Origin of the sequence: Candidatus Sulfotelmatobacter sp. (genome assembly GCA_035504415.1) — a bacterium.
Taxonomy (GTDB): Bacteria; Vulcanimicrobiota; Vulcanimicrobiia; order Vulcanimicrobiales; family Vulcanimicrobiaceae; genus Vulcanimicrobium.
The window spans coordinates 56,885-172,227 of record DATJRY010000021.1; the positions used below are offsets into that span (position 1 = coordinate 56,885).

At 69.4% G+C, this 115,343-nt stretch carries 92 protein-coding genes and 1 pseudogene (2 of these 93 running past the window's edge); 44 read left to right on the forward strand and 49 right to left on the reverse strand.

Annotation, left to right across the window (positions count from 1 at the left end; genetic code table 11):
* Positions 1-993, reverse strand: a pseudogene (gene prfB, locus VMD91_18140) (peptide chain release factor 2); it reaches 63 nt to the left of the window's first position.
* A gap of 130 nt (positions 994-1,123) precedes the next feature.
* Here prfB and VMD91_18145 point away from each other — a divergent pair.
* A complete protein-coding gene (locus VMD91_18145; GenBank protein HTW85997.1) occupies positions 1,124-2,305 on the forward strand; it encodes an amidohydrolase family protein in 1,182 nt (393 codons plus the stop codon).
* Positions 2,306-2,361: 56 nt separating this feature from the next.
* On the opposite strand, the gene secA is transcribed toward VMD91_18145, so the two are convergent.
* From secA to VMD91_18175, 6 genes are all read right to left on the reverse strand, one after another.
* A complete protein-coding gene (gene secA, locus VMD91_18150; GenBank protein HTW85998.1) occupies positions 2,362-5,052 on the reverse strand; it encodes a preprotein translocase subunit SecA in 2,691 nt (896 codons plus the stop codon).
* 80 nt (positions 5,053-5,132) lie between these two features.
* Positions 5,133-5,963, reverse strand: coding sequence for a polysaccharide deacetylase family protein (locus VMD91_18155; protein ID HTW85999.1), 831 nt, complete (start codon positions 5,961-5,963; stop codon positions 5,133-5,135).
* A gap of 4 nt (positions 5,964-5,967) precedes the next feature.
* A complete protein-coding gene (locus VMD91_18160) occupies positions 5,968-7,386 on the reverse strand; it encodes an LCP family protein (protein HTW86000.1) in 1,419 nt (472 codons plus the stop codon).
* On the reverse strand, positions 7,383-8,777 hold the full coding sequence (rimO, locus tag VMD91_18165) for a 30S ribosomal protein S12 methylthiotransferase RimO (protein ID HTW86001.1): 1,395 nt from the start codon (positions 8,775-8,777) through the stop codon (positions 7,383-7,385). Before rimO ends, VMD91_18160 begins: the two co-directional genes overlap by 4 nt.
* Positions 8,778-8,788: 11 nt before the next feature.
* Positions 8,789-9,280: a YajQ family cyclic di-GMP-binding protein gene (locus tag VMD91_18170; protein ID HTW86002.1), complete on the reverse strand. Its 492-nt coding sequence runs from the start codon at positions 9,278-9,280 to the stop codon at positions 8,789-8,791.
* A gap of 21 nt (positions 9,281-9,301) precedes the next feature.
* A complete protein-coding gene (locus VMD91_18175) occupies positions 9,302-10,045 on the reverse strand; it encodes a RodZ domain-containing protein (GenBank protein ID HTW86003.1) in 744 nt (247 codons plus the stop codon).
* 59 nt (positions 10,046-10,104) lie between these two features.
* Here VMD91_18175 and mnmA point away from each other — a divergent pair, with 59 nt between their 5' ends.
* A complete protein-coding gene (gene mnmA / locus VMD91_18180) occupies positions 10,105-11,184 on the forward strand; it encodes a tRNA 2-thiouridine(34) synthase MnmA (GenBank protein HTW86004.1) in 1,080 nt (359 codons plus the stop codon).
* Positions 11,185-11,249: 65 nt separating this feature from the next.
* On the opposite strand, the gene VMD91_18185 is transcribed toward mnmA, so the two are convergent.
* The 5 genes from VMD91_18185 to VMD91_18205 all read right to left on the reverse strand — a co-directional run bounded on the left by VMD91_18185 (position 11,250) and on the right by VMD91_18205 (position 19,375).
* Positions 11,250-12,830, reverse strand: a complete 1,581-nt coding sequence (locus VMD91_18185; GenBank protein HTW86005.1) for a hypothetical protein — start codon at positions 12,828-12,830, stop codon at positions 11,250-11,252.
* 4 nt (positions 12,831-12,834) lie between these two features.
* Positions 12,835-16,122 (reverse strand): TonB-dependent receptor, encoded by a 3,288-nt coding sequence (locus VMD91_18190; protein HTW86006.1) that lies wholly within the window; start codon positions 16,120-16,122, stop codon positions 12,835-12,837.
* 238 nt (positions 16,123-16,360) lie between these two features.
* Positions 16,361-17,443 carry a cyclic dehypoxanthinyl futalosine synthase gene (mqnC, locus tag VMD91_18195; protein HTW86007.1) on the reverse strand — a complete coding sequence of 361 codons (1,083 nt, stop codon included), beginning with the start codon at positions 17,441-17,443 and terminating at the stop codon, positions 16,361-16,363.
* Positions 17,430-18,233 carry a menaquinone biosynthesis protein gene (locus VMD91_18200; protein ID HTW86008.1) on the reverse strand — a complete coding sequence of 268 codons (804 nt, stop codon included), beginning with the start codon at positions 18,231-18,233 and terminating at the stop codon, positions 17,430-17,432. Before VMD91_18200 ends, mqnC begins: the two co-directional genes overlap by 14 nt.
* Entirely contained in the window at positions 18,230-19,375 is a 1,146-nt protein-coding gene (locus VMD91_18205) for a CofH family radical SAM protein (GenBank protein HTW86009.1), read from the reverse strand. Before VMD91_18205 ends, VMD91_18200 begins: the two co-directional genes overlap by 4 nt.
* A 151-nt stretch (positions 19,376-19,526) precedes the next feature.
* Between VMD91_18205 and VMD91_18210 the strand changes: the two genes are divergently transcribed.
* Positions 19,527-19,658 (forward strand): hypothetical protein, encoded by a 132-nt coding sequence (locus VMD91_18210; GenBank protein ID HTW86010.1) that lies wholly within the window; start codon positions 19,527-19,529, stop codon positions 19,656-19,658.
* A gap of 17 nt (positions 19,659-19,675) precedes the next feature.
* Here VMD91_18210 and VMD91_18215 read toward each other — a convergent pair whose 3' ends face one another.
* The 3 genes from VMD91_18215 to VMD91_18225 all read right to left on the reverse strand — a co-directional run bounded on the left by VMD91_18215 (position 19,676) and on the right by VMD91_18225 (position 24,643).
* Positions 19,676-21,574 carry a hypothetical protein gene (locus VMD91_18215; protein HTW86011.1) on the reverse strand — a complete coding sequence of 633 codons (1,899 nt, stop codon included), beginning with the start codon at positions 21,572-21,574 and terminating at the stop codon, positions 19,676-19,678.
* 11 nt (positions 21,575-21,585) lie between these two features.
* Positions 21,586-23,499: a PDZ domain-containing protein gene (locus VMD91_18220; GenBank protein ID HTW86012.1), complete on the reverse strand. Its 1,914-nt coding sequence runs from the start codon at positions 23,497-23,499 to the stop codon at positions 21,586-21,588.
* 67 nt (positions 23,500-23,566) lie between these two features.
* On the reverse strand, positions 23,567-24,643 hold the full coding sequence (locus tag VMD91_18225; GenBank protein HTW86013.1) for an isocitrate/isopropylmalate family dehydrogenase: 1,077 nt from the start codon (positions 24,641-24,643) through the stop codon (positions 23,567-23,569).
* Positions 24,644-24,735: 92 nt separating this feature from the next.
* On the opposite strand from VMD91_18225, the gene VMD91_18230 reads away from it, so the two are divergent.
* Positions 24,736-27,129 carry a DNA translocase FtsK gene (locus VMD91_18230; protein HTW86014.1) on the forward strand — a complete coding sequence of 798 codons (2,394 nt, stop codon included), beginning with the start codon at positions 24,736-24,738 and terminating at the stop codon, positions 27,127-27,129.
* A 2-nt stretch (positions 27,130-27,131) separates the two neighbouring features.
* The gene (locus VMD91_18235; GenBank protein ID HTW86015.1) at positions 27,132-27,740 is read left to right on the forward strand and encodes a phosphatase PAP2 family protein; all 609 of its coding nucleotides are present in this window, start codon (positions 27,132-27,134) and stop codon (positions 27,738-27,740) included.
* Here the strand turns inward: VMD91_18235 and VMD91_18240 are convergent.
* Together VMD91_18240 and VMD91_18245 are read right to left on the reverse strand one after the other, a co-directional pair.
* Positions 27,737-29,125, reverse strand: a complete 1,389-nt coding sequence (locus tag VMD91_18240) for an amidase (protein HTW86016.1) — start codon at positions 29,123-29,125, stop codon at positions 27,737-27,739. The genes VMD91_18235 and VMD91_18240 overlap by 4 nt on opposite strands.
* Positions 29,122-29,448, reverse strand: a complete 327-nt coding sequence (locus VMD91_18245; protein ID HTW86017.1) for a hypothetical protein — start codon at positions 29,446-29,448, stop codon at positions 29,122-29,124. The genes VMD91_18240 and VMD91_18245 overlap by 4 nt, the downstream gene beginning before the upstream one ends.
* 60 nt (positions 29,449-29,508) lie before the next feature.
* On the opposite strand from VMD91_18245, the gene larB reads away from it, so the two are divergent.
* The 3 genes from larB to larE are packed head-to-tail and all read left to right on the forward strand — an operon-like array spanning position 29,509 to position 32,200.
* Positions 29,509-30,153: a nickel pincer cofactor biosynthesis protein LarB gene (gene larB / locus VMD91_18250; protein HTW86018.1), complete on the forward strand. Its 645-nt coding sequence runs from the start codon at positions 29,509-29,511 to the stop codon at positions 30,151-30,153.
* Positions 30,150-31,379, forward strand: a complete 1,230-nt coding sequence (gene larC / locus VMD91_18255) for a nickel pincer cofactor biosynthesis protein LarC (protein ID HTW86019.1) — start codon at positions 30,150-30,152, stop codon at positions 31,377-31,379. The genes larB and larC overlap by 4 nt, the downstream gene beginning before the upstream one ends.
* Positions 31,376-32,200: an ATP-dependent sacrificial sulfur transferase LarE gene (gene larE / locus VMD91_18260; GenBank protein HTW86020.1), complete on the forward strand. Its 825-nt coding sequence runs from the start codon at positions 31,376-31,378 to the stop codon at positions 32,198-32,200. The genes larC and larE overlap by 4 nt, the downstream gene beginning before the upstream one ends.
* On the opposite strand, the gene VMD91_18265 is transcribed toward larE, so the two are convergent.
* Positions 32,197-32,736, reverse strand: coding sequence for a Uma2 family endonuclease (locus tag VMD91_18265; GenBank protein ID HTW86021.1), 540 nt, complete (start codon positions 32,734-32,736; stop codon positions 32,197-32,199). The genes larE and VMD91_18265 overlap by 4 nt on opposite strands.
* Positions 32,737-32,819: 83 nt before the next feature.
* Between VMD91_18265 and VMD91_18270 the strand changes: the two genes are divergently transcribed.
* The 3 genes from VMD91_18270 to VMD91_18280 all read left to right on the forward strand — a co-directional run bounded on the left by VMD91_18270 (position 32,820) and on the right by VMD91_18280 (position 35,930).
* A complete protein-coding gene (locus VMD91_18270) occupies positions 32,820-33,095 on the forward strand; it encodes a metal/formaldehyde-sensitive transcriptional repressor (protein HTW86022.1) in 276 nt (91 codons plus the stop codon).
* Positions 33,096-33,217: 122 nt separating this feature from the next.
* Positions 33,218-33,943, forward strand: a complete 726-nt coding sequence (locus tag VMD91_18275; protein ID HTW86023.1) for an MgtC/SapB family protein — start codon at positions 33,218-33,220, stop codon at positions 33,941-33,943.
* 46 nt (positions 33,944-33,989) lie between these two features.
* Positions 33,990-35,930, forward strand: coding sequence for a hypothetical protein (locus tag VMD91_18280; GenBank protein HTW86024.1), 1,941 nt, complete (start codon positions 33,990-33,992; stop codon positions 35,928-35,930).
* A gap of 16 nt (positions 35,931-35,946) precedes the next feature.
* Here the strand turns inward: VMD91_18280 and VMD91_18285 are convergent, their stop codons facing one another.
* From VMD91_18285 to VMD91_18295, 3 genes are read right to left on the reverse strand one after another with little or no spacing between them, the layout of a single operon-like run.
* On the reverse strand, positions 35,947-36,627 hold the full coding sequence (locus VMD91_18285) for a hypothetical protein (protein ID HTW86025.1): 681 nt from the start codon (positions 36,625-36,627) through the stop codon (positions 35,947-35,949).
* Positions 36,628-36,647: 20 nt separating this feature from the next.
* Positions 36,648-37,187: a Uma2 family endonuclease gene (locus tag VMD91_18290; protein ID HTW86026.1), complete on the reverse strand. Its 540-nt coding sequence runs from the start codon at positions 37,185-37,187 to the stop codon at positions 36,648-36,650.
* Between the two features lie 23 nt (positions 37,188-37,210).
* A complete protein-coding gene (locus VMD91_18295; protein ID HTW86027.1) occupies positions 37,211-38,905 on the reverse strand; it encodes a ribonuclease J in 1,695 nt (564 codons plus the stop codon).
* Between the two features lie 394 nt (positions 38,906-39,299).
* Here VMD91_18295 and VMD91_18300 point away from each other — a divergent pair, with 394 nt between their 5' ends.
* From VMD91_18300 to VMD91_18345, 10 genes are all read left to right on the forward strand, one after another.
* Positions 39,300-40,034 (forward strand): hypothetical protein, encoded by a 735-nt coding sequence (locus VMD91_18300; protein HTW86028.1) that lies wholly within the window; start codon positions 39,300-39,302, stop codon positions 40,032-40,034.
* Positions 40,035-40,036: 2 nt separating this feature from the next.
* Entirely contained in the window at positions 40,037-41,479 is a 1,443-nt protein-coding gene (locus tag VMD91_18305; GenBank protein HTW86029.1) for a TolC family protein, read from the forward strand.
* A complete protein-coding gene (locus VMD91_18310; GenBank protein HTW86030.1) occupies positions 41,476-43,050 on the forward strand; it encodes an HlyD family efflux transporter periplasmic adaptor subunit in 1,575 nt (524 codons plus the stop codon). The genes VMD91_18305 and VMD91_18310 overlap by 4 nt, the downstream gene beginning before the upstream one ends.
* Positions 43,047-44,240, forward strand: coding sequence for an ABC transporter permease (locus VMD91_18315; protein ID HTW86031.1), 1,194 nt, complete (start codon positions 43,047-43,049; stop codon positions 44,238-44,240). The genes VMD91_18310 and VMD91_18315 overlap by 4 nt, the downstream gene beginning before the upstream one ends.
* Positions 44,237-45,448: an ABC transporter permease gene (locus VMD91_18320; GenBank protein ID HTW86032.1), complete on the forward strand. Its 1,212-nt coding sequence runs from the start codon at positions 44,237-44,239 to the stop codon at positions 45,446-45,448. The genes VMD91_18315 and VMD91_18320 overlap by 4 nt, the downstream gene beginning before the upstream one ends.
* On the forward strand, positions 45,441-46,157 hold the full coding sequence (locus VMD91_18325; GenBank protein ID HTW86033.1) for an ABC transporter ATP-binding protein: 717 nt from the start codon (positions 45,441-45,443) through the stop codon (positions 46,155-46,157). Before VMD91_18320 ends, VMD91_18325 begins: the two co-directional genes overlap by 8 nt.
* A 99-nt stretch (positions 46,158-46,256) precedes the next feature.
* Positions 46,257-47,495 carry a trypsin-like peptidase domain-containing protein gene (locus VMD91_18330; protein HTW86034.1) on the forward strand — a complete coding sequence of 413 codons (1,239 nt, stop codon included), beginning with the start codon at positions 46,257-46,259 and terminating at the stop codon, positions 47,493-47,495.
* 265 nt (positions 47,496-47,760) lie between these two features.
* On the forward strand, positions 47,761-49,620 hold the full coding sequence (dnaK, locus tag VMD91_18335) for a molecular chaperone DnaK (GenBank protein ID HTW86035.1): 1,860 nt from the start codon (positions 47,761-47,763) through the stop codon (positions 49,618-49,620).
* 6 nt (positions 49,621-49,626) lie between these two features.
* Entirely contained in the window at positions 49,627-50,166 is a 540-nt protein-coding gene (locus VMD91_18340) for a nucleotide exchange factor GrpE (protein HTW86036.1), read from the forward strand.
* 109 nt (positions 50,167-50,275) lie between these two features.
* Positions 50,276-51,298, forward strand: coding sequence for a DnaJ C-terminal domain-containing protein (locus tag VMD91_18345; GenBank protein ID HTW86037.1), 1,023 nt, complete (start codon positions 50,276-50,278; stop codon positions 51,296-51,298).
* Positions 51,299-51,318: 20 nt separating this feature from the next.
* Here the strand turns inward: VMD91_18345 and VMD91_18350 are convergent, their stop codons facing one another.
* Positions 51,319-51,624, reverse strand: a complete 306-nt coding sequence (locus VMD91_18350; GenBank protein ID HTW86038.1) for an EthD family reductase — start codon at positions 51,622-51,624, stop codon at positions 51,319-51,321.
* Positions 51,625-51,700: 76 nt separating this feature from the next.
* On the opposite strand from VMD91_18350, the gene VMD91_18355 reads away from it, so the two are divergent.
* From VMD91_18355 to VMD91_18365, 3 genes are read left to right on the forward strand one after another with little or no spacing between them, the layout of a single operon-like run.
* On the forward strand, positions 51,701-52,717 hold the full coding sequence (locus tag VMD91_18355) for an NADP-dependent oxidoreductase (GenBank protein ID HTW86039.1): 1,017 nt from the start codon (positions 51,701-51,703) through the stop codon (positions 52,715-52,717).
* Positions 52,717-53,541 (forward strand): M23 family metallopeptidase, encoded by an 825-nt coding sequence (locus VMD91_18360; GenBank protein HTW86040.1) that lies wholly within the window; start codon positions 52,717-52,719, stop codon positions 53,539-53,541. The genes VMD91_18355 and VMD91_18360 overlap by 1 nt, the downstream gene beginning before the upstream one ends.
* Positions 53,542-53,548: 7 nt before the next feature.
* On the forward strand, positions 53,549-55,369 hold the full coding sequence (locus tag VMD91_18365; GenBank protein ID HTW86041.1) for an ABC transporter ATP-binding protein: 1,821 nt from the start codon (positions 53,549-53,551) through the stop codon (positions 55,367-55,369).
* A 1-nt stretch (position 55,370) separates the two neighbouring features.
* Here VMD91_18365 and VMD91_18370 read toward each other — a convergent pair whose 3' ends face one another.
* The 5 genes from VMD91_18370 to VMD91_18390 form a co-directional block, all read right to left on the reverse strand.
* On the reverse strand, positions 55,371-56,183 hold the full coding sequence (locus VMD91_18370; protein HTW86042.1) for a helix-turn-helix transcriptional regulator: 813 nt from the start codon (positions 56,181-56,183) through the stop codon (positions 55,371-55,373).
* Positions 56,184-56,344: 161 nt separating this feature from the next.
* Positions 56,345-58,096 (reverse strand): EAL domain-containing protein, encoded by a 1,752-nt coding sequence (locus VMD91_18375; GenBank protein ID HTW86043.1) that lies wholly within the window; start codon positions 58,094-58,096, stop codon positions 56,345-56,347.
* The gene (locus tag VMD91_18380) at positions 58,093-59,535 is read right to left on the reverse strand and encodes a hypothetical protein (protein HTW86044.1); all 1,443 of its coding nucleotides are present in this window, start codon (positions 59,533-59,535) and stop codon (positions 58,093-58,095) included. Before VMD91_18380 ends, VMD91_18375 begins: the two co-directional genes overlap by 4 nt.
* 181 nt (positions 59,536-59,716) lie before the next feature.
* Positions 59,717-60,952 carry a serine hydrolase domain-containing protein gene (locus VMD91_18385; GenBank protein ID HTW86045.1) on the reverse strand — a complete coding sequence of 412 codons (1,236 nt, stop codon included), beginning with the start codon at positions 60,950-60,952 and terminating at the stop codon, positions 59,717-59,719.
* A complete protein-coding gene (locus tag VMD91_18390) occupies positions 60,930-62,897 on the reverse strand; it encodes an AMP-binding protein (GenBank protein HTW86046.1) in 1,968 nt (655 codons plus the stop codon). Before VMD91_18390 ends, VMD91_18385 begins: the two co-directional genes overlap by 23 nt.
* A gap of 158 nt (positions 62,898-63,055) precedes the next feature.
* On the opposite strand from VMD91_18390, the gene VMD91_18395 reads away from it, so the two are divergent.
* Complete coding sequence (locus VMD91_18395; GenBank protein ID HTW86047.1) at positions 63,056-64,237, forward strand: acyl-CoA dehydrogenase family protein; 1,182 nt, start codon at positions 63,056-63,058, stop codon at positions 64,235-64,237.
* Positions 64,238-64,265: 28 nt separating this feature from the next.
* Positions 64,266-66,050 carry a hypothetical protein gene (locus VMD91_18400; protein HTW86048.1) on the forward strand — a complete coding sequence of 595 codons (1,785 nt, stop codon included), beginning with the start codon at positions 64,266-64,268 and terminating at the stop codon, positions 66,048-66,050.
* On the opposite strand, the gene VMD91_18405 is transcribed toward VMD91_18400, so the two are convergent.
* From VMD91_18405 to VMD91_18425, 5 genes are all read right to left on the reverse strand, one after another.
* Entirely contained in the window at positions 66,047-66,862 is an 816-nt protein-coding gene (locus VMD91_18405; protein ID HTW86049.1) for an ABC-2 family transporter protein, read from the reverse strand. The two genes, VMD91_18400 and VMD91_18405, sit on opposite strands and share 4 nt — an antisense overlap.
* A 2-nt stretch (positions 66,863-66,864) precedes the next feature.
* The gene (locus tag VMD91_18410; protein ID HTW86050.1) at positions 66,865-67,689 is read right to left on the reverse strand and encodes an ABC-2 family transporter protein; all 825 of its coding nucleotides are present in this window, start codon (positions 67,687-67,689) and stop codon (positions 66,865-66,867) included.
* Positions 67,686-68,693 (reverse strand): ATP-binding cassette domain-containing protein, encoded by a 1,008-nt coding sequence (locus VMD91_18415; GenBank protein HTW86051.1) that lies wholly within the window; start codon positions 68,691-68,693, stop codon positions 67,686-67,688. The genes VMD91_18410 and VMD91_18415 overlap by 4 nt, the downstream gene beginning before the upstream one ends.
* Positions 68,694-69,033: 340 nt before the next feature.
* Positions 69,034-69,459, reverse strand: coding sequence for an SRPBCC family protein (locus tag VMD91_18420; GenBank protein ID HTW86052.1), 426 nt, complete (start codon positions 69,457-69,459; stop codon positions 69,034-69,036).
* Entirely contained in the window at positions 69,456-71,603 is a 2,148-nt protein-coding gene (locus VMD91_18425) for a DPP IV N-terminal domain-containing protein (GenBank protein ID HTW86053.1), read from the reverse strand. The genes VMD91_18420 and VMD91_18425 overlap by 4 nt, the downstream gene beginning before the upstream one ends.
* A gap of 13 nt (positions 71,604-71,616) precedes the next feature.
* On the opposite strand from VMD91_18425, the gene VMD91_18430 reads away from it, so the two are divergent.
* Positions 71,617-72,117, forward strand: coding sequence for a hypothetical protein (locus tag VMD91_18430; GenBank protein ID HTW86054.1), 501 nt, complete (start codon positions 71,617-71,619; stop codon positions 72,115-72,117).
* Here the strand turns inward: VMD91_18430 and nth are convergent.
* The 4 genes from nth to VMD91_18450 form a co-directional block, all read right to left on the reverse strand.
* The gene (gene nth / locus VMD91_18435; protein ID HTW86055.1) at positions 72,044-72,805 is read right to left on the reverse strand and encodes an endonuclease III; all 762 of its coding nucleotides are present in this window, start codon (positions 72,803-72,805) and stop codon (positions 72,044-72,046) included. The two genes, VMD91_18430 and nth, sit on opposite strands and share 74 nt — an antisense overlap.
* Positions 72,806-72,903: 98 nt before the next feature.
* Positions 72,904-73,785 carry a DUF4397 domain-containing protein gene (locus VMD91_18440; protein HTW86056.1) on the reverse strand — a complete coding sequence of 294 codons (882 nt, stop codon included), beginning with the start codon at positions 73,783-73,785 and terminating at the stop codon, positions 72,904-72,906.
* 146 nt (positions 73,786-73,931) lie between these two features.
* The gene (locus tag VMD91_18445; GenBank protein ID HTW86057.1) at positions 73,932-74,780 is read right to left on the reverse strand and encodes a hypothetical protein; all 849 of its coding nucleotides are present in this window, start codon (positions 74,778-74,780) and stop codon (positions 73,932-73,934) included.
* Between the two features lie 59 nt (positions 74,781-74,839).
* Positions 74,840-76,291 carry a PLP-dependent aminotransferase family protein gene (locus VMD91_18450; GenBank protein ID HTW86058.1) on the reverse strand — a complete coding sequence of 484 codons (1,452 nt, stop codon included), beginning with the start codon at positions 76,289-76,291 and terminating at the stop codon, positions 74,840-74,842.
* A 150-nt stretch (positions 76,292-76,441) separates the two neighbouring features.
* On the opposite strand from VMD91_18450, the gene aceE reads away from it, so the two are divergent.
* Together aceE and aceF are read left to right on the forward strand one after the other, a co-directional pair.
* Positions 76,442-79,153: a pyruvate dehydrogenase (acetyl-transferring), homodimeric type gene (aceE, locus tag VMD91_18455; GenBank protein ID HTW86059.1), complete on the forward strand. Its 2,712-nt coding sequence runs from the start codon at positions 76,442-76,444 to the stop codon at positions 79,151-79,153.
* The gene (aceF, locus tag VMD91_18460) at positions 79,153-80,805 is read left to right on the forward strand and encodes a dihydrolipoyllysine-residue acetyltransferase (GenBank protein HTW86060.1); all 1,653 of its coding nucleotides are present in this window, start codon (positions 79,153-79,155) and stop codon (positions 80,803-80,805) included. The genes aceE and aceF overlap by 1 nt, the downstream gene beginning before the upstream one ends.
* Before the next feature lie 41 nt (positions 80,806-80,846).
* Here the strand turns inward: aceF and VMD91_18465 are convergent, their stop codons facing one another.
* The 3 genes from VMD91_18465 to VMD91_18475 form a co-directional block, all read right to left on the reverse strand.
* Positions 80,847-81,209 carry a DUF6804 family protein gene (locus VMD91_18465; GenBank protein HTW86061.1) on the reverse strand — a complete coding sequence of 121 codons (363 nt, stop codon included), beginning with the start codon at positions 81,207-81,209 and terminating at the stop codon, positions 80,847-80,849.
* A gap of 692 nt (positions 81,210-81,901) precedes the next feature.
* Positions 81,902-83,350 (reverse strand): alkaline phosphatase family protein, encoded by a 1,449-nt coding sequence (locus tag VMD91_18470; protein HTW86062.1) that lies wholly within the window; start codon positions 83,348-83,350, stop codon positions 81,902-81,904.
* A 53-nt stretch (positions 83,351-83,403) separates the two neighbouring features.
* Positions 83,404-84,357 carry a threonine/serine dehydratase gene (locus VMD91_18475; protein ID HTW86063.1) on the reverse strand — a complete coding sequence of 318 codons (954 nt, stop codon included), beginning with the start codon at positions 84,355-84,357 and terminating at the stop codon, positions 83,404-83,406.
* A gap of 14 nt (positions 84,358-84,371) precedes the next feature.
* Here VMD91_18475 and VMD91_18480 point away from each other — a divergent pair, with 14 nt between their 5' ends.
* Entirely contained in the window at positions 84,372-85,511 is a 1,140-nt protein-coding gene (locus VMD91_18480) for a YbfB/YjiJ family MFS transporter (protein ID HTW86064.1), read from the forward strand.
* On the opposite strand, the gene VMD91_18485 is transcribed toward VMD91_18480, so the two are convergent.
* Genes VMD91_18485 through VMD91_18500 form a run of 4 tightly spaced genes read right to left on the reverse strand, consistent with a single transcriptional unit; the run spans position 85,421 to position 89,699 of the window.
* A complete protein-coding gene (locus tag VMD91_18485; GenBank protein ID HTW86065.1) occupies positions 85,421-86,425 on the reverse strand; it encodes a branched-chain amino acid transaminase in 1,005 nt (334 codons plus the stop codon). The genes VMD91_18480 and VMD91_18485 overlap by 91 nt on opposite strands.
* A 52-nt stretch (positions 86,426-86,477) precedes the next feature.
* A complete protein-coding gene (locus VMD91_18490) occupies positions 86,478-87,935 on the reverse strand; it encodes a PLP-dependent aminotransferase family protein (protein HTW86066.1) in 1,458 nt (485 codons plus the stop codon).
* Positions 87,936-87,939: 4 nt separating this feature from the next.
* Entirely contained in the window at positions 87,940-89,142 is a 1,203-nt protein-coding gene (locus tag VMD91_18495; GenBank protein ID HTW86067.1) for an MFS transporter, read from the reverse strand.
* 41 nt (positions 89,143-89,183) lie between these two features.
* Positions 89,184-89,699 carry a hypothetical protein gene (locus tag VMD91_18500; GenBank protein HTW86068.1) on the reverse strand — a complete coding sequence of 172 codons (516 nt, stop codon included), beginning with the start codon at positions 89,697-89,699 and terminating at the stop codon, positions 89,184-89,186.
* Here VMD91_18500 and VMD91_18505 point away from each other — a divergent pair.
* The 13 genes from VMD91_18505 to VMD91_18565 all read left to right on the forward strand — a co-directional run bounded on the left by VMD91_18505 (position 89,683) and on the right by VMD91_18565 (position 107,442).
* The gene (locus tag VMD91_18505; GenBank protein HTW86069.1) at positions 89,683-91,116 is read left to right on the forward strand and encodes an MFS transporter; all 1,434 of its coding nucleotides are present in this window, start codon (positions 89,683-89,685) and stop codon (positions 91,114-91,116) included. The two genes, VMD91_18500 and VMD91_18505, sit on opposite strands and share 17 nt — an antisense overlap.
* Positions 91,117-91,156: 40 nt before the next feature.
* Positions 91,157-94,219, forward strand: coding sequence for a maltose alpha-D-glucosyltransferase (gene treS, locus VMD91_18510; protein ID HTW86070.1), 3,063 nt, complete (start codon positions 91,157-91,159; stop codon positions 94,217-94,219).
* Entirely contained in the window at positions 94,219-95,964 is a 1,746-nt protein-coding gene (gene treZ / locus VMD91_18515; GenBank protein HTW86071.1) for a malto-oligosyltrehalose trehalohydrolase, read from the forward strand. The genes treS and treZ overlap by 1 nt, the downstream gene beginning before the upstream one ends.
* Positions 95,961-98,729 (forward strand): malto-oligosyltrehalose synthase, encoded by a 2,769-nt coding sequence (treY, locus tag VMD91_18520; GenBank protein HTW86072.1) that lies wholly within the window; start codon positions 95,961-95,963, stop codon positions 98,727-98,729. The genes treZ and treY overlap by 4 nt, the downstream gene beginning before the upstream one ends.
* Before the next feature lie 76 nt (positions 98,730-98,805).
* Positions 98,806-99,480, forward strand: a complete 675-nt coding sequence (locus tag VMD91_18525; protein HTW86073.1) for a hypothetical protein — start codon at positions 98,806-98,808, stop codon at positions 99,478-99,480.
* 132 nt (positions 99,481-99,612) lie between these two features.
* Positions 99,613-100,692 carry a hypothetical protein gene (locus tag VMD91_18530; GenBank protein HTW86074.1) on the forward strand — a complete coding sequence of 360 codons (1,080 nt, stop codon included), beginning with the start codon at positions 99,613-99,615 and terminating at the stop codon, positions 100,690-100,692.
* Positions 100,693-100,702: 10 nt separating this feature from the next.
* Positions 100,703-102,208: a hypothetical protein gene (locus VMD91_18535; GenBank protein ID HTW86075.1), complete on the forward strand. Its 1,506-nt coding sequence runs from the start codon at positions 100,703-100,705 to the stop codon at positions 102,206-102,208.
* A gap of 147 nt (positions 102,209-102,355) precedes the next feature.
* The gene (gene lpdA / locus VMD91_18540; protein ID HTW86076.1) at positions 102,356-103,804 is read left to right on the forward strand and encodes a dihydrolipoyl dehydrogenase; all 1,449 of its coding nucleotides are present in this window, start codon (positions 102,356-102,358) and stop codon (positions 103,802-103,804) included.
* A gap of 4 nt (positions 103,805-103,808) precedes the next feature.
* On the forward strand, positions 103,809-104,516 hold the full coding sequence (gene lipB / locus VMD91_18545) for a lipoyl(octanoyl) transferase LipB (protein HTW86077.1): 708 nt from the start codon (positions 103,809-103,811) through the stop codon (positions 104,514-104,516).
* Positions 104,513-104,776, forward strand: a complete 264-nt coding sequence (locus VMD91_18550; protein ID HTW86078.1) for a hypothetical protein — start codon at positions 104,513-104,515, stop codon at positions 104,774-104,776. The genes lipB and VMD91_18550 overlap by 4 nt, the downstream gene beginning before the upstream one ends.
* A complete protein-coding gene (gene lipA, locus VMD91_18555) occupies positions 104,773-105,657 on the forward strand; it encodes a lipoyl synthase (protein ID HTW86079.1) in 885 nt (294 codons plus the stop codon). The genes VMD91_18550 and lipA overlap by 4 nt, the downstream gene beginning before the upstream one ends.
* Before the next feature lie 7 nt (positions 105,658-105,664).
* A complete protein-coding gene (locus tag VMD91_18560) occupies positions 105,665-107,059 on the forward strand; it encodes an MFS transporter (GenBank protein ID HTW86080.1) in 1,395 nt (464 codons plus the stop codon).
* Positions 107,056-107,442: a rhodanese-like domain-containing protein gene (locus VMD91_18565; protein HTW86081.1), complete on the forward strand. Its 387-nt coding sequence runs from the start codon at positions 107,056-107,058 to the stop codon at positions 107,440-107,442. The genes VMD91_18560 and VMD91_18565 overlap by 4 nt, the downstream gene beginning before the upstream one ends.
* Positions 107,443-107,448: 6 nt before the next feature.
* Here VMD91_18565 and VMD91_18570 read toward each other — a convergent pair whose 3' ends face one another.
* Complete coding sequence (locus VMD91_18570) at positions 107,449-107,913, reverse strand: hypothetical protein (protein HTW86082.1); 465 nt, start codon at positions 107,911-107,913, stop codon at positions 107,449-107,451.
* 176 nt (positions 107,914-108,089) lie between these two features.
* On the opposite strand from VMD91_18570, the gene VMD91_18575 reads away from it, so the two are divergent.
* Positions 108,090-108,755 (forward strand): hypothetical protein, encoded by a 666-nt coding sequence (locus VMD91_18575; GenBank protein ID HTW86083.1) that lies wholly within the window; start codon positions 108,090-108,092, stop codon positions 108,753-108,755.
* Positions 108,756-108,759: 4 nt separating this feature from the next.
* On the opposite strand, the gene VMD91_18580 is transcribed toward VMD91_18575, so the two are convergent.
* From VMD91_18580 to VMD91_18600, 5 genes are all read right to left on the reverse strand, one after another.
* On the reverse strand, positions 108,760-110,295 hold the full coding sequence (locus VMD91_18580) for a hypothetical protein (protein ID HTW86084.1): 1,536 nt from the start codon (positions 110,293-110,295) through the stop codon (positions 108,760-108,762).
* Positions 110,296-110,309: 14 nt separating this feature from the next.
* A complete protein-coding gene (locus VMD91_18585; protein ID HTW86085.1) occupies positions 110,310-112,082 on the reverse strand; it encodes a hypothetical protein in 1,773 nt (590 codons plus the stop codon).
* 11 nt (positions 112,083-112,093) lie between these two features.
* A complete protein-coding gene (locus tag VMD91_18590) occupies positions 112,094-113,905 on the reverse strand; it encodes a hypothetical protein (protein ID HTW86086.1) in 1,812 nt (603 codons plus the stop codon).
* A gap of 13 nt (positions 113,906-113,918) precedes the next feature.
* Positions 113,919-114,971 carry a hypothetical protein gene (locus VMD91_18595; GenBank protein ID HTW86087.1) on the reverse strand — a complete coding sequence of 351 codons (1,053 nt, stop codon included), beginning with the start codon at positions 114,969-114,971 and terminating at the stop codon, positions 113,919-113,921.
* 210 nt (positions 114,972-115,181) lie between these two features.
* Positions 115,182-115,343 carry the end of a Glu/Leu/Phe/Val dehydrogenase gene (locus VMD91_18600; GenBank protein ID HTW86088.1) on the reverse strand. 1,116 nt of this gene lie beyond the right edge of the window, so the window shows 162 of its 1,278 coding nt (coding positions 1,117-1,278); the start codon falls outside the window, past its right edge; it ends in the stop codon at positions 115,182-115,184.

The following is a 115,343-nucleotide window of genomic DNA, read 5'->3' on the forward strand; positions in this document are numbered from 1 at the left end:
ACCGTCGAGGTCGCCCTCGAGGACCTGCGCGGCGCTGCCGGTCTCGACGTTGGTGCGCAGGTCCTTCACCAGCTGGTAGGGGTGCAGCACGTACGAACGGATCTGCGAGCCCCACTCGTTGGCGCGCCGCTCGCCGCGGATGTCGGCCAGCTTCTGCTCCTGCTCCTCGCGGACGCGCTGCACCAGCTTCGCGCGCAGGATGCCCAGCGCGACGTCGCGGTTCTGCATCTGCGAGCGCTCTTGCTGCGAGGCGACCACCAGGCCCGTCGGCACGTGATAGATGCGGATGGCCGACTCGGTCTTGTTGACGTACTGGCCGCCGGCGCCGCTGGCTTTGAACGTCTCGACCTTGATCTCGTCGGGCTTGATCTCGACGTCGGCGGCGTCGCCCTCCTCCATCTCGGGGACGACGTCGACTTCGGCGAACGAGGTCTGACGGCGGCCCTGGTTGTCGAACGGCGAGATGCGCACCAGGCGGTGCACGCCACGCTCGGACTCGAGCATCCCGTACGCGTTCTTGCCGCGCACGATGAAGGTGATCGAGCGCAATCCGGCTTCGTCCCCGGGCGCTTCTTCGACGACGTGTGTTTCGTACTTGTGGTTCTCGGCCCAGCGCAGGTACATGCGGCCGAGCATTTGCGTCCAGTCGGCCGCATCGGTCCCGCCGGCGCCGGCGCGGATCGTCAGGATCGCGCCGTGCGAGTCGTACGGACGGTCGAAGTTGGCCGCCATCTCGAGCTCGTCGAGCGCGGTCTGCGCGCGCCCGATCATCGCGTCGGCCTCGCCTTCCGCGCCTTCCTCGTCGCCGAGCACCTCGAGCATCTCGGCCGCGTCGTCGAGCGCCGCGGCGACGGCGTCGACCGCGTCCAGGTCCGCGCGCAGGTCGGCGATGCGCTTCATGACCCCGCGCGCCTGGTCGGGGTCGTTCCAAAAATCGTCCGCGCGCGAGCGCGCTTCGAGCTCGGCTACGGAGCGGCGCTTCGAGGCGTCGTCAAAGACGCTCCTTGAGCGCGTTCAAGCGTTCGCGGGCACGATCGATGGCGACGAGTTGGGCATCCGACACGGGAAAGCGGGGTTCCGCCGGCGCCGGGGCCCTCCTGCCGAAGCCGTCGAACGGGCCCGCATGCCCCCGTTCTTGCTCCGCCCGGACGCCGTTTTCGACGGTGCCGAGCTCCATCGCGGCTGGTCCGTGCTGGTCGACGGCGAGCGGATCGCCGCCGCCGGCCCCGACCTGGCGGTCCCCGATGGCGCCCAAACCGTGACGCTGGCGGGCGCGACGCTGCTGCCGGGTCTGATCGACCTGCACACGCACGTGCTGCTGCGGCCGTACGACGAGCGCTCGTGGGACGACCAGGTGCTGCGCGACCTGCAAGCGCTGCGCGTCGCCCGTGCCGTGCCGGCGCTGGCGCGCACGCTGGCCGCCGGCTTCACCACCATTCGCGACCTGGGCACCGAGGGCGCCGACGAGGCCGACGTCGGCCTGCGCAACGCGATCGACGAAGGCACGATCCCGGGCCCGCGCATCTTCGCGGTCACCCGCGCGATCGTCGCGCACGGGCTCTACGGCCCGGGCGGCTTCATCCCCGAGTGCTGCATCCACCAAGGCGCCGACGAGGTCGACGGTCCGGAGTCGATCTATCGCATCGTGCGCCAACAGATCTCGCGCGGCGCCGATTGGATCAAGGTGTACGCCGACTCGCGCCACGGCCCCGGCGGGGTCTCACGTCCGTCGTTCTCGCGCGAGGACCTCGAGCTGATCGTGCGCCTCGCCGGCGACTCCGGGCTGCGCGTCGCCGCGCACGCCAACACCGAGGAAGGGATGGTGCGCGCCGCGCGCGCCGGCGTCACGACGGTCGAGCACGGCAACGGCGGCGACGACGAAGTCTTCGCGATCCTGGCGCAGCACAACGTCGCCTACGTCCCCACCATCGCCGCCTACGAGGCGATCTGGCGCTACCGCGGCCTGCCCGCCGACGACCCCGTCTACGAGCAGAAGCGCCGCTCGTTCCAGGCCGCGCGCGAGAGCGGCGTCGTCATCGCCAACGGCAGCGACATCGGCGTCTTCCCCCACGGCCAGAACGCCCGCGAGCTCGAGCTTCTCGTCGCGCACGGCATGACCCCGGCCGAGGCGCTCGTCGCCGCGACGCGAACCGCGGCGAAAGTGCTGCGACGCGACGACCTCGGCATCGTCCGCGAAGGCGCGACCGCCGATCTGGTCGCCGTCGACGGCGACCCGACCGCCGATATCAGCGCGCTGCGCCGCGTCCGCCGGGTTTGGAAGGGCGGCGCCGTAGTCGGAGCTTAGTCGGCGATCAGCACGCCGCGCGAGAACGCGACACCAGCGCGAACGGGAGGATCGGCCTACGCGGCTGCTCCGTGGCAGCGCTTGTACTTCTTGCCGCTGCCGCACGGGCAGAGGTCGTTGCGGCCCACCTTCTCGCCCGCCGCGACCGCCGGTTTCGGCTTGGTGGGCTCGCCGCCGTCGGCGATGTTGGTGCGCACGTTGGTCGCCTCGTACTTGGGCGCGGGGCCGAGCAGCCGTTCCGCGGTGGCCGGATCCATCCGCGGCGAAGCCGGCACCGCCGCGGGCGCGGCGGCCATCGGCTGCGGTGCGATCTCGCCGCTGGGCACGGGCGCGAACTGCGGCATCGCGTAGCCGTCGCCCGGAGGCGGACCGCCCTCGCCGCCCTCGGGCGGCGGCGGACCGATCTCGACGCGCATCGCGAAGACCGCCTTGATCGCTTCGTCCGCGATGTTGTTCTTGAGGTCCTCGAAGATGTCGTAGGCCTCTTTTTCGTACTCGACGCGCGGGTCTTTCTGGCCGTAGCCGCGCAGACCGATCCCGCTCTTGAGCGCGTCCATGATGTAGAGATGGTCGACCCACAGCCGGTCGATGATCGGCAGCATGATGTACTGCGACTCGACCATCCGCATCAGCTCGGGACCGATCTCGGCTTCCTTCGCTTCGTACGCGGCCAGCGCGAGCGCGAACATGCGCTCCTTCATGCCCTCACGGTCGAGCTTCTCTAGCTCGTCGACCGTGATCTGATCCTTCACGGGGAAGATCAGGTCCATCTCGTCGATGATCGCTTGGAGGTTCCACTCCGAGGGGTGCTCTTCTTCGGGTGCGCCGGTGTCGACGGCGTAGCCGGCCTTGCGGCGCAGCGTGTCGACGAAGAAGTCGCGCAGCGGCTGACCCTCGAGCACCCGGCGCCGTTCGGCGTAGATGATCTCGCGCTGCTTGTTCATGACGTCGTCGTACTCGAGCACCGACTTGCGGATCTCGTAGTTGTGGTTCTCGACCTTCGACTGCGCGTTCTCGATCGAGCGGCCCAGCAGCCCCGACTCGAGCGGCGTCTCGTCGGTGAACTTGACGAAGTCCATCATCTTCTGCAGCCGCTCTTGACCGAACAGCCGCATCAGCTCGTCCTCGAGCGCGATGTAGAAGCGGGTCGTCCCCGGATCGCCCTGACGGCCGGAACGGCCGCGCAGCTGGTTGTCGATCCGGCGCGACTCGTGGCGCTCGGTGCCGATGATGTGCAGGCCGCCCGCTTCGGGGACGGTCTCGCCGAGCTTGATGTCGACGCCGCGACCGGCCATGTTGGTGGCGATCGTCACGGCGCCGGCGATACCGGCGTCCTTGATGATCTGCGCTTCCTGCTCGTGATATTTCGCGTTGAGGACGTTGCACTCGACGCCGCGCCGGCGCAGCAGCATGGCCAGCCGCTCCGACTTCTCGATCGAGCGCGTGCCGACCAGGACCGGGCGGCCCTTCTCGTGCTCGGCGATGATGTCGTCGATGACGGCGTTGAACTTCGCCTCTTCGGTGCGGTAGACGATGTCCTGATTGTCCTTGCGCTGCACGGCCCGGTTGGTCGGCAGCACGACGACGTTCAACCCGTAAATCTCGCGGAACTCGCGCTCTTCGGTCTTGGCGGTACCGGTCATCCCGGCCAGCTTGTCGTAGAGGCGGAAGTAGTTCTGGAAGGTGATCGTCGCCAGCGTTTGGTCCTCGCTGCGGACGTTGAGCCCTTCCTTCGCTTCGATCGCCTGGTGGATGCCGTCGGAGTAGCGCCGGCCGTACATCAGGCGGCCGGTGAACTCGTCGACGATGACGACCTCGCCGTCCTTGACGATGTACTGCTGGTCCTTGTGGAACAGGTGCCAGGCCTTGAGCGCCGCGTTGAGCTGGTGGGTGAGCTCGAGGTTGCGCTGGTCGTAGAGGTTGGAGATGCCGAGCATCTTCTCGACCTTGGCGACGCCCTTCTCGGTGATGGGCACCGCGTGCGACTTCTGGTCGACGGTGAAGTCCTCGTCCTTGACCAGGCGCGGGATGATCTTGGCGAACTGGCCGTACAGCTCGGTCGCGTCGTGACCTTGACCGCTGATGATGAGCGGCGTGCGCGCCTCGTCGATCAGGATCGAGTCGACTTCGTCGACGATCGCGAAGTTGAGGTGGCGCTGCACCATCTGGTCGAGCGCCCAGGCCATGTTGTCGCGCAGGTAGTCGAACCCGACCTCGTTGTTGGTGACGTAGGTGATGTCCGAATCGTACGCGGCCTTGCGGGTGGCGTGGTCGAGGTCGTGCTGGATGACCCCGACGGTCATCCCCAGCGCCGTATAGATGGGGCCCATCCACTCGGCGTCGCGCTTGGCCAAGTAGTCGTTGACGGTGACGACGTGGACGCCTTTGCCGGTCAGCGCGTTGAGGTAGACCGGCAGCGTCGCGACCAGCGTCTTGCCTTCGCCGGTCCGCATCTCGGCGACGTTGCCTTCGTGCAGCGCCTGACCGCCCATGATCTGCACGTCGAAGTGCCGCATCCCCAGGACGCGCTTACCGGTCTCCCGGACGACGGCGAACGCTTCGGGCAACAGCTGGTCGAGCGTCTCGCCGTTTTCGAGACGCTGCTTGAACTCGGCGGTCTTCCCGGTCAGCTCGTCATCCGAGAGGGACGCGATGGACGGTTCGAGCGCGTTGACGCGTTCGACGGTGCGGCGCAGCCGCACGAGCTCGCGCTCGTTAGCGTCGAACAGGGTCTTGAGGAAGGCCATACGGGATACAACTCATTCTGCGCGTGGATCGGTTCCTCATCGGAACGACCCGGAAAGGGTACTCGGACCGGCGCTCGAGGTTACTCGGCCGCGAGCGCGATCTTGGCGGGGGTGTTCAGCTCCCCCGGGCCGGCCCGCTCCAGCAACGTCCCGACCGTGACGAAGGTGTACCCCGCGCGGCGGAAACGGTCCACCAGCTCGGGCAGGATCGCGACCGTGGCCGTCCGGCCACTGTGGAGGAGCACGATCTCGGGCGCCGTCGCGTGGTGCAGCAGGTGGTCCAGGAGCGTCGGGGCGCCGACGGCACGCCAATCGCCGGGATCGTCGTTCCACAAGATCGTGTCGAAGCCCGCGGCCTGCGCGGCCCGGATGGTCGCCAGGGTGTAGCGCCCGTGGGGCGGACGGAAGAAGCGCGTCTCGGTCGCCTGGGGGGCGATCGCCTCCAGCATCGCCGCTCCGCCGCGCAGCTCGGCCGTCACCTGGGCCGGGTCCAGCTTGTCGAGGTCGGGGTGGGTCAGGGTGTGGTCGCCGATCTCGCCGCCGGCCGCCGCGATCTCCCGCGCCAGGTCGGGGAACTGCTGCGCGTCCCGCCCGATCAGGAAGAACGTCGCCGGCACGCCGAGGTCGTGCAGCGTCTGCAGCAAGAGCGGCGTCTGGATCGGGTAGGGCCCGTCGTCGAAGGTCAGGGCGACCAGCTTCGGCCGGTCGGCCGCGGCCGCGCGGGCACCGCCCCGCAGCGCCGCCAGGCGCGCGCCCAGCGACGGCCGCACCAGCGCCGCCGCGTCGGCGTCGCGGAGGATGACGGCCGGGCTGAGCAGATCGTCGCTCTTGATCCACAGGCGCCGGCCCGCGTACGCGCACAGCGCCAGCACGAGCAGCGCCGCCCCGGCCAGCACCATCCGGCGGTTCATCGGCCTACGGCCGTGGGGTCGACGGGGTCGCGACGGCCGTCGCCGCGCTCAGCGCGGCCGCCAGGTCCTGACCGGCGATCACCGTCACGACCGGGTGCGGCCCCGGCGTCGCGTCGGTTGCCGGCGAGACGACCGCGGCCGGCAGACCGAGGTCCTGGCGCACCCGCTCGCCCACCAGCGGCACGGTGGTCGCCGGGCGGATCTGGGTCGTGTCGTAGGTGAAGGCGTCGGCGTTTCCGACCGAGTCGACCGTGTAGCCGGCCTTGCGCAGCTTGGCCGCGACCGCGCCGGCCAGCCCCTTGACGCCGCTGCCGTTCTCGACGACCACGTGGATGCCGACCGGCTTCACCGCGGCCAGCGCGCTGGGCGGCGGCGACGGCGGCGTCCCGTACACGCCCAGCAGGTCGGCCACGAAGCGCGCCTTCTGCGCCTCGTCGGGGATGAGCACTTCGCCGTCGCGCGTCATCTGCGTGCCGGTGTAGCCGATGGTATCCATTTTGCTGAGCAGCTGCGCCGGCTTGACGTCCTTGAACGCGACCGCCAGCGACTTCTCCTGATCGAAGGTCAGGTCGGTCTTGATGTTGCGGTTCATCACGCCGATCAGCTCCGGGATGTGCGCGATGTCGTTGAACTTGTTCGCCTGCAGCTTGGCCAAGATGATCCGGATGACTTGCTGCTGCCGTTTGGTGCGGCACGGATCGCTGCACGCGTCGTGCCGGAAGCGGCTGTAGGCCTGCGCCTGATACCCGTTCATGTGGTACACGCCCGGCTTGAAGTGGATGTGCAGATGCCCCCAGCTGTCGTCGTAGTTCATCGTCTCGGTCACCGGCACGTCGATTCCGCCGATCGCGTCGACCACGTCCTTGAGGCCGGCCGTGTTGATGACGACGTACTTGTCGAAGTGGCGGCCGTTGGGCAGCGTCGGCATCCCCAGGAAACTCCCGATCACCTGATCGGCTTCCTTGGCGCCGCCGTCCGAGTACGCGCCGTTGATCTTCGCCAGGTGCCCGTTGAGCAGGACGCCGGTATCGCGCAGAACGGAGAACACCTTGACGGTACGCGAGGGGAAGTCCATCCCGGCGACCATGATCGTGTCGCTGCGCGAGTGCGACGAGAACGGCTGATCGGTGAGCGTGTAGTCGTAGTCGATGCCCAGGATCATCACGTAGATGCGATCCTTGCCGAACGCCTCTTGCGGGGTGGCGACGAAATAACTGATCGCGGCGTCGGAAAAGCTGCGATGGGTTTGCAGCATGCGCAGCGCGATCGCGCCGAACGCGACGCCGATCAGGATCAGCAGCGCGCCGGCCAGGTACTGCATGAAGTGGCGCACGCCGCCGCCGCCCGAAGGAGGCTGCGAACGCCGCCGCGGCCCGCCGGGGGGCGCCGGCGGCGGCGGATCGGCGATCAAGTACTTGCTCACCGCGCGGCGACCGCCGCCGGCACGAGCGTCCCGTAGAAGTCGAAGGCGGTGTTGCCGTCCAGGCGCACGTCGACGAAGGTCCCCGGCTCCGCCTCGCCGGCGAACGCGATCACGCCGTCGACCCCGGGCGCCTCGCCCATCGAACGGCCGACCAGCACCGACTGCGTGCGCAGCCCGACCGCCAGCGGATCGGTGCGGCGCAGCGTGCGCCGCTCTTCGACCAGCACCGGCACGACCTGACCCAGCCGCGCGGCGCGCGCGCGCTCCGAGGCGCGACGCTGCGCGTCACGCAGGCGCAGCAGCCGGCGCCGCTTCTCGCGCTCGGCGACCTGACCGCCGAGCTGCGCGCCCGGCGTTCCGTCCTCGCGTGAATACGTGAAGAACCCGACCCGGTCGAGCGCGGCGCGCTCGATCCACGACTCCAGCTCGGCGACGTGCTCCTCGGTCTCGCCGGGGAAGCCGACGATGAACGTCGAGCGCATCGTGATGCCGGGGACGCGCCGGCGGAAGTCCTCGACGATCTCGAGGTATCGCTCGCCGTTCGCGGGCCGCAGCATCCCGCGCAGCACGGCCGGGCTGACGTGCTGCAGCGGCATGTCCATGTAGGTGCAGACCTTCGGCAGCGACGCCATCGCGTCGATCAGCTCGCTGTCGACGGTCGCCGGGTAGAGGTACAGCAGGCGAATCCAGACCAGCCCGTCGATCTCGTGCAGCCGGTGCAGCAGGTGCGCCAAGCCGCCGCGGCGCCAGCCGCGGTCGCGGCCCCACATCGAGGTGTCCTGCGCGATGAGGATCAGCTCTTTGGTGCCGCTGGCCGCCAGCGCGCGCGCCTCGGCCAGGATCGACTCCTCGCTGCGCGAGCGGAAGCCGCCGCGCAGCTGCGGGATGATGCAGAACGTGCACGGGTGATCGCAGCCTTCGGCGATCTTCAGGTACGCGGTCGCCGAGGGCGTGGTGATCAGGCGCGGCAGAAAGTCGTGCTCGGGCTCGGCTTCGAAGCCCAGCCGCACCGGTTTGCGCCCGGCGCGCGCGTCGTCGAGCAGGTCGACGATCGAAGCGTACGCGCCGGTTCCGATGACGCCGTCGATCTCGGGGATCAGCGATTGCAGCTCGTCCCCGAAGCGCTGCGAGAGACAGCCGGCGACGATCAGCTGCTGCCCGGCGCGTTTGCGCTCGGCGTGCTCGAGGATCGTCTCGGTCGACTCGGCCTTGGCCGGGTCGATGAACGCGCAGGTGTTGATGACGACCGCGTCCGCCTCGTCGGCGTCGGGCACGAGCGACCACCCGGCGGCACCGAGCTTCGCGATCATCACCTCGGAATCGACGAGGTTCTTCGCGCAGCCCAGCGACACGAACGAAACGGTGGGGGTCTTCTCTGCGAGAGCGCTCACGCCGACAACAACTACCTGTAATTCACGAACTGCAGGGGCAGCTCGTAGTCCAGCCCCTTGAGGAGCTGAATCACCTTTTGCAGATCGTCCTTGGACTTGGCTGAGACCCGGATCTGCTCGTCCTGGTATTGCGCCTGGACTTTCAGCTTGGCGGCCTTGATGGCCTCGATCAGCGCTTTGGATTTGTCTTTCGGAATCCCGGCGCGCACGACAACTTTTTGCCGCAGTGCTCCGCCCGAGGCGTTCTCCGGCTCTTTCACCTCGAAGGCCTTCAGGTCGATCCCTCGCTTGACCGCCTTGGACTGGACGATGTCCCACACGTTCTTGAGCTTGAGCGCGTCGTCGGCGAGCAGCGTGATCGTTCCGTTCGCTTCTTCGATCGACGCGATCGAGTTCTTGAAATCGAAGCGGCCCGCGATCTCTTTGCGGGCCTGGTTGAGGGCGTTGTCGAGCTCTTGCTCATCGACGCGCGAAACGACGTCGAACGAGGAGTCGGAGGGCATAGCGGGTGGGTCCTCGGGGTCTTACAGGGTGTAGCGCTGTTCGACGACGTCGCCCGATTTGCCGAGCGGCGGGAGCGTCCGTCCGTCGACCACGAGCCGAACCCCGCCGGCGTTGCCGATCCGAACGTCGGCGACGTGGCCGGTGAACGACTTGGCGGTTCCGGCCGGTAACGTTCCTTCGACGACGGTCGTCCCGTCGACCGTGACCCGCACCCAGGAGGGCTCGGTCACGTGCAGCGCCAGCTGGTGCTTGGGCGCCGGCGTCGGGCTGACGGTCGGCGCCGGGCTGGGACTGGCCGACGAGGCCGCGTCGGGCGCCGTCCCGGCCTGGGACCCGCTCGCCGTCCCCTGCGGTTGCGGCGCGGCCGTGGCCTGGGCGACGTCGCTCGGACCGTTCTGGGTGTACGAGAAATATTCGAAGGCGACGAACCCGACCAGCAGCAGCGCGACCAGAATCCCGCCGATCGCCCACGGCGAGAGCCCGCTGCGCTCGCGCTCGGCGGTGACGACCGGCGCCGTCGCCGGGCGCTCGCTGGGCGCCGTCTCGTTGAACTCGGCGACGGCTGCCTCGGCGTCGAGACCGAGGAAGCGCGCGTAGGTGCGGATGAAGCCGCGCACGTAGACCGGGGCCCCGATCGCGGGCCAGTCTTCCGTCTCGATGGCGTGCAGATAGACCGAACGGATGTGGATCTGTTCGGCGACGTCCGAGAGGCTGAGCCCGCGCGCTTCCCGCGCGCTTCGGAATCTCTCCCCGAGCGCAGGCATGACCGCACCTTTGCGGGCGCACCCCGTTCTCCTGGTCGCGTGTTACAGTCGTGGAGACGATGACGGAGCGCGTGCGCGTCGTCGCCGCGATGAGCGGCGGCGTCGATTCGGCGGTGGCGGCCGGCCTCTTGGTGGAGGCCGGCTTCGACGTGCTCGGCGTCACCATGAAGATGTACGCGCCGACGAAGCCCGCGCACGCGAAGTCGTGCTGCGGCGCCGACGACTTCGACGACGCCCGGCGCAGCGCGGCGGCGCTGGGGATTCCGCACTACGTGCTCGACTTCGAGGAAGCGTTCCGGCGCGGCGTCGTCGAGCGCTTCGCGCGCGACTACGCCGCCGGCCGCACGCCTAACCCGTGCGTCTCCTGCAACAACGAGGTCAAGCTGGGCACGCTGCGCGCCTACGCCGACCGGCTGGGCGCGCGCTACGTCGCCACCGGCCACTACGCGCGGCTCGAGCACGGCACCGACGGCCCCCACTTGTATCGCAGCGCGTCGGCCAAGGACCAGGCCTACGCGCTGGCGCAGCTGACGCCGGCCCAGCTGGGCAGCCTTCTCCTTCCGCTCGGCGAGGCGACCAAGGAACAGACGCGCGCGCATGCCGCCCGCCTCGGACTGCCGGTGGCCGAAAAGACCGAGTCGCAGGACATCTGCTTCGTCGAGGGCGGCGACTACCGCGACGTGCTGGCGCGATTGGCGCCGCAGACCGCGCGGCCGGGCGTCGTGGTCACCAGCGACGGCGCGGTGGTCGGCGCGCACGCCGGGATCGGCGGCTACACGGTCGGCCAGCGACGCGGCTTGCCGGCCGGCGAGGGGCCGCGTTACGTGACGCGCGTCGACGCCGCGACGAACACGATCGTCATCGGGCGTGAAGACGAGCTGGGCGTCGACGGTCTGATCGCCGACGAGCTCAACCTGATCCGCCCCGAACGTTTCGCCGGCGGCGCCGCCGACGTGCTGGCGATGACGCGGTATCGCGCTCGTCCGGCCGCGGCGCGCGCGACCGTCGCCGGCGACGGCACGCTGCGGCTCGCGTTCTTGGAACCGCAGCGCGCGGTCAGCCCGGGCCAGCTGGTCGCGCTGCTCGATCTCGGCGGCGACGAAGTGCTCGGCGCGGCGACGATCCGCTCCACCACCTGAGCCGCGTCGCAACAAAAAGAAAGAACCCCCGCCGGAGCGGGGGTTCTTCGTTACACCCGGTGGTGTTAGTGGATGGCGGGGAGGCTGCTGAGGTGCACCGCGTGGAGCCGTGCCGGCTTGCGGAGCTTCTGCACCGCACCCGTGTACGGGCCGGCCACGCCGTATTGGTAGTACACCGGCACGCCGATCGAGATGTCGGCTTGACCGTTGGCGCCCGTGATCGTCGGGGCTTGCTTCCCGTACTGCTGCGAAGCTTCGTAGAGCGGGAAGTCGAGCCCGATGACCTGGACGCTGTAGATGTCGCCCGGGGTCGCCGTGCCGCCGTTCGCGGTCGTATTGGCCGTCGCGGTGCAGAGCGTCGGTGACGCTTGCAGCGTGTGCGAGGTGCCGTAGTTGATGTTCGGCCCCAAGGTGTCGCCGAGCGCTCCCGTCGACCCTCCTTCGATCACGACCGTGTACGACACGTACGGCGCGATCGCGCCGCTGAGGCTCGGTCCGAGCGTCCCTTGGCAGTTCGCGTTCGAACTGGCGGTCGGGGTCGGGCCGACGTCGCTGATGTTGACGATGGCCTCGGTCACGCCGGCTGGCAGCGTATACGGGGTCGTCGTTCCGGCGACCACGACCTCGGTCGCGCCGCCGTTTCCGTCTTCGAGCAACGCCGCGGGCGGCATTGCCGGAAGCAGAGCGGAGGACGCGATGTTCGCGGTCCTCGTAAGCGTCGCGTACGAGGAAGAACCGCTCGAGCTCTGGCCGGTCGGAACGGTCAGGTTGAGCGTGTACGTCCCGACCGGTTGCGTGACGTTCTCGAAGACGGTCATGCCTTCGATCGCGCCGTTGACCGCACCGAGGTCCGTCGTACCGTCACGATCGCCCATGTCATTGGGCCCCGGATAGGCCGGCGGGCCTCCCCACTCGACCGACGGACCCGCGGCAAGCGTGCCGTCGTCGTAGAGCGGCAACGGGTACGGTGAGTAGCTGAACGCCGTCCCGTTGCTCTGCGAGTTCGCCGGCATGAGGCCCATGCCGAACACGCCGCCCGACTGCCCGAACGTGGTCGTATTCGGAAGGACCGTGCCGCCGTTCACCGTGCACGGCGTGGTGGAATCGCAGATCAGCGAGGTCGGACGAACGCTTTGCGGCGTTCCTTCGATCTCGCCGGTGCCGCTGGTCGACGACGCGAGAATCTCCGAGCCGCTCGGGCCGCTCGGAGTGGTCGCACCGGCGCTTGCGGCGTTCGGTGTCGGCGGGAAGGTCGGCGTGTAGCCGTTCGCCCCGAGGGTCGGGCACGTTCCACCAAACGCGGTGGTGAAGTCCGGTTGTCCCGCGGCGTTCCCAGGTCCGCCACCGGCGCAGCCTTGCAACGGTGCCGCCCCGGAGATCGAGAACGGGCCGGTGATCTGCGGCGTGCTCACCAGCACGGCGCTCAAGCCGTTGCTCTGGCGATACGTCGCGATGACCTGCAAGCCGCTCGCCTGACCGTAAATGTTCGCGGTTCCGACGGCGAATTGCAGCGTCCCGTAGTTCGGAGACACTGGATTCACGCTGTGCGTGGCCGGCGGCCCCTGCGCGCCCTGGCCGCAAGCGGCCAGGGCGAGCGCGGCGGCGCCGCTGAGGAACAGGAGATATGGATTTACTCTAGCGTTCATCCAGCTAGAACTTTCTCTGTACGTAGAAATTGAAGTTGATCCCGGCGTTGTACGGGAGCAGGAACGCGCCGTTCGGCCCGCCGTTGTAGTAGCCTTCGTCGCGCACGCCGGCCTCGTAGTACGAGTAGAACGGGCTCGCCGGATTGGAGTCCGTGATGTTCTGCCCCGTCTGCGGACCGGCCACGCCCGTCGCGACCGCCTGATACTTCGGGTTGTCGTACGGGATGCCGTAGTGATTGTTGGTGACGTTGGCGATGTAGACGCCGATCGTCGTGCGCTGATCCTGGCCCATGTTGTACTCGAGGTCGAGGTTCAGCGTGTCGGTCGGGTTCGAGAGCGCACCGCCCGGCAGCGGCGCACCGTTGTAGCCGCGCGTCGCGGCGATGTTCGGGTGCAGGTACGAGCCCGGATTCGACGGGTCGACGTACGAGAACGCGTTGTTCGCCTGGAACGGCAGGCCGTAGCCGCCGATCGGTCCAGCCGCGCCGAAATTGGTCGACGGAATTTCGGTGACGAAGCCGTTGACCGAGGAGAAGGTCTCGTTGCCGACGCCGATCGGGTAGCCGGTGCTGGCCATGAAGATCGGGGTGATCTTGAAGCCCTTGCGGGTCTTGTACGAGACGGCCGTGTCGACGTTGAACGGCGGCAGCGTGTTGGTGCGGTACACCTGGCTGGTGCCGGTCAAGAGCAACGAGGGGACGAGGCCCGGCAGCGAGTCGGACGCGTATTGCGCGTTCTGACCGCAGCAGGCCGGGGGAACGGTGGTGAACTCGCTCAGGTAGTTCGCGGTCAGGTAGCCGCCCCAGCCGTACGGCCGGTCCGGCGCCGTGATGTTGAACTCCATGCCGAACGCCTTCTCGATGCCGTCCGGACGGACGTTGAAGACGGAGCCCGAGACGATACCGGTCGCCGGGTCCGGGGGACCCGTCGAGAGCAGCACGTCCTCGTAGACGTTGAAGCCGCGGCGCCACCACCCGGTGAGCTTGGTGCCCCAGCCCGTCAGGAAGCCCTTCGTGAACTGGTGGCTGTACTCGACGTCGTAGTTGCTGAACGTTTCTTGCGCGGTGCCGCCGTAGTCCGGCGCGTCGCCGAGCTGATCCCACGCCCAGAACAACTGCTGCGCGTAGTTCGCGCAGGGGAAGAAGTAGCCCGCATACGGGGCCGAGGTCGCGATGCCGGGGTTCAGCTTCGCGCCGGGCACGTTGGGCGTGTTGTTGAAGCCGGATCCGCAGGTCGGACTCGTCGTCTGGTCACCCAGCGGCGCGAGCTGATTGAGGATCGGATTCACGTCCGAGATGTTGAACGGCGTACCGCCGGTCTGACCGTACGCGAACTCGACCGAACGGCCGTACGAGGCGCGCAGCGCGTCGTTCGGCGTGAGGTCGTACACCGCGGCGAAACGCGGCTGGATGATGTGCGGCTGCAGGAAGCCCGCGCCGAGCTGCGGCGTGCCCAGGTCGGACGGGTTGTAATCGGCTTCCGCACCGGCGTAGGGGTTGGCGCCCCACTTGTAGTTCGCGATGTCCTCGCGCAGACCGTAGTCGAGCTTCAGCTTCGGCGTGACGGTCCACTGGTCGCGGATGCCGATGCCGTAGTTCTGGAAGTCCGACCCGTGGTAGTCGATGCCGAACAGCGGGATCTGCACCGGAACGCCACCGTCGTGGTCGTAGATGTAGCAGCCGCCCGCGGTCGGGCAGACGCCGCCCACCGGAACCTGGAAGTCGGCGTACGACGGCATTCCGCCCACGCCGTAGATCGCGTCCTGGTCCAGGTACAGCAGCAACGCGCTGTAGGTCGGCTCTTCGGCCGTCCAGCGCGGGTGGTCGTTCTCCAAACGCGTCGCCAGCGTCACCAGGTGATTGGTTCCGAACTGGTGGCTGAGGTTGAGGTCGAAGCCCGCGCGCGAGCCGCCGATGTCCTCATAGAGCGGCGTGTCCGCGAACGCGCCGGTATCTGCCTGGTTGGTGATCTGGTCCTGTGCCCAGTTGAACCAGTCCGCCGTCAGGAACGTCGTCGAGTTCAACGCGTTCGTGTAGCCCAGCTTGAAGAAGTGGGTGTTCGAGGACTGGTAGATCGTCGGGCTGGCCGGCGTGGTCGCCTGCGAGCCGTAGGGCAGCGGGGCGAACAGGCTCGAGTCGAACCCGAACTGGGTGAAGTTCGCCTCTTGAATCGGGTTCGCGTTGTAGTACGGCACCAGCGCGCCGTAATCGCCGTAAACGTCCTCGACGGTGTCGCGGTACAGGATCTGCACCGACTGATTCTGATTCTTGCCGAAGCGGACGATCAGGTTGTCGAGGAAGTCGCTGTGGTTGATCGCGCTCGGGCCGCCGTACTCGCCGAGCGAGGCCGCGGACGCGCCGAACGGCGCATAGAGCGGAGCGTAGTCGTCCATGTCGATCGCGAGATAGTTCGAGATCGAGCCGTTACGCGTCGCGATACCGTAGTCGAGGTCGTACTGACCGTTGCGGTACGGATTGCCGAACGTGTAGCTGGCGATGCCGCCGGCCGGATAGGTGCCGCGCGGCGGGATGATGTTGATCACGCCGGCACCGATGTTGCCCTGCGTGGCGTCACCCGCGCCGGAGATGACCTGCACCGAACCACCGGTGCCCGAAGCGAAGCCGTTCAGGTAACCGCCGGTGCGGAACAGACCGGCGCCGCCGTTCGCGTCGAAGAACGGCGCGGTGTAGTTCACGCCGTCGAGCTGGTAGCCGATTTCCGTGCCTTGCGAGCCGCGGATCGCGATGCTGCCGCTGCTGTCCTCTTGGACACCCGGCGCGGCGAGCAGCAGCTGCCGCTCGTCGGTGTTCGTCGCGGTGCCGAGGGCCTGCGCGATGCGCTGTCCGCTCAGCGTCGTCTGGTCGATCGTCTGCGACGGCTGGAAGGCCGAGTTCGGCGAGTGGACCGAGACGCGGCCGATGACGCGCCGGCTCATCGTGATCGTGTTGAGGTTCTGGTTCTGGTCGCCCAGAATGGTAACACCGGTGACCGTCTGCGTCTGATATCCGACGCGTTCGATCGATACGGTGTAGGTGTCAGCCGGAAGACCCAGCAGCGAGAAGAAGCCTTTCGCGTCGGTCCTTGCATGATAGGACCCCGACGGAGAAGCCGCCGTCACTGTGGCATCCGTAACTGGTTCGTGCTGATCGTTCACGACGATGCCGGTCAAGGTACCGGTTTGGCCACCGACTGCGAGAGCCGGTGCGCGCATCGAAAGGAACGAGCCAAGCACAAAGGTGGCGACGATCAGCGCAGACGCGAGTCTGCGCAGCGTCGCCTGAGCTTTGCTCATAGACGCCTCCGAGAAAGTGACAAAATCCCCTGAGGCCCACGAGACGCGGCCCCCAGATTGCGGGCGTCGTTAGCAGCACTGATTAAGGTTTCCTTTGGTACCTTAATCGAAAACAGAACTCCTAATTTAGCAAGAGTCTGATGCGCGTTGACGCTTATAAATATAATTCGAAACGCGCACCGAATTTCGTAAGACGCGGTTCCGTTTACTAAATCCGTAAGTCTTGGAGGAAGCTGGGTTACGCGGTCGCGAGCGCGACGTCGTCGCGCAGATTCCAATACGTGTCGCGCACGACCGGAACGAAGCCGGCACCGCGGATCGTCTGCTCGAGCTGCGCCCGCGTCGCCTCGTTACCGCCGCCCGCGTCGTGCACGACTTGCTCTTCGAGGATCGTGCCGCCCATGTCGTCGCAGCCGTAGAACAACGCGAGCTGACCGAGCTTGAGCCCAGGAGTAAGCCAAGACGCCTGCAGGTGCGGCACGTTGTCGAGGAACAGCCGCGAGACGGCCAGCACGCGCAGATACTCGACGCCGCTGGCCTCGCGCCCGCGCAGCGGCGTCTTGAACGGCACGTAGTACCACGGGATGAACGCGGTGAAGCCGCCCGTCTCGTCCTGCAGGTCGCGGATGACGCGCAGGTGCTCGATCCGTTCTTCGTCGGTTTCGATCGAGCCGAACATCATGGTCGCCGTGGTGGGCATGCCGAGCAGCTGCGCCTCGCGCATGACGCCGATCCAGTCCTGCGGCTTGATCTTGCGCGCGGAGATCCGCTTGCGCACGCGTTCGACCAAGATCTCGGCGCCGGCGCCCGGCAGCGACTTCATTCCGGCCGCCTTGAGCCGCGTGAGGATCTCGCACGGCGAGCTGTTCTCGATCTGCGCCAAGCCCGCGATCTCGGAAACGGAAAGCGAGTGGATGTCCACGCGCGGATACTCGGCCGCGACGCGCCGGAAGAGCTGCTCGAACCACGCCAGACCCAGCTCCGGATTGACGCCGCCCTGGATCATGATCTGCGTGGCGCCTTGGTCGGCCGCCGAGCGGACGTGCTCGAGCACGACGTCGTGCGACATCGTGTAGCCCTGCGCGTGGTGCTCGGGCCGGAAGAAGGCGCAGAACGTGCAGTGCACGTTGCAGACGTTGGTGTAGTTGATGGTCGTGTCGATGACGTAGGTGACGTCCTGCGTCGGGTAGAGGGCCATCCGGCGCGCGTGCGCCGCCGCGCCCAGCGCGTGCAGCGACGCCTCTTTGTAGAGGCGCACGCCCTCGGCTTCGGTCAGCCGGCCGCCCGTGGCGGCGCGATCGAGCAGATCAGCCAGCGACACGAAGCGCCTCCTCCGGCGGGAGCAGCTCGGCGAAGTGCTCGAGCCCGCGGCGGGCCCGATCGCCGAGCGTGTACGAGAGGCAGGTGAAGTAGTCGTCGTAGAGCTCGCGCGAGAAGGGACGCTGCACGAAGGCGGCATCGATGACCGTCTCGCGGTTGACGGCACCCCACGCGCGCGCCTCCGTCAGCGCCGCCCTCAAGGCCTCGACGTCGTCCGGGCGGCTCGCGAGCAGGTCGCGGCGCACGCACCACAGACCGAAGACGAACGGCAGACCGGTCCAGCCGCGCCATGCCTCGCCGAGATCGAAGACCTGTTCGGGCGGCAGCTCCGCGCGCGCGCTCAGCGCGTCGTCGCCGATCAGCAGCGTCGGACGGTGCGCGCGCGCCTGCGCGAGCGCGTCGTCGACGACGTCGTAGCTCGGCTGCGCGTGCGGATAGCGGCGCAGAATCGTCTCGAGCAGCGCGCGTCCCGAGGCGGAGTCGCGCGTCACCGCGATCGAGATTTCGCCGACCGCTTCAGGAGCGACCGGCGAGGCGAAAACGACCGAACGCACCGGCCCGTCGGCCGCGATGCACAGGTCGCCCAGCGGCACGAAGCGGTCGCGGTGGCGCAAATAGTGCGCCGCGCTGATCGCGGCGACGTCGATCTCGCCGGCGGCCAACGCCGCATTGAGCGCGGTCGGCACGCCGCGCACGACCTCGACCGCGCGCGTCACCGCGCCCCGATCGAAGGCCGTCTCGACGGGCGCGACGTTGACGTACGGGATGCGCCCGTAGCGGAGCGGGTTCACGCCAGCACCGGTTCCGCGGCGACCGGCATCTCGTCGTCGGGCTTCCAGTCGTGCGGGAAGGTCTGGTAGGTCGAGTTGCGCCGCACCGGGACGTAGCCGACCTCTTCGATCAAGCGGCGGAACTCGCGATCGTCGACGTACTGTCCGGAGCGGGTGCCCGCGCTGTGGTAGATGCGCTCCTCGTCGGTCGACCCGTGGGTGCCGTCCATGTCGTCGGCGCCGAAGCCGAGCGCGAGCTGACAGACCTTCAGCCCTTGGATCATCCAATAGGCCTTGATGTGGTCGAAGTTGTCGAGCATCAAGCGCGCGACCGCGAACGTGCGGATGTCGTCCAGCCCGGAGGTCCAGCCGTGGCTCGACATCGCGTTGCCGTCGGGATGGAACGCGAGCGGGATGAAGGCGTTGTACCCCGGCGAGCGGCGCTGCGACTCGCGCAGCAGGATCAGGTGCTCGAGCCGCTCCTCGAGCGTCTCGATCGTACCGTAGAGCATCGTCGCGTTCGAGGCGACGCCGTGCCGGTGCAGCGTCTCGTGAATCTCGAGCCAGTGCGCGGTGTCGACCTTGTTGGGGCAGACTTCGGCGCGAAAGCGATCGGCGAAGATCTCGGCGCCGCCGCCGTTGACGTTGTCCAGCCCCGCCTCGCGCAGCGTGCGGCAGATCTCGTCGTACGAGAGCCGATGGCGGCGCGCCATGTAGTCGATCTCGGCCGCGGTGAACAGCGAGAGCTGCACGTGCGGCAGCATCTCCTTGAAGCGGCGCATCAGCGGCAGCCAATAATCGAGCGAGAGCTGACGGGGATCGTGGCCGCCCACGATGTGGAGCTGGTTGAAGTTGGTGCCCGTCTCGAGCGCCTTGGCGACGACCTCGTCGGCCGACATGCGAACCTTCTCGGCGTCGCGCTCGCCCTTGGCGAACGAGCAGAACTGACAGTTCGCGTAGCAGACGTTGGTCGAGTTGATGTAGCGGTTGAGGACGTAGTAGACGCGGTCGCCGCTCTTGCGCTCCTTTGCCGCCTTGGCAAGGCGGCCGAGCGTATGGATGTCCGGCGTGCGGTACAGCGCGAGGCCGTCCTCGAGCGAGAGCGAGTCGCCGGCGTCGAGCTTCTGCTCGATCGCGCGGAGCGCAGGGTCGGCCGTCGTCACGTGGGGTCGCATCCTCCTACAGAACTCCCCGCCAGCCTACGGGGATGGGGTCGGTCGAACAAGGACGTTCGTCGGCGGCTTCTCCGTTTGCAAAAAGACTTCCGGCGGGCAGCGGGAGGGCAGCCCTTCCGCGCCTCCCGAATCGGGCCGGATGGCGAAACGGACGGGGAAGTGCCCACGCTGCGGTCACTCCTACGCCTTCCATACCTATGCGGACGGCGAGCTGGTGTGCAGCCAGTGCGTCGACAACGATCCGATGGCGCCGTGCGCGCCGCAGCCCTGAACGCGCGTCGAGGGGGGCTAGGGACTCAGCGGCTTCGCGATCTCGCCCAGCACGTCGGGCGCGCCGGCGACTCGCTCGAAGTGCGGGTAGCGCGGACCGCCGCCGTAGTTCAGCGAGACGGTTCGGTAGACGTTCCCGGCTTCGAGCAGCAGGACGATCGGCGTGCCGTTCTTCGCTTCGCGCAGGGCGGCGTCGCACTGCTCCTGGCCCTTGAACGCGCGGCCGTCGATCGCGACGACCTTCTCGCCCGGCCCGACGGTCGCGTCGTAGGCGACCGAGCCGGGGATGACGTCGGTGACCGTTCCCGCCGCGTTGAGTGAGAGTCCCAGCGAGTAGCGCAGGTCGACGATGTGGCGCACGCCGTTGACGAGCTTCTCGAACTCGTTGGGCTTGTCGGTCCACACCAGCCGGTAACCGCTGCCGGTCACGAAGTCGGGCGGATGCGGCGCGATCTCGTCGACGCGCTGGTGGAAGAACGTCGCCCAGTCGTATGGCGCGACCGTGTTCATCGCGGCGATCAGATCGGCGCGCGTGTACGGCAGGACCATCGGCCCCGTGTCGTGACCGTTGCCGAAGAACAGCTGGGCCACGTCGTCGAGCGACTTGCGATTGCCGGTCAGCTTCTTGATCAGCACGTCGGCCTCGAGCCACATCAGCGCGCCCTCGCCGTAATAATCGACGCTGCGGCGCTCGTTCATCCACGCCCCGCGGGTCCCGTAGAGGAACGACGAGGAGGTCGCGGTGTCGACCAGCGGACGCCAATCGCGGCCGCGCTCCGCGTCATAGCCGGCGTAGTCCAGCGCGAGCGAGTCGATCCACTGCTGTGCGGTCGAGAAGCCGGCGCGCTCGGCCTGCAGGTTGCCGTAGAACTGCGTCATGCCTTCGTAGACCCAGAGCAGGTCGTCGATCATCGGCGCGTTCAGGTTGGGCGTCGCCAAATCCGCCGGGCGGCGATACTTGCCGTCCCACGAGTGATTGAACTCGTGCGTGAGCAGCGCGCCGCCGGCGGCCAAGTTGCCCTCGTTGGTCAGGTACGAACCGCCCGACCCGTCGTCGCTGGACTGATGGTGCTCGACGCCCTGGCCGCGCATCACGTCGCTGACCGTCAGCAGGAACGTGTAGTGGTTGAAGTGCCGGTACCGGTAGAGCGCGCGCATCTGCGTGGTGATGTTGCGCAGGTGCGCGATCGTCTTGTCGCTGGCGTCGAGCTCGTCGGGTGTGTCGGCGAAGGCCGCCAGCGTCACCGGGGCGCCGTTGAAGTCGCCGAGCGCGAAGACGCGTTCGTTGAGCCCGGCGTCGAGCGGCGAGTCGACCAGCATCTCTTGTGAGACCGGCGCGAAGGCGACGTCGGCACCGCTGTGCGAGCGCTCGTCGAGCGCGGTCGCGTATTTCCAATCGGCACCCGGCAGCGTCACCGACGGCGCGATGATCTGCGTGGAATAGTCCTGAACGGCCGGCGTGAGGATGACCTTGTTCCAAGTCAGCGTGAAGATGTTCGGCGTCGCCAAACGGCTCGCGCTGTTGAGCTCGCCCTGCGCGCCCAGGTACTCGTACGAGACGTCGAGCTCCCTCGTCGACGCCGGCACGGTCAGGTGGAACGCGTACAGGTCGACCAGATCGCGCGTCCACGGAACGCGCGGACCGGTCGGGCCGCCGGCCCGGATGACGACGCCGGCCAGGTTCTGGATCTCGCCGTTGGGCGCGTGCTCGCCGGGAATCCACTTGGGGTACCACAGCGTCAGCGCGCCCGGCGCGACCGGGATCGTCTCGTGAACGAACAGGATCCCTTGCACGACGCGACTCGCGTCGACGTGCAGCCGGATCGGAGGGACCGGCGATTGCGCCGAGACGGTCGGCATCGGCAGCGTCGCGGTCAGCGCCGCCGCCATGGCGGCGGCGAGCAACGAGCGGGTCATGCGGCGTCCTTTCATCGCGCCACCGCCGGGTACGAGGCGGCGATCGCGCTCAGCTCGTCGGGCGTGCCCGGGAGCCGCTCCAGATGCGGATAGCGCGGGCCGCCGGTATACGGCACCGCGACCGTGCGGAACGTCTCGCCCCCGCTGATCAGCACGCGCAGGGGCGGTCCGCTGCGATGCGCCTTGAGCGCGTCGTCGAGCTGCGAGGCGCCGTCGGTCAGCGCGCGGTCGTCGAGTGCGACGATCTTGTCGCCGGGTCCGATCCCGGCCTGATACGCGGGCGAGCCCGGCACGACGTCGACGACCGTACCGTCGGTGCGCAGCATCAGCCCGAGCGAGTAGCGCGCGTCGATTCCCTTGCGCACCGTCGCTTGGATCTTCTCCATTCCGGAGGGCGTGTCGGTGTAGACGAGCTTGTAGCCGCCGGTCGTGATCGGATCCGGCGGGTGCGCGGTGATCTCGTCGACGTTGCGGTGGAAGAACCCGGCCCAGTCGTAGGGCTGCACCGCGTTCATCGCGCGCACGAGGTCGGCACGGTCGTAGGTGACGACCTGCGGGCCGGTGTCGTGGCCGTTGCCGAAGAAGCGGCGGGCGACGTCGTCGAGCGACTTGTGGCCGCCCGACATGCGGCGGATCATGACGTCGGCTTCGAGCCACATCAGCGCGCCTTCCGGGTAGTAATCGACGCTGCGCCGCTCCGACTCCCACTGGTCGGGCGCGGAGTAGAGGACCGAGGCGGCTGTCGCAGTGTCGAGCAGCGGACGCCAGTCGCGCCCAGGCGTCGTGTCGAGGAAGGCGTAGGTTCCGGCCAGGTTGTCGAGCCACTGCTGCTTGGTCCACAGACCGCTGCGCTCGGCTTGCAGCTCGCCGTAGAACTGCGTCATCCCCTCGTAGACCCACAGCAGATCGTCGATCTCGGGGTCTTGCAGGTTCCGCTTGGCCAGATCGTACGGCCGGCGATACTTGCCGTCCCACGAGTGGTTCCACTCGTGGCACAGCAGGTCACCGTCGCTGACCAGTTGCGCCTCGTCGGTGAGAAACCCGCCGCCGCTGCCGTCGTCGCTGGACTGATGGTGCTCGACGCCTTCGCCGGGCATCACGTCGCTGACGGTGAGCAGAAACGTGTAGTGGTTGAAGTGCCGGTACCGGTAGACGCCGTGCATCTGCGCGACCAGCTTGCGGAACTTCGCGATCGTCTTGTCGCTCGCGTCGAGTTGTTGCGGCGTGTCCGCGAAGGCGGCCAAGTCGACCGGTGCGCCGTTGAAGGTCCCCAAGTGCCAGGTGCGGGCGTTGATGCCGGCGTCGAGCGGCGAGTCGATCAGCATCTCCTGGGTCACCGGCTTGAAGGTGACGTCGGCGCCGACGTGCGAGACCGTTTCGAGCGCGGTCGCGTACTTCCAGAGCGCGCCGGGCAGCGTGATCGACGGCGCGATGGTCTGGTCCGCGTAGTCCTCGACCTTGGGCGTGAGGATGACCTTGTTCCAGGTCAGCGAGAGCAGATTCGGCGTCGAGGTGCGTGCGCTCGAGTAATTCCCGCTGTTCGCCGCCAGGTAGAGGAAGTCGACGCTCAACGAGGTCGTCCCGCTCGGCACGTCGAGGTGGAAGGCGTAGAGATCGACCGGGTCGCGAGTCCACGCAAGGGTTTGCGTTCCGGCGTGGATCTGGATGCCGGCCAGGTTCGGAATCGGGCCGCTGGGCGAGTGCTCGCCGGGAATCCAGCGCGGATACATCAGCGTGAGCGCTCCCGGACTGACCGGGATCGTCTCGTGCATCGCAAGCAGGCCTTGCACGGCGCGCGAGGCGTCGACGTGCAGGGTGATGGGCGGCGTTCCCTGCGCTCGCGTCGGCGCCGCGGAGAACCCGAATCCCACAACGACAAATGAAAGCGCGGCAGCGAGCGCGGCCGCGCGAGGCGGGATCGACATGGGCGCGCCTTCGCGGCACGCCCCGCCTCTCCTACTGTTTCTTACCGAGTCCCTCGCCGATTCGGCGTCAGAGCGTCGCCCAGACGTCGAGCTTGGTCTTCACCTTGGCGATCACGGCGTCGGTGAACTCGGTCGTCGAAGCGTGCCCGTTGAGGTCGCTGGTCGCGATGCCGCCGCGCACGGTCTCCAGCACCGACTCGTAGATCGCGCGCGAGGCGGTGGTCGCGCGGCGGTCGTCGATGAAGCCCAGCAACGCGGCCGCGGCCAAAATCATCGCCATGGGGTTGGCGACGTTCTTTCCGTACAGTCGCGGCGCCGTTCCGTGCGGCGCCTCGGTCATGACGACGTCCGGTTTGCCCTCGGCCGTGAACGACATCAGCGTCGACTCGGCGCCGGCGATCGAGCCGAACAGCTGCATGACCAGGTCGGAGAGGCAGTCGCCGTCGCGGTTGAGCGAGGGGATGACCAGCGGCGTGTCACCGGCCGACGAGATCAGCAGCGCGTAGGTCGCGTCGATCAGCTGCGGATCGTAGGCGACGTCCGGATAGCGGGTGGCCGCGGCGTCCATCTCCTCCTTCAGCATCCCTTCGTAGACGGGGCTGACGGTGTACTTGGGGCCGCCGAAGACCTTCGCTCCCGTGCGCCGCGCGTGAAAGAACGAATATTCGGCGACGACGCGGCAAATCGAGCGTTCGATGCGCTCGGTCCGGTAGGCGATCTCGTCGCCGTTCTCGGTCTCGCGCCACTCCTTGGCGCCGTACGCGTCGCCGACGGCCATGCGCACGACCGAGATCGGCGCGTGGATGCCCGCCACCGGTCGGACCCCGGGGATGCGCCGTCCGGTGCGCACGATCACCTTGCCGTCGATCTCGCGGCGCAAGATCGCGTTGGGCGACCCGACGTCACCTTTCGTCTCGGGCGTGATCGTCGCGGCCTTGAGCCCCAGCTTGGTGCGCCGCATCGCCGCGGCCGCGTCGTGCACGATTTGATTTTTCGTCTCACGGCGCTTCTCGAGCGAGAGGTCGAAGAACTCGAAGTCCAGGTCGAAGCCAACCACCTCCGGGGCGAGGACGCGCAGTGCTTCGTCGAGCAGCTCTTGGCCGGTTTGGTCGCCTCCGAGGACGACGATGGTGGGCTTGGACACGACCGGCGGCGTTCGCGCCGGCTGCTGGCGACTCCGCCCCGTGCGCGCCGCCGACAGGTCCGCGCCCCCCGACCCAGGGAACCGTACGGGGAATGGCTCGCGTCCGACGCAAGACCAGCGCGGCGACGCGTTGGAACCTGGAGATCGCCGGCATCCTGGCGCTCGGGTTCGCGCTCCTCTTGGGGATCGCGCTGGTCGCGCCGCCGTCGCGAACGGGGATCGTCGGCGCGTCGACGGCCTCGCTGCTGCACGTGCTGTTCGGTGCGGCCGCCGGATTGTTCGTGCTGCTGATCGCGCTGATCGCCGCGATCGTGTTCCTCGAGATCAACGTGCCGCGCACGATCGCGACGCTGGGCGGCGCCGCGTGCGCGTACTTCCTCATCGCCGACGTCGCGATCGCCGCGGCCGGACGCGCCGGCGGACGCGTCGGCAACGCGCTCGAGCACGGCGTGCGCGCGCTGCTCGGCGACACCGGGCTATGGGTGCTGCTGTGCGTCGCCACCGTCGCGCTGACGGTCGCGATCACCGGCGTCTCGCTCAAGAAAGTCATCGGTTGGGTGGTGGCGCGGTTCGCGGCGCTCCGCGCGCAGCGGGCAGCCGAACGCCCGGCGGCGGAGCCGCCGAAGTCGTTGCGCGAAGCCTTCCACCTGCCCGCGTCGCTCGCGCGGACGTCGGCGCCGCCGGCGCTCGGCGAGATCCCCGTCCCCACGCAAACCGTCGTCCCGCCGCCGCCGCTGCGTTTCTACGACGAGCCGGTCGACGAAGACGAGTTCGACGACGACGAGTACGAGGGCGAGGACGAGTACGACGACGAGGAGCTCGACGAGGACGAGCTCGAGGACGAGGTCGACGACGAGGAGATCGACGACGAAGACGACCTCGAGGACGACGAGGACGAGGACGAACCGTCGGACGAGCCCGAGGAAGACGAGTTCGACGACGTCGAGACGGGCGTCGAGGACGAGCTGCTGGCGCCGGCGCTGATCGGTGCCGCGGTCAGCGGCGAGTACGAGCCGGTCGCGCGCCGCGTCTACAAGCTCCCCGACCTCACCCTCTTCGACGCGCCGCAGGCGCAGAAGAACGACGACACCAACCGTGGCCACGTCCTCGAGGACACGCTGGCCTCGTTCGGCGTCGGCGCGAAGGTGACGCACATCGAGCGTGGTCCCTCGATCACGCGCTACGAGCTCAAGCCCGAGCGCGGCGTCAAGATCTCGCGCATCTCCTCGCTGGCCGACGACCTCGCGCTGGCGCTGGCGGCGACCTCGGTGCGCATCGAGGCGCCGATCCCGGGCAAATCGGCGGTCGGGATCGAGGTGCCCAACACCAGCGTCTCGGTCGTCGCGATCCGCGAGATCCTCGAGAACATCCCCAAGGGCGTGCCGCCGCTCTCGATGGCGCTCGGCAAGGACATCACCGGCCGGCCGGTCTTCGGCGACCTCGGCAAGATGCCGCACTTGCTGGTCGCCGGCGCGACCGGCGCCGGCAAGTCCGTCTGCCTGAACTGCATCATCGCCTCGCTGCTCTACACGGCGACGCCCGATCAGCTCGAGCTGTTGATGATCGACCCCAAGCGGGTCGAGCTGACCGTCTACAACGGCATCCCGCACCTCAAGAACGAGGTCATCACCGATCCGTCGCTGGCCGCCGGGGCGCTGGCGATGATCACGCGCGAGATGGATCAGCGCTACGAGCGCTTCGCCAAGGCCGGCGTACGCAAGATCGAGGAATACAACGCCAAGTTCCCCGACGAGACGCTGCCGTATATCGTCGTCGTCATCGACGAGCTGGCCGACCTGATGCTGGTCGCGCCGGCCAAGGTCGAGATGCTGATCATGCGTCTTGCTCAGCTGGCGCGCGCGACCGGCATCCACTTGGTCGTGGCGACGCAGCGGCCGTCGGTCGACGTCATCACCGGCCTGATCAAGGCCAACATCCCATCGCGCATCGCCTTCGCCGTCTCCTCGCAGGTCGACTCGCGCACGATCCTCGACATGGGCGGCGCGGAGCGGCTGCTCGGGCGCGGCGACATGCTGTACTTGCCGATCGACGCGCCCAAGCCGATCCGCACCCAGGGCGCGTTCATCAACGGCGCCGAGATCGAGCGGCTGGTGGAGTTCTGGAAGCGTCAGGCCAAACCCGACGATCACAAGGCGATGGAGATCGTCCCGATCCGCGAGGACGACGAGCGCGGCGGCAACGGCGAGCGCAAAGTCGACGACCTCTGGTACGACGCCTCCAAGTTCTTGCTCGACGCGCGCGTCGCCAAGGGTGACGCCGGCGTCGGCTCGACGGCCGCGCTGCAAGCGCGCTTCTCGATCGGTCACCCGCGCGCCGTCCGGCTGATGCGTCAGCTCGAAGAGTTCGGCATCGTCGGCCCCAACGAGGGCACCAAGCCGCGCAACGTCGTCATCGAGTCGCCGGCCGACCTCGAGCGCATCGCCGATCGCATCGGCAAGCCGCCGCAGCAAGACCTCTTCGCCTAGCGATGCCCGCGCTGCGCTTCCTGGGCATCGCGCTGGTCGCGGCGGCCCTCTACGCGTGGCTCGGCGTCACGGTATCGCATGCGCCGCCGACGGGAATCGACGTCGTGGGCGCCGCGCTGTCGGGCGAGGCCGTACACGTGGCGCTCGTGTTCACGGCGTCGTGCTGGTTCCCGGTGCTGATCGGCTTCGGCGTCGTCGGTTTGGTCGTCGCGTACTTCGCGCCCTCGTGGCGCGAACGGATCTTCACCTCGGTCCTGACGACGCTCGTCTTTTGGAAGGTCAGCGATTTCCTCAAAGACGTCTTCCATCGCCCGCGGCCGCCGGACTGGCACCTGATCCACGAGACGTCCTGGTCCTACTCGAGCGGCCACGCGATGTTCGCGACCATCGTCTATTGGTTGTGGGCCTACTTCGTGTGGAACAGCGCGCTGCCGCGCGCCGTGCGGATCACGGTCGCGCCGCTCTTGGCGCTGTGGGGCTGCGGCGTGATCTGGTCGCGGCTCGCGCTGGGCGCGCACTACGTGACCGACCTCGCCGGCGGGGTGCTGCTGGGCATCGTCGCGCTCTCGCTCGGCGCCGCGGCGCGCGCGACGTTGCCCGTCCGCCGTTAGAGCGGCGGGCGCTTGCGGTGGAAGTCGGTCGCGCGCTGATATTTGGCGCCCAGCGCCGCGAGCGCGGCTTCGCTCCAGCCTTTTCCGAGCAGCGCGAACGACGTCGGGAGGCCGTGCTGGCCGAAGCCGTTGGGCATCGCCAGCGCCGGCAGACCTGCGGCGTTGCCCGGTGAGATCAGCGAGGGCGAGCTGCCGTACTTGGGATAGGCTTTGTCGAACGGGACGCCGATCGGGAAGGTGACGGTGTCGAGCGTCGGCGAGACGACTGCGTCGTAGCCGGCCATCGCCGTCTCGAGCGCGGCGTTGAGCTTGGCGCGCTGGCGCTGCGCGTCGATGTAGTCGACCGCCGGCGTGGCGTAGGCGACGTATCCGCCGAGCTTGTCTTGTGTGTTGCGCAGCTGGCGCGAGCGACCCGATTCGATCAGGTCGCGGAACGCGGCCGCGCCTTCGGCGTTGACGATCGTGCCGACGAGCGGCTCCCACGGCCCTTTCGGCAGCGCGACCTCGCCGGCCAGGTCGCACAGCTCACCGAGCGTCTTCAGCGTGGCGCGAAAGTTGGCGGCGACCTCGGGCATCGCGCCTTTGGTCGCGTTGCGGAGCACGGCGACGCGCAACGGTCGGCGCGGGACCGCCAGCGGCGCGTCGACCGCCGTCGGGTCATGCGGATCGCTGCCCGCGATCGCCGCGAGGACGACCTGCGTATCGCGCGCGCTGCGCGCCATCGGGCCGAGCTTGTCGAGCGTCCAGCACAGCGCCATCGCGCCGTGGCGTGAGACGCGGCCGTAGCTGGGCCGCAAGCCGGTGATGCCGCAGGCCGTCGACGGAAACAGGATCGAGCCCGACGTCTCCGACCCGATCGCGAAGCCGACCAGACCCGCGCTGACCGCGATCCCCGAGCCGCTCGAGGAGCCGCCGCTCCAAAACTCGCGGTTCCACGGCGTGCGGCCGGGACCGGTGAACGACGCATCGGCGTCGTCGTAGCCGAAACCGCCCGCCAGCTCGACCATCGCGAGCTTCGCCAAGAGCACCGCGCCGGCGTCGCTGAGCTTGCGCACCACGGTCGCGTCGAAGGCGAAGCGCTGCGAGCGGTACGGCTGCGCGCCCCAGGTGGTCGGCGCGTCGGGCGTCGCCAGCAGATCCTTCACGCCGTAGGGGATGCCGTGCAGCGGGCTGCGCACGACGCCGCGCGCGCGCTCGCGGTCGGCCCGCCGCGCTTCGCGGCGGGCGCGCTCGTGCAGGATCGTCACCACGCCGTTGTAGACCGGCCCGTACCGTTCGAGCCGCGCGAGGTAGAGGTTCGTTAGCTCCAGCGACGAGACGCGCTTCGCGCCGAGCAGCCGCTGCAGCTCGACGACGTCGGCGTAGGCCAGATCCTCGTCGGTCATCGCGGCCCCGCCACGCGAAAGCGCGTGACCGGTTCGTCGGCGTTGCGCAGCGCGGTCGCGCGGTGGGGGTTGAGCACCGGCCCGGCAGCGTTCGCGTCGATGCCGCGCGCGATGGTCTCGATCTCGGCGTCGCTGAGGTGCGGATCGAAGCGCCGCATCGTGGCGGCGACCGCGAGCGCCACGGCCGACGGCGGCTGCGCCGGCGACGCCGAGGGCCGGGGAAGGGTCGGCGCCGCCGTCGATTGCGCATCGGCGGTACCGGTCAACAAAAGGGTCGTCGCGACGCCGGATACCGCGCCGAGAAAGCTCCGCCGATCAGCCATGCCTTCCCCTTCGCACATCCCCGCGAGGCCTCCGGCCGCCGGACGGGGTACGAAGACGGTATGGAAAGCTCGGTCGCGCGGCTCGATTGCGAGCGCCGTGAGCGCACCGGCGTTCCCGAGGTGATCTTCGCCGCCGGGAAGACGCTGGAGCAGAACATCGCCTTGGTCGGCGCGCTGTACGCGCGCACCGGCTTCGCTTTGGCGACGCGCATTCCGGCCGAGCAGCGGGCGCCGTTGGCGGCCGCTTATCCCGATGCCGTGCTCGACGAGGTCGCCGGCGCGCTGCGGCGCGGCGCGTTGCCGCGCACCCGCCAACGGGTCGCCGTCGTCTGCGCCGGAACCTCCGATCTGCCGGTCGCGCGCGAAGCGGCCTTCACGCTCGACGCGCTCGGCGAGGACGTCCTGCAGGCGACCGACGTCGGCGTCGCCGGCGTGCATCGGTTGTTCGACGTCCTCGACGACGTGCGGGCCTGCCGCGCGGTGATCGTCGTCGCCGGGATGGAGGGCGCGTTGCCCAGCGTCGTCGCCGGTTTGGTCACCGCGCCGGTCGTCGCGGTCCCGACCAGCGTCGGCTACGGCGCCGCCTTCGAAGGGATGGCGGCGCTGCTCGGGATGCTGACGGCGTGCGCGCCGGGCATCGGCGTCGTCAACATCGACAACGGCTTCGGCGCCGCCGCGCTCGCGCACAAGATCGTCTGCGCATGACCGCGTCGACGCGCGTCGCCTACGTCGAGATGATCGGTGGCGCGGCCGGCGACATGCTGTTGGCGGCCTTCTTGGACGCCGGCCTCGACGCAACGGCGCTCGAAACGGCGCTGCGCGGCGTCGTCGCCGACGGTTGGAGCTTCACGCCGGAACGGGTCGTCAAGCGCGGCATCGCCGCCACCTACGCGCGACTGGTCGTGCCCGGCGAAGACGGCGCGCCCGATCACGATCACCACCATCACCGCGGACCGCGCCGCACGCTGGCCGACGTGTTGGCGATCGTCGAACGCAGCGGGTTGACGCCGCGCCAGCGCGAGCGCGCGAGCCGCGTCTACCGGCGGCTCGCCGAAGCGGAAGCGCGCGTCCACGGCGTCGACGTCGACCGCATCCACTTCCACGAGATCGGGCAGATCGACGCGATCCTCGACGTGGCCGCGTTCTGCGTCGCGCTCGACCTGCTGGAGATCGACGAGGTGCGCTGCTCGGCGTTCCCGATCGGACACGGCACGATCCGCATGGAACACGGCACCTATCCGAACCCGCCGCCGGCGACGGCCGAGCTGCTGCGCGGCTGGCCCACCCACGCGGTCGACGTCGCCGGCGAGCTGGTGACGACGACGGCGGCCGCGATCCTGACGACGCTCGCCGCGCCGGGCGGCCGTCCGGACGTGGTCGTCGAGCGCATCGGCTACGGCGCGGGGACGAGCGACTTCTCCGTCCCCAACGTGACGCGCGTCTCGATCGGGACGCTGACCGCCGCCGCGGCGCCGCCGGACGCCGAGCGCGACGAGATCGTCGTGCTGGAAGCGAACGTCGACGACCTCGCGCCGCAGCACTTCGAGCTCGCGCTCGAACGGATCTTCGCGGCCGGCGCGCGCGACGCGTGGCTGACGCCGATCGTGATGAAGAAAGGCCGCCCCGCGATCTTGCTCTCCGCCATCGCCGATCCGTCGGCCGAGGACGCCGTCGCTCGCGCGATCCTGCGCGAGACGACGACGATCGGCGTGCGCGTGCGCACCCAACGCCGCTACGTCTTGCCGCGCCGCATCGTGACGATCGAAACCGCCTACGGTCCGGTGCGCGTCAAAGAGGTCTCACTCGACGGCACCGTGCGCGCGCAGCCCGAGCACGACGACCTGGTGCGCATCGCGCGCGAGCGCGGCGTACCGCTGCCCGAGGTCGCGCGCACCGTCGCGCGCGCGATCGACGCCGGGGCGCGCGTATGATCGAAGCGGCCGCGACGCTGGCCGACAAGGAGGCGCGTCTGCGCGCGATCCTGCGCGAGCTGGACAGCTGCATCGTCGCCTTCTCGGGCGGCGTCGACTCGGCGCTGGTGCTGCACGTCGCCTCGCAGGAGCTGGGCGAACGCGCGATCGGGATCACCGCGCGCAGCGAGTCGCTGGCCGAGCGCGAGTACGCCGGCGCGCTGGACTTCGCGCAGACGACCGCCGCGCGGCACGAGGTCGTCGAGACGCGCGAGCTGGCCGATCCGAACTACGCGGCGAACCCGGCCGACCGCTGCTACTTCTGCAAGAGCGAGCTGTACGGGACGCTCGAGCGGATCGCGCGCGAGCGCGGCGTCGCGGCCATCGTCGACGGCTTCAACCGCGACGACGACGGCGATTGGCGGCCGGGTCGCAAGGCCGCGCGCGAGCACGGGGTTCGCAGTCCGCTCCACGAGGCCGGCCTGACCAAAGCCGACGTGCGTGCGCTGGCCCGTTCGCTGGGGCTGGCCGTGTGGGACAAACCCGCGCTGGCGTGTCTGTCCTCGCGCTTCCCGCACGGCACGCCGATCACGCTCGAGCTGCTGCGCCAAGTCGACCGCGCCGAGCAGGCCGTCCACGACGCCGGCCTGCGCGCGTGCCGCGTGCGCCATCACGGCGAGCTGGCCCGCATCGAGGTGCCGCCGCCGGACATCGCCGCCGTCGCCGACCCCGCGCGGCGCGAACGCATCGTCGCCGGCGTGCGCGCCGCCGGCTACCGCTACGTGACCCTCGACCTCGGCGGCTACGCGACCGGCGGCGGCTTCAACGCGCCGATCGGCTAACGGCGCAGCCGCGCGAAGAACGCCTCGATGTCGAGGGTGAAGCCGGGCAGCGCATCGAGCGTCACGACTTCTCCGCTCCAGTAGGTACGCGACCCGGCGGCATCGTGGGTGGTGACGGTCCGGCTTTTCGGGTTCACGACGACGACGGCCGACGTTCCCGCGGCGAGATAGGTGGCGATCTTGTGCGAGACGTCAGCCGGACGATCGTCGGGCGACAATACCTCGACCGCAAGGGTCGGGGCACCGATCGGCACCTGCACCGCGTCGTCGGGCGCATCTTCCGCCAATGCCTCGTAGGAGAGATAGGCGACATCCGGAACCAGCGGACGGACGATCTCGCCGGGCGGAGCGATGCGGAAGCGCCACTCCGTGCCGACCCGGCCGCACCGACCCGCATCCGCCCAATCCGCCAGCGCGCTGAACAGCAGGCCTTGCAGCCGCGCGTGATCGTAGGTCGGGCTCACTTTTTGCAGCGCCCGGCCGCGGACCCACTCGGTCTCCGGCTTGGTTTCCGGCAGAACGATCTCGTGCAGCATCTCACGTCACTCTATCACGCCGGTCACCCCGCCCGGCAAGAGTCGAGCGGCGAGGACCGCACGGGCGTCGAACCGGCGTGATCGTGCCCCACACGATCCATGAGAAGACGAAGCTGCTCAACCGCGCGCGCCGGATCGGCGGGCAGGTCGACGCGATCGAGCGCGCGCTGGACGCCGAAAAGCCCTGCGGCGACATCCTCAACCTGATCGTCGCCGCCCGCGGCGCGATGAACGCGCTGATGGCCGAGCTGGTCGAGGAACACGTGCGCTCGCACCTGCTCTCGGGCGCCAAGCCCGGCTCCGCCCGTACGCAAGCCGCCGAAGAGCTGATCGACGTCGTCCGCGGCTACCTGAAGTAAGGGTCGCCTCACTTCCATGTAGGATACCCTAGGGGGGTATCCTATTCTGAGGATTGACTTACGGCGTCGACTGAGTATGATTGGCGGGGCTCGCACGCGCGTGCCGGCTTTGGAGCCACCTTATGACGATCATCGAGTTCGCGACGCGTCTGGTCGTGGCGGTGCTCTTGGGCACGGTCATCGGACTCGAGCGTCAATATCGCCAGCGTATGGCCGGCCTGCGCACCAACGCCCTGGTCGCGACCGGGACCTGCCTGTTCGTTACCATCACGCCGCTGGTCGGCGGGGGCGCGCTCAACGCGACGCAGATTCCCGCCTACGTCGTCTCCGGCATCGGCTTTCTGGCCGGTGGCGTCATCTTCAAGGAACGCTTGAGCGTCAGCGGACTCAACACGGCGGCGACGATCTGGTGCACGGCGGCCATCGGCGCGCTGGTCGGGATCGGCGCGATCTGGTACGCCGTGATCGGTGCCGCCGGCATCTTGTTCGCCAACGTCGTGCTGCGCCCGATCGCGCAGACGATCAACCGGCAGTCCGCCGAAGACACCGAGATCGTCTCGAGCTACGAAGTCCGCGCCGTGTGCCGCGGCGACGCCGAGGATCGCGTGCGGGCCGCCGCGATCGCGGCGATCAAGGGCAACGGTATCGTCTTGCAGGCCGTGTACAGCGCGGATCTCGACCCGGCCGAACGGGTCGAAATCGTCCTGGACGCGAGCGCGACCGGCCGCGCCGACGCGCGGATGGAGACGATCGTGCAGCGGATCGCCGTCGAACCGGGCGTCACCGCCGTCAGCTGGAAGCTCGTCCCGACCGAGGACGACGAGAAAACGCTGCTCGCCGAGGCGTGAGTATCCTTACTGTCGCGATAACGTCAACCAGGGAGCCTTCGCAGAGATGACACCGGGAGCACTCCGGCTACTGCTCGCCGCCGGCACCGCGGGCGCGTTCGTCGCCGCCGGCACCGCCGGCGCGCGTGCCCAGCCCGCGGCGACGCCGAGTCCGGCCGCATCGACCGCACCGACCACGACGGCAGCCTCACCGACGCCACGGCCGGGGACGATTCGCCTGGGCATCGACGCGCACACCAGCTTCATCAGCGACGGCACGGCCGGTCCGGGACAGTTGCCGCCGGAGCGGTTCGGGTTCGCAAACGGCAACCCGCTCTCGCCCGAAGTACCGTACGACACGCTCTCGAGCGCGCCGCTGGTCCCCGGCAACGCCGCCGAGTCCGCGCTCTATCTGCGCCCGACGTACTACGGCCGCGCGTTCGACCTCGCGGCGACGCTCGGCGTGGGCTACGTCGACGGCAGCGTGACCAACGCGGCGTACTGGGGCGAGCCGATCTTCCCCACCCTCAACCCGCACGCCGGCAGCCAGGCGCTGCCGTATGCGATCGTCTTTCCGACGCACCCCGGCCAAGACGACGGCGACGCCTTCGTCGCGTCGGTCCTCTCCGGTTCGATCGCGACCAAAGACGGCAACCTCGTGCTGCGCGGCGGCTGGTTCGACCTCACCCAGAGCGCGCAATTCGTGTTCGTGCAGCCCGCGTTGACCAGCGTGAATCCCGCGATCGGCGTGGCCACGCCGGAAACGCTCGGTGACGGGCCCGCCAATCTGGACGCGTGGACGGCGTCGCCGGCAGCGCTCTCGCTGCACGGCGTCGACTTGGTCGCCAAGCACGACCTCGCGACGCTCGAGCTCGCCGACGCCTCGCTGCCGACGCTGCCGACGACGCCGGCCCGTATGCGCACGATCTCGCTGGTCGTCGACCACGGCGAAGGCACCCGCTACACGCTGCAGTACCTGCAAGTCGGTACCGGCGGCGACCTGGTTCCGACGACGATCCTCTTCGGCAGCGATCCGACGATCGAGACGACGCCGCAAGGCCCGTTGCCCAGCAGCGAGATCGGCGCGCAGACGCAGCACGTCTTCGGCGCGTCGGCGACCTTCCACGCCACGCGCGCGTTCGACGGTATCGTCGAGCTGGGTGACTCGACGTATGCCGCCGACGACGTCGCGGAGCCCGGGACCGGCCACGCCGGCAGCTACCTGCACGCCGGCCTCTCACGCACGATCGGACGCTTCAGCGCGAACCTGGACGTCTATCGTAACAGCGCGTACTACGCCGACATCCTGCTCCCGTACGGCGTCCCCGAGAACGTCTGGAGCGTCGCGTGGTCCTGGCCCGGACAGTGGCTCAAGTCGAACTATCAGCTGATCGACGACTATCCCGTCAACATCGACCGGCAGGGCTATCGCATCCGGGCGAACCTCAAAGGGCCCGGCAGCCCGCTCGACGTGCGCGTCTCGTACGCGAACTTCGGGCAGATCAGCCCGATCACGTACGCGAACGCGCTGACGACCGGCTTCATCGACGGCTTCTTTCTGCCGCAGCCCGACGACGCGGCGACGCTCGGCCGCCAGCACCAATACGCGCTCTTCGCGGGCTGGCACCCCGCCTTCGGCGATCTGACGCTCGATCTCACCGAGGACACGATGCGCCGCCCGTTCCTCACCGGCGACGCCGCCGACAACGTCGGCTACGACACCAATGCCGCCGTCTTGAGCTTCTCGCGCCGCGTCTCGACACGATTGCTGGCGACCGTGGGGTTGGCGCGTTACGGCATGCGCGGCAGCTTCGGCGCCGCGACGACCAACGTCGACTTCTGGCAGCGGACCGGCTTCGCCGGCGTCGAGCTCGTCGAGAGCCCGCGGTTCAGCGCGCTGCTGTCCGTGCGCCGCGGCGCGTTCTGGGGCATCCCCACCGTCCCCGAGGGGCCGCCGCCGAGCTTCACCGGCACGCTGCTCGTCTTCGAGCAGCGCTTCCACGTATAACGGGCGGACCGGCCGCTCACATGGGCGGGACGGCGCCTTTTTCCCCGACCACGATGCGGCTCGCGACCCCGTTGACGTCGACGACGAAGACGTGCGCTCCCGGTTTCACCGCGGCGAGCGTCGCCGGACCCACCCGAACGATCGGCGTGCCGGGCTCGATCGCGATGACCTTCGAGCCTCCCTTGTAGCTGACGTCGACGACCTTCGCGCCGCCGGCGCTGGTCATGTGGGTGACGTTGGCGTTGGTCATCGAGGAGCCGCTCATCGCCATCGAACCGGACATCGACGACATCGAGCCGCCGCCGACGGTGCCGTTGGTCATCGAGGACATGTGGCTGCCGCCGCCGGGGAGATCCCACGGATAGTCGCCCTCGCCGGTGCCGCGCATGGCGGCGGGAAACACGACCACTTCGAGCGCGCGCGCGGTCTTGCCGGCCGGCACGTTGGCGCTGCCGATGAACGTCCCCGGCTTGACGTCGGCGATGCTGGCCGGGACGACGCCCGCGACGCGGACGGACGGCGCGAGCGGCAGCGAGACGTCGCCGTGCGCGGTCGCGACGGTGATCTGCTTGGCGGTGATCGCCTTGACCGTGCCGCGCACGTGCGTCATGGCGGGCGGCGCCGCCAGCGCGTCGGCACCGAGCGCGAGCACGGCCAGCGAAGAGACGAGAGCGGCGAGGGGACGGCGCAGTGACACGGGTAGCTCCTTTGCGAAAATCAGCGACGAGCGCGCGCGAAGAGCGCACCCACGTCGAGTGTGAACCCGGGTAATGAAGGATGTCTGAGCGTATCGCCCTCGCGCAGTACGGCGGTCGCGCCGTCGCGGACGATGATGGACTGCTGGCTCGGGTCGACGACGATGACGGCGCGCGTTCCGGCTGCGAGATAGGTCGCAATCTTGTCCTCGACGTCCGGCCGGCGGTCGTCGGGCGAGAGCACCTCGACCGCGACCGTCGGCGGGGCCAGAGGAACTTGCACGGCGTCGTGCGGTGCGTCGGCTGCCAGATCATCGTACGAGAGATAGCCGACATCGGGAACGAGCGGGCGAATGACCTCGCCGGGAGGAGCAACCCGAAACCGCCACTCCGTGCCCACGCGACCGCGGTCACCGGCATCGGCCCACGCGGTGAGGGCGATCACCAGCAGCGACTGCAATCTGGCGTGGTCGTAGGTCGGGCTCACCTTTTGCAGCGCCCGGCCGCGGACCCATTCGGTCTCGGGTTTGGTTTCGGGAAGGACGATCTCGTGCAGCGACATCTCACGCACCTCCCTTCACGACGTCAGACCTCCATGACAACCGGGATGACGATCGGGCGACGGCGCGACTTCTCGAACACGGCCTTGGCCAGCCCCGAGCGGATGTGCTCCTTGACGTTGGCGATGTCGCGGATGCCTTCGACGCTGCAGTCGTCGAGGATGCGAGCCAGCTTCTCCTTCAGCTCGTCGACCAGCTCGCCGGACTCGGGCAGGTAGAACACGCCGCGCGAGATGAGGTCGGGACCGGCGACGACGCGCGCTTCCTCGGCGTCGACGGTGACGACGACCATCATGATCCCGTCGGCCGAGAGGTGCTTACGATCGCGCAGCACCGCGTCGCCGACGTCGCCGACGCCCGAGCCGTCGACCAGCACGTTGCCGCCGTACGTGCGGCCGATCTTTTCGGCCCCCTCGCGGGTGAACTCGAGCACGTCGCCGTTTTCGGAGACGAAGACGTTGTCCCCGGCCACGCCGGTCTGCTGTGCCAACCGTCCGTGCGTGACCAGCATGCGATACTCACCGTGGACCGGCACGAAGTACTTCGGTCGCACCAGGTTGAGCATCAGCAGCAGCTCTTCTTGCGAGGCGTGCCCGGAGACGTGCGCGTTACCGCTCGAGCCGTGGATGACGTTCGCCCCCAAGCGGTACAGGTTGTTGATGGTCTTGGCGACGCTCTTCTCGTTGCCGGGGATCGGCGTTGCCGAGATGACGACCGTGTCGCCCGGCACGATCTTGAACTGCTTGTGGTCGCGCACCGAGAGGCGCGAGAGCGCCGACATCGGCTCGCCCTGCGAGCCGGTCGTCATCACGCACACCTGCTGGGGCGGGAACTCGTCGACCTCGTCGAGCCGGATGACGATGTCCTCGGGGATCTCGAGGTAGTCGAGCTGGCGCGCGAACTGGACGACGTTCTGCAGCGAGCGCCCGAGGAACGCGACCTTGCGGCCGTAGCGCTTGGCCTGATCGACGACCTGCTGGATGCGCGGGACGTTCGAGGCGAACGAGGTGACGATGATGCGCCCCTTGGCACGCGCGAAGATGTTCGAGAACGCCTCGCCGACGATGCGCTCGGAGAGCGTGTGTCCCGGACGCTCGGCGTTGGTCGAGTCCGAGAGCATGACCAGTACGCCCTCGTCGCCGACTTTGGCGATGCCGGCGAAGTCGGCCGGGTCGCCGTCGATCGGCGTCTGATCGAACTTGAAGTCGCCGGTGTGGAACACGGTGCCGACCGGCGTGCGAATCGCCAGCGAGCACGCGCCCGCGAGCGAGTGGTTGATGTGGATGAACTGCGCCTCGATCGCGCCGTAGCGCACGCGATCGCCGGGTTCGACGGCGCGCGACTCCCACTCGCCCGGCTTGTGCTCCTTGAGCTTGGCGCGGATCAGCGCCAGCGAGAGCGGCGTGCCGACCACCGGCAGCTGCGGAAACTCGCGCAGCAGGTAGGGGATGCCGCCGATGTGGTCTTCGTGGCCGTGGGTGACCAACAGCGCGCGCAGCTTGTGGCGGCGCTCGCGCAGATAGGTGAAGTCGTTGATGACGATGTCGACGCCGAACATCTCCTCGTCGGGAAACATCAAGCCGCAGTCGACGACGACCATGTCGTCGTTCGTCTCGATGACGGTCATGTTGCGGCCGATTTCGCCGCAGCCGCCCAAGGGGACGACGCGCAGGTAGGGTTCGTCCGGCGGCGCCGGGACGACGAAGGTATCGGGAGACAAATGGGGTCCTTGACGGTGGGAAGCGCCGGTGGGAATGACGGGCGTGAGAAACGCGCTCTTCACCGGCACCATAGCGGTGCTCTTTTGTTCACTCCTCGCGACCCCGCCCGGGCACGCGACGGTTCCACCCGCGCACCCGACGGCTCGTCCTTCGGCCCGGGCGACGCGCGCGGCCACCCCCGACCAAGCGAGCCTCTACTCGCGTCGCGCCCGACGGCTCGTACAGTCCTATCTGCGCATGAAGCTCTGGCAGATGCGCTTGCTCGACCTCGACCGCGCTCGCCTGGTTATCAATCGGAAGCTCGGAATTGACGGCCTTCTCGGCGAAACTCCCCCGCCCAGCGCCCGGTAGCTCCGGGTGCCTTCGTCGCGCAGCACCTCAGGAGCAGCGGGTTTGAGCACCTCCGAGCCAACCATCGAGCCGCGCAGCGGCTTGCTGAACGTCGTCGACATCATCGTCGCACCGAACGCCGCGTTCGCCCGCTTGAGCGTCGTCCCGACCTGGGGCTGGGCGTTCCTGGTCGCGACGCTCGCCGGCATCGCGGGGTCACTCCTCGCCGGGCCGGCCACGCTGCACGCCTTCGAGCAGTGGGGGCCGCCGCTCTATGCGCAGTCGTTCCAGCATCTGGGCAGCGCGGAGCGCGATCAGCAAGTCGCGCGTGCCATGTCCGTCGGCCGGATCTTCGTCCAGTTCGGCTGGGTCGGAGTTCCGATCGCCTTGCTGGTGGGCTCGCTGGTCCAGGCCGTCGTGCTGCTGATCGGCAACGCGATCGGCAAAGGCCAAGGCAGTTTCGCGAAATTCTACGCGCTCTCGATGACGGCGGCGGTCGTCGGGGTCGGCTTGACGTACCTGCTCGCCGGCGTGATCGCGTTGATCCGCGGTCCGGGCGCCTATGACACCCCGACCGGCGTCGTCTCGGCGGTTCCGGGGCTGGCCATGCTCGTGCCCGGTGCGACCGGCAAGCTGCAAGCGTTCCTGAGCACGCTCAGCGTGACCGCGCTCTGGTCGACGGCGCTAGTCGCGCTCGGCATGGTCGCGATCGCGCGCGTTTCGCGCCCCGTCGCTTGGACGACGGCGCTGGTGACCCTCCTGGGCGGCGCGCTCATCGCCACGGCAGCCGTCCACTGAGCGTGTCCTCGCGCCGCGCGATCGCCGCGCTGCTGGTGGCGTTGTTCGCCGCGTCGCCGGCGGGACAGGCACGGGCCGCGACGCCCGCCACCAGCGGGCCGCTCGACCTGCCCGGTGCCGTGCGCTACGCGCTCGCGCACGACCCCACCGTGCTGAGCGACCGGGCGACGGCGGAGCAAGACGAAGTGACCTTCGTCGAAGACCACGCCGCGGAGTTTCCGACCTTGGCCGGCCAGCTGCAGAACCAGCTGCAGAAGACCAACGGCTATGCCGGCGGAACGCTGCTGCAGTACGGGATTCAGCCCGAAACCGTGTTCTCGCTCAACACCGCGCAGATCACCTCGACCTGGGGGTTCTACAACGGCGCCGCGCAGCTGCAAGCACAGTCGGCGAAGCGCACGGTCGAGGCCGCGCTCGACTCGTTGACGCGCGCGCAGCAGCAACTGGCGCAAGACGTCGCCACCGCGTGGTACACGGCGGTCCAGAAACGCGACGCGGTGCGGCTGGCGCAGGGCGACCTCGCTTACCAGCAGGCGCTGCTGGCCACGGCCCAAGCCGAAGAGAAAGTCGGCCGGGTCGCGGGCGTCGACGTGCTGCGCGCGCAGGCCAACGAGCTGCACAGCGCGGCGAACCTGGTCGGCGCGCAAGCCGACGACGCCAACGCGCGCGATGCCCTCGCGCAGCGAATCGGCGCACCCGCGGGGACCGCGTTCGCGCTGCCCGACGCGTTGCCCGAGCCCGCGTTTCCCACCGCGAGCGTCGACACGCTGGTCGCGATCGCGAAGGCCGGGCGGCCCGACGTCGCCGCCGCCGACGCGCAAGTCGCCGTCGCTCGGCTCGCCGAGGCGCAGATCGACACCGACCTGCGCCCGCAGTTCCAACTGTCGGGCTCGTTCGGCAACCAAACCTCGCCGACGGCGTTCGGCTACGCTGCCGCCAACGCGGCGGAGAACGCGGCGCTGTATCGTCAACTGGGCCTGCCGATCCCCTCGACGACCATCGTGCGCGGCGTCCCCGGGTTCTGGACGATCGCCGCGCAAGAGACGTTCACCTTGCCGCTGATGGACTACGGGACGCGACGCGCCAAACACCGCGCCGCGCGCGCGCAGCTCGACGCGGCGCTGGCGCAGCTGAACTCGACCGAGGGCGCCGTCGAGACCGGCGTGCGCCAAGCCTACCGCAGCGCGCGCGCCGCGCAGGCGACGGTCACCTATTCCGAAGAGGCGGAGCGATTGGGCGCCGAGTCGGCGCGCATCGCGCAGCTCCAATACCGCAACGGCCTCATTTCGCTGACCGACGTGCTCTCGGCCCAACAGACGGCATTGACCAACGCCAACGACCTCATCGCCTCGCGCGTTTCGTATCTCGAATCGCTGATCGCCCTGCGGGTGTCGATCGGCGTCGCCGATCCCGTCGCGCTCGTCCAAGCCGGAGCCCTCCCGTGAGCACCCACCTCTCCACGTCCGCGCGCGTCTCGCACCGCCGCCGCAATCTGGTCATCGTGGTGGGCGCGCTCGTGCTCCTGATCGCGATCGCCGTCCTGGCGCGGCCGCGGCACGGCGGCCGGACGGTCGAGACCGTCACCCTCGCGCCGAGCAGCTTCGAGGTCAAGCTGCCGGAGACGGGCGTCGTGCAACGCCCGCGCACCGACGTCCTGGCCGCGCTCGTCGCCGGCAACCTCGAACGCATCGCCGTCAAGCCCGGTCAGCACGTCGCGGCGGGGACGTTGCTCGCCTCGATCGCGAACCCGCAACTCGTCAACGCCGAGCAGGACGCGCACGACGCCTACCTCTCGGCGCTGGGTCACGCCCGCAGCACCTCGTCGACCAGCGCGGCGTTGCCGGCACAGAACCGTTCGGCCGTCGTGCAGGCGGAGGCCAACCTCGAGCAGGCGCGCTTCAACCTCAGCCAAGCCGTGCAGGACGCGCGCTCGGGCACCCAGTCGGGGCTGGGATACGGCGGCCAGTCGGCGGCGGCGCAGCGCGCGCAAGCCGACGCGCAGGTCGAGAACGCCCTCACCGATCTGCGCGAGCAGCAGCGGCTGGCCGACGCCGACCGCGATCTCTACGCGCAGAAGGCGCTCTCGAAGGACGCGCTCGACCAGCAGTCGGCGAAGGCGGCCGAAGCGCAGGTCACTTACAACCAGCAAAAGAGCTTGCGCGACGAGACCTACGCGCAGCTCGCGCGCCAGACGCCGGTGCTCTCCGATCGCGTCCGCGCGGCGCGTGACGCCGTTACGCAAGCGCAAGCGGCGCTCAGCGCCGCCCAGGCCGATGCCGCGGAAGACAAGAGCGGCGACGTTCAGGCCGCCGACGCCGACGCGGCGCAGCGGCTCGCCGACTGGCGCTATGCCGCCGACCAGGTCGCTCGGCTGCGCATCGTCGCGCCGTTCGCCGGCACCGTGCAGAGCGTCGCGACCGAAAGCAACGACACGCTGCGGCCGCTGCAGACCGGCGATCCGGTGACCGTCGGACAGGCGATCGTCACCCTGGCCGGCGACGAGGGTTTCATCGTCCGCGCCCGCGTCGACGAGCAGGACATCGCCGGCGTTCGGCTCGGCCAACTGGCGTTGATCTCGGGTGAAGACCTGGGCACGACGACGCTGCCGGGCCACGTGGCGACGATCGGCGCCGTCGCGCAGAAGAGCGACGATCCCGCGAACACCGCGCGCCAGATCGTCACCACCATCGCACTCGACCGCACCACGCCGTACTTGCGCGACGGCATGAGCGTCGACGTCGACATCGTCACCGATCGTCGCGCGCACGCGCTCGTAGTCCCGAACAGCGCTCTGCGCCACGACGCCGGCGGGGCGACCTACGTGCTCGTCGTACGCGGCGGTACGGCGCAACGGCGTTCGGTGCGCGTCGGCCCGACCAACGACGTCGCAACCGTTCTGCTGGCCGGCGTGCGCGCCGGCGACGTGGTCGTCACCAGTCCCGACACGACCATCGTCGCCGGGCTCGCCGTCGTCCCGACCAGTGCGCCCAAGGCGTCCCCCTCGCCCAAACCGTGACCCGCGTCCTCGCCTACCTGCAAGAAGCCTTCGCCGCGATCTGGCGCAACCGGACACGCTCGATCCTCACGCTGCTCGGGATGATCATCGGGACGTCCTCGATCATCACGGTGCTCGGCATCAGCCACGCGGCCTCGGGCGGGATCGGCTCGACGCTGAACTCGTTCGGCGACCAGGGCATCTCGATCGCGCCGGATCCCGGCCAAGACGATCCGCGCGCCGCGGCGATCCAGTACCGCGACGTGCGCGCCGTCGCGGACGCGACACCGGGCTTGATCGACGAGGTCGAGCCGAACTACGTGCGCAACCTGACGCTGCGCTCGAACGGTGTCACGGTGACGACCTTCGTCGGCGAAGGGAGCGGCTTCTACCGCGACCACGTGCTGCTCGCCGAGGGCCGGCGGTTGACGCGCGACGACGTGCTGAGCGGAGCGCACGTGTGCCTGCTCACCCAACCGCTGGCGCGCCAGTTCTACGGTGACGCCTCGGCCCTCGGCCAGGTCGTCTCGCTCGGCGGCACGCGCTGCACCGTGATCGGCGTCTACGCCGAGCTCAAGGGGGGCCTGTTCAACTCGATCGGCGGCAATCAGTTCCTCGAGCTCCCGTACACCGTCTTCCACGAGATCGCGCCCGGCCCGACCGACGGTCTGGTCGCGTACACCGCTCCCGGCGTCACCGTCGGGCAGCTCTCGGACGCGGTGAACCCCGTGCTGCGCTCGCTGCACGGGCCGCACGCCGAGTACACGTATACGGACACGACCGCGCAGATCAGCGCCTTCGGCGCGGTCATCAACGTCATCGCCGTCGCGCTGACGGGGATCGGCGGGGTCGCGCTGCTCGTCGCCGGGATCGGGATCATGAACATCATGCTCGTCTCGGTGACCGAACGCACCCGTGAGATCGGGCTGCGCAAAGCGATCGGCGCGACGTTCACCGACATCGCGTTGCAATTTCTGCTCGAAGCGGTGCTGCTCTCGCTCCTGGGCGGCGGGATCGGGACGCTGATCGGCTTCGCGGTGACGCTGGCCGCCTATTCGTCGGTCACCGCGCTCGTCGGCCCGGCGCCGATTCCGTACCTGCTGATCATCTCGATCGCCGTCGGCTTCTCCGTCTCCGTCGGCTGCATCTTCGGGAGCTGGCCGGCGATCCGCGCCGCGCGGCTCGATCCGATCGTGGCGCTGCGCTCGTGACGCTCGGCATCGGCGCGTACGTGCGCGAAGCGCTCGCGGTCCTGGCCGCGAACCGCGTCCGCACGCTCTTGACGGCGCTGGGGTTGGTGATCGGGGTGACGGCGGTCATCGCGATCCAAGTGCTCGGCGCGGGGATGGCCAGCGCCGTCGGCGGGATCCTGGGCGGGATGAGCGAGCACTCGTTCTTCGTCATCGCGAACGTGCAGCAGTCCGACTTCACCCGCGCTGCGATTCGGCTGAGCGATCTCCAACGACTGCACACGGCGGTGCCGAACGTCGTCGACGCGATTCCGGCTCCCGGCGGCACGCGCGTGCGTGTCGCGTACGGACACGTCACACCGCGGCTGACCTTCGGCCCGATCGCCGACGAGCGCTTCGCCAGCTCGACGCCGGTGCGCTACGGGCGCAAGATCGACGCCGACGACGTCGCCGCGGCGCGCCACGTCTGCGTGCTTTCCGACGAGGCGTACACCAAGCTCGGCATCGACGGCGATCCGACCGGAACCTCGCTACGGATCGGTGACTACCGCTACGCGATCGTCGGCGTGCTCGGCAAGTCGACGCGCGGCGTCTTGCCGGCGATCGCCGACGCGCAGGTCGCCATCCCGTACACGACCTACGAGCGGGAGTACGCGCGCGGTCGGCCGATCGTCGTCTTCTCGGTCTTGCTCGACGACCCGAGTCAGGTCGAGAAGACGGAAGGCGCGGTCATGGATTGGCTGCACGCCCTCAAAGGCGGCCGCGTGCGTTACCAAACGTTCGACCGCAAGACGTTCGGGAAGGCGATCGACAACATCTTCACCCTCGTGACGGTCGTCATCGCGTTGATCGGCGCCGTCTCGCTGCTCGTCGCCGGGATCGGCGTGCTCAACATCATGCTGGTCAGCGTCGCCGAGCGCACGCGCGAGATCGGCCTGCGCAAGGCGATCGGCGCCACGCGGTTCCAGGTGCTGCTGCAATTCTTCATCGAGTCGTTGGCGCTCTCGAGCTTCGGCTGCCTGGTGGGGCTGCTGCTCGGCCTCGGGATCGGCGCGCTCGTCGACGGACTGGCGATCGTGAAGCTCTCCGGGGTCGTGCCGCCGATCCCGTGGCTGCTGTGTCTGGCCATCACGGCCGGCTTCGCCGTGCTCGTCACGCTGGCGTTCGGAACCTATCCGGCCTGGCGGGCGGCGAACTTGGACCCGATCGAGGCGCTGCGCTATGAGTGAAGCGCACGACGCACGGCCGGTGATCGCCGTCGAGCAGGTCACCAAGATCTACCGGCTCGGGACGGTGGAGGTGCCGGCGCTGCGCGGCGTCTCGTTCACGATCGCACCGGGCGAGTACGTCGCGATCATGGGGCCGTCGGGCTCGGGCAAGTCGACGCTGATGAACCTGCTGGGGTGTCTCGACCGTCCGACGACGGGGCGCTATCTGCTCGACGGGGTCGACGTCTCGGCGCTGAGCGACGACGAGCTCGCGCACATCCGCCTGCGCAAGCTCGGCTTCATCTTCCAGGGCTTCAACCTGCTGGCGCGCACCAACGCGCTGCGCAACGTCGCGCTGCCGCTGTTCTACGCCGGTTTGGGCACGCGCGAGCGCAACGCGCGGGCCGCGGCACAGTTGACGGCGGTCGGCCTGGGCGATCGCATGGGACACGCGCCCGCCGAGCTCTCCGGCGGGCAGCAGCAACGGGTCGCGATCGCCCGCGCGCTGGTCAACGACCCAGCCGTCCTACTGGCCGACGAGCCGACCGGTAACCTGGACTCGCAGACGAGCGAGGAGATCATGGCCCTGTTCGGGGACTTGAACGCGGCCGGCCGGACGATCATCATGGTGACCCATGACGAAGACGTCGCTCGCCACGCCAAGCGGATCATCCGGGTCCGGGACGGCCGGATAGTCGGCGACGAAGCGGCTGGAACCGATCCAAAATGAGAATTCGGGGAAAATGGCCGCTTGCAACGCTACCGTGGAGCGGATTCGTTAGTAGTGGCGTCCGTCACCCCACCTAGCAGTTAGGAGTCCAAAGCAACCGTGAAGTCTCGTAGCGTTTTCGGGACGGCCGTTGTCGGGCTGATCGGCGCGATCATCGGGAGCTTCTCGATGATGCTCTTCGCGAGCACCCATTTCGCAGGAGTCGCCGGGCCCGGAAACACGCCTCCGTCCGTCAGCGCGGCGCCGCTCCCCGCGGCCGCCGGCACGACCGACCAAGACCGCATCATCAACGCCGTCCGCCGGGTCGAACCCTCGGTGGTCGCCCTCGAAGTCGTCGTCAACGGAACGCAGGTCGTCCCGCTCGACCCCTTCGCCCAGCTCTTCGGCCAGCAAGGCCCGACTCAAGAGCGCCACGTCCGCGAGCGCGCATCGGGCTCGGGCTTCGTCTATTCGAAGGACGGCCTGATCCTGACCAACGCGCACGTGGTCCCCAAGGGCACCAGCTCGATCACCGTCGTGTTCCGTAACGGCGACAAGGTCAAGGGCCACCTCTACTCGTCAAACCCCGCGGCCGACCTTGCGCTGGTGAAGGTCGACAACTACGCCAAGCTGCCGCCTCCCGTCGCTTTCGCCAACAGCGCGCGCGTCGCGGCCGGTCAGTGGGCGATCGCCATCGGCGAGCCGCTCGAGCTCCAGGACTCGGTGACGGTGGGCGTCGTCTCGGGCTTCAACCGCGACGAGCCGATTCAAGGCGAGGACGGCACGCTGCACCTCTTCAAGGGGCTGCTGCAGACCTCGGCACCGATCAACCCTGGCAACTCCGGTGGCCCGCTGGTCGACTACGACGGCCGCGTCATCGGCGTCAACCAGTCGACCGCCAGCCCGGGCTCGGCACAAGGAATCGGTTTCGCGATTCCGGCGGACACCGTCTCGCAGACGGCCGTCGCGCTTCTCAAGAACCCCGGTAAGACGATCGACGCGAACGGCACGGGGACCGGCAAGGGCTTCCTCGGCGTCGGGGACGTCACCATCACCGGCAACGTGCGCACCCAGCTCGGCGGCTACGCCGACCAGGGTGGTGTGGCGGTCGCCCAGGTGGTCAGCGGCTCGCCGGCCGACAGCGCCGGAATCGAGCCGGGCGACGTGATCCAAGCGATCAACGGCAAGGCCGTCAACACGCCGCAGGACCTGGCCGGCACCATCGGCGCGATGAAGCCGGGGACCAAGGTCACCCTGCGCGTCTGGTCGCAGGGCGTCAAGAAGAACGTGGAGGTTACCCTGGCCGAGCAACCGGTCACCCAGTACCTTCAGAACCAGCAGCAACAGCAGAGCCCCTAGTCGTACCCCGTGAGGGACGGGAAGGGCGTCGGCGGAGCCGGCGCCCTTCTGCTTTTTCTCGCCGGCCGGTCCGCAACCAAAGTGCCAGCAAAACTGTCACAGGGAGGGAGTGGAACACCGTTGCCTCGACGGCGTATCATAGGCGATGCGCTCAGGCGAGGCCGCGGCGCTCACATCCCTTGAGCGGCGGTAAGCGGCAAGGCCCGAGCGGGACTCGATCCCTGACGGCTGGTCCACGCTGCTCGGAAAGCGAGAACAACAACACATGGCTAAAGTGGTCGGCATCGACCTCGGCACGACCAATTCCGTCGTCGCCGTGATGGAAGGGCAAAGCCCGACCGTCATCGCCAACTCCGAAGGGTCGCGCACGACCCCTTCCGTCGTCGCCTTCACCAAGACCGGCGAACGGCTCGTCGGTCAACTGGCAAAGCGCCAGGCCGTCACCAACCCGGACCGCACGATCTCCTCGATCAAGCGGCACATGGGGACGGACTACAAGGTCAAGATCGACGGCAAGGACTACACGCCGCAAGAGATCAGCGCCATGATCCTGCAGAAGCTCGTCAACGACGCTTCCGCGTATCTGGGTGAGCGGGTCACGCAAGCGGTCGTGACGGTCCCGGCATATTTCAACGACGCGCAGCGTCAGGCCACCAAGGACGCCGGCAAGATCGCCGGCATCGACGTGCTGCGCATCATCAACGAGCCGACGGCAGCCGCGCTCGCGTACGGCCTGGACAAGAAGGGCAACGAGACGATCCTCGTGTGGGATCTCGGCGGCGGCACCTTCGACGTCTCGATCCTGGAAGTCGGCGACGGCGTTTTCGAAGTGAAGGCGACCAACGGCGACACGCACCTGGGCGGCGACGACTACGACGCACGCATCGTCGACTGGCTCGTCACCGAGTTCCGCAAGGACCAGGGCATCGACCTGAGCAGCGATCGCCAAGCGATGCAGCGCCTCACCGAGGCCGCCGAGAAGGCGAAGATCGAGCTGTCGGGCACCGTCCAGACGACGATCAACCTGCCGTTCATCACCGCGGACCAGAACGGTCCCAAGCACCTGGACATCACGCTGACGCGTTCCGAGTTCGAGCGCCTCACGCAAGATCTCACCGATCGCTGCATCCAGCCGTTCAAGAACGCGCTGGCCGACGCCAAGCTCGACGTCGCGCAGATCGACGAGGTCGTGATGGTCGGCGGTTCGACCCGCATGCCCGTCATCCAGGAGCTGGTCAAGAAGCTGACCGGCAAGGAGCTCAACCAGTCCGTCAACCCCGACGAAGTCGTCGCGGTCGGCGCGGCGATCCAGGCCGGCGTGCTCGCCGGTGAGGTCCGCGACGTCGTCCTGCTCGACGTGACCCCGCTCTCCTTGGGTCTGGAGACCCTCGGCGGCGTGAACACGAAGCTCATCGAGCGCAACACGACGATCCCGACGCGCAAGACGCAGGTCTTCACGACGGCGGAAGACGGTCAGACGTCGGTCGACATCCGCATCCTCCAGGGCGAGCGCGAGATGGCGAACGACAACAAGGAACTCGGGCGCTTCCGGCTCGAGGGCATCCCGGCTGCGCCGCGCGGCGTGCCGCAGATCGAGGTCACGTTCAACATCGACGCCAACGGCATCGTGAACGTCTCGGCCAAGGATCTGGGCACCGGCAAGGAACAGCAGATCACGATCACCGCGTCGACGAACCTCAACAAGGACGAAGTCGACCGCATGGTGCGGGACGCCGAAGCCTTCGCGGCCGCCGACAAGGCCAAGAAGGAAGAGGCCGAGGTGCGCAACACCGCGAGCTCGCTGATCTACTCGACCGAGAAGTCGCTCAAGGAAGTCGGCGACAAGGCCGAGGCGACGGTGCGCGGCGACGTCGAGACGGCGCTGGCCGACCTCAAGCGGATCTCCGACAACGGGACCGTGGCCGAGGTGAAGGCCGCGACCGAGAAGCTCCAGCAGGCTTCGTACAAACTGGCCGAGGAGCTCTACAAGGCGACGGGCGCGTCGACCAACGGCGCGAACGCCGGTACCGACGGCGCGCAGCACGAGCACGAGGGTGCGGCGGCCGGCGCGGGCGCGGGCCCGAGCGACGACGTCATCGACGCCGAGTTCAAGGAAGCGAAGTAGGCGCACGTGCACGACGACACCGCGACCACGGCGCCCGTCGACGCGACGGTGACGCCGAACGGCGCGGGCCAGCCTGGCGGCGAGGGTGACCTCGCCGCCGAGCTGACGGCCGCGCGCGCCAAAGCGGAGGAGAACTACAACAAGTTCCTCTACGCGATGGCCGACTTCGAGAACTACAAGAAGCGCATCGAACGCCAGCTGGCGGAGATCGCGCTGGCGGGCCGGCGCGCCGTCCTCGTCAAGATGCTGCCCGTGCTCGACAACCTCGAGCGCGCGCTCGCGTTCGACGACTCCGAGGGGCTGCGCGGCGGCCTGCAAGCGACGCTGCGCCAGTTCGAAGCGGCGCTCGAGTCCGAGAACGTCAAGCCCGTGACGGTCAAGGGGCTGCGGTTCGATCCGAAGCTCGCCGAGGCCATCGCGACCCAGCCGGCACCCGCCGGCGTCGCCGAAGACACGGTGCTGGAAGAGGCCCGCAAGGGTTACACGATCGGCGACGAGGTACTGCGTCCCGCGCAAGTCGTCGTCGCCAAAGGGCATGGCTCTTGAGCGCGCCCTCGGGGCATCGCGACATGTGGTGGTTCGTGAGCGCGCATACGGTCGGGGGGCCCCACGCGCAGCGTGGGGGGCGCGGAGCCGGGGGCGGAGCGCCTTTTAAATGAACTACAAAGACTACTATGCTGCTCTAGGTGTTCCGAAGACCGCCGCCGAGAAAGACATCAAGTCGGCGTATCGGAAGCTCGCGCGCAAGTGGCATCCGGATGCGAATCCGACCAACACGCGCGAAGCCGAAGAGAAGTTCAAGGACATCCAGGAAGCGTACGAGGTGCTCGGCGATCCCGAGAAGCGCCGCAAGTACGACGCGCTGGGGTCGGATTGGCAGCGCGCGGCGCGCGAGGCCGAGCAGCAACGCTCGTACCGGACCGCGCAAGACACGGACTTCGGCAGCTTCAACTTCGGCGGCGGCGCGGCGGGCGCGAGCGGCTTCTCCGACTTCTTCGACATGTTCTTCTCCGGCATCGGACGCCGTCCGGGCGCCGGTGCGACGAACTTCGGGGGCGCGACGGCGCAGCGCGGGGAGGACCTCGAGTCCACCATCGAGCTCTCGCTGCACGACGCCTACGAAGGCGGCAAAAAGACGGTCACGCTGCAGGTCGAGGATCTCTGCCCGCGCTGTCACGGCACCGGCACCGACCGTAACCGCATCTGTCCGCAGTGCCACGGCACCGGCCGTATTCGAGAGACGAAGAAGTTCGACGTCACGATCCCGCGCGGGGTTCGCGACGGCCAGCGCATTCGTCTGGCCAAGCAAGGCGCCAGCGGCGCGAACGGCGGTCCGCGCGGCGACCTGTACCTGGTCGTGCACTTGACCGACGACGACCGCTACGAGCGCAAGGGCGACGACCTGTACCTCGACCTCCCGGTCAGCATCTACGATCTGGCGCTGGGAGCCGAAGTGCGCGTGCCGACCCTCAACGGCGACGTCACCATGACGATCCCCGCCGGGACGCAGAACAACAAGATGCTGCGCCTCTCCGGCAAGGGGATGCCCAAGCTCAAGGACGGCGGCTACGGCGACGAATACGTCCGCCTCATCGGCCAGCTGCCCACCAACCTGACCGATAAGGAAACGAAGCTGTTCCGCGAGCTCGCCGGCTTGCGGAACGGCAAGGCCAAATAGACGGCGCCCGCATGCGGGCGCTATTCTATTTTGCCGATCATCACCTCGGCTTCGCCGCCGTAGAAGTTCGGGATGTCCTTCACGATCGCGCGCCCTTCGGGCGAGCCGAACGCGGCGCCGACGGCGCCCATGTCGTCGAAATAGAGCGAGGTCACGACCTGATAGCGGCCGGGCGCGCCGGTCGGCGTGCCGGTGATCGTGCGGACCTCGTCCTTGCGCAAACCGAACTTGCCGAAGCCCTCGCGCACCATCGGCATGTGCTTGCTGGCGTAGTAGTCGGCGTCGAAGCTGGCGCCGGTCGGATAGCAGACGGTCACGGCGATCATGCTCGCGGCTTGGCGCGGCCGATCGGCCGTCCCTGCGCGGCAGGCTCCCGCATGCGCACCCGGTAAGCTCGGCGGCATGAGCACGACGAGCGATACCGTGACCAGCCGTGAGATCCGCCTCGCGAGCCGCCCGACGGGCGAGCCGGGGCCGGAACACTTCGAGCTGGCGAACGCGACCGTCGGCCCGCCGGGCGAGGGCGAAGTGCTGGTGCGCACGACCCTCATGTCGGTCGAACCGTACATGCGCGGCCGCATGAACGCCGGCAAGTCGTACGTGCCGCCGTTCGCGGTCGGCGAGGCCCTCTCGGGCTCGGCGATCGGCGAGGTCGTCGCGTCGCGCGCGGACGACGTGCCGGTCGGCACCGTGGTCCTGCACAACTTGGGTTGGCGCGAGTATGCCGTGATGCCGGCCGCGCACGTGAAGGCGATCGACGTCCGCCAGGTGCCGCCCGACGTGTACCTGGGTGCGTTCGGCGTACCGGGGTTCACCGCGTGGGTGGGGCTGCGCATCATCGCGCAGGTCGCGGCCGGGCAGACGCTGTTCGTCTCGGGCGCCGCGGGCGCGGTCGGCTCGATGGCGGTCCAGCTCGCCAAGCGCGCCGGCCTCACCGTCGTCGGTTCCGCGTCCTCACCGCAGAAGGTCGCGTACGTGCGCGACGAGCTGGGCGCCGACTTCGCCTTCGACTATCACGACGGTCCGACCAAGAAGCTGCGCGAGCTGGTGCCCGACGGGATCGACGTCTACTTCGACAACGTCGGCGGCGAGCAGCTGGAAGCGGCGATGATCGCCATGCGCGACTTCGGCACGATCGTGCTCTGCGGCGCGGTCTCGCAGTACAACGCGACCGTGCCGGAAGGGCCGCGCACGCTCGGCATCGCGATCCAGCGCCGCCTGAAGCTGCAGGGCTTCATCGTCATCGACCACTTCAAGCGTTACGACGAGTTCGTCGCCGAGGTCGCGCCGCTGATCGCGGCCGGCGTGATCAAAGCACCCTCGACCTTCGTCGAGGGGATCGAGAACGCGCCGCGGGCGCTGATGGACATCCTGCGCCCCAACGCGTCGATCGGGAAGATGATCGTCCGGCTGGCTTGATGGTCGACGCGGCCCTCCAGATCACGCTCGTCGTCGTCAGCTTCGGCGCGATCTTCGTCGCGGTTCGCTACGCGCGCCCACTCACCGTCGCCGCGACGATCGGCGCGCTGCTGGTCGCCGAGATCGTCGCCCTCAACGCGGGTGCGCCGCTCTCGATCGCCGCGTCGGCGGCGATCGCCGTCGAGATCGGCCTGGTCGCCGTTTGGTGGTACCGTGCGCGCGCGGGCATCCGCGCGTGGCGGGCCGAGGCGCGCGCGACGCCGCTGCTGCTGCGCTCGCCGTTCGTCGACCGGTGGCGCGTCGCGGCGGGCGGCCCGCTGCCCGGCCGGAACCATCATCTGCTCGCCGGCGACCAGCGCTTCGCGTACGACTTCGTCCACGTCGGCGGACGGTGCCTGGGCGAACCGATCCTCGCCCCGTGCGCGGGCACCGTCGTCGCCGCGGTGGACGAGCTGCCCGATCTGCCGCCGTCGATGAACCCGAACCGACCGGGCATCGCCGGCCGCGAGCTCGGCAACCACGTCGGCATCCAGACCGGCGGCACGACGGTGTTCCTCTGCCACCTCCAGCGCGGATCGCTGACGGTCGCGGCCGGCGACCACGTCGCGGCCGGCACCCAGATCGGGCGCTGCGGGAACAGCGGCCGCACGACGCGGCCGCACCTGCACCTGCACGCGCAGGACCGGCCGGTCTACGCGCTCCGCGTCGCGCGCGGCGTGCCGGTCGCCTTCATCGATGCCGGTACGGCACGCGTGCTCGAGTTCGGCGACGTCCTGGACAGCGCGACGACGCGCGAACCCGAAGCGGCTTCGGCCGTGTTGTAGGCAAGCAATGCTCGGCGGCCCTCCGGTCCACCTCATGTGGTCCAACATGTTCAGCCCGAACCGCCCGAAGATCACGCGGCGCGTCGAGCTGCGCCGCATCCTCGCGCTGTTTCGTCCGTACCTCGCCCAAATGCTGTTGGTGCTGGCCTGCATCCTGGTCGGCGCGCTGCTGGGGCTGTTGCCGCCGCTGTTCACCAAGTGGCTGATCGACAGCGCGATCCCGCAGCACAGCATGCACGCGGTGTGGCTGCTGGTCGGTGGGATGGTCGGCGTCGCGCTGGTCACCGGGGTCGTCGGCGTCTACCAGGGTTTCCTGAACTCGGTGCTGGGCGAAGGGATCATGCGCGACATCCGCACCAGCCTGGTCGCGCACCTGCACTGCATGCCGCTCTCGTTCTTCACCGGGACCAAGACCGGCGAGATCATGAACCGGGTCTCGAGCGACGTCGACAACATCGACAACGTCGTGACCGGCACGCTGGTCACCATCGTCACCAACGTCTTCGTCATCTTGACGACGGTCGCCACGATCTTCGTGCTGAACTGGAAGCTGGCGCTGATCTCGCTGGCCGTCATCCCGCTGATGATCTTGCCGCTCTCGCCGGTCGGCCGGCGCATGTACGACGTGCGCAAGCTGACCCGCGAAAAGCGCGACGAGATCGAGTCGATCACCCAGGAGACGCTCTCGATCTCCGGGATCACGCTGATCAAGTCGTTCGTGCGCGAGCGCTTCGAGCGCGACCGCTTCTACAAGGTCGGCACCGACCTGATGAAGCTCGAGATCAACCTGGCCATGGTCGGCCGCTGGTTCATCGCCGCGATCACGGCGATGGTCGTGGTCGGCCCGGCGATCGTGTGGCTGGTCGGCGCGTGGCTGGCGATTCGCGGCGACCTGACCGTCGGTACCATCGTCGCCTTCGTCGCGTATCTAGGCCGCCTCTACGGCCCGGCCTCGGCGCTGGCCGGCGTGCAGGTGCAGATCGTCTCGGCGCTGGCGGTGTTCGAGCGCATCTTCGAGTACCTCGACATGGCGCCCGAAGGGAACGAGCGGCCCGACGCGCTCGCGCTGCGCGACGTGCGCGGCGAGGTCGCCTTCGAGGACGTCCACTTCTCGTACACGCCCGAGCGCGTCGCCCTCGACGGCGTGACGCTGCGCATCGCCCCCGGACAGATGGCTGCCTTCGTCGGACCGTCGGGCGCCGGCAAAACCACGATCACGCAGCTCGTGCCGCGCTTCTACGATCCGCAGTCGGGGACGATCCGCATCGACGGCTACGACGTGCGCGACCTGACCCTGGCGAGCCTGCGCGAGAACATCGGCATCGTCACCCAGGAGACCTATCTCTTCCACGACACGATCGCGTCGAATCTGCGCTACGCACGGCCCGACGCGACCCAAGAGCAGGTCGTCGCGGCGGCCCGCGCCGCCAACATCCACGACTTCATCGCCTCGCTGCCCGACGGCTACGACACGATCGTCGGCGAACGCGGCCACAAGCTCTCCGGCGGCGAGCGCCAGCGCCTCGCGATCGCACGCGTGCTGCTCAAGAACCCGTGCATCCTGATCCTCGACGAGGCGACCAGCGCGCTCGACTCCGGCAACGAAGCCGCCATCCAAGCCGCGCTCGTCCCGTTGATGGAAGGCCGCACCAGCTTGGTGATCGCGCACCGCCTCTCGACGATCTTGCACGCCGACGTCATCTTCGTCGTCGAGCACGGCCGCATCGTCGAGCAAGGCACGCACGAGCAGCTGCTCGCCCGCGACGGCGCCTACGCCCAGCTCTATTGGAAGCAGTTCCGCGACCGCGCCGAAGCGGTCGCGACCTGACTCAGCCTTCGCCGTCCCAGCCCAGGACGCGGGCGGTCAGCTCGGTGCGATTGCGCGAGCCGGTCTTGCGCAGCAGCGCCTTGAGGTGGAAGGTCGCGGTCGAGCCGGAGATCGAGAGCGACTCGCCGATCTCGCTGCTGGAGAGGCCGCGCAGCACTTCGCCGAGCACCTGGCCTTCGCGACGGCTGAGCTGATAGCGCGACATCGCACGCAGGATCGTGCCGCGACGGCGCGCGGGTTCCACCGCGACCAGGTAATACGGCGTCGCCGCCCCGGCCAGCCGCGAGATCCGCACGAAGGCGAACGGCAGCGAACGCGTCGCGGCCGGCTCGGCGGGCCGTTCGCCCAGCTCGCGTACCAGGTCGCGCACGGTGTCGATCAGGAGCGGCGGGGTGCAGCCTTCGCGCGGGCGGTAGAGCGCGTGGAGCGGCGACTCGTCCGTCCCGGCCGCTTCGACCAGCGCCGGGCGCAGCCGCTCGTCGATGACGAAGCTGACGGTCGTGTTGTTGCGGCTCCACGAAGGGGTGCTGCCGTCGACGACCCAGTGGGTCAGCGCGCCGCCGTGCTCCTCGACGAACCGCCGCGTCTCGGCGATGCGCGCCGGCCGGAAACCGCGCTCGTCGTGGTCGAGCCGGACGACGGCCAACGGTCCGCCGTGGCGGCCCAGTGCGATGAACATCGCGCCGCGGCTGCGACTGCGCACGACCAGCGCCGGCAACGGCGCGTCGCGCAGCTGCAGCTCCCGCAGCACGACGACCACGTCGTCGCTCTCGGGCTGCTCGCGCCGCGGCGGCCCCTCCGGGAACCATCGCACGTCGCGTCGGCTCGCACCGGAAATCGCTGCGAACACGTCGGCCGCGTAGCCGAGCGCGCCCGATCGCGCGGCTTCTCCCGATACAGGAGCTTCCACACCGAAAAAGTCAAGGGGCCGGCGCCACAATCCTGCCTGAGGAAGCGCTATCTTTCTCCGGCGGACTACCAGCCGCCGACGGCTCGGGCGTGCCCGGAGGCGAGCCAGTCGGCGAAGTCGGGCGGGGTCATCGGCTGCCCGACCAGATAACCCTGGAGTTCCTCGACGCCGTTCGAGATCAGCCACTGCGCCTGCTCCCGGTCCTCGACACCCTCGGCGATCGCGCGGACGTTGAGCCCACGCGCGACTGCGACCGCCGCCGCGGCGACCCGCGTCCACTGGACGTCGCTGCCGCCCGCTCCGCGCGGGTTGATCTTGATGAAATCGAGCGGCAGCGCCGCCAGTGCTTGCAGCGAGGTGTGGGCCGCGCCGAAGCCGTCGATCCCGACCGGCACGCCCAGCCGACCGACCCGGCGCAGGAACGAGCCGCCCGCGTCGACGTCGGCCAGAGCCGTCGCCTCGCGGACTTCGAGAGCCAGCCGCTGCGGCGAGTCCGGGATCTCGCCGAAGAGCGTGTCCAGCGCGCGCCAGACCTCGTCGCTCCAGCTCGAGACGTTGATGTGGATGCGCGTGTCGATGCGGCGATCGCCGTTGATGCGCAGCACCTCGCCGATCGCACGGATCACCTTGACGTCGAGGGCCGACGAGGTCGCCGCCGTCCCCTCGGCCTGCAAGAACGAACGCGGCGCGAGCCAGCCGCGCTCCGGATGCCGCCAGCGCACCAGTGCTTCGGCGCCGACGACCCGATGCGAGCGCGTCGAGACGATCGGCTGGAAGCACAGCATGAAGTCGCGCTCGAAGTCGGCGCTGCGCAGGCCGGCACGGAACTCGCGGCGCGCGTTGACCGCGCGGCCGACGCCGTCGCGGTACCAGCGCACCCGGCCGCCGCCGAGCTGTTTGGCCGCGTAGAGCGCCTCGTCGGCGTGCCGCAGCAGCTCCTCTTGCGTCGAGCCGTCGTCGGGGAACACCGCGACCCCGATGCTGGTGCGCACCGTCAGCCGCAGGTCGCCCTCTTCGACGTTGATCACGACGCGTTCGAGGAAGCGCTGCGCCGCCTCGGCCATCTCGATCTCGTCTTCGCCCACGCTGAGCACCGCGACGAACTCGTCGCCGCCGTACCGGCCCAGCGTGTCGCCGCGCCGCAGCGCTTCGGCCATCCGCCGGCCGGCTTCGACCAGCGTCTCGTCGCCGACCGCGTGGCCGAAGCTGTCGTTGACGTCCTTGAAGCCGTCCAGGTCGATGAACAGCACGCCGACCCGCGCCCCGGTGCGCCGCGCGCCGGAGATCGCATCGTCGAGCGCGCGCACGACGTCGGCCCGGGTGGGCAGACCGGTCAGCGCGTCGGCATTGGGATCGGCGCTCTGCACGCTCTCTTGCGCCGCGCGCGCGAAGGCGCGGCCGAACGACATGCCGATCGCGCGCGCCAAGCGGTGACAGACCGAGCGGCCGGGGTTCCAGCGCATCGCGAAGCGCAGCTCGGGGCCCAGCGACGCGATGTACGACGCGTCGCCGAAGCTCTCGGGACCGCGCGCTTGCATCGCTTCGGCGGCCAGCTGCAGCGTGTCGTCCTCGACCACGCCGCCGCGCGTCTCGGAGGCGACGATCGTTCCGTCGGCCTGCGCGATCAGCGCGATCGAAGCGTCGGTGACGGCCAAGCCGCCACACAACAGAATGCTCAGGCGCTCTTCGAGCGCGTGCGGGGCTTCGGCGGCGGCGTCGAACACGGCCCGGATCGCGTCGATCTCCGCTTCGGCGGCCGAACCGGCCGCGCCGGTCCCGCGCACCGTCGGGATGCCCATCTTCGTCCCCCCTTTCACAGCGCCACCGTGCGCGTGAGTGCCTGCGGAAGGTCGGCGGCGGCGACGTCGGGAGCGAGTCCCGGACCGCCGAGCACCGTCGCACCATGGCGCGCGAGCCAGCGCCCTTCGGCAAGAGAGGTCACCCCGAAGACGATCACCTGCGGTGCCAGAATCGAGCCGCACGCCAGCGCGGCCAACGTCCCCATGTGCGTACCGGCGTCGACGGTCACGAAGTCGAGATCGGGCGTGACGCCGCCGCGTTGCGCGAACGCCCCGGCGCACAGCGCGTCCATCCCGATCGCGATGCCGAGCGTGCGCAGCTGCCGCAACGCCGGCAGCTGCGCCGGATCGATCTCGGTGCAGCCGAGCGCGAGCGCCAGCCGGCGCACTCCTTCGCGCGAACGCGACTGTCCGAGCAGCTGCTCGAGCAGCTCGGCGGTGAGCTCGGCGACGCGAATGTAGACGCGCGGCCCCGGGCTCGGCATCGCCAGCGCCATCGCGGTGCGCACGGTCCAGCTGTCGATCGCACCGCGCACGTGCCGGCCCAGCGGCGCGACCGGCGGGAACGGTTCCTCCGGGCCGTCGGCCTCGACGAAGACGCCACACACCGCGCCGGTATACCCGTCGAAGGCGGGACGGCACCGCAGCGAGAGCGCCTGCGTCTCGGCCGCGTCGCGCAGATGTTTCTCGCCCTGCGCCTGACGGCGCAAGCGCGCGCCGGTCTCCTCGCGGAACCAGTACGGGAGCCCGCTGCCGGCCGAGGTCGCCGCCAACGCGGCCGCGCTGGCTTTTTCGAGTAGGTCTTCGACGCGCGCCCCGTCGTCGGGATAGACCGCGACGCCGACGTGGGCGCACCAGCGCTCGCGCGCGGCGGCCAGGACGCGCTGCGCGGCGACGAACGCCTCGATCTCGTGCGCGTCGACCGCGACCAGCACCGCATAGGCGTTGGCGCCGAGATAGCCGACGTGATCGGTCGCGCGCACGACGCGCCGCAACCCGCTCGCCAGCGCCTCACCGCGTTCGCCCACCGTTCGCACGGCATCTTCGATGTCGACGTGCAGCAGCGCGAAGCGGCGCCGGCCACGCAGCGCGCCGCGCACCAGCTGCTCGATGCGGCGCAGCGTCGCGGTGCGGTCGGCGGCGATCGCCGGCAGGCGCGCGAGGTCGGCGGCGTCGAGCGCCCAGCCGCACAGCGTCGCGAACGCCTGCGCGCGGTGGAAAACAGCCTCACCGGCGTCGCCCCACCGCATCGCGATGCGGCCCTGTCCGCGCCCACCGATCCGCGCCACGTAGTACGGCGGGACGAATTGCTCGGTCTCGAACACGCCGCGCACCCGGCGGTGCAGCCGCTCCGCGGCCCGGCCTTCGACGGTTCCCGGGAACGCGGCGACGACGACGTCGCCCACCAGCACCACGGCGTTCTCGACCCCGGCCAGCGCCGGGCCGAGCGCGAGCACGGCACGCAGACGATCCCGCTCCGGGACCTGCTCGAAAACGGCTGCAACGCGCCGAATCAAGAGTCCCGACGATTCGCCGGGCTCGGACTCGACGCGAACTTCTGGGGAGTTCACGGCTCGCTCACGAGTGTAGCGAAGCCGCGGCGGCGAGGGACCTCTCCGGCTGGGGAGGATCGCGGGCTTAGCGGACCGCCTGGTAGACGAGGTCGCGCAGCAGCGCGCGGTAGTGGATGCGCTGCAGCGGCGCCTGCAGCATCAGCACCGTCACCAGCTCTTCGGCCGGATCGACCCAGAAGTAGGTCCCCGAGATGCCCGACCAACACCAGTCGCCGACCGAGCCGGGCGAGGGATTGCGGCCCGGCGCGGTGCGCACCGCGACGCCCAAGCCGAAGCCTTGGCCCAACTCCGGCAGCGGCGCGCTGATCCCGAGCCGCGCGGTCCAGGGCGCGTAGGCGATCTGCGGCGGCAGATGGTCGGCGGTCATCAGGGCGACCGAGCTGCGCGCCAAGATGCGCGTCCCTTCGAGGATGCCGCCCTCGGCCAGCGCGTGCGCGAAGCGCGCGTAGTCGCCGGCCGTCGAGAGCAGCCCACCGCCGCCCATGATCCAGCGCGGCGGATTCACGGGATCGTACAGGTAGCGCAAATCAGGGCGTTCGCCGGTGCCGGGATCGACCTGCGGCCAAGCCAGCCGCGCATCATCGCCCTCGGGCAGCCGGAAGGCGGTGTCGTGCATCGCCAGCGGCCCGGTGATGCGCTCGGCGACGAACGCGTCGAGCGACATCCCCGAGACGACCTCGACGACGCGCCCGAGCACGTCGATCGACATCCCGTACTCCCACGTGCTGCCGGGGTGCGAGGCCAGCGGCAGCGCGGCCAGCTTGACGCTCATCTCCGCGTTCGTCTGGCGCGGATCGGTGACGTTGGCCGCGCGGTACGCGCGCTGCACGAGCGAGTCGCCGAACGCGCCGTACGTCAGCCCCGAGGTGTGACGCATGAGGTCCTGAACGGTGATGGCGCGGCGCGGCGTCACCAGCTCGAGCGTGCGATTCTCGCCTTCGCCGCGCTCGATGCCGACCTTGACGTCACCCCATTCGGGCAAGTAGTCGGCGAGGTCGTGATAGGTCTGCAGGCGGCCTTCTTCCGCCAGCATCAGCGCCGCGACGACGACCATCGGTTTGGTCATCGAGGCGGCTCGGAAGATCGTGTCGAGCGCCATCGGCGCTTCGGCCTCGCGGTCGCGGTACCCGAACGCGCGCAGATACGCGGTGCGGCCCTTGCGCGCGATCAGCACGACCGCGCCGGGGATCGCGCCGGCCGCGACGTCGCGTTCGAACGCGTCGGTCAGCCGCGCCAGGCGTTTGGCCGACAGGCCGACCGCCTTCGGCGCGACCGTTTCAGCGGCGGCGATCGATCGCATCGAGCGCTCCGGGGTTGTCGAGCGCGCTGAGGTCGCCCAGATCCGTCGCGCCGAGGTAGCGGCCGCGCGCCACGCGCCGCATCACTTTGAGATTGCGTGTCTTGGGCAAGTCGTCGACGAACTGGATCGCCTTGGGCCGCAGCGATTTGCCCATCACGCGATCGACGATCGCGAACAGCTCGGCGCGCAGCGCGTCGCCCTCGTCGGCGGCGTTCTTGGCCACCGCCAGCACGACCACGACGTCGCCTTTGATCTCGTCGGGCACCGCGATCGCCGCCGCCTCTTTGATCTTCGGGTGCGAAACGACGGCGCTCTCGAACTCGGCCGGCCCGACGCGCTTGCCGGCGACGTTGATCGTGTCGTCGCTGCGGCCGCGGATGAACCAGAAGCCGTCGGCGTCGACCTCGCACCAGTCGCCGTGCACCCACGTGTCGGGGAAGCGCTCCCAATACGTCGCCAAGTAGCGCGCATCGTCGGCCGTGTGCGGATCGCCGCCCCAGAACGACTGCGTCATCCCCGGCCAGGGCTGCGTGACGACCAGCTCGCCGACCGCGCCGCGCAGCGGCTTGCCCTGCGCGTCGTAGACGTCGGCGATCATACCGGGGACCGGGCCGTGGAACGAGTTGGGGACCAGCGGCAGGGTCGGCACGCAGCCGACGATGCCGCCGCCGATCTCCGTCCCGCCCGAGTAGTTGATGATCGGCGCGACGCCGCGTCCGACGTGCGTGGCGAACCACTTCCACGGCTCGGTGTTCCACGGCTCGCCGCTCGAGGCGAGGATGCGCAGCCCGGAGAGGTCGTGACGCGCCGGCCATTCGTCGCCGTGCGCCATCAGCGAGCGGATCGCGGTCGGCGCGATCCCCAAGTGGGTGACGGCATGGCGCGCGCAGATGCTCCACAGCCGATCGGGATGCGGATAGTCGGGCGTCCCCTCGTAGAGCATGATCGAGGCGCCCAGTCCGAGCGAACCGAACACCAGCCACGGGCCCATCATCCAGCCCATGTCGGTGAACCACAGCATGCGATCGCCCTCCTTCACGTCCATGAGGAGGTATTGATCGATCATCGCTTTGAGCGGGAAGCCGCCGTGGACGTGGTTCGCGCCCTTCGGCTTGCCGGTCGAGCCGCTGGTGTAGAGCAGCATGATCTGGTCGTCGGCGCCGGTGTGCTCGTAGGTCGCGAGCGGCTGCGCCCGCGCGACGGCTTCGTCCCAGCGCACGTCGCGGCCGGGCGTCATCGGCACGTCCAGGCCGATGCGCGGATAGACGAGCACCGTCGTCACGCTGGGCGCCTGCGCGAGCGCTTCATCGGCGACGACTTTGCTGACCACCGGCTTGCCGCGGCGAGTCACGCCGTCGACCGTCATCAGCACCTTCGCGCCGGCGTCGGCCAGCCGCGTCGCCAGCGCGTCGGGGCCGTACCCCGAGAACGCCGGCACCGCGATCGCGCCGATGTACGCGATCGCGAGCAGCCCGATCGCCGTCTCGGGGATCAGCGGCATGAAGATGCCGACCCGGTCGCCTTTGCGCACGCCGGCGTCGCGCAGCACCGTCCCCAACCGCGCGACCGCGTCGCGCAGCTCGCGGAACGTGTAGCGGCGCTCGGCGCCGTCTTCACCTTCCCAGACCAACGCTTCGGCCGAGCCCAGGCCACGGTCCACCCAACGGTCGAGACAGTTCGCCGCCGCGTTCAGCCGCGCGCCGGGGAACCAGCGCGCGAACGGCTTGCCGCGCTCGAGGTCGAGCACGCGTTCCGCGGTCGTGTCCCACCGCAGCCGCAGCTTCTCGACGAGCCGCTCGTAGAAGCCGGGCAGATCGCGCTGTGCCGCGTCGAGCAAGCCGCGATATCCCTCGACGCCGAGGGTGTGCGCGAAGGCGGTCAGGTTCGCGCTCGCGACCTGTTCGGCGGTCGGGTTCCAGCGTTCCAAGGTCGGCGTCGCGCTCATAGCTCGCCTGCGGTTCCCTGAGCGTCGAGCGCCCCCCTCGGACCCGAAACGGTGGAGCAAGGCAAGCGTACCGCCCGCGGGCTATTCGACACGAGCAAGGACGACCGTTCCGAGCGTCCGGCAGAGCCCTCGGCCAGGTGCGTCGAACCAGCTGGGCTATGTCGATCGCTCCGCCTCGCACCACGGCCTCCGACGAAGAGGCGATGATCCTCGACGTCGTTCGCGACCTCGTGAAAGACCGCGTCGAACCGCGGGCCGCCGAGATCGACGCGACCGGCGAGTACCCGTGGGACATCCAGAAGCTGTTCGCCGAGAACGACCTGCTGGGGATCCCGTTCCCGGCCGAGTTCGGCGGGTTGGGCGGCTCGTTCGTCACCTACGTCAAGGTCGTCGAGGAAGTCGCCAAGGCGTGCGCGTCGTCGGCGCTGATCATCGCGGTGCAAGAGCTGGGTGCGCTGCCGATCATCATCGGCGGCAGCGACGAGCAGAAGCAGCGCTGGATTCCGGACCTGGCCAGCGGCAAGAAGATCGCGGCCTACGCGTTGACCGAGCCGGGCTCGGGGTCCGACGCGGCCGGCTCCATGCGCACGCGCGCGGTCAAGGACGGCGAAGACTACGTTCTCGACGGCACCAAGATCTGGATCACGCAGGGCAGCGTCGCCGACGTCGTCACCGTGTTCGCGGTCACCGATCCGACCAAGGGCGCCAACGGCATCACGGCGTTCGTGGTCGAGAAGGGGACGCCGGGCTTCGTCGTCGGCAAGACGGAAAAGAAAATGGGGATCCGCGGGTCACCGACCAACGAGCTGGTCTTCACCGGCTGCCGCGTCCCCGCCGCCAACCGGCTCGGCGCCGACGGCGAGGGCTTCAAGATCGCGATGAAGGTGCTCGACAAGTCGCGGCCCGGTATCGCCGCGCAGGCGCTCGGCATCGCACAGGGCGCACTCGACTACGCCACCGAGTACACCAAACAGCGCGTCGCGTTCGGCAAACCGATCTCGCAGCAGCAGGGCCTGCAGTTCATGCTGGCCGACATGAAGACCGAGGTCGAAGCCGCACGCCTGCTGCTCTACACCTGCGCGCAGAAGTGCGACGAGGGCGCCGCCGACGTCACCACCTGGGCCGCGATGGCCAAGCTCAAGTGCGGCGACGTCGCGATGAGCGTCACCACCGACGCGGTGCAGCTGCTGGGCGGCTACGGATACTCGACCGAGTACCCCGTCGAGCGGATGATGCGCGACGCCAAGATCACGCAGATCTACGAAGGGACGCAGCAGATCCAGCGCGTCGTCATCGCGCGCGCGATGGTCGGAAAGTGGACGCCGCCGAAGGCGGAGTGACCGCTCCCCACGGGTACGACACCAGCACGTGAACCCGTCCGAGTCGGCACACCTTCCCCAAGTATCGCTCAATCGCTGGCAGTGGGCCCGGATGGTGGTCGTCGGCTTCTGCGCGGCGATCGTGCTGGGGCGGGCGGTGCCCGACGTGGTGCGCCTGGTCTACCCGCTGCATCTGTTCGGTTACGTGACCAACGGCAACGGCGTCGTCATCTCCGTCGAGCGCAACGGGCCGCCGCTCAAGGGCGGCGACCAGATCCAGCTCGGCGACCGCGTACGGATCGACCGTATCCAACCCTTCGACCGCAAGGGCGGTCTGGTCGGGACCGGCTACACGTACGATAACCCCGAGCGCTTCTTGCCGGTCGAGCGGCACGGGCAAGAGCGCATCTTGCACCTGCTCTCACGCCCCGAGCCGTTCGTCAACCGCTTCCTCCTGCTGACCCGCATCCTGCTGCTGGTGATCGCGGTCGGCATGGGCGGCATCCTGTTCCTCGCCAAACCCAGCATCTCGACCGCGGCCTTCTTCGCCTACTGCTTGACGGGCGTCACCGCGCCCTCGACCTACGCCGACTACGCGATCCCCAACCCGTGGCGGCCGATCGTGCCGTGGATCGGCGACGAGATCCAGGGCGCGGTGCGGCCCGCGCTGCTGCTGTTCGCGTTCTGTCTGATCGACGGCGACGCGGACGTCGCGCGCGAGCGGTTCATGGCCGTCGTGTGCGGCGTGCTCGCGCTGGCGCTGGGGACGCTGCAAGCCTACAGCTCGTGGCTGGTGACCTACGCCGCCCGGCCGGCCGAGACGCTCACGCTGTTCACCAAAGAGGCCTCGCTGGCGGTCGGGGGCGTCTGCGTGATCGTGTTCGCGATCGCGTTCCTCACCTCGCGCGGCGATCGGCAGCACCGCATCGGGTGGGTCGCGATCGCCTTCCTGGTCGCCGGCCTCGCGCACCTGATCTCCGACACGTTCTATCCGCAGCACATCTCCGGCTTCTTCAACGTGCTGCTGATCTCGACCGCGATCATCCCGGTCATCGTCGTCTGGATCGCCGTCGTGCGGCACCGTTTCTTCAACGTCGACTTCGTCGTCAGCCGCGCGGTCGTCTACGTCGCGCTCACCGCCGGGCTCATCGGGACGATCTCGATCACCGAGGAAGTCGGCACCTACATCTTCTACCAGAACACCAACCTCGCGTACGGCGTCTTGATCGTCATCTCGATGGCGATCGGCTCGATGACCGGCAAGCTGGCCGAGCTGGTCGATGATTTCGCCGACCGCTTCCTCTTCCGCGGCCGCCGCGCGCAGCGCTTGGCGCTCGAGTTCATCGCCGGCTACATCCTCGACGCCGAGACCGAGGCCGACGTCCATCGCGCGCTCTTGCAGGACGCGGCGCACGCGCTGCAGCTCTCCTTCGGCGGCATCTTGGCGCGTCAGCCCGACGGCGGCTACGTGCTGGCCGATCACTTCGGCTGGCCGGAGGGCTTGGTCTTCAAGCTCGGACCGAACGACGAGCTGACCCGCGCCATCACCCGCACCCGCGGCGCACTGACCTTCAGCGGCAAGGACACGCGGCTGATCCAAACCTCGTTCCCCAACGAGCAGCTGGCCTTCGCGGCGCCGCTCTTCTTCGACCGCGAGGTCAGCGGGATCGTCGTGTACGGCCACAACGTCAGCGGCCTGGATCTCGACCCCGACGAGCGCGAGCACCTCGTCCGCGTCGTCGCCCACGCCTCGATCGCGCTCAACGGCATCGCGCTCGCCCGCTACCGCGCCGCCGCGCTGGCCGCGAGGTCGGCCGCCGCCGCGAGCGGCTAGTGCCCGACGCCCTGGTAGCGGTCCAGGCCGAAGCGCCAGAACGCGTAGGCGATCGCGACGAAGACGACGCCGATGACCGGCGTCAACAGGCCGACGAGGGGCGGGAGCGAGAGCGCCGCTTCGGGCTTGCCCAGGAAGAACGTCGCCGGGAAATAGTTCATGAAGGCGAACGGGAAGACGAAGGTCAGCACGACGCGCACGGCGCGCGAGTAGATGCTCAGCGGGTAGCGGGTGAACTCCTGTTCGAGCTGCACGAAGATCCAGCGCATCGCGTCGACCCGCACGACCCAGAACGCGGCGGTCGAGATGGCCAGGTTGAGCGCCAGATCGATCAGCGCGCCGCCGATCACGATCAGCGGCACGAACACGACGAACAGCAGGTCGATGTGGACGCCGCTGTAGATGCAGGCGGCGACGAAGGTCAGGATCGCCAGGATCAGCTCGTCGGGGAAGACTTGGCCGGGCGTCGCGATCGCTTGGAAGAGCGCGTCGAGCGGGCGGACCATGATGCGGTCGAACTCGCCCTCGCGGATGTGGTCGGGCACGTCGGAGACGGCCGAGAAGAGCGTGTTGTGCAGCGCGTGCGCCAGCATCCACAGGGCGTACAGGAACGCCATCTGCTTGAAGTTCCAGCCGTTCATCTCGGGGAACCGGGTCAACACGATCCACAGCGCCGCCAGCGCCGAGCCGTGGTAGACGAACGTGAACAGAAACCAGATCAGGAAGTTCTCGCGGTACTCCAGCGTGGTGAGCACGTTGATGCGCCAGTACTCGCGATAGACGTTGGCCATGCGCGCCAGCGGAGAACGCATCCTCAGCCGCCTTGCGCGACGATGCGCCGCGCGCCGGCCCGCCACATCAGCCCCGCCACGATCGCCAAGACGACCGCCCACACCGCTTGCACGCCGACCGCCGCGAGCCAGCCCGCGGGCGGAATGACGCCGACGTAGATCAACAGCGGGGTCGAGAACATGGCCGCGAACGGCAGCACGAAGACGATCTTCTGCAGCACGACCGGGAAGAGCACTAGCGGGATGATCTCGCCGCCCAACAGGTCGGTCAGCCAGGTGACGATCAGCTGGACCGCGCTGATCTCGAGCGTCCAGAAGGCCGTGCAGTTGAGGATGAAGTTGATCCAAAAACCGACCAGGTAGCCCAGCACGAAGCTGAGCGCGAACATCGCCAGGGTCGCCGCCGGCGGGACGTCGATGTGGACGACCAGCAGCGCCAGCACCAGCGACGGGACGATCAGCACCGCGTGGAAGAGCACCTCGCCGGTGCCGTCGGCGAAGAACCCCAACGCAACGTTGATCGGCTTGAGGAAGTCGCTCACGATCGTGCCGTCGTGCAGCCGGTCGTGCAGCGCGCGGGTCTGGTCGATGTCCATCACCAGGCCCATCAGCAGCGCCACCGCCGAGTAGGTGATCACCGCGTGCAGCGGCAGCTCGGCCGGCGTGGCATTGTGCGCGTAGAGCGCCGACCACACCATCTTCAACAGGTACAAGCGCACCAGCACCGAGCCGATGCTGGTGAACACGTCGAAGCGGTACGTCGCCTCGCGCGCCATCGCCCGCGAGGCCAGCGCCAGGTACGGCGCCCAGCGAAATTTCGGCCGCGTCGTCGCGAGGGTGGCCGTCACGACGGCGTCCCCGCCGCGCCGTCTTGGTAGCCCTCGAGGTAGATGCGGCGCACGATCCCGTCGATGTCGGGCTCGATCAGCTGCAAGTCGCTGATCTCGCAGCACGCCATCACCTGGCGGATGATCGCCTCGGCCGAGGTGCGGCGGCGCTCGAAGCGCAGCCGCACGACGTTGCCCTCGCGGCTTTCGACCTCCGCGCCCTGCACGTCGAGCGGCTGATCGGGGTTCGCCAGCGTCACGACCAGCGTGCGGTGGGTACCGTACTCCTCGCGCAGCCGCTCGAGGCCGCCGTCGTAGATCACCGCGCCCTCGTCGATCAGGATGACGCGCCGCGCCAGCCGCTCGACGTCGGCCAGGTCGTGGGTGGTCAAGATGACGGTCGTGCCGCGCTCGCGATTGATCTCCGCGATGAACGTGCGGATCGCTTCCTTCGCCAGCACGTCCAGGCCGATGGTGGGCTCGTCGAGGTAGACGATCGGCGGATCGTGCAGCATCGCGGCGGCGAAGTCGCCGCGCATCCGTTCGCCCAGCGAGAGCTGGCGCACCGGCGTGCTCAGGAACCGCTCGAGGTCGAGCAGCTCGGCGAACGCCTTCATGTTCGCGCGATAGCGGTCGGCCGGCACATCGTAGATCGCGCGCAGCAGCTCGAACGATTCGCGCAGCGGCAGGTCCCAGTACAGCTGGCTGCGCTGACCGAAGACGACGCCGATGTTCTGCGCGTTCGCCTGCCGCTGCTCGAACGGGACGACGCCGGCGACGCGCAGCTGCCCCGACGTCGGCACCAGGATGCCGGTCAGCATCTTGATGGTCGTCGATTTACCGGCACCGTTCGGACCGAGATAGCCGACCAGCTCGCCCGGCTGCAGCGTGAAGCTCACGCCGTCGACCGCGACGGTCTCTTCGAACTCGCGCGAGAAGAGCGCCTTGACGGCGCCCGCCAGACCGGGCTGTCGTACGATCGAGCGATAGACCTTTCGCAGGTCGACGGCTTCGATGATCGCCATGCGTTGCGTGCGGCCTTTCCATGACCTACGCGCTGAAGCATTGTGAGGGATGGGCGGGAGGTCCCGGCCCCGGCCGGGGGGAACCCGCCAGCACCGACATGCGTTGTCGGTCTCCCGGCTCGTCGTCTTCGACGGGGCCGAGGTCGCGTACGAAAGGGGGTGTCCCAGCATGGCTGCCAAGAAGAAGGTCGCGAAGAAGAAGCCCGCCTCGAAGTCGAAGAAGAAGAAGTAACCTCTTCTCCTCAAACTTCACCGATTATCGATACGAAGACTTTACGTCATTATTCGAGAGAAAGCGCGGCCGGCAACGACCGCGCTTTCTTGTTTGTCTCGCGCGCGGTCACGAGCCGGTCGACGCGAGCTCGGTCAGGCGCCGCAGGTTCGACTCCATCCCGCCGGCGATGCGCCGCGCGGCCGGATCCACCAGCAACCCCGCCAGCGGGCCGCTGCCGGCGACGGTCTGCGTGACCTCGGTTCCCGCACCGGTCGTTCGCAGGTCCCAGCGCAGGCGCAGCGCCGCGAGCGGACCGACCGTCACCAGCAGCGCCAGCGTGCGGCCGGGGACGACTTCTTCGACCCGCAGCGCGGTCTGCGGCGCGCCCTTCGGCTTGGTGGTGACGACCGTTCCCGCCGCCAGCTCGCCCTCGAGCGTCATCCATTCGACGCCCGGGTTCCAGCGCGACCAGCCGCGGCCGTCGAGCAGCACCGCCCACACGCGGTCGGGTGCGGCGCCGGTCGTGACGGCGGCGGTCGCGCGGACACTCACCGCAGCGTGCGCTCCCACCACGCCAGCATCGTCGCGTCGACGTAGCGGGTCTGGTCGACGCCGCTGGGGCCATGCCGCATCCCCGGCACCACGCGGTAGTCCACCACCTTGCCGCTCCGCATGAACGCCGCCAGCAGCGTCTGCGAGTTCATCAGGTGGACGTTGTCGTCGGAAGCGCCCTGGATCACCAGCAGCGCCGATTGCAGCCGGCCGGCCGCCGGCAGCACGGCGGCTCGGTCGTAGACCGCCGCCTGCGCCTTGGGCATCCCCAAGTACCGCTCGGTATAGGCCGAGTCGTAGAAGCGCCAGTCCGACGGCGGCGCCCCGGCGATCGCGCTGTGGAACACGCCCGGCGCGTGGGTCACGGTGTAGGCCGTCAAATAGCCGCCGTAGCTCCAGCCGTACAGCCCCAGCCGCGCCGGATCGACGAAGGGCTGGCGGCGCAGCCAAGCGGCACCTGCCAGCGGACCCGCGATCGCGATCGTTCCCATCCGGTGCGAGAACAGCGCCGCGTTGGCGCTGCGATCGTTGCGCGAGGCCGGACCGTCGACGGTGAAGACGATGAAGCCGCGCTCGGCCAGCAGCTGGTCGAACAGCCCCGGCCAGCGGTCGTCGGAGGGGACGCCCCACGAGACCGGCAGCGGTCCGCCGTAGACCGTGACGATCACCGGGTAGCGCCGGCTCGGATCGAACCCGGGCGGCACGATCATCCAGGCGTCGAGCGGCCCGTGCGCCGAGGGGATCTGGAGCAGCCGCGGCGCGCCCAGGTCGAAGCGCGCCAACGAGCGGCTCGTGAAGACGACGGCCTTCCCGCCGCCGATCGTGCGACGGTAGACGACCGGCGGCTGCCCGAGCGCGGACCAGGTGTCGATGAACGTCCGGCCGCGCGGAGGCATGACGACCGCGTGCGCGCCCGGCTCGGGCGTCAGGTCGGCCGGTGCGCCGCGCCCCAGCGGAAAGCGCAACAGCGCGTGGTCGCGACGCGTCGGCGCGAGCGCGTCGACGTAGACGGCCCCGTGCGCCTCGTCGAGCTGCGCGACGTCGCCGACCGGCGTCGTCCCGGTCAGCAAGCGCGCCGCGCCGTTGCGCGCGTCGATCAGCCACAGCCCCGCGACGCCGCTGCGCGTCGAGATCCAGAGAAAGCGCCGGCCGTCGCGCAAGAACTGCGGCGCGGGCGCGACCTCGAGGAAATGCGCGTCGGACTCGCGCAGCAGCGTGCGCGGTACGCCGCCGCCGGCCGGAAACGCGGTCAGACGCAGATGCTGTTGCGCGCGGTCGAGGATCTCGTCGACGACGGCGTGCCCGTTCGGCGTCCAGGCGAACGAGACCAGGTATTCGTCGCGCGGCGCGCCGTCGTAGAGCGTGCGCACCGCGCCGCCGCCCGCGGCGACGACGCGCAGCGAGACGTGCGGGTTCTTCTCCCCCGCCAGCGGATAGCGCTGGTGCTCGACGCTGTTGTCGGGCACGTCGAGGTACTGCTGGATCGGATAGTCGGTGACCGGCGTGTCGTCGAAGCGCAAGAACGCGATGCGCGTGCCGTCGGGCGACCACGCGTAGGCGTGCGAGACGTCCATCTCCTCGCTGTAGAGCCAGTCGGGATCGCCGTTGAGCACGCTGGCCGAACCGTCGCGCGTCAGGCGCGTCGTGCGGCCGTCGGCGAGCCGTACGATCTCCAGGTCGCCGTCGTGGACGAAGGCGACGCGGCTGCCGTCGGGCGACCATTGCGGGTCGTCGGCACCATGGGCCAGCACGTGCGGATGGCCGCCGGCGGCGTCGGCCACGTCGAGCGCGTCGCCGTCGACGTACGCGATGCGCCGCGCGTCCGGCGACCAGACGATCTGGCCGATCGCGCGCGAGCGGCTGCCGCGCTGCGAGCTGCGCGCGGCGAACAGCGGGCGATCGCTGCCGTCGCGCAGATCGTGCAGCCAGAGCTGGGGCGGGGCGTGCGGCCGGGTGGCCGGAACGGTGTAGACGTAGCGCGAGCCGTCGGGCGCCCAGGTGAAGCCGTTCGGCGGCCGGCCGGTGGCCGGGACCAGCCCGGCCACGTCGTCGACGGTGAGCTGTTCGCCGGCGAAGGCCGGCGGCGCCGACCAGCCCAGGACCGAGGCGACCGCGAGCAGGGCAACGACGAGGCGAACGAGCAACGGACGACTCCCGATGGACGATAGCGAGCAGAACCCGATCGTCGCGATGGCGCAGAAGATCCGCGCACGCCGCGAGTTGGGAGCGGCGATCGATTCGGCGACCGCCGAGACGCCCCCCGGTGCGGCCGGCGATGCGGCGGCGCGTTTCGCCGCGCTGGGCGAGGTCGTCGCGCTGGGGGCGAAGCGCCTCAACGCGATCCTCGGGCGCAAGAACGGCATCACCGTCGTGCGCTTGAACGACCCGCCACGCCTGCGGATCCGCTTTCGCGACCAGCGCATCGCGCTCGACCTCGAACCGCAACAGCAGCTGGTGCTGGTGAGCGGCGCGGGCTTGGACGGTGAGTACCAATTCGTCGAGAGCGCGACGCCGGCCCTGATGAACCTCTCGCGGCTCTCGACCGAAGCCGGCTACGGCGAGACGCTGACCGGTTCGGGTTTGCTCAAGACGATCGCCGCGGACGCGGAGCTGCCGCGGCCCGCCCACCTCGACGAGCCGGGGCCGATGCGCTTCTGACCCCGCGCGCCGCGACCCGTTCGGCGAGCGCGCGGGCGACCAGCGGGCGCGACGGACACATCGTCACCGGACACGTGCCGCACAGCGGCGTCGGCGCCTTGCAGACCTGCCGGCCGTGCAAGATCAGCCAGTGGTGCGCGAAGCGCCACTTCTCACGCGGCACGAGCGCCGTCACGTCTTCTTCCACCCCGCGCGGCGTCGTCGCCAGCGTCAAGCCGAGCCGGTGCGCGACGCGAAACACGTGCGTGTCGACGGCGAACGCCGCTTCCTCGAAGGCGACCGACATCACGACGTTAGCCGTCTTGCGGCCGACGCCGGGCAGCGCTTCGAGCGACTCGCGATCCGCCGGGACCTGGCCGCCGTGCTCGCCCATCAGACCTTGCGCCGCCGCGATGATGTTCTTGGCCTTCATCCGGAAGAAGCCGCACGACTTGATGATCTTCTCGACGTCGAGCTGCTTCGCGCGCGCCAGCGCGGCCGCGTCGGGATATTTCGCGAACAGCGCCGGCGTGATCAGGTTGACCCGCGCATCGGTGCACTGCGCGCTCAAGATGACCGCGACCAGCAGCTGGAACGGGTTGGTGTACTCGAGCGCGGTGACGGCGTGCGGGTAGGTCGCTTCGAGGATCGCCAGCTCCGCGCGCGCGACGGCACGGGTGACCTTGCGCTTGGGGAACGGGATCGCCACGGGGTGGGACGTTCGCGCCCCGCGAGCGATTCCTAGCTTCCACGACGAGCCTGCCCGCGAGCGATAGCGATCGCTCGCGGGCAGTTCACCGATGCCGACTACTTGTTGTCGAACACCGCCAGGACGGTCGTGCCGCCGACGCAGGGCGAGGCGCCGGTCGGAGCGGTCACGCAGTCGATCGCGAACAGCGACACGCCGGTGTAGTTGGTGACGCCGATCGGCGGGATCGCACCGGTCGTGTCGGGTTGCGTCGGGGGCTGGGTGCCGCCCACGATCGCGCTGGACGCCTGCACGTTGTACGTCGGCGTGAGCGGCGAACCGGCCGTCGGCGTCGTGGCGTTGCCCGGTGAGGGTCCGACCGAGTATTCGACCACGCCGGTGCCTTGCGAGCTCACGACGTCACCGACCGGAACGACCGGCTCCACGGTCGTCGCGCTGGCGGGATACGACGTCGTCGAGATCAGCGTCGTCGCCGGCACGCCGTTGGCGTCCGCGCCCCACGAGATGTTGCTCACGCCGGTCGCGTTGAGAGCCGGCGAGGCATGGTGCAGCCGCGCAGCGCCGGTGTTGGTGTACGCTTCGTCGTTGAAGACCAGGCAGGTGTGGTTCGCGCCGCTGCCCGCGACGACGATCGTGTAGTTCTGGCCGCCGTTGAGCGTCGGAATGCTGCACACCGGGAGATCGGTGGTCCCCGACGACGGGTTGTCGACTTCGAAGTTGTACGTGCCGACCGAGTAGCCGGCGAACGCCGTGATCGCGCCGTACGCGAAGTTCGACGCCGCCGGCGTCGTAGGCCGCGTACCCGAGCTCGGCCAGAACAGATAGTTGATCGTCGCCAGGTCGGGCGCGGCGTTCAGGAAGCGCACCTGCGCGTCTTGCGCGGAGACGCCGGTGTTGACGACGCTCGACCCGTTGCCGCCGCACGCGGCGAGCGCGAGCGTCGAAACAGCGAGGAGCGTAGCGAGACGGAATCGTTGCATTGCTGGGAGTGCCTCGTTTGCTTGAATGGTGAAGGCTCGGTACCGCCGACGAGCGGCACGTACACGTGGGACGAGTCGGTCGCATCCTACCTCGCCATCGCGCGAAGCAAACTTTTCGCCGATGAGAAATCGCTGAGTGTTGAACCTCAGCGCAAGCGAACGGCCGTATCGTCACGCGCGACGATGCCCTCGCGCACCAGTGCGTCGACGACGCTCGGGATCTCCGGCAGCCGATCGGGCGGTACGACGCCGGCCAAATCGCGCTGCAGCGCGTCGATCGCGAGCGTCTGCCCGCTCGCGACGTCGCGCAAGCGATCGATCACGCGCCCGCGCAAGAAGCGCGTCGTGCGTTCGAACGGGATCGCTTCTTGCGGCGTGCGCCGAGCGTGCGCTCGCGCCCGTTCCGCCAGCGTCACGGCGTCGACCGGGGCAGCAGCGCACGCGTCGCGCAACGGACAGACCAGGCACTTGGCGGCGCGCGCCGTGCACAGCGTCGCACCCAGATCCATCAGCGCGGAGTTCCAATCGTGCGCGGTGCCCGCCGGCACGCCGGCGCGCAAGAGCGCGTCGAGCGTGCGGTCGTCGGCGAGCGGCGGATGCTCGAGCCCGTACGCGACGCGGTGCGCGACGCGCCGCAGATTGACGTCCACCGCGGCGTCGTCGTGCTCGAACGCGAACACGCGGACCGCGGCGGCGGTGTAGGCCCCGATCCCGGGCAGCGCGCGCAGCGCGTGCGGGTCATCGGGCAGCACGCCGCCGTGACGCTCGACGACCAGCCGGGCCAGGGCGTGCAGACGCTGCGCGCGGCTGTTGTAGCCCAGCCCGCGCCACGCGCGGATGACGTCGGCCGGCTCCGCCGCGGCCAGCGTCGCGAAGTCGGGAAAGCGGGCGATGAACGCCTCGTAGAGCGGGATGACGCGTTCGACTTGCGTCTGCTGCAGCATCGACTCGCTGATCAGCACCCGGTAGGGATCGCGAGTACGGCGCCAGGGCAAGTGCGTGCGGCCGTGGCGCGCGTACCACGCCAGCAGCGCGGCCGACGGAAACGGCGTGCTCAGCGGGCGGCCTCGCCGATGCGGCGGATGCCTTCTTCGATCTGCGGGCGCGAGACCGGCGTGATCGCGAGGCGGAAGTTGTGGTCGCCGCCCGACTGCGCGTAGAACGCCTCGCCGAACAAGAACGAGACGCCCAAGCGCTCGGCGTTGGCGAGCAGCACGCGCGCGCGGATCTCGCGCGGCGCGGTCGCCCACAGGTAGTAGCCGCCGCCTTCGCGGCTGACGCGCATCCCCGCCGGCCAGTGGCGCTCGATCGCCGCGTACGCCAGCGCGCGGCGCGCGACGAGCTCCTCGCGCAGCCCGGCGACGTGCGCCTCGTAGCCCGACTGCAAGTAATCGTGCACGCCGGCTTGGATGTACATCGACGAGGCCATGTCGTAGGACTGTTTGCGCAGCAAGAGGCGCTCGTAGATCGTGCGCGGCGCGACGATCCAGCCCAGCCGCAGCGAGGGCGCGATCGTCTTCGAGAACGACGAGAGGTAGATGACCGACTCCGCGTCGCGCGCGCGCAGCGGCGGCAGCGCGGGCTGCGCCAGCTCGCCGTACGGATCGTCTTCGACCAGCGGCACGCCGTAGCGTTTGGCCAGCGTGACCAGCCGGTCGCGACGGTCGGCGTTCATCGTCACGCCGGTCGGGTTGTGCAGCGCCGGCATCGTGTAGATGAAGCGCGGCCGCCGCGTGCGCAGGATCGCCTCGACGTGGTCGACGCGCATGCCGTCCTCGTCGACCGGGACGGAGATCGCGCGCAAGCCGGCGATCTGGAAGATCTGCAGCGCCCCCGGATAGGTCGGCGCCTCGACGACGATCTCGTCGCCCGGCTCGGCCAGCGATTGCGCGACCAGCGTGATCCCTTGCGTCGAGCCGGTCAGCATCAGCACGTCGCGCGGGTCGACCGCGCAGCCGCGCTCGCGCATGCGCAGCGCGATCGCCTCGCGCAGCGGGCCGTAGCCCTCCGAGTCGCCGTAGGTCAGCACGAAGTTGACGTCGCCGCCGACCCGCGCGAACGAGCGCGCGAGATCGGCCAGCGGCGAGGGGTCCGCCGGCGGCACGCCTTGCACGAAGGCGATCAGGTCGCCGTGCTCGATCGCGGCCAACTCGCCCAGGACGGCCGGAAACTGGCCGACCCGCCAGGGCGGCAGGGTCACCCACCACGGCACCGTCGCGGCCGACCGGTCGGGCTGACCGGTGCGCAGCGTCGAGGCCACCCGCGAGCCCGAGCCGACGCGCTGCTCGATGAGGCCGTCGGCGGCCAGGTCGCGGTAGGCGTGCACGATGGTCGAACGGTTGACGTCCAGTCGCTCGGCGAGCGTCCGCTCGGGCGGCAGCCGGGTCCCCTCCGGCAGCGCGCCGGCCAAGATCTGCTCCCGCAAGCGCTCGTAGATCTGGCGGTAGATCGGGACGATGCTGCCACGATCCAAGTCGAGCGAGAATTCCGACCATCCGGTCCGCATGAGCGGTCCATTCGCCATGTGGCTCCGTCCAATCCCGCCAATCAGCGCCAAATCGGCGGAATTGGATGGCAATCGGGCACGATTGGCGGACGGAACGGCAGATTGGCCGCGCTACAATGGCTCGGAACGCACGAGCCCCGGAGCCCGTCCATGATCGATTTGCCCGTCCCCCCGACCACCGCGAACGGCGCTGCCGCCGGCACCTCGGCCACCCAGCCGGATCCGCAAGAGACCCGCGAGTGGCTCGACGCCCTCGACGGCGTGATCGAGGAAGAGGGGAGTGCCCGGGCCAGCGACCTGATCGAGTCCGTCGTCGAGCACGCCGCGATCCGTGGGGTCCGCACGCCGGCCGCGCAGACGACGCCCTACGTCAACACGATCCCGGTCGAGCAGCAGCCGCACTTCCCGGGTGACCTCTCGGTCGAGGAACGGCTGCGCCACTACGTGCGCTGGAACGCGATGGCGATGGTGGTGCGCGCCAACAAGGACGGCGGCGACCTGGGCGGTCACGTCGCCTCGTTCTCGTCGGCGGCGACGCTGGTCGACGTCGGCTTCAACCATTTTTGGCGCGGCCCGCAGTACATGAACGGCGGCGATCTGGTCTACTTCCAGGGGCACTCCTCGCCGGGCGTCTACGCGCGTGCGTTCCTCGACGGACGCTTGAGCGAAGAGCAGCTGCAGAACTTCCGCCGCGAAGTCGACGGCAAGGGGCTGCCCTCGTATCCGCATCCGTGGCTGATGCCGGACTTCTGGCAGTTCGCGACCGTCTCGATGGGCTTGGGTCCGCTGCAAGCGGTCTATCAGGCGCGCTACATGCGCTACCTCGAGCACCGCGGCTTGATCGAGCCCAGCGACCGCAAGGTATGGGCGTTCGTCGGCGACGGCGAGATCGACGAGCCGGAAACGTTGGCCGGTCTCGCGTTGGCGACGCGCGAGGGACTCGACAACCTGATCTTCGTCGTCAACGCGAACCTGCAGCGCCTCGACGGGCCGGTACGCGGCAACGGCAAGGTCATCCAAGAGCTCGAGGGTCTATTCCGCGGCGCGGGCTGGAACGTCATCAAGGTCATCTGGGGCTCGCGCTGGGACCCGCTGCTGGCCGCCGATCACGACGGCGCGCTGGTGCGGCTGATGGGCGAGACGCTCGACGGCGACTATCAGACGTACAAGTCGCGCGACGGCGCATACGTGCGCGAGCACTTCTTCGGCCGCTATCCGGAGACGCGCGCGCTGGTCGAACGCTACACCGACGACGAGGTCTGGGCGCTCAATCGCGGCGGCCACGATCCGCTCAAGGTCTACGCCGCCTACAAGGCCGCGAGCGAGCACAAGGGCGCGCCGACGGTCATCATCGCCAAGACGATCAAGGGCTACGGAATGGGATCGGCGGGCGAGGGCATGAACATCGCCCACCAGCAAAAGAAGCTGATGGTCGAGCAGCTGCGCGCGTTCCGCGACCGCTTCTCGATCCCGATCTCCGACGCCGACCTCGAGAAGGTGCCGTTCATCAAGCCGCCGCCGGACTCGGCCGAGGCCGAATACCTGCGCGAGCACGTCGCCAAGCTCGGGCACGTCCCGGCGCGCCGGCGCAACGTCGAGCAGCCGCTCGCGGTGCCGGAGCGCGCCGCGTTCTCGGCCCTCGCGGAGGCCAGCGGCGAGCGCGAGTTCTCGACGACGATGGCGTTCGTGCGCACGCTCTCGACGATCTTGCGCGACAAGACCGTCGGCCCGCGCGTGGTTCCGATCGTCGCCGACGAGTCGCGCACGTTCGGCATGGAGGGGATGTTCCGCCAGCTCGGCATCTACTCGCGGCTCGGCCAGCTGTACCGCCCGCAAGACGCCGATCAGCTGATGTGGTACCGCGAGGACAAAGCCGGACAGATCCTCCAGGAAGGGATCAGCGAAGCCGGCTCGATGTGCTCGTGGATCGCCGGCGGCACCTCGTACTCGACGCACGGCGTGCAGACGCTGCCGTTCTTCATCTTCTACTCGATGTTCGGGATGCAGCGCATCGGCGACTTCGCCTGGGCGGCGGGCGACATGCGCACGCGCGGCTTCCTGCTGGGCGGAACGTCGGGCCGCACGACGCTCAACGGCGAAGGGCTGCAGCACGAAGACGGTCACTCGCACCTGCTGGCGGCGGCGATCCCCAACTGCGTCCCGTACGATCCGACCTATGCGTACGAGGTCGCGACGATCGTCCAGGACGGCCTGCGCCGCATGCTGGCCGACCAGGAAGACGTCTTCTTCTACGTCACGCTGCTCAACGAGAACTACGCGCATCCGGCGATGCCCGAGGGTGTCGAGGATCAGATCTTGCGCGGCATGTACCTGCTACGCGAGGGCAAGGGCAAGAAGAACGCGCCGCGCGTGCAGCTGATGGGCTCGGGCTCGATCCTGCGCGAGGTGCTGGCGGCGGCCGACCTGCTGCGCGAGGACTTCGGGGTGGTCGCCGACGTGTGGAGCGCGACCAGCTTCACGCTGCTGCACCGCGACGGCGAGTCGACCGCGCGCTGGAACCTCTTGCACCCCGCGCAGACGCCACGGCGCGCGTTCGTCGCGCAGCAGCTCGACGGTCACGAGGGTCCGATCGTCGCCTCGACCGACTACGTCAAGACGTTCGCCGAGCAGATCCGGCCGTTCGTCGAGGGCCGGCGCTTCCACGCGCTGGGAACCGACGGCTTCGGTCGCAGCGACACGCGCAAGCAGCTGCGGTCGTTCTTCGAGGTCGACCGGCGCTGGGTCGCGCTCGCCGCGCTCAGCGCGCTGGCCGACGAGGGGACGATCGAGCGCGCGAAGGTCGCCGAGGCGATCGCGAAGTACGACCTCGATCCCAACAAGCCCGAACCGACGACCGTCTGATGGCGACGATCGAGCTGAAGGTCCCCGACCTGGGCGACTTCCACGACATTCCGGTCATCGAAGTGCTCGTGCAGCCCGGCGAGAGCGTCGCCAAAGACGCCGCGCTGGTCACGCTCGAGTCCGACAAGGCGACGATGGAAGTCCCGGCGTCGAACGCCGGCACGATCCGCGAGCTCAAGGTGAAGGTCGGCGACAAGGTCTCCGCCGGCACCGTCATCGCGACCGTCGAGTCCGCCGATTCCGCCCCCGTTCCCGCGCCCGTCCCGGGTGCGAGCGCGCCGACCAACGGCGCCTCGGCCGCACCCGCACCCGCGCCCGCGCCCGCGCCGCCACCGGCGGCGAGCGGCGAGGGCGTCGTCGAGCTGCGGGTGCCGGATCTCGGCGACTTCCACGACATCCCCGTCATCGAGGTGCTCGTGCAAGCCGGCGAGAGCGTCGCCAAAGACGCCGCACTGGTGACGCTCGAGTCCGACAAGGCGACGATGGAAGTCCCCGCGTCGAGCGCCGGAACGATTCGCGAGATCAAGGTGAAGGTCGGCGACAAGGTCTCGGCCGGAACCGTCATCGCGACGGCGACGACGAACGCGCCGGTTGCCGCCGCCGCACCGTCGATCCCCGCGCCGGCCGCGCCGGCGACACCGGCTCCCGCCCCGCCGCCCGCGGCCGCGGCACCGGCTGCGCCCGCCGCCGGTAACGGCAAGCCGTCGACGAACGGTCTGCCGCCGGTGAGCGTGACCGTCGGCCCCGTGCACGCCTCGCCGGCGATCCGGCGTTTCGCGCGTGAGCTGGGCGTCGATCTCGGTCGCGTGCGCGGCAGCGGCCCCAACGGCCGCATCACGCGCGACGACGTGCAAGGCTTCGTCAAGGGCGCGCTCGCCGCGCCCACGCCGTCGGCACCGACCGCCGGCGCCGTCGGCGGGTTCGGCTTGCACCTCCCGCCGTGGCCGAGCGTCGACTTCGCGAAGTTCGGCCCGATCGATCGCGTCCCGCTCACGCGCATCCAGAAGATCAGCGGTCCCGCGCTGGCGCGCAACTGGGTGATGATCCCGCACGTCACCCAGAACGAAGACGCCGACGTCACCGAGCTCGAAGCGTTCCGCAAACAGGTCAACGGCGAACGCAAGGACGTGAAGGTGACGATGCTGGCGTTCTTGATCAAGGCCGTCGTCGCCGCGCTCCAGCGCTACCCGGTGCTCAACTCCTCGCTCGACGGCGAGGAGCTGGTCCTCAAGCGCTACTATCACATCGGCTTCGCCGCCGACACGCCGCAAGGTCTGGTCGTACCCGTCGTCAAGGACGCCGACAAGAAAGGCATCCTCGAGCTGGCGCGTGAGACGGCGGACCTGGCCGCGAAGGCGCGCGACGGGAAGCTCGGACCGAACGACATCAACGGTGCGACGTTCACCATCTCCTCGCTCGGCTCGATCGGCGGCACCTACTTCACGCCGATCATCAACGCGCCGGAAGTCGCGATCCTCGGTGCCGCGCGCGCCGAGATCCGACCGGTGTGGGACGGCGCCGCCTTCGTGCCGCGCCTGATCCAGCCGCTCTCGCTCTCCTACGACCACCGCGTCGTCGACGGCGCGCTTGCCGTCCGTTTCTGCGTCGCGCTCAAAGAGGGACTGGGCGACCTGCGCCGCACGCTGCTCTAGTCGCGCACGAACGTTACGGCAACTCCTCACGATCTAAAAGGTCACGCCCTCGGCCGATGAGCGCGGCGGTGATACGCGAGCCAGGCGATGAGCACGGCACAGGTAACGGATAGCCACACCGCCGCATTATCGTACGGTACCCATTCAACACGCCTCATGCGGACTGGGACGAACGGGTTAAACCACGCTCCTACAAAGACCGAGATAAGGACGAGCAGGACGATGCGCGCGTTCCAAAACAAATACGCTGCCGTAAACCACGCGGCAAGGACGATCAGCCGGCCAAACTGATAAAATGAATATGGATGATAGCCGTAAGAACCCATATCGTGGAGTCGCCACGCCGCAAGCAACAGCAATAGTATGGCCGTGATTTCGATCGAGCTAGTCGAGAACCGCTTCATGAACTTGTTACTGGGAGCGACGCCGCCGTCGCGAGCGGTTCCTTGGGGTTCGGCCCGTATTTGTTCATTCCGGACTGGCTATCTTCGCAATAGAATATCAAGAGCACGAGGGCCCCGATCAACGGGATAAACGATAGCAGTAGCCACCAGCCGCTCTTGCCCGAGTCGTGCAGCCGTCGTACCTTCACCGCAAGGTAAGGCAAGAGCAACGGCAATGCCAGGAGATCGAATAGACCTTCACTCGTACTGTCGTCAGCGCCCGCCGCGGCTCCGCACAAACCTATGGCGAAGGCCGCAACCGCTAGAAATAGAGATGTGAAAAGCACGAAGTACCAGTACTCCCGCCTCCGTGCTCGGCCGCGAAACACGGCGTATTTTCGAATCGCTGCCCACCACCAGCCCATCAAGTTATCCTCTGAGTGACGTCGCGCGCCGCTTCTCGTAAAACCGCGTACCATAGCGGATATGCCGTCGACTGCCCGGTGAAAGCACGTAGGCTAGACATGCGACAAGAAGTGCAGCAGGCAGAACTGCAACCCAGCGAACGCTTCGGCATAATCTGCGTCACCTCCGCGCGATCCCCGGCGGTTGCAGCGACTCTCGTGCCTGGTCGTCAACGCCGGACCCGTTACGCCCGAAGCTGACTCGCGTTTTAACTTTCCATCGAACGGAAGGCGCTCCGGTTCAGTCATCTAGTCGACGAAGTTCGGATGCGGGTGGGCTTTCGACCCGCACGCGTCCGACCAGGTCGTGGTCGGAATCGCGGTGACGGTGGCGAACGGTCGCGGCGTCATGGAGAAATCGAAGTAGCCGCGCAGATCGGGTGAGTAGGCGTCCATGTCGCCGAGCGGCTGCACCTCGTCGAGCTGCTCGACGAACCGCATGATGGAGCCGTAGTCGGCGACGCCGTGCGCGACGGTGCCGGCCTTCACGTACGGCGAGATCAACAGGAACGGCGTGCGCAAGCCGGGACCGAGATCGTCGTTGGGGCGCGGCGACGGCGGCACCGCGTGATCGTAGAAGCCGCCCCAGTCGTCCCAGACGACGAAGATCGCGGTCGTGTTCCAGGCCGGCGAGCCACCGATCGCGTTGACGACGTCTTCGACCCACGACGGGCCGCCGTTGCCGGTCCCCGGATGGTCGCTGGCGTCGATGCACGGCGGCTTCACCCAGGCGAAGTTCGGCAGCGCGCCGTTCGCGTCGGTGAGGATCTGCTGCGCCGGGGGCCAGTGGTAGTTCCACCACGTCGCGCTGTTGATGAAGCCGTTGAAGGGCTGTTCGTTCTGGTACGGTTGCGGCGGCGAAGTGACCGTCGCATAGTGCGTCCAGAGAAAGAGCTGCGCGGGGTTGCGGCGCTGCCGCTCGCGCAAGCGATCGGCGAAGGTCGGCGCCGTGTAGCATTCGCCGCCGAAACCGCGCATCGTCGGCACCGCCCACGGTGAGGCCGTCGGTCCCAGCGCGGGAACGAGGATCGACGGCGTCGGCCGAGCGGTGAGCGTGCCGTCGGCGCAGCCGGCCGGATACGTGCCGCTCGAGCCGTAGAACGTCTGGTCCGCGACCTGATCGCCGTCGGTGTCCATCGAGCGGCCGGCGACGATGAGCTGATGGCCGGGATACGAATCGGCCGAGCTGGGCGCGAAGAACGCGTCGCTGGTCGCGAACTGCCGCGCGATCGCCCAGTACACCGCGCGGTCGTTCACGTCGAGATAGTAGAACGGACCGTTGGGCGAGGTGAACTTGTAGCCGGAGCACGGCATCGGCGAGGCGGCGTCGTTCAGCCACGCCTGGTCGGTGAAGCCCTGCGTCGCGACGCACTCGTAGACGTTGTGCCAGTTGTTCGGCCCAGGCTGCGCGTGCGAGTCGAACGGCACGGCCTGCATCAGCGTCGCGATCGGCGCCGGGACGAGGGCGTCCGCACCGGGATACGGCGAGGGATGGCCGGCGAGGCCGTCGCCACCGAAGACGTTGTCGAAGGTGCGGTTTTCCATCACGATCACGATCACGTGAGCGATCTTGCCGCGTGCGAGCAGCGCGTCGTCCGCGCCTTGCGCGGCGGCAAGGCGCACGTGTCGGCTCGGAAACGCGACCGCGGTCAACAGCGCGGCGCCGAGCAACGCAACGGCGATGCGGCGAAGTCCCATACCCGTGCCGCCCGGTTGCGCGGCCGAGTCGGGCAAACCCTCCCGCGGCGGCGCTAGCGGTCGAAATCGACGGCCACCGTGTTGGCGCCGCAGACCAGCACGCCGACGCGTTCGCCGGGCGCGGGCCGATAGCGACCGCCGAGCAGAGCCGCGAACGCGGCCGCGCCGCCCGGCTCCGCGACGACGCGCGCGACGTCCCACAGCGCGCGCTGCGCGGCGACGATCTCGTCGTCCTCGACCAGCACGACGCGGTCGACGAAGCGTTGCGCGAGCGGGAACATCAACCCGCCGACCCGGCGCGGCGCCAACGAGTCCGCCGCGATGCCGCCGGCCGGTGCATCGACCGGCGCGCCTGCCGCCAGCGCGCGCGTGAGCGTCGGCGCCGCGCTCGGCTCGACCCCGATCAGCCGCACCCGCCCGCGGTACCAGCCCGCGATGCCGCCGATCAGGCCGCCGCCGCCGACCGCGACCAACAGCGTATCGAGCGCCGACGCCTGCTCCGCGAGCTCGCGTCCCGTCGTCGCCGCACCGAGCAGCGTCTCGACGCCGTCGTAGGCGTGCACGGCCAGCGCGCCGTGGCGCGCGATCCACGTCTCCGCCAGCGCGAGCGCGTCGGCATACCGCTCGCCCTCGACGTGCACGTGCGCGCCGTACCCGCGAATGCGATCGACCTTCGCCGGCGAAGAGATCGCGGGAACGAAGATCGTCGCCGGCACGCCCAGACGCTGCGCGGCGAAGGCCACCGCCGCCCCATGGTTGCCGCCGGACGCCGCCGCGACGCCGGCCGGCGGCACCTCGCGCAACAGCAGGTTCGCGAACGCGCCGCGCGCCTTGAACGAACCGGAATGCTGCAGCGATTCGAGCTTGAACGCCAACGGTTCGACACCGCTCAGACCAAAGTCGCTTGCCGCGACCGACACGACGGGTGTACGACGGACGTACGGCTCGATCAGCGCGTGCGTGGCAGCGATGCGCTCGGACGTCAATGCCTCCTCAGCCGTTGTCACGAGATCAGCATACCATGTCGAATCGACCGTTTCTCGCCGGAGCCCTCGTCCTCGCCGTGGCGATGGGCGTCGGCCGCTTCGCATACACGCCGCTGCTGGCGATCATGCGCGTCGACGCCGGACTCACGGTCTCGATGGCCGGGGTGCTGGCCTCGATCAACTTGGCGGGATATCTGGTCGGCGCGGCACTCGGGATGCTGCCACTGTTGCGCACGCACCGGCGCGCGTACGTCATCGCGGCGCCGATCCTCGTCGCGCTGTTGACGGCGGCGATGGCGCTCGGACCGGCCGTGTGGCCGACGGCCCGTTTCGTCACCGGCGTGGCCAGCGGCGTCTCGTTCGTGCTCGTCACCAGCCTGCTTCTCGATTATCTGCACGGCCGCGCCTCGACCTACGGCGCCGCGATCCTCTTCTCCGGCGTGGGGATCGGGATCGCCGGCAGCGGCGCGCTCGTCGCCGCGTTCGCGCGGCTGGGCGGCTCGTCCGCCGCGTGGCTGGGCACCGGCGTCGTCTCGCTGTTGCTGCTGATCGCGTTCGTGCGTTGGCTGCCCGCCGACAGCTCGCCGCCGGCACCCGACGCGAGTGCCGGCCGTGGCGGGCTGGGCGCGCCGTTCGTGTGGCTGTCGATCGCCTACGGCATCGAAGGGGCGGCGTACGTGATCCCGGCGACGTTCTTGGTCGTGCTGATCCGGCAGACGCCGGCGATCGCCGGTCTCGCCGACGCGGCGTGGATCGTCGTCGGCCTGGTGGCGATCCCGTCGATGGCGTTCGTCGCGATGGCGACGCGGCGCTTCGGCGCGCCGCGCGCGCTCATCGTCGCGACGGCCGTGCAGGCGCTGACGTTCCTCGGCCCGATCCTGCTGCCCGGCGCGCTCGGCGTCGCGGTGATCGCGGTCGGTCTGGGCGGAACGTTCATCGTCATCACGGCGCTCTCGACCGCGATCGGCCGTTCGATGGCCCCGCACCGCAGCAACTTCGTGGTCGGACTGATGACGGTGATCTACGGCGCGGGGCAAGTCGCGGGGCCGCTGCTCGCGACCTGGATCTCGCTCACGACCGGCAGCTATCGCCCCGCGCTCGTCGACGCCTCCATCGCGCTGGTAGCCGGCACGGTCGCGTTGATCGTCGGCATCGGCCGCACCGCGCCCGCATAGACCGGGACGATCTCGCTCGCGAAGCGCGCGTCGCGACCGCGCACGACGTCCTCGTAGACCGCGCGCAGCGCCCGGCACACCGGCCCGACCGCACCGCTTCCGATCGGGCGATGATCGACGCTGCGAATGCCGGCGATCCCCATGCCGGTGCCGCACAGCAGCAGCTCGTCGGCCGCGTACAGCTCGGTACGGTCGATCTGCCGTTCGCGGACCTGCAGGCCCAACCCGTCGGCCAGGATCGTGCGCACCTGCAGGCGGGTGATGCCTTCGAGGTTGTCGTCGGTGGCGGGCGGCAGCGCCGCGACGCCGTCGCGCACCATCACCAGATTCGCGGTCGAGCACTCGGACACGTGACCGTCGCCGGCGAGCACGATCGCCTCGTCGAAGCCGTTCAGCCGCGCCTCGGTCTTGGCGAAGGCCGCGTTGACGTAGCCGCCGGTGATCTTCGCGCGCGGCGGGATCGCGTTGTCGCTCAGCCGGCGCCAGCTGCTCACGCAGGCGTTCAGTCCGTCGCCGGCGTCGTTGAGGCGCACCCGCGGCACCGCCACGATGAAGAAGTCGTCCGCGAGCCCGTCGAGCCGCACGCCCAGCGCTTCTTCGCTCTTGTACGCGACCGGCCGCAGGTAGACGTCTTCGCGAAAGCCGTTGCGGCGACAGAGCTCCGTCACGATCGCGTTCAGCTCGGCGACCGGCGGCAGCTCCATCAGCAGCAACCGCGCGTTGGCGGTGAAGCGGCGAAAGTGCGCGCTGGGCTCGCACACGTACAACTCGCCGTGCTCGGCGTTCCAGAACGCGCGCATCCCCTCGAAGCAGCCGGTGCCGTAGAGCAGCGCGTGGGTGAGCAGGCCGATGCGCGCCTGCGAATAGGGCTGGAAGCCGCCCCGGTGATAGACGACCAGGTCCTCATACTCCATGCCGCCATCGTGACGCGCCACCGTGCATGCGGCGAGGGCCACTTCGCAGCCGTCAGCCAGCCACTACCGCACCCAGACGGCGGGCCGCGCGCTCGATCGCGGCCCGCTGCACGGCGCCGAAACCGAGCAGCAGGCCCGAGGTCGGGCGGCCCAGATAGTAGCGGCTCAGCGCGGGCGCACTGACGTCGACGCCGGCGGCACCGTCCGCGACGGCGACGTCGTCGCGCCCCGGCAGCGGCAGCACGACCGTCAAACCGGCCGACGGCACCCGCGGCGCGATGTCCGTCGCGCGGCCCAACGCCGCGATCAGTTGGGCGCGCCGTTCGGCGTAGAGCTCGCGCATACGCTCGAGGTGCCGCACGTAGTGACCGTCGTACATGAACTCGGCCAAGATCGCCTGCTCGAGCGTCGCGGTCTGCCGGTCGGCGACCGTTTTGGCGGCGCTGAACGCGTCGACCAGGCCGTCGGGCGCCACCAGATACGCGAGCCGCAGCGCCGGAAACAGCGTGATGCTGAAGGTCCCGACCCAGATCACGCGCCGCTGCTGATCGAGCGTGGCCAACCGCGGCGGCGCGTCGTCCTCGAAGCGCAGCGCGCTGTCGTACTCATCCTCGACGATCCAGGCGTCGGCGTGGTTCGCCCACGCCAGCAGCGCGTCGCGACGCGAGCGCGAGAGCACCGGGCCGAGCGGCCACTGGCGGCCGCTGGTCACGTAGGCGAGCCGCGCACGCGGGCTGCGAGCGACGCCCTCCTCGACGTCGAGCCCGTCCGCGTCGACCGGAATCGCAACCAAGTTCGCGCCGGCGCCGCGCAACGTCGTGCGCGTCGCCGGCGAGGCCGGGTCTTCGATCCAGACGTCGTCGCCGGGATCGAGCATCAGCCGGCCGACCAGATCGATGGCCTGCTGCGCGCCGGAGACGACGATCACCTGATCGCGGCTGCACGCGATCTGCTTCTGCGTGCGCAGCTCGGCGGCGATCGCATCGCGCAGCGGGCCGTAGCCACCGGCCTCGCCGTAGCCGATCTGCTCGCGCGCCGAGCGCCGCACGACCTTGCCGGCCAGCCGCGCCCACGTTTCGAACGGAAACGCGTCCAGTGCCGGAATACCGGGCTGGAACGCGATCGGCAGTTTCGCCGTCAGCCGCAGACGGATGTCCTCGCCCGCCAACAGCCGCCCGCGCAACGAGGCGCGCTCCCAGGCCGTCGGCATCGTCGCGGGCGCCGGCAGTGGCGCGACCGCGGCGACGAACGTCCCCGAGCCGCGCCGCGCCACGCAGTATCCTTCGGCGACCAGCTGGGCGAACACGTCGGCGACCGTGTTGCGCGAGACGCCCAGCCGCGCAGCGACGGTGCGCGTCGAGGGCATCCGCGCCCCCGGCGCCAGTGCTCGCGCCACGATCGAATCGCGCACCCGCAAGAACAGTTGCTGCCGCATCGAGGCCGACGACGTGCGCTCGAGCCGCAGCATCGAGAGCGCGACCAGATCGTCCGTGGCCCGTCGAGACGCCATGCGGCTAGGCGTTGGCGCGCGCGACGCGCCGGTCTTCCGCGCGCCGCAGGACGCCGATCCCGAAGGCCAAGGCGACCGCCGCGGCCGGCAGGATGCCGACCACGTGCGGGTTGACGTCGATCGCCTCGCCGCCGAGAACCGGCGCGACGACCAGCGCCAGGTTGCTGGCAGCGTCGTTGAAGCCGAGAATCGCGCCGCGCTCGCGCGCGGGCGCCGCGCGGGAAAGCTGCGCGGTGAGCGTGGGTTCGACGCTGGCCGCGCCGATCGCCCACAGCCCGAGCGCGACGCCGAAGAACTCGAGCTGGCGAATGAACGCCAGCCCGACGTACGCGAGCGCGAGCAGCACGAAGCCGCCCTGCGCGACGGCCGCGTCGCCGAAGCGGCGCGCCAGCGGCCCGACCAAGACGACCAAGGTGATGCCGCCGACGAAGCCGGCACCGGCCAGCAACCCGCTCGAGAGCTGCGGGCCGACGTGCAGCTCGCGCTGCAGATACAGCGAGAACACCGCGAAGAACGAGGTCACCGCGAAGATGAACAGCGTGTGGCGCACGACCAGGCTGCGAACGGCCGGGTCCCGGGCGACGATCCCGCCCGCCTCGCGCAAGCTCGCGCGCGTGCCCGCGCGCCGCGGCGGCTCGGGTAAGAAGAGCAGCGTGAGCGCGATCGTGATCAGCTCGATGAGCGCCGCGGCCGCGAACGGGGCGGCGAACCCGAAACGGATCAGCCCACCCCCGAGCACCGGCCCGAGCACGATTCCCAGGCCGAAGACCGCACCGAACAAGGCGTAGGCGCGATCGCGATCTTCCTGCGCGGTGACGTCGGCGATGTACGACTGCGTTACCCCGATACCGCCGCTGCCGAACCCGGCAATCGCGCGCGCGACGAAGATCATCGCGAGCGAGTGAGAGAGCGCCAGCAAGACGTAACCCACCAGCGAGACGATCTGCGCGAGCAGCACGATCCGCTTGCGGCCGAGCTTGTCGCTGACGCTGCCCCAAACCGGCGCGGCGACGACGCCGGCCACGCCGGACGTGGTCAAGATCGTGCCGACGGTCAGCCCGTTCGCGCCGTAGTGCTGCGCGAGATACGGCAACAGCGGCACCATGATCATCGTGCCCAGCACGTCGACGACGGTGACGCCGTAAATCGGCACCAGCGCCGCGACGCTGGTGCGCGGACCGTGCGCAGGCGGGCGCCCGAATCGCATGACGAGTGCGATTCTACGCGGCGCCCACCGCCGATGTCAAATCAGCCCGCGGGGATCTCGATGGCTTTGCGCAGGAAGTCCTGGTAGATCTCGGTGGCGTCGTCGGCATTGGGCGCCTTCTTGGCCTTGGTCATCGCGGCCGACATCTGCTCGTGCATGGTGATCATGCTCTTGCAGACGAGCTTGGTGCCGTCGGCGGCGGTCGCCGCGGTCTCGTGCATCGACATCATGCCCGTGTGGCTGTCCTTGTCGGTCACCGGTCGGCACAGCAGCGTCGCCGCGTCGGCCGGCATCGCCATCGCGTCGTGCGACATCATCGCCGATTGGGCGAGCGCGGCCGCGGGCAGCGCAGCCAACGCCGCCAGCGTCAGAACGGAAGTACGGAATCGCATCGTGGTCCTCGCGAAGAGAGTGCGTAGGAGAAGATGCGCCCATGGTAGCCGCCCGCGCCGGTCGGCGCCGTAAGCGGGCTTACCGGGCGGGATTTCCGCGGCCTCCCGCTGGGTAGGCTGGCCGGAGAACCCGTCAGCCGGAGGACCGTTGGCCGCGCCGATCACGACGAACGTCCCCTTTCGCCTCGACCGTCTGCCGTGGGCGCGCTGGCATTGGGCCGTGGTCGTCGGCCTGGGGATCACCTGGATCCTCGACGGCCTCGAGGTCACCATCGTCGGCACGATCGCGCCGATCCTCACCACCAGCGCCGGCCTCTCGCTGACGAGCACGCAGACCGGCCTCGCCGCGACGGCGTACCTGGTGGGCGCGTGCGGCGGCGCGCTGGTCTTCGGCGCGCTGACCGATCGACTGGGGCGCAAGCGGCTGTTCCTGGTCACCCTCACTTGGTATCTGGTGGCGACGGCACTCACCGCGCTCTCGTGGAACTTCGCCAGCTTCGCGTGCTTCCGGCTGTTGGCCGGGGCCGGCATCGGAGGCGAGTACAGCGCGGTCAACTCGGCGATCGACGAGCTGATCCCGGCGCGCCGCCGCGGCGTCGCCGACATCGCGATCAACGGTTCGTGGTGGATCGGCACGCTGCTGGGCGCGCTGCTCTCGCTGCCGCTGCTCGACGCGCGGCTGATCCCCGCCCGGCTGGGGTGGCGGCTCGCGTTCGGCCTGGGCGTGATCCTCGCGCTGAGCGTGCTGTTCGTGCGCCGCGGCCTGCCCGAGAGCCCGCGCTGGCTGATCGCGCACGGCCGCGCCGCCGAAGCCGAAGCGATCGTGCGCGAGATCGAAGCGCGGGTCGAGCGCGAGACGGGCTGCGCGCTCGCGGTGCCGGAGCGCACGATCGCGATCGATCCGTCGCGCCGGCACGGCTTGCGCGCCACCGTCCGCACGTTGGTGCGCACCTACCCGCGCCGCACCGCGCTGGTCCTGACGCTGATGATCACGCAAGCCTTCCTCTACAACGCCGTCTTCTTCGACCAAGGCCTGCAATTGACCACGTTCTTCCACGTCGCGCCGAGCACGGTCGGCCTGTACGTCTTTCCGTTCGCGATCGGCAACGTGCTCGGTGCGCTGGTGCTGGGACACTTCTTCGACACGATCGGACGCAAGCGGATGATCGCGGGCTGCTACCTCGCCAGCGGCGCGGTGATGACGCTGACGATCGTGCTGCTCCTGCGCGGCGCCCTCGACGCGACCTCGCTCACCCTGTGGTGGGCGGTGATGTTCTTCTTCGCCAGCGCCGGCGCCAGCGCCGCGTACTTGACGGTGAGCGAGATCTTTCCGCTCGAGACGCGCGCCGGCGCGATCGCGGTGGTCTACGCGGTCGGCACGCTGGTCGGCGGCGCGGTCGCCCCGCCGCTGTTCGGCGCCCTGATCGGAACCGGCCGTCCCGCACTGCTGGCGCTCGCTTGGGCCGTCGGCGCCGCGCTGATGTTCGTGGGCGGCGTGGTCGAGCTGCTGCTGGGCGTCGACGCCGAGCGCACCGCGCTCGAAGACGTGGCCGCACCGTTGACCGCGGTGGCGGCCGGCTGACTGAGCGCGACCGCGCAAAGTTCCACCGGCCGGCGGGTACATGGCGGAGGTGACCCTCAACGGTGACCGCTTTTGGTACCGCGACGCCATCGTGTACCAAACCCACGTCAAGGCGTTCCAAGACGCCAACGGCGACGGGATCGGCGACGTCCGCGGGCTGACCGCGCGGCTGGATTACCTGGCGGAGCTGGGCATCACCGCCTTGTGGCTGCTGCCGTTCTTCCCCTCACCGCTGCGGGACGACGGCTACGACATCAGCGACTACCTGGGCGTCCATCCCGCGTACGGAACGCTCGAGGACGTGAAGCGGCTCGTGAACGAAGCGCACGACCGCGGCATCCGCGTCATCGCCGAGCTGGTCGTCAACCACACCTCCGACCAGCACCCGTGGTTTCAGCGCGCGCGGCGCGCGCCGGCCGGCTCACCGGAGCGAGACTACTACGTCTGGTCCGACGACGATCGCCGCTATGCCGGGACGCGCATCATCTTCACCGACACCGAGACCTCGAACTGGGCCTGGGATCCGCTGGCGGGCGCGTACTATTGGCACCGCTTCTTCTCCCACCAGCCCGACCTCAATTTCCAGAACCCCGAGGTCGTCGGCGCGATCGTCCACGTGATGCGCTATTGGTCGGCGATCGGGATCGACGGTTTCCGGCTCGACGCGGTGCCGTACCTGTGCGAGCGCGAAGGCACCAACAACGAGAACCTGCCCGAGACCCACGGCGTGATCAAGGTGCTGCGCGCGGTGCTCGAGGAGGAGTTCCCGGACAGCATCTTCCTGGCCGAGGCGAACCAGTGGCCTGAAGATCTCTCCTCGTATTTCGGCGAGGGCGACGAGTGCCACATGTGCTTTCACTTCCCGCTCATGCCGCGACTGTTCATGGCCGTCGCCGACGAGGACCGCTATCCCGTCCACGACATCTTGCGCCAGACGCCGCCGATTCCCGAGGGCTGCCAGTGGGCGGTGTTCCTGCGCAACCACGACGAGCTCACGCTCGAGATGGTCAGCGAGCGCGAGCGCGACCGTCTCAACGCCGTCTACGCGATCGAGCCGCGCATGCGGCTCAACGTCGGCATCCGGCGGCGCTTGGCGCCGCTGCTCGAGAACGACCGCCGCCGCATCGAGCTGCTGAACGGCCTGCTGATGTCGATGCCGGGAACGCCCGTCATCTACTACGGTGACGAGATCGGAATGGGCGACAACCTGTTTCTCAAGGACCGCGACGGGGTGCGCACGCCGATGCAGTGGTCGCCCGACCGCAACGGCGGCTTCTCGACCGCCGAGCCGGTGCGCCTGTACGCGCCGGCCGTCACCGATCCCACCTACGGCTACGAGGCACTCAACGTCGAGGCACAAGCGCGCAACGCGTCCTCGCTGCTCAACTGGATGCGGCGGCTGATCGCGGTGCGCAAGGCGACGCAGGTTTTCGGCCGCGGCTCGATCACGCTGCTCTACCCGAACAACCGGCACGTGTTGGCGTACTTGCGCGAGTACCAGGACGAGACGATCCTGGTCGTCGCGAACCTGGCCCACAGCGCACAAGCCGTGCAGCTCGACCTGGCCACGTTCGCCGGCCGCGCCCCGTTCGAGCTGCTCGGCTCGACCGCGTTTCCGCCGATCGCGACGACGCCCTACACGATCACGCTCGGACCCTACGGCTTCTTCTGGTTCGCGCTGCTGCCGGATCCGCGCGGCACCGGCGCCTCGATCCGCTCGAGCGCGTTGCCCGAACTGCCCACGATCGTCGTGCCGCGCGCCGCGCTGGCGCTCGACCGGTGGGCGCGCGCGGTCGTCGACAGCGACGTCGTTCCGCTGGCGCTAGGCGCTTCCGAGCACGGTCGCGTGCGCGACGTCTTCGTCGCGCCCGAAAGCGACGGTCTGGCGTTCGTCGTGCTCGGCGACGGCCAGCGGCGCGTCTCGCTGCCGCTGCGCTTCGTGTGGGACGCGCCGGTGCGTGAGAACGCGATCGCGCGCGCGCGCAGCGGACCGCGCGAGGGCTGGATCGTCGACGCCGCGACCGACGCGACGACCGCGCCGCTGGTCGAACGCGCGATGCGTGCCGGCGTCGTGCTGCACGACGAAGGCCGGCTCGAGTTCGCGCTCGAGGGCGAAGCCCTCCCCGAGGCCGACGCCGAGAGCTCGCAGCGGCTCGGCTCGACGACCGGCGCGCAGCGCTGGATCCTCGACGACGAGCGGCTGGTCACGCTCTACCGCCAGATGCCCCGGGTGCAGAACAGCGCGGTCGCCTTCATGCGCCACCTCCGCGAGCGCGGCTTCGTGCATGCGCCCCAGCTGCTGGGCACGGCCAGCGTCGTCGATGCCGACGGCGTGCGTTGGATCGCCGCGACCTCGCAAACGTACGTTCCGCACCCGATCGACGCCGACGCTTCGCTGCGCGACATCCTGCGAGCCGGGACCGTCGACGAGCGGCTGATTCGCAGCGCGCACATGATCGCCGAAGCGTTGGCCGGGCTGCACCGCGCGCTGGCCGAGCCCGGCGCCGATCCGAGCTTCGGGACGCACCCGCTGGGGCCGGACGATCTGCGGCGCTGGCGCAACGACGCGCAGGGCGACCTCGACGCGCTGGTGCAGGCCGGCGTCGAAGGGGTGATCGCGGTGCGCGAACAGATCGCGGCCGCGATCGCGATGCTCCCGGGCCAGATCGACGCGCGCGCCTCACGCGCGCACGGCCGGCTCGTCCTGCGGCGCGTGCTGCTGGTCGAGGGACAACCGGTCTTCGTCGGCTTCGGCGAACGCGTCGACGACCGCAGCTCACCGCTCAAGGACGTCGCCTCGCTGGCCCGCTCCTACGACGAAGTGCTGCGCGAAGCGCTGTTCGTGCCCGCGCGGGAAGGCGGGACGAGCGTGATGCGCGAGGCGGCGCGTGACGTCGTCGCGCGCGCACTGACCGCGTTCCACGAGCGCTACGCGCAAGCGGCGGACGATCTCGCCAGCGTCCCGCACGATCCCGTCCAGCGCGCGCAGCTGATCGCGTTCTTCCGCGTACGGGGCGCGTTGCGCGACGTGCGCGAGGCGCTGGCGCGCCGGCCGGCGGCGTTGGCCGGTGCCGTCGAGGCGCTCCGGCTGGAGTGCTCGTGATGCAGCGGTTCGCCCACGCGATGCCGTTCGGCGCGGAGCTGCGCGCGGACGGTGCGGCCTTTCGCCTATGGGCACCGGGCCGGAAGGCCGCGCGCGTGATCGTCGACGGCGCCGAGCACGCGCTGACGGCGCGCGAGGACGGCTGGTTCGAGCGCGACGTCGCGGGCGTGCGCGCGGGTGCCCGGTACGCGTTCGCCTTCCCCGACGTCGGGCACCTGATCCCCGATCCGGCGGCGCGCTTCCAGCCCGACGGCGTGCACGCGCCGAGCGTGCTGATCGATCCCCACGCCTATTCGTGGCGCGAGCCGCGCTGGCGCGGCCGGCCCTGGCACGAGATCGTGCTCTACGAGCTGCACGTCGGGACCTTCACGGCGGCGGGGACCTATCACGCCGCGAGCGAGCGTCTCGACGAGCTGGTCGAGCTCGGCGTGACGGCAATCGAGCTGATGCCGCTCGCGCAGCCGGCCGGCGCGCGCAACTGGGGCTACGACGGCGTCTTGCCGTTCGCGCCGCAGGCGGCCTACGGCAGCCCCGACGAGCTCAAGGCGCTGATCGACGCCGCGCACGCGCACGGACTGTGCGTCTTCCTCGACGTCGTCTACAATCACTTCGGCCCCGAGGGGAACTACCTGCACGTCTACGCGCCGACGTTCTTCACCGAGCGGCACCACACGCCGTGGGGCGCCGCGATCGACGTCGACGGCGAGAGCGCCGCGACGGTCCGCGAGTTCTTCGTGCAGAACGCACTCTATTGGCTGCGCGAGTACCGCTTCGACGGCTTGCGGCTCGACGCGGTCCACGAGATCAAGGACGACTCGCCGCGACCGTTCCTCGACGAGCTGGCGGCGCGGGTCCATGCCGGCGTCGAGCCCGACCGGCACGTCCAGCTGGTGCTCGAGAACGACGCCAACGAAGCGCGCTTCCTCGACCGCTACGACGCGCAGTGGAACGACGACCTTCACCACGCGCTGCACGTCCTGGCGACCGGCGAGCACGACGGCTACTACCGCGACTACGCCCGCGCGCCCGCGCGCCACCTCGCGCGCGCGCTGGCCGAAGGCTTCGCGTACCAAGGCGAGTCCTCGGAGCATCGCGCCGGTGCGCCGCGCGGCGAGCCGAGCGCGCACCTGCCGACGACCGCCTTCGTCGACTTCGTGCAGAACCACGATCAGATCGGGAACCGCGCCTTCGGCGAGCGGCTCGACGCGCTCGCGCCGATCCCGGCGGTGCGCGCCGCCGGCGCGATCGTGCTGTTGGCACCGGCCGTCCCGCTGCTGTTCATGGGCGAAGAGTGGGCGGCCTCGACGCCCTTCCTGTTCTTCAGCGATTTCGGTCCCGAGCTCGGCGCGGCGGTTACCGAGGGACGCCGCCGCGAGTTCGCCGCCTGGCCGGCCTTCGCCGATCCGCAGGTCCGCGAGCGCATCCCCGATCCGCAAGACCCCGCGACGATGCGCGCCTCGGTGCTGCGCTGGGACGAGCGCAGCGAGCTCGTTCACGCCGCCGCGCTCGCGCACCATCGCGAGCTGCTCGACCTGCGCGCGCGCGCGATCGTGCCCCGCCTCGCGCTGGGCGCGGCGCACGGCGAGCACCACGAGGCGCTCGACGAGCGGACCGTACGCGTGCGCTGGCGCTTCGCGGACGGCACGCCGTTGGAGCTGACGGCGCGCATCGACGGCGCGCGTTCGGCCGTGCGCTGGACGCTCGAGGGCGCCCCGCTCTACGTCTACGGCGACGGGTTGCCGTGAGGCCGCGCGCCACCTACCGGCTGCAGTTCCACGCCGGCTTTCGTTTCGCAGACGCCACGGCGCTGGTCCCGTACCTCGCCCGCCTGGGGATCAGTCACGTCTACGCTTCGCCCTACCTGAAGGCGCGCGCGGGCTCGACGCACGGCTACGACATCGTCGACCACGCGCAGCTCAATCCGGAGATCGGGACGCCGGAAGAGTTCGACGCCTTCGTCGTCGCGCTGCGCGCGCACGGCATGGGACACATCCTCGACTTCGTCCCCAACCACATGGGCGTCGGCGGCTGCGACAACGGCTGGTGGCTCGACCTGTTGACGTGGGGACCGGACTCGCACTATGCCGACTATTTCGACGTCGACTGGGAACCGCTGCGCCGACAGCTGCGCGGCAAGGTCATGCTGCCGTTCTTGGGCAGCCGCTACGGCGACGTGCTCGACGCCGGCGAGCTGCGCTGGGACTACGCCGAGGGCCGCTTCGCGCTGCGCTACTACGAGCACTGCTTTCCGCTCACGCCGCCGAGTTACGCCCTGGTGCTCGAGGGGGCGCAGCCGAAGGACCTGGGCGCGTTCGCGCGGCTGTTCGCCGCGCTCGACGACATCCCCGACCACGTCGAGCGGCGCGACGCCGCCGCCTCGCTGCAGCACTTGCTCGACCAGACGCAAGGCGCCGCGGCGCGCGTGCTGGCCGAGCGGCTCGACGCGGCTCGCGCGAGCGACGAGGGGAAAGCGCTGATCGAGCGTGTCCTCGAGGTGCAGCACTGGCGCCCGACCTCCTGGCGCGTCGCCGGCGAGGAGATCAACTACCGCCGCTTCTTCGACATCAACGGTCTCGCCGCGCTGCGCATGGAACACGCCGCGACCTTCGCCGACGCGCACGCGTTGGTCTTCGCGCTCATCGAGCGCGGCGCGCTCGACGGGTTGCGGATCGACCACGTCGACGGCTTGTTCGACCCGCTCGGCTACTGCGATCTGCTGCACTCGCGCGCCGAGCTGCTCGGTCAGCCGATGTACCTGGTGGTCGAGAAGATCCTCGCAGCCCACGAGGAGCTGCGCGCCCGCTGGCATGTCGACGGCACCACCGGCTACAAATTCATGAACGCCGTCACCAGCTTGTTCGTCGACGGTCGCAACGAGGCGGCGTTCACCCGCGTCTACGAGCGCTTCACCGGCGATCGCGCGTCGTTCGACGAGGTCGCGCTGGCGGCCAAGCGGCTGATCCTGGTAACGGCGCTGGCCGGCGAGCGCAACGTGCTCGCGCTGCGCCTCGACCGCATTGCGCAGCGGGATCCCCGGACCCGCGACTTCACCTTGGGCGCGCTCACGCGCGCGCTGTTCAACACGATCGTCGCCTTTCCGGTCTACCGCACCTACGTGCGCGGCGACGAGGTGACCGACGAGGACCGCAACCACGTCACGTGGGCGATCGGCCGCGCCGCGAGCTTCGACATCTCGCGCGAACGGGACGTCTACGCGTTCCTGCAGCGCGTGCTGCTGCTGGAGACCGACGACCCCGACATGCGTCTGCGTTACCTCGACTTCGCGATGCGCTTCCAGCAACTGACCTCGCCGGTCGCCGCCAAGGGCGTCGAGGACACGGCGTTCTATCGGTCACTGCGACTGGTCGCGTTGAACGAGGTCGGCGGCGACCCCGGGCGCTTCGGCACGCCGCCGGCCGAGTTCCACCGCCAGAACGCCCGCCGCGCCGTCCACCGTCCGCACGCGATGCTCGCCACCGCGACGCACGATGCCAAGCGCGGCGAAGACGTGCGCGCGCGGCTCGCCGTCCTCTCCGAGATGCCGACGGCGTGGCGCGCCTCGATCGCCCGCTGGTCGCGCCTGAACCGCCGCCATCGCACGACGACGCCGACGGGTCATCTGCCCGCGGAACGCGCCGAGTACCTGCTCTACCAGACGATCGTCGGTGCGTGGCCGATCGAACTGCTGGACGGCGACCTCGATCCGGCTGCGCTGGGGACGTTTGCCGACCGGGTCGCGGCGTACTGCGTCAAAGCGGCGCGCGAAGCCAAGCAAGAGACGAGCTGGGCGAATCCCGACGAGGCCTACGAAGCCGCGCTCGACCGCCTGGTGCGCGGCGTGCTGGACCCTGCACGTTCGCCCGCCTTTCTCGACGCCGTGCGCACGTTCGTCGGCGACCTCGCGCCCGCATCGCTCTCCAACTCGCTCGCGCAGACGCTGCTCCGGTTGACGTCTCCCGGGATGCCCGACACCTATCAGGGCGCCGAGTCGTGGGACCTCTCGCTGGTCGACCCCGACAATCGACGACCGGTCGACTTCGCGACGCGCGAGCGTGCCCTGCGAGCGATGGACGACGCGCTCGCGCGCGGCACGCCGCGCCGGGACCTCGCCGTCGACCTTTTGCGCTCCTGGCCCGACGGTCGGGTCAAGCTGTACCTCGTGGCGACGGTATTGCGGCACGTCGCGGCCAACCCCGACTGGCCCGAGCGCGGCTACACGGCGCTCAACGCGATCGGCGCGGCGGCGGACCACGTCGTCGCCTTTCGGCGCGGCGACGCCGTCGTCGTCGCGACGCGCTTGCCGTACACCCTCGCCGGCAGCACGATCCCGCTCGCCGAGACCTGGAGCGACACGACGATCGCGCTCGGCGACGACGCGCCGCCGCGCTATCGCGACATCCTCACCGGGGACGCGATCGTGACCGAGGAAGAAGCGTCCGAGCGCCGCGTCTCGCTTGCGAAGGCGCTGCGATCGCTGCCGGTCGCCTTGCTGGTTCCGTCCCCCCGATGAGCCGAGGTGACCGAGCCGAACGGCCGACCGGCCGCAAACAGGTGGCCGTCACCAGATCCGGCTAACGCCTCGCGCGATGGAAACGAATCGCGCGACCTTCCTCGCAGCGGCGGCCGGAACCGTCGCACTCGCCGCGACCGGCGAGGCGCAGGCAGCGGGGACCTACGACCGGCGGGCGATGGAGGCGATCCTCCACCGCCCGGTACGTCATCGCCACATCATCGGCGCGCCGCGGCTGAACGGGATCGCGCCGATGCGCTCGGCGGCGCACATCATGGGCGCGTACGAGTTCGCCTTCGGCGAGGGGCCCGGCACGGTCAACATCGTCGTCTCGCTGTACGGACCCAGCTCCGTGCTCGCCGTCATGAACGACGCGTTCTGGGCGAAGTACCACGCCTTCGAGCTCTCGCAGCGGCAATCCGACATGCCGCCGACGATCCTGAACTCGCACAGCAACCCGTATCTGCACGCGCGCACGTCGATGAACCCGCACGACGATCCCGAGGACGTCAACGGCTTCTATCACGACTATTCGGTCGAGGCGGTGACGCGACGCGGCGTGCGCTGGTTCGTCTGCAACGAGGCGCTGCACACCGCCGCGCGTGAGCTCTCCGCGCTGGGCGACGGCGCGCCGGAGGCGGTGCTCGGGGCGTTGCGATCGCATCTGACCCCGGGGACGCTGATCGTCCCGTCCGGCTCGCAGGCACTGGTCGTCGCCCAGGAGGCCCACTTCACCTACCAGGCCGCCTGACCCGCGCACGTTTCGCACGAACTCTTTATGCTCTTTCCCAGGGGAAGAGATCGGACGTCAGGGTAATACCTAGGAGAACCATCGACCGCGCTTTCGCGCGATCGGATTTCCTATTCTCGCGGAGGACCTTCGATGACCGTTCCCCAGCGTTCACGCGTAACGCTCGGGGTCGCAGTACTGCTCGGCGCCACCCTGGCCGCCTGCGGTACCACCACGACCCCGCCGCGGAACTTCCCCGCGCCGACTCCCTCGCCGGCGTCCAACACGACGACCGCGACGGTGAGCACCAGCGCGCCGACCACCTTCGCCACCGTCACGACGAGCGGCATCTCCGATAGCGCGACGCTGCCCGCGGCGAGCACGAGCGCGACGGTCACCGAAACGATCGCGACGACGCCGTTCGGCGGGGACGCGGCCTTGAGCGCCAAGCGCGCCGCCGCCTCTCTCCGGCAGCCCGCCGACGCCGCGCTCAGCGCGACGGCCTACGTGCAATTCACCTCGACGCAAACCGTCACCGTGAACGGCACGACGACGATCACGTTCACCCTCCCGTCGATCACCGCCGGTGACTCGTACTATCTGGCGTTCTACCAGAGCGGTGCGTGGGTCGCTCCTGCCGCCGGTCCCGGCACCGTGAGCGGCAACACCGTCAGCTTCTCCGGCGACAACGGCACGACCACGATTTCGCCGACCGCCCCGCTCGAGCTCGCGCTCTACGCGACCACGACCACCGCGACGCCGACCCCGACGCCGACGGTCAGCCCCACGGCCAGCCCCAGTGCCACGCCGACGGCTACTCCGACCGCAACGCCAACGCCAACGCCAACGCCAACGCCAACGCCTACGCCGACGCCGACCCCGACCCCCACGCCGGTTCCGACGCCGGTCGCCTCACCGAACTCGCTCGTGTTCGACGCCAACAACCCGACGACGCAAAGCTTCACCGTCACCGAAGCGGGCGATCTCGCGAACTACACCGGCGCCATCAGCTGCAGCACCGCACCCTCCGGCGCGAACTTCGTCGCCGAGCTGACTTCGACGACCGCGACGCCGGTGCAGACCGGCTCCGGCGCAGCGACGTTCACCGTCCAGGGCGGCAACGTGCTGGGCACCTGCACCGTCACCGTGACCGATGCGAACAATGCGACGACCACCGTCGCGGTCGCCGTCGACAGCAGCACGCTCACCGTCTCCGGCCACGCGCGCCACTAGGAACGCCGACATGCGATTTTCTCTCCGTAACACGATCGTCACCGGCGCGCTGCTGGCCGGCGCCGCACTCGCCGCCTGCAGCGGCGGCGGCTCCCGTGCGGCCGTTCCCACCGGTGCCGCTACCAACGCCCCGACCACCAGCAGCAGCAAAGGCAATGGCCTGAGCGGTCCGCTCGCCAAGATCACGATCACAATCCCGCGTCACGCGAGCTTCACCCACAGCAAACCAGCGGGAACCGCGCGCGCGCCGCAGGGTGTCGCCGCACGGCGTGCGCCGAAGTATGTCAGCCCCGCCACCCAGGGCCTGCAGATCACGGTCAGCGGCAACGGGACGACGCAGACCGTCTACGCCGACACCTCCGGGTCCAACTGCACCAACCTCACCTCCTCGCAGACCGGCAATACGACGGAGACGTGCACGATCGAGGTGCCGGTCGTGGCGGCGTCGGAGACGCTTACCGTCGACGACGTCGACGTCAAGCCGAACGACGACGGCAGCAGCGGCAATCCGCCCGGCTACGGCGACGGCTTCACCGGCGGCCACGTGTTGGCGGTCGGCACGACGACGGCCACGCTGACCGCGGGCCAAACGACGCAGATCTCGCTGGTGCTCGGCCAAGTCACCGGCGGCTTCTTCGACTGCGGAAACCTCGACGCATCGAACTCCTCAAACGCCGGCTACGACGCTACGACGGCGGACGAGACGACCGCAACGCTGCCGTCCGGGTACAACGGTGACAATAGTACGGCCCTCGGACGCCTCGTCTTCACGGCCGGCCAACCCTCTTGGATTCAACTGGTTCCCGAACTGACGGATTGGGACGACCAAAGTCAAGGGTTTGCCTCTCCCTCGCCGGCGCTCGTCGACGTCAACGCATCGCCGGCACCGGTCACGGTGACCACGAGCCTCCAGCACGTCGGCCTCGCCGCCTCGAACGCGACGGCACCGCTCGACCCCTTCAACGAATCGCAGACCTACGTGCCGCCGCCCACCCCGCCGCCGTTCGCCTCGACGACCTCCAGCGTGTCGATCGGCGACCAGAGCTACTTCTGGATGTTCGGCTACTTCCCAGTCATCGACGTCGTCTACGACGGCTCGACCGCAGCGGTCGCCGGCACCGTCAACGTGAACAACAACCTGACGGCGACCGACCTGTTCGACAACAATCCGTACACGTTCGTCGCGCCGTACACGGTCGCGTTCGTCTCGGCGAGCCCCACCACGCTGACGCTCTCGCTGAGCACGAACCCCAGCGCAGAAGTGGTGGGCTCGGACTACCAAGCGGCGCTCGAGGGGATGACCTCGATCTCTCAGCCACCGAATCACGACCAGACCGAATGCGAGACCAGCGGCGGGGTGGAGCTGGCCTCGGTCACTGCCGGCACGATGAACACCACTACCTGGCAGCAGCCGTTCACCGTCACGGCGATGGCGACGGGCACGTGCACGTTCACCCTCATGGACGTCATCACCGACGTCGTCTCGCCGCCCGTCACGGTGACGATCGGCAGCTGAGCCCCGAGGGCCCGGCGGGGGGACCATCGGCCGAACCGAGGACGCCCTTCGGGAGAAGCGAAGGCCGAACCGAAACGACCCCGAGCGGGAGGGGGTCGTGAGGTTCGGCCCTTTTTCTTCCCACGCGTAAGGAGTCTCGTCTCAGCCATGGCATCGTTCACCGTCGACGCGCTCGTCATCGGCGCCGGCCCGGGCGGCTACCACGCCGCGATCCGGCTCGGCCAGCTCGGCAAGAAGGTCGTCTGCTTCGACCGCGACGAGGTCGGCGGGGTCTGCCTGAACTGGGGCTGCATCCCGACCAAGGCCCTCCTGCACGTCGGCGAGATCACCCGCCAGATCGACCACGCCGCCGAGATCGGCCTGAAGGTCCCCAAGGCCGAGATCGACCGCGCGGGCGTGGCCGCGTTCAAGGACAAGGTCGTCAAGGCCAACGTCGGCGGCGTCAACCAGCTCTTCAAGGCCAACAACGTCGAGTTCGCCTACGGCGACGCCTCGTTCGTGAGCAAGAACGTCGTCTCGCTCAAGAAGAAAGACGGCACGACCGACGAGTACACCGCGCCGGCGATCGTCATCGCCACCGGCTCGGCGCCGGTCGACGTGAAGGCGTGGCCGCGCGACGGCGAGACGATCATCAACAGCGACGACGCGGTCAAGCTCGAGCGCATTCCCAAGAACCTGCTGGTCGTCGGCGGCGGCGTGATCGGCCTCGAGTTCGCGACCGTCTACACGCGCCTGGGCGCGAAGGTGCTCGTCGTCGAGGCGATGCCGAACATCCTGACCGGCACGGATCTCGAGATCTCGAAGACGCTCGGCCGCATCCTCAAGAAGCAGGGCGTCGAGATCGCGCTCAACACCAAGGTCGGCGCCCTCGAGAAGACCGGCAAGCACGCGGTCAAGGCGACGATCAACGGCGAGTTCACCAGCGGCAAGGACGAGACGCGCGAGTTCGACATGGTGCTGGTCGCGGTCGGCCGCCGCCCCGTGACCGACACGCTCAACCTTGCCGCCGCCGGCCTCGCCGTCAACGACAAGGGCTTCCTCGAGGTCGACGCGCAGCGCCGCACGACGGTGGACGGCATCTTCGCGATCGGCGACGTCGCCGGCGCGCCGCTGCTGGCGCACAAGGCGATGAAGGAAGGCGTCGTCGCCGCGGAAGTGATCGCGGGCGACCGCGCTTCGGCGTTCGATCCGGTCGCGGTGCCGAACTGCGTCTACACCGATCCCGAGGTCGCGACGGTCGGGCTGTCCGAGGAAGAGGCGAAGGCGGCCGGACACGAGATCGTCGTCGGCAAGATGGCGCTGATCGCGTCGGGCCGCGCGCGCACGATGAACGAGACCGACGGCATGATCAAGCTGATCGCCGACGCCAAGACCGACCTGCTGCTGGGCATGCACATCATCGCGCCGCAGGCGGAATCGCTGATCGGCGAAGGCGTCATCGCGCTCGAGATGGGCGCGACCGCCGAAGACGTCGGCCTCTCGATCCACCCCCATCCGACGCTGACCGAGTCGATCATGGACGCCGCCGAGTTCATCCACGGCAAGGCGATCCACATCGTCAACCCCAAGCCGAAGAAGCAGCCCGCGGCGGTCTAGTTGCATGGCGGCGCGCGCACGGCTCCTCGATCTCGGCCGCCGGGAATACCGCCCGGTGCTGGAGCTGCAGCGCGCACTGCATGCCGCCGTCAGCGCCGGCCACGAACCGGACACGTGGCTGGTCGTCGAGCACGAGCCGACGGTCACGCTCGGCCGCAACGCCAAGGAGTCGAACCTGCTGCTCGCGCGGCCGCTGCTCGAAGCCCGCGGCGTGGCGGTCGTCCCGGTCGAACGGGGCGGAGACGTCACCTATCACGGGCCGGGTCAAGTGGTCGTCTACCCGATCCGCCGGCTGGCGCGCTTTCGTGAGGTCGTGCCGGTCGTCAACGCGATCGAAACCGCCGTCATCTCGACGCTGCGCCGTTTCGGCATCGTCGCGCAGCGGCGCGCCGAGCATCGCGGCGTGTACGTCGGCGACGAGGCGATCTGCGCGGTCGGGCTCGCGGTGCGCGGCATGACCTCGCTGCACGGCTTGGCCCTCAACGCCGACACCGCGCTCGACTACGACCGCCTCATCACGCCGTGCGGAACGCCGCAGTTCGGGATCACCTCGATCTCGGCGCAGCTCGGCCGCGAGGTGACGTGGGCGCAAGCGCGCGACGTGCTGATCGAGGAGCTGGCCGGCGCGTTCGCCGTCGAGTTCGAGCGCGAGACGCTCGCGCCGGGGGCGCCGCTGCCCTTGCCGGCGAATCCCGTGGTCGCGATAGCATGAGCGTGACCGACGAGCAGATCCTGGCGGGCTTTGCGAACCTGCACCAGGTCATCACCACCGGCTTCGACGCCGTGCGCGCCGAGATGGCGGCAATGCGCGCCGAACTGTGCACGGAGTTTCGTGGCGAGCTCGGCTCGCGGCTCGGCGCGTTCGAGAACCGCATGATGCGGCGCTTCGATCAGATCGACGCGCGGTTCGACCGCCTCGAGGCGCGCGTCGACGATCACGAGCGGCGCATCTCCACCCTGGAAACCCCATGACCACCATCGACCTGATCGACCCGCAACCGCCTCGCCGCAAGCCCGAGTGGCTCAAGGTGAAGCTCCCGCACGGCGAGACCTACGAGCATGTGCTCGACGAGGTCAAGCGGCTCGACCTGCACACCGTCTGCCAGGAAGCGCGCTGCCCGAACATCGGCGAGTGCTGGGGCGCCGGCACGGCGACGATCATGATCCTGGGTGACACCTGCACGCGCGGCTGCCACTTCTGCAACGTCAAGACCGGCTCACCGAAGGGCGAAGTCGATTGGCTCGAGCCCAAGCGCGTCGCCGAAGCGGTCGCCGAGCTGGGCTGGCAGTATTTGGTGCTGACGGCCGTCGACCGCGACGATCTGGCCGACGGCGGCGCCGCGATCTTCGCCAGCACCGTGCGCATGATCCACAAGAAGGCGCCGGATGCGAAGGTCGAGTGCCTGACCGGCGATTTCGCCGGCGACCTCGCGGCGCTCGACGTCGTGCTCGACGCACAGCCCGAAGTGCTGGCGCACAACCTCGAGACGGTCGAGCGGCTGCAGAGCAGCGTGCGCGACCGGCGCGCCGCCTACCGCCAGTCGTTGGCCGTGCTCGCGCACGCGAAGCGATCCGGCAAGGTCACCTACACCAAGACCTCGCTGATGCTCGGCCTGGGTGAGACCGAAGACGAGATCGCGCAGGCGATGGACGACGCACGCGCCGTCGGCGTCGACATCTTCACCATGGGTCAGTACCTGCAGCCCACCAAGCGTCACCTCGACGTGGTCGAGTTCCTCACGCCGGAGAAGTTCGCGCGCCTCAAGGCGCTGGGCGAGAGCAAAGGCTTCGTGCAAGTCGTCTCCTCGCCGCTCTCGCGCAGCTCGTACCACGCCGAACAAGCCTTCGTCTGAGCCGGCGGTGACCGACGGGCTGCCCCTCCCGCGGCGGCGCGTCGCCTATCTCGCGCTGGCGATCTCGGTCGCCATGTCGGTGCTCGACGGCTCGATCGCCAACACGGCGCTGCCGACGATCGCGCGCGATCTGCACGCCGACGTCTCCGCTTCGATCTGGGTCGTCAACGGCTTTCAGCTGGCGGTCACGGCGACGCTGCTGGCGTTCGCCTCGCTCGGTCAGCTGCGCGGCGCGGCACGTATCTATCGTCTCGGCGTGGTCGTGTTCATGCTCGGCTCACTCGCCTCCGCGCTCTCGCACACGCTGCCGCTGCTGATCGCGGCACGTGCGTTCCAAGGCATCGGCGCGTCGGCGATCATGTCGATCTCGCCGGCGATCCTGCGCGAGATCTTCCCGCGCGCGCAGCTGGGCCGCGCGCTCGGTCTCAACGCGCTCGTCGTCGCGACCAGCTCGGCGGCCGGCCCGACGATCGGCGGCTTCATCCTGGCACTGGCGCCGTGGCCGTGGCTGTTCGCCGTCAACGTCCCGTTCGGCGTGCTCAACATCGCCCTCAACAGCGCGCTGCCCGGGGACGAGCGCGCGGGCGGCTGGCCCGATCTCGTCAGCGTGGTGACCAGCGCGCTCGCGTTCTCGCTGGCGATCTGGGGACTCGACGGCTTCGCACGCGCCGAGCCGCTGTGGGAGATCGCGGTCTGGATTGGCGCGGGCGTCGTCGCGGCGGTCGTCTTCGTGCGGCGGCAGTTCACGCTCGAGCGGCCGATGATCGCGCTGGACCTGTTCCGCATTCCACCGTTCGCGATGGCGGCCGCGACGTCGCTGGCGACGTTCACCGCGCAAGGCTTGGCCTACATCGCCCTGCCGTTCTTCTTCCAGGAGGCGTTGGGGCGCACGCCACTCGAGTCGGGCTTGCTGCTGACGGCGTGGCCGCTCTCGATCGCCGTCGTCGCGCCGATCGCGGGACGCCTTGCCGATCGCTATCCGGTCGGCATCCTCGCGACGCTGGGCTTGGCGGTGCTCACGGTGGGGCTCGGCTCGTACGCCGGCATGCCCGCGCATCCGTCGGCGGCGATGATCGTCGGCCACGGAGTCATCTGCGGTTTGGGCTTCGGTTTCTTCCAGTCGCCGAACAACCGCGAGCTGATCGGCAGCGCGCCGCGCAGCAAGAGCGCCAGCGCGTCGGGCCTGCTGGCCGCGATCCGCGTCGGCGGTCAGACCGTCGGAACGGCGCTGGTCGCGATCGTCTTCGGCCTGTTCGGCGCTTCGATCGCGCACGGCACGCCGACCGCGACGATCGTCGGCCGCGCGGCGCCGGTCGCGCTCTGGGTCGCCTGCGGTTGCGCGGGCATCGCGACCCTGGCCAGCGCGTTGCGCCTCTTCCAGCGGGGTACACACCCGGCATGAGCATCACGGAGATCAGCGCCGACGCGCTGCTCGGCATGGCCCCCGCCGACGTGACCATCCTCGACGTCGGCCAACACGCCGGCAAAGCGGAGATCCGCGGCGCGGTGCGCTACCGCCCGCATGACCTGCTGCGCCCCGATCACCTCGTGCTCCCGCTCGCACCCGAGAAGCCGGTCGTCCTGTACGACGCGGACGGGCGCGGCGATCTCACTCGCAAGGTCGCGGACCGTTTGGCCTCGTCCGGCTACGGCGACGTGCGGATCCTGCTCAACGGCTTCGCGGCCTGGACCCAGATCGACGGACCGACACAAGAGGCGTCGCTCGAGCAGATGGTCCCGCCGGCCGAGCCCGACGAAGTGCAAGCGCTCGACCGCCGCCTCTGACGGCGCTCAACGGCGCTGTTGCGCCTGGACGCCGATGGACGTGCTGGTGACGCTGACCGGCACGCTGACCGTCGCGCCAACGGTGTCGCCGACCGTTACCGTGCAGGTACCGCTCTCGAGCCCGGGTGTGACGGTGAAGGTCACCTGCGCCCCGCTGGTCGCCGGCGTCGCGGTCGTCGGGCTGATCTCGGCGACGAACCGCTCGGCAACCGGCGACTGGTTCGCCGGACTCGGCGTGCAGCTGATCGCCGACGTGAAGCTGCCCGCATAACCGGCTTCGCTGACCGCCAGCGGCGCCGGCGTCGGCTCCGGCGAGCCGAGGAAGAACGCGATGCTGTTCGGCGTCGCGAGCGGGGTCGGCTGCGCCGCGGCAGTCGGGGTCGGCGTCGGCATCGGCGTCGGCGTAGGCGTCGGTCCGCTCAGCAGCTTGTAGAGGACCAAGATCGCCGACGTCGCGCCGGCAGTTGCCACACGACCCGACCAAAGCGACACAAGCACCGATCCAAAGGGGAACGGGCAAACTGCATCCCCGTAGGTGACACTCGGTTCGCTGTCCCGCCGGACGACTCCAGCCGGCGGCAGCTATCGAAACTGAGCGGTCTCGCGACCAAGGACGAACACCCGTCGGACCGTCGAATCTGAGCGCGATGACGACCCGATCGACGTTTCTTGCCGCCGGTGCGACGGTAGCCGCCGGCGCACTGGCCAGCGCCCCAACCGTAGCGGCCGACCAAGGCCACGCGATGTATCAGGTCCTCGCGCGATCGGCGCGACACCGCCAAGTGATCGCTGCACCGAGGCTCAACGGCGGCGCGGCACTGCGGTACGCGGGCAACACGCTCAACGCGTTCCAGTTCGCGCTGGGCCAAGGCGCCGGTTCGTGCCACGTCGTCGCGGTCTTCTACGGCACCTCGCTCGGCTACGTGCTCGACGACCAGATCTGGGCGCGCTACAAGATCTTCGACCTGCTCGACGCCGCCGGTGACCCGCTGCCGACGATGGTGCACTCGCCGGCAAATCCGTTCTACCGCGCGCGCTCGACGATGAGCGCGACGGCGAACCCGAGCGACGAGCGCGGCTTTTATCACGACTTCACCGTCGAGGCGCTCACCAGGCGCGGCGTCTCGTGGTTCGCGTGCGACAACGCGCTGCATTCACTGAGCGGACAAATCGCACAGATGCATGGTGCCGACGCGAGCCGCGTCTACCAGGACCTCGTGACCCATCTGGTCCCGGGCACGACGATCGTTCCGGCCGGCGTCGCCGCGATCGTCGTGGCCCAGGAGCTGCACTACGCCTTGCTGCCGGCGTAACCGCCTAGGGACCGACCGTCACCGTGACGGTCTGGCTCGGCACGTAGACGTAATCACTGCTCGCCATGCCGAGGTCGTAGAGGTTGAAGGTGCACGTTCCGATCGTGGTGCCCGTGATCGTATACGTCTCGACCCCCGTCGCCGAGTCGAAGGCGCCGGGCGTGACCAACGCGTCTCGGTTGTTCCCCGACGCGTCGAAGCAGCCGGCATCAGCGCCACCAAAGTTCTGGCCGCCGGACTGGACGCCCAAATTGGTGGTGGTTCCGTAGTCCGATCCGGTCACGGTAGCCGTGTTCGTGCCGGAGAGACTCAGGCTGACGGCGGTCGGTGAGACGGTGAGCGGAACGATCGTGTACGTCTGCACCGCGTTGTACGGTCCGACCGTGAACGGCGTCGAGCCGTTCGCGACGAGCGATGCGGTGGCGGTCGACGTGTCGACGTTGGAGCCGCCCACGACGGGCCCGTTCGAGAACGTGACCGTCGCTGGTGCGGTCAGCTCCCCGTCGGTGTAGAGGCCGACGGTAAAGTACTCCTGATCGAACTCGTAGCTGTCGTCGGGGATCGAAGCGACTTGCGCGTAGCCGGACGGCGTGGACCCCGGGCTCGGGAAGGTGGGCAGATCGTTGGCGAAATTCGCGTTCTGGTACGGGAAGAGCAGGACGTGCGATGAGGAGGAGACGGCCGTGACCGGCGCGGCGGTGCCGCTGACGTCGTAAAACGGGCGTGCGGTCGTGTCCGCGTCCTGGGTATCGTAGCCCGCTCCGTCCGCGTCTTCGAACCAGGGGAAGAGCCCGTTCGACACCGGCGTCCCGCCGGTGACGACGACGCGGACCGCGCCGCCGAAGCCTTGGTTCTCATATTGTCCCCAGTCGGCCGCGAAGTTCGTCGTCGTGTCGGAGTACATCCACACCGTCTCGTCGTTCCAATTGTCGACGACGGGCCCGAACGCGATGTTGACGACGGTCTGGCCGCCGACCACCGTCGCCGACGCGCTGGTGGTCGGGGCATACGCCAAGATGGAGGTCCCGCTCGGGAAGCCGTCGCCCTCGTAGGAAGGCAGGCCGCTGACGGTGCCTTCGTCCGTGGGCGTCTGGTCGACCTCGTAGCCCTGGATCGACTCGGTCGCGGCGAGAGTCGGCAGAAGAATCGTGCAGGTGGAGACGGTTCCGCTCGCCGTGCATTCGGTGGCCGAGCTGCCGGCGGAGACGTCGGCGTAGACCGTCTTCATCGTACCGCCGGCGGTGACGGTGAACGCAACGCCGGCGACGGCCCGGGAGATGTACTTCGGCGTTCGCACGGACGACGCGATGCGCCCGACGAGTGCCTTTGCCTTGGTGGGACGTACCGGCTTCGCACGGTTGATCGTGAACGTCACGCGCACGCCGGAGCCGGCCGGTGAGACGGGGCTCGTCGTCGGCGCGGTCGAGGGTGAGGTCGGGACGGCGGCGTGCAGCGCACCGCCGCCGCCGCCGCTGCAGGCGGCGAGCAGGACAGCTGCCAGCGCCGGAACGCCGACGCGGCTGAGGTCGAAACGTACCATGACTCGGTGGTCCTCTACTTCCGGTGCTTAGCGGAGATCGTCGCGTCGAGGGTGGAAACCGTCACGGGGACGACGAGCGTGTTCGCCCCGCCGTCGGAGATCGTGAGCGCGCACGTCCCCGACGCGGTCCCCGGCGCGACCGTGAACGTCGACGACGTCTGCGCCGTGATGTCCGCGACGTCGGTGGAGGGTTGGCCGGACGGGTTCGGCTGACACGTCAGCGCCGCGCTGAAGCTCGCGCTCGGATTGGACGACTCGCTCGCCGCCACGGTGGCAGCCGCCGATCCAAACTCGAGCGCAAGGGCGCTGGGCGCTGCCGCGATCGCCGAGGCGGGTTGCGCCGCGATCGTGAGGGTCGTCGCCGGCAACATCAAGTCGGTGTCGGCATCGCCGAGCGAGAACGAGCAGCTCCCTGCCCCGACCGGGATGACCGAGAAGGCTTGGACGCCGGTCGTCGCGTCGATCGTTCCGGACGGAACGATCACCGCGTAGCCGCCGTTGCCGTTCGCGTCGAGACACGGCGAAGCTTCGCCTCCGCTCGTCGAACCGTAGTCGGTGAGGCTCGCGCTAGCCGGCGTGCCCACCGCGAGCGACGTACTCGCGAGCGACTGCGAGAGCACCGCGAGGACAAACGGCTCGCTGTCCGTGTACGGGTTGCCGCCGTTACTGGCCGGAAAGCCGACGCTGCTCGGGCTCGCAGTAAGATTGTTCGACGCCTGGATGGTGTAATAGGGCGTCGAAGCCGGCGGGACGCTGCCGTCGTACGAGATGGCGTAGATGAACGTCGACTCCGGAAAGAAGAAGTACCCCCACGCGTAGTCGTCGGTGGGCATCGACACCGTCTGCGCCAGGCCTCCCGACGGCGGCGGCACGATCCCGGAGCTGTTCAGGTAGACGTTCTGGTCGTTGGCGAATCCGGCGTTGCGATAGGGATACACGAGCACGTGCTGCGTCGGCGTGCTCGATCCGACGAATGTTTGGATCGTCGGCGCGACCGCCGCGCCGTTGACGTCGACGAATGACAGCGGGACCTTATCGCCGTCGCCGGCGGATCCGTCCTGGTTTAGCCACAGCATGGCGCCGAGCGCGAGGACCGGCGTGCCCGCGACCGCGACGATGCGCGTCGTCGGATAATCCTGGGCGATCGTCGAAGCCTGCGAATAGAAGTTGAGCGGGGAGAACCCGCCGATCACCGGGGAGAGGCCGACCAGCGTTACGCCCGTCGTCCCGGACGACGCCGGCGTCACGGACCCGCTGCCGACGGCCAAGATGTTGGCCTTCGTCGCGAAGCCCGTCCCGTATCCGTTCGTCTCGTCGAGGGGCTCCTGATCGAGCTCGGTGACGGTCACCGTCTCTCCGGTACCGAGGATCGGGATCGGGACCGTGCACGTCTGTTGGTAGTTGTTACTCGCGGTTCCCGGACCCGGGCACACGACGTTGTTCGGGACGTTCGCGACGTCGACGTACAGCGTCTGCGAGCTGCCCCCCGCGGTGATCGCGACCTCGACGCCATCGACGTTCGGGGCGAGATACTTCGGAGCACGCCGACCGGACGCGCTGGTCTTCACCGGCCACGGCGCTCCGAGCGACGAGCTTGGCTTCCTATCGATCGTGAACGTCAGCTTCGTGGTCTTCGACGACGGCGCGGAGGACGGTGCGCCGGTCGGCGTGACGGCGGGCACGCTCGGGCGGGTCGCACCACCGCCGCCCCCGCCGCCGCAGGCGGCGAGGAGCAGCGCGGCGGCGATCGAGGCCGTGCCGAACGCGAGGGTGGATCGTTGTAGCATCTCCTAGTCCTCTACTTCGTCGTCCGGTGCTTGGCGTAGATGCCGACTTCGTTCTCGGTCACCGTCAGCGGCACGCCGAGCTTGTTGCCGGCCCCGTCCGAGACCGTGACCTCGCACGCGCCGGTCGCCGAACCCGGCGTCACGCTGAACGTGACGCTCGTCGGCGACTGCACCGTATAGGCGCTGACGATCGCGACTGTGCTGCTGCTGGCGGGATTCGCGACACATGCGATCGCCGGCGGCACCGAGATCGTGCTCGTGTCCTGCACGCTCACCGTCTGCGCTCCGGCGTTGGTGACGAGGTCGAACGCGAGGCTGCTCGGGCTCGCGGTGAAGCCGGCCGGCGTGTCGTAGCCGGCGATGGTCACCGTGACGGGATTGCTGAGCACGCCGGTGTCGCCGTCCGCGACCTGGAAGGAGCACGTCCCTTGCGCGACCGGCGTGACGCTGAAGGTGTTCGCCGACGAACCGGCCGTCACGGTTCCTGCGCCGGTGCCGCTGCAGGACTCGCTCGCGCCGCCGCCCGCGAGCGTCATCGCGGTGCGCGCTCCCGGCGCGCTGCCCATAACCGTCGCCGTGGCGCCGCTCGCCAGGCTCGCGGTGTTCGCGCTCACGCTCGCCGAGATGGGATCGATCGCGTACGTGACCGTCGCGTTGTACGGTCCGACGGCGAACGAGCCGCTGGCGGGGTTGTAGAGCGTGCCGGTCGCCGTCGACGTGCCGACGTTCGAGCCGTTGACGATCGGCCCGTTCGAAAGGGTGACGGTACTCGGTGACGTCGACTGCCCGTCATAGTTGATGCCGATGATGAAGACGCACTCCGCCCACTCGTAACCGTCGTTGGGAATCGTCGCGGTTTGCGCATAGCCGGGCGGCGTGGTCGACGACGGCGTCAGCGAGAGCGCCCCGGCGTCGTTGGCGAAACCGGGGTTCGCGAACGGCGCGACGGTGACGCCGGACGTCGACGAGACGAGCGTGAGCGGCGCCGCGGCACCGCTCGCATCGACGAACGGCAGCGCGACCGCGTCGGGATCGTACCAGCCACCGTCGGGGTCGGCGAACTCCGGCGTCACGAATCCCTGCGCCGGCGCACCGCTCGTGACCGCGACGCGGTCCGTCACGCCGGTGCCGACGTCGTTCCCGTTGCTCTCCACGCTGAAGGATGCGTTCGAGGTCGGGGTGTCGCCGCTGGCGGTGTCGATGCCCGGCCAGCAGTTGTACCAGCCGCCGACGACGGCCGAGATGCCGAGCTGCACGTTGGTGACCGTGCCGGGCGTCAGCGTCGCTTGCGTGGATCCGACACCCAAGATGTTGGAGTTGGTCGGGAAGCCGTCGCCCTCGTAGGCGGGAAGCCCGTTGGTTCCCTCGTCCGTCGGCGCCTCGTCGACCTCCGTCACCGCGATCGTCTCGGAAGCGGCCAGCCACGGAATCGCGAACGTGCACGTCTCGACGCCGCCGCCGTTCGTGCACGCGGCCGAGCTCTGGGTGATGTCGACGTACTGCGTCTTCGTCGTCCCGCCGGCGGTGACCGCGATTTGCAGACCGTCGCTAGCAGTCGAGACATATTTGGGCGACCGCTTCGCCGCGGCGCCGTGACGCGCGGCCGCCGCCGACGTCTTCTTCGGCCTCGTCGACGCGGCGCGGTTGATCTTGACCGTCAGGCGCGCCTGCGAGCCGCTCGCCGGCGCGGCGGTCGGCGCCGAGGACGGACTCCCGCCGGTCGCGTGCGGCACGCTCGCGGTGCCGCCGCCCCCGCCGCACGCGGCCAACAGCAGCGCAGCAGCGGCCGGCGCGCTCAAGCGCGTGAGAATAAAACGCAACATCGCTGAGCGCTCCTTACTTCTGCTTGCGGTGCGTGCCGAACACGCCCAGATTTGCGAGTGAGCTCGTCACCGGTACGACGGTCGAGCCGTTGTTGCTGTCGGTGATCGTCAAGTTGCACGAGCCCGTCTCGTCGCCGGGCGCCACCATGAAGAACGTGACGCCGTTCGTCGGACCCGTCAGGGTCGCGACCGCCGTTCCACTTTGACCCGAGGGATTTTCGGTGCACGCGATGGCCGCGCTGAACGTGCCGGCGTAGTTCGGCTCGCTGACACTGACCGGGGCCGGCGTCGGGCTCGACGAGAGGTCGAAGTTGACGGCGGTCGGATCTGCCAGCGGCGTCGGCACCGGGGTCGGGGTCGGGGTCGGGGTCGGCGTCGCGGTGGGCGCGATCGTCGGCGTCGGCGTCGCGCTCGGCGCGGCCGTCGGCGTCGGCGTTGCGGTCGGCGTCGCCGTCGAGCTCGGGGTGGGCGTTGGCGTCGGACCCGTCGCGGCACCCTCGTCCCACAGCGCGAGCACCACCGGCTCGCCCGCCGCGATGGCCAGCGTCCCCGGTGCGGCGGCGAACGAGACGGTCGTCCCGCTCACCGTTGCCGGCCCGTCAAAGAAGTCGTTCCAGCTGCCGTCCGTCGCTTGCGCGTACAGCGCCAGCTCGTAGTCGTCGCCCGCGACCGCGCTGGGGACCGTGAACAAGAATGCCGGCACCCCGCTCAGCGTCACGCTCTGCGTTGCGGCGAACTCGACGAAGACGATCGGCGCGGACGACGCGCTCGCCGTGCGGCGCGCGGCCGCCGGCCCGCGCGCCACCGAGCTGAACGTCGCGGTCCCGCTCGGCTGCGTCGGCGTGATCGTCTCGGTCAACGTCGCCGCGACGTTTGCCGTCGGCAGCATCCCGGAGACCGAGACCGTCCCGTCCGAAAGCGGGGGCAGCGCGACAGTGCTCGTCGTCGACGTCTGCACGGTCTGCACGTTGGACGGGCCTGCCGTCGGCGTCGGCGTCGGTGCGGCGAGATCGCGCGGTGGGGTCGTTCCCGATCCGCCACAGCCCGCGACGAGCGCGGCGCACAAAGCAAGAGCAGGGACAACCATAAGGGTTGGCCGGGGCAAGAACGGCAAAGCGGTTCCTCGCGGATGGAAGACAGAGCGACGGGCCCATCTCGGTGAGCGGCCGATCGCAAATGTGCGATCGGCGACATACCAAGATAGGCCAGCGTCACCCGCCTTGTGCCACGACGGCTCCGGCCCCCTGGGGGCTTACCCAGTCTTTACAAAGACAGGTTAGGCGTACACGCCGCGCGCTTTGAGCGAGCGCACGACGCGATCGATCGCGACCATGTACGCCGCGGTGCGATACGTGATGCCCCGTGTCTGCGCGACCTCGCGCACGACGCCGAAGTTCTCGAGCAGCTGGTCGCGCAGCCGTTCGTTGACCTGGGCCTC

Coding starts and splice junctions, on each gene's coding strand:
- lpdA (HTW86076.1), top strand. CDS start 102,356: ATGGCATCGTTCACCGTCGACGCGCTCGTCATCGGCGCCGGCCCGGGC.
- VMD91_18350 (HTW86038.1), bottom strand. CDS start 51,624: ATGATCGCCGTGACCGTCTGCTATCCGACCGGCGCCAGCTTCGACGCC.
- VMD91_18395 (HTW86047.1), top strand. CDS start 63,056: ATGTCGATCGCTCCGCCTCGCACCACGGCCTCCGACGAAGAGGCGATG.
- VMD91_18575 (HTW86083.1), top strand. CDS start 108,090: ATGACGACCCGATCGACGTTTCTTGCCGCCGGTGCGACGGTAGCCGCC.
- VMD91_18530 (HTW86074.1), top strand. CDS start 99,613: ATGACCGTTCCCCAGCGTTCACGCGTAACGCTCGGGGTCGCAGTACTG.
- mnmA (HTW86004.1), top strand. CDS start 10,105: ATGACGGAGCGCGTGCGCGTCGTCGCCGCGATGAGCGGCGGCGTCGAT.
- VMD91_18170 (HTW86002.1), bottom strand. CDS start 9,280: ATGCCCTCCGACTCCTCGTTCGACGTCGTTTCGCGCGTCGATGAGCAA.
- VMD91_18290 (HTW86026.1), bottom strand. CDS start 37,187: ATGTCGCTGCACGAGATCGTCCTTCCCGAAACCAAACCCGAGACCGAA.
- VMD91_18215 (HTW86011.1), bottom strand. CDS start 21,574: ATGACCCGCTCGTTGCTCGCCGCCGCCATGGCGGCGGCGCTGACCGCG.
- VMD91_18525 (HTW86073.1), top strand. CDS start 98,806: ATGGAAACGAATCGCGCGACCTTCCTCGCAGCGGCGGCCGGAACCGTC.
- VMD91_18280 (HTW86024.1), top strand. CDS start 33,990: ATGACACCGGGAGCACTCCGGCTACTGCTCGCCGCCGGCACCGCGGGC.
- VMD91_18385 (HTW86045.1), bottom strand. CDS start 60,952: ATGCGATCGATCGCCGCCGCTGAAACGGTCGCGCCGAAGGCGGTCGGC.
- VMD91_18495 (HTW86067.1), bottom strand. CDS start 89,142: ATGCGATTCGGGCGCCCGCCTGCGCACGGTCCGCGCACCAGCGTCGCG.
- VMD91_18220 (HTW86012.1), bottom strand. CDS start 23,499: ATGTCGATCCCGCCTCGCGCGGCCGCGCTCGCTGCCGCGCTTTCATTT.
- aceE (HTW86059.1), top strand. CDS start 76,442: ATGATCGATTTGCCCGTCCCCCCGACCACCGCGAACGGCGCTGCCGCC.
- VMD91_18275 (HTW86023.1), top strand. CDS start 33,218: ATGACGATCATCGAGTTCGCGACGCGTCTGGTCGTGGCGGTGCTCTTG.
- VMD91_18440 (HTW86056.1), bottom strand. CDS start 73,785: ATGCAACGATTCCGTCTCGCTACGCTCCTCGCTGTTTCGACGCTCGCG.
- VMD91_18390 (HTW86046.1), bottom strand. CDS start 62,897: ATGAGCGCGACGCCGACCTTGGAACGCTGGAACCCGACCGCCGAACAG.
- dnaK (HTW86035.1), top strand. CDS start 47,761: ATGGCTAAAGTGGTCGGCATCGACCTCGGCACGACCAATTCCGTCGTC.
- VMD91_18155 (HTW85999.1), bottom strand. CDS start 5,963: ATGAACCGCCGGATGGTGCTGGCCGGGGCGGCGCTGCTCGTGCTGGCG.
- VMD91_18190 (HTW86006.1), bottom strand. CDS start 16,122: ATGAGCAAAGCTCAGGCGACGCTGCGCAGACTCGCGTCTGCGCTGATC.
- VMD91_18430 (HTW86054.1), top strand. CDS start 71,617: ATGGACGATAGCGAGCAGAACCCGATCGTCGCGATGGCGCAGAAGATC.
- VMD91_18145 (HTW85997.1), top strand. CDS start 1,124: ATGCCCCCGTTCTTGCTCCGCCCGGACGCCGTTTTCGACGGTGCCGAG.
- VMD91_18325 (HTW86033.1), top strand. CDS start 45,441: ATGAGTGAAGCGCACGACGCACGGCCGGTGATCGCCGTCGAGCAGGTC.
- VMD91_18355 (HTW86039.1), top strand. CDS start 51,701: ATGAGCACGACGAGCGATACCGTGACCAGCCGTGAGATCCGCCTCGCG.
- VMD91_18230 (HTW86014.1), top strand. CDS start 24,736: ATGGCTCGCGTCCGACGCAAGACCAGCGCGGCGACGCGTTGGAACCTG.
- VMD91_18210 (HTW86010.1), top strand. CDS start 19,527: ATGGCGAAACGGACGGGGAAGTGCCCACGCTGCGGTCACTCCTACGCC.
- VMD91_18245 (HTW86017.1), bottom strand. CDS start 29,448: ATGGCTGATCGGCGGAGCTTTCTCGGCGCGGTATCCGGCGTCGCGACG.
- VMD91_18465 (HTW86061.1), bottom strand. CDS start 81,209: ATGAAGCGGTTCTCGACTAGCTCGATCGAAATCACGGCCATACTATTG.
- VMD91_18490 (HTW86066.1), bottom strand. CDS start 87,935: ATGGCGTCTCGACGGGCCACGGACGATCTGGTCGCGCTCTCGATGCTG.
- VMD91_18470 (HTW86062.1), bottom strand. CDS start 83,350: ATGGGACTTCGCCGCATCGCCGTTGCGTTGCTCGGCGCCGCGCTGTTG.
- VMD91_18550 (HTW86078.1), top strand. CDS start 104,513: ATGAGCGTGACCGACGAGCAGATCCTGGCGGGCTTTGCGAACCTGCAC.
- VMD91_18240 (HTW86016.1), bottom strand. CDS start 29,125: ATGACCGACGAGGATCTGGCCTACGCCGACGTCGTCGAGCTGCAGCGG.
- VMD91_18265 (HTW86021.1), bottom strand. CDS start 32,736: ATGCTGCACGAGATCGTTCTGCCGGAAACCAAGCCGGAGACCGAGTGG.
- lipA (HTW86079.1), top strand. CDS start 104,773: ATGACCACCATCGACCTGATCGACCCGCAACCGCCTCGCCGCAAGCCC.
- VMD91_18345 (HTW86037.1), top strand. CDS start 50,276: ATGAACTACAAAGACTACTATGCTGCTCTAGGTGTTCCGAAGACCGCC.
- VMD91_18365 (HTW86041.1), top strand. CDS start 53,549: ATGCTCGGCGGCCCTCCGGTCCACCTCATGTGGTCCAACATGTTCAGC.
- VMD91_18175 (HTW86003.1), bottom strand. CDS start 10,045: ATGCCTGCGCTCGGGGAGAGATTCCGAAGCGCGCGGGAAGCGCGCGGG.
- aceF (HTW86060.1), top strand. CDS start 79,153: ATGGCGACGATCGAGCTGAAGGTCCCCGACCTGGGCGACTTCCACGAC.
- VMD91_18580 (HTW86084.1), bottom strand. CDS start 110,295: ATGGTACGTTTCGACCTCAGCCGCGTCGGCGTTCCGGCGCTGGCAGCT.
- secA (HTW85998.1), bottom strand. CDS start 5,052: ATGGCCTTCCTCAAGACCCTGTTCGACGCTAACGAGCGCGAGCTCGTG.
- VMD91_18480 (HTW86064.1), top strand. CDS start 84,372: ATGTCGAATCGACCGTTTCTCGCCGGAGCCCTCGTCCTCGCCGTGGCG.
- VMD91_18535 (HTW86075.1), top strand. CDS start 100,703: ATGCGATTTTCTCTCCGTAACACGATCGTCACCGGCGCGCTGCTGGCC.
- treS (HTW86070.1), top strand. CDS start 91,157: ATGGCGGAGGTGACCCTCAACGGTGACCGCTTTTGGTACCGCGACGCC.
- VMD91_18485 (HTW86065.1), bottom strand. CDS start 86,425: ATGGAGTATGAGGACCTGGTCGTCTATCACCGGGGCGGCTTCCAGCCC.
- lipB (HTW86077.1), top strand. CDS start 103,809: ATGGCGGCGCGCGCACGGCTCCTCGATCTCGGCCGCCGGGAATACCGC.
- VMD91_18585 (HTW86085.1), bottom strand. CDS start 112,082: ATGCTACAACGATCCACCCTCGCGTTCGGCACGGCCTCGATCGCCGCC.
- VMD91_18405 (HTW86049.1), bottom strand. CDS start 66,862: ATGCGTTCTCCGCTGGCGCGCATGGCCAACGTCTATCGCGAGTACTGG.
- VMD91_18415 (HTW86051.1), bottom strand. CDS start 68,693: ATGGCGATCATCGAAGCCGTCGACCTGCGAAAGGTCTATCGCTCGATC.
- VMD91_18235 (HTW86015.1), top strand. CDS start 27,132: ATGCCCGCGCTGCGCTTCCTGGGCATCGCGCTGGTCGCGGCGGCCCTC.
- VMD91_18185 (HTW86005.1), bottom strand. CDS start 12,830: ATGAACGCTAGAGTAAATCCATATCTCCTGTTCCTCAGCGGCGCCGCC.
- larC (HTW86019.1), top strand. CDS start 30,150: ATGACCGCGTCGACGCGCGTCGCCTACGTCGAGATGATCGGTGGCGCG.
- treZ (HTW86071.1), top strand. CDS start 94,219: ATGCAGCGGTTCGCCCACGCGATGCCGTTCGGCGCGGAGCTGCGCGCG.
- VMD91_18360 (HTW86040.1), top strand. CDS start 52,717: ATGGTCGACGCGGCCCTCCAGATCACGCTCGTCGTCGTCAGCTTCGGC.
- VMD91_18450 (HTW86058.1), bottom strand. CDS start 76,291: ATGCGGACCGGATGGTCGGAATTCTCGCTCGACTTGGATCGTGGCAGC.
- VMD91_18565 (HTW86081.1), top strand. CDS start 107,056: ATGAGCATCACGGAGATCAGCGCCGACGCGCTGCTCGGCATGGCCCCC.
- VMD91_18590 (HTW86086.1), bottom strand. CDS start 113,905: ATGTTGCGTTTTATTCTCACGCGCTTGAGCGCGCCGGCCGCTGCTGCG.
- larB (HTW86018.1), top strand. CDS start 29,509: ATGGAAAGCTCGGTCGCGCGGCTCGATTGCGAGCGCCGTGAGCGCACC.
- larE (HTW86020.1), top strand. CDS start 31,376: ATGATCGAAGCGGCCGCGACGCTGGCCGACAAGGAGGCGCGTCTGCGC.